The 84,658-nt window shown below is 71.3% G+C and carries 71 protein-coding genes and 1 pseudogene (1 of these 72 only partly in view); 35 read left to right on the top strand and 37 right to left on the bottom strand.

What is annotated here, in order from left to right:
* Window positions 1-120: 120 nt before the first annotated feature.
* Complete coding sequence (locus ACFV8T_RS02475; protein ID WP_385323597.1) at window positions 121-1,428, bottom strand: 2-oxo acid dehydrogenase subunit E2; 1,308 nt, start codon at window positions 1,426-1,428, stop codon at window positions 121-123.
* Window positions 1,429-1,465: 37 nt separating this feature from the next.
* Complete coding sequence (locus ACFV8T_RS02470; protein ID WP_385323595.1) at window positions 1,466-3,682, bottom strand: thiamine pyrophosphate-dependent enzyme; 2,217 nt, start codon at window positions 3,680-3,682, stop codon at window positions 1,466-1,468.
* Between the two features lie 138 nt (window positions 3,683-3,820).
* Between ACFV8T_RS02470 and ACFV8T_RS02465 the strand changes: the two genes are divergently transcribed.
* The 4 genes from ACFV8T_RS02465 to ACFV8T_RS02450 are packed head-to-tail and all read left to right on the top strand — an operon-like array spanning window position 3,821 to window position 6,758.
* Window positions 3,821-4,375, top strand: a complete 555-nt coding sequence (locus ACFV8T_RS02465) for a VOC family protein (RefSeq protein ID WP_385323592.1) — start codon at window positions 3,821-3,823, stop codon at window positions 4,373-4,375.
* Between the two features lie 33 nt (window positions 4,376-4,408).
* A complete protein-coding gene (locus ACFV8T_RS02460; protein WP_385323590.1) occupies window positions 4,409-5,158 on the top strand; it encodes a GntR family transcriptional regulator in 750 nt (249 codons plus the stop codon).
* The gene (locus ACFV8T_RS02455) at window positions 5,115-5,897 is read left to right on the top strand and encodes an SDR family NAD(P)-dependent oxidoreductase (RefSeq protein ID WP_385323587.1); all 783 of its coding nucleotides are present in this window, start codon (window positions 5,115-5,117) and stop codon (window positions 5,895-5,897) included. Before ACFV8T_RS02460 ends, ACFV8T_RS02455 begins: the two co-directional genes overlap by 44 nt.
* A 57-nt stretch (window positions 5,898-5,954) precedes the next feature.
* Window positions 5,955-6,758 (top strand): SDR family NAD(P)-dependent oxidoreductase, encoded by an 804-nt coding sequence (locus ACFV8T_RS02450; protein ID WP_385323584.1) that lies wholly within the window; start codon window positions 5,955-5,957, stop codon window positions 6,756-6,758.
* A gap of 34 nt (window positions 6,759-6,792) precedes the next feature.
* Here ACFV8T_RS02450 and ACFV8T_RS02445 read toward each other — a convergent pair whose 3' ends face one another.
* On the bottom strand, window positions 6,793-7,248 hold the full coding sequence (locus ACFV8T_RS02445; RefSeq protein WP_385323582.1) for a hypothetical protein: 456 nt from the start codon (window positions 7,246-7,248) through the stop codon (window positions 6,793-6,795).
* A 137-nt stretch (window positions 7,249-7,385) separates the two neighbouring features.
* Here ACFV8T_RS02445 and htpG point away from each other — a divergent pair, with 137 nt between their 5' ends.
* Window positions 7,386-9,317, top strand: a complete 1,932-nt coding sequence (htpG, locus tag ACFV8T_RS02440; RefSeq protein ID WP_385323580.1) for a molecular chaperone HtpG — start codon at window positions 7,386-7,388, stop codon at window positions 9,315-9,317.
* Window positions 9,318-9,736: 419 nt separating this feature from the next.
* On the opposite strand, the gene ACFV8T_RS02435 is transcribed toward htpG, so the two are convergent.
* Window positions 9,737-10,159: an arsenate reductase ArsC gene (locus tag ACFV8T_RS02435; RefSeq protein ID WP_385323577.1), complete on the bottom strand. Its 423-nt coding sequence runs from the start codon at window positions 10,157-10,159 to the stop codon at window positions 9,737-9,739.
* Between the two features lie 90 nt (window positions 10,160-10,249).
* Between ACFV8T_RS02435 and ACFV8T_RS02430 the strand changes: the two genes are divergently transcribed.
* The 5 genes from ACFV8T_RS02430 to ACFV8T_RS02410 all read left to right on the top strand — a co-directional run bounded on the left by ACFV8T_RS02430 (window position 10,250) and on the right by ACFV8T_RS02410 (window position 15,939).
* Window positions 10,250-10,558 (top strand): ArsR/SmtB family transcription factor, encoded by a 309-nt coding sequence (locus tag ACFV8T_RS02430; RefSeq protein WP_385323574.1) that lies wholly within the window; start codon window positions 10,250-10,252, stop codon window positions 10,556-10,558.
* Window positions 10,555-11,670, top strand: a complete 1,116-nt coding sequence (arsB, locus tag ACFV8T_RS02425; RefSeq protein WP_385323571.1) for an ACR3 family arsenite efflux transporter — start codon at window positions 10,555-10,557, stop codon at window positions 11,668-11,670. Before ACFV8T_RS02430 ends, arsB begins: the two co-directional genes overlap by 4 nt.
* Window positions 11,671-11,840: 170 nt before the next feature.
* The gene (locus ACFV8T_RS02420; RefSeq protein ID WP_385323568.1) at window positions 11,841-13,310 is read left to right on the top strand and encodes an MFS transporter; all 1,470 of its coding nucleotides are present in this window, start codon (window positions 11,841-11,843) and stop codon (window positions 13,308-13,310) included.
* A 180-nt stretch (window positions 13,311-13,490) separates the two neighbouring features.
* Window positions 13,491-14,636 (top strand): glycosyltransferase, encoded by a 1,146-nt coding sequence (locus ACFV8T_RS02415; protein ID WP_385323566.1) that lies wholly within the window; start codon window positions 13,491-13,493, stop codon window positions 14,634-14,636.
* A gap of 97 nt (window positions 14,637-14,733) precedes the next feature.
* Window positions 14,734-15,939, top strand: a complete 1,206-nt coding sequence (locus ACFV8T_RS02410; RefSeq protein WP_385323563.1) for an aromatic acid exporter family protein — start codon at window positions 14,734-14,736, stop codon at window positions 15,937-15,939.
* Window positions 15,940-15,984: 45 nt separating this feature from the next.
* Here the strand turns inward: ACFV8T_RS02410 and ACFV8T_RS02405 are convergent, their stop codons facing one another.
* The 3 genes from ACFV8T_RS02405 to ACFV8T_RS02395 all read right to left on the bottom strand — a co-directional run bounded on the left by ACFV8T_RS02405 (window position 15,985) and on the right by ACFV8T_RS02395 (window position 19,473).
* On the bottom strand, window positions 15,985-17,124 hold the full coding sequence (locus tag ACFV8T_RS02405) for a PP2C family protein-serine/threonine phosphatase (protein ID WP_385323561.1): 1,140 nt from the start codon (window positions 17,122-17,124) through the stop codon (window positions 15,985-15,987).
* The gene (locus ACFV8T_RS02400) at window positions 17,090-17,398 is read right to left on the bottom strand and encodes a hypothetical protein (protein WP_385323559.1); all 309 of its coding nucleotides are present in this window, start codon (window positions 17,396-17,398) and stop codon (window positions 17,090-17,092) included. Before ACFV8T_RS02400 ends, ACFV8T_RS02405 begins: the two co-directional genes overlap by 35 nt.
* Window positions 17,399-17,661: 263 nt before the next feature.
* A complete protein-coding gene (locus ACFV8T_RS02395; protein ID WP_385323558.1) occupies window positions 17,662-19,473 on the bottom strand; it encodes a hypothetical protein in 1,812 nt (603 codons plus the stop codon).
* Window positions 19,474-19,703: 230 nt separating this feature from the next.
* On the opposite strand from ACFV8T_RS02395, the gene ACFV8T_RS02390 reads away from it, so the two are divergent.
* From ACFV8T_RS02390 to ACFV8T_RS02360, 7 genes are all read left to right on the top strand, one after another.
* Window positions 19,704-21,086: an extracellular solute-binding protein gene (locus ACFV8T_RS02390; protein WP_385323555.1), complete on the top strand. Its 1,383-nt coding sequence runs from the start codon at window positions 19,704-19,706 to the stop codon at window positions 21,084-21,086.
* A 77-nt stretch (window positions 21,087-21,163) separates the two neighbouring features.
* Entirely contained in the window at window positions 21,164-22,195 is a 1,032-nt protein-coding gene (locus ACFV8T_RS02385) for a carbohydrate ABC transporter permease (RefSeq protein WP_385323552.1), read from the top strand.
* Complete coding sequence (locus ACFV8T_RS02380) at window positions 22,195-23,121, top strand: carbohydrate ABC transporter permease (RefSeq protein WP_385323549.1); 927 nt, start codon at window positions 22,195-22,197, stop codon at window positions 23,119-23,121. Before ACFV8T_RS02385 ends, ACFV8T_RS02380 begins: the two co-directional genes overlap by 1 nt.
* A gap of 220 nt (window positions 23,122-23,341) precedes the next feature.
* Window positions 23,342-26,086, top strand: coding sequence for a hypothetical protein (locus ACFV8T_RS02375; RefSeq protein WP_385323546.1), 2,745 nt, complete (start codon window positions 23,342-23,344; stop codon window positions 26,084-26,086).
* A gap of 115 nt (window positions 26,087-26,201) precedes the next feature.
* A complete protein-coding gene (locus ACFV8T_RS02370; RefSeq protein WP_385323544.1) occupies window positions 26,202-27,176 on the top strand; it encodes an acetylxylan esterase in 975 nt (324 codons plus the stop codon).
* 142 nt (window positions 27,177-27,318) lie between these two features.
* On the top strand, window positions 27,319-28,002 hold the full coding sequence (locus ACFV8T_RS02365) for a hypothetical protein (protein ID WP_385323542.1): 684 nt from the start codon (window positions 27,319-27,321) through the stop codon (window positions 28,000-28,002).
* On the top strand, window positions 27,999-28,628 hold the full coding sequence (locus tag ACFV8T_RS02360) for a hypothetical protein (protein ID WP_385323540.1): 630 nt from the start codon (window positions 27,999-28,001) through the stop codon (window positions 28,626-28,628). Before ACFV8T_RS02365 ends, ACFV8T_RS02360 begins: the two co-directional genes overlap by 4 nt.
* 12 nt (window positions 28,629-28,640) lie before the next feature.
* On the opposite strand, the gene ACFV8T_RS02355 is transcribed toward ACFV8T_RS02360, so the two are convergent.
* The 11 genes from ACFV8T_RS02355 to ACFV8T_RS02305 form a co-directional block, all read right to left on the bottom strand.
* Window positions 28,641-30,380: a protein kinase gene (locus ACFV8T_RS02355; RefSeq protein WP_385323537.1), complete on the bottom strand. Its 1,740-nt coding sequence runs from the start codon at window positions 30,378-30,380 to the stop codon at window positions 28,641-28,643.
* A 54-nt stretch (window positions 30,381-30,434) separates the two neighbouring features.
* Window positions 30,435-33,446 (bottom strand): alpha-mannosidase, encoded by a 3,012-nt coding sequence (locus ACFV8T_RS02350; RefSeq protein ID WP_385323535.1) that lies wholly within the window; start codon window positions 33,444-33,446, stop codon window positions 30,435-30,437.
* 46 nt (window positions 33,447-33,492) lie between these two features.
* A complete protein-coding gene (locus tag ACFV8T_RS02345; protein WP_385323534.1) occupies window positions 33,493-34,218 on the bottom strand; it encodes a polysaccharide deacetylase family protein in 726 nt (241 codons plus the stop codon).
* On the bottom strand, window positions 34,215-35,318 hold the full coding sequence (locus ACFV8T_RS02340) for a Gfo/Idh/MocA family protein (protein WP_385323532.1): 1,104 nt from the start codon (window positions 35,316-35,318) through the stop codon (window positions 34,215-34,217). The genes ACFV8T_RS02345 and ACFV8T_RS02340 overlap by 4 nt, the downstream gene beginning before the upstream one ends.
* A 103-nt stretch (window positions 35,319-35,421) precedes the next feature.
* Entirely contained in the window at window positions 35,422-37,056 is a 1,635-nt protein-coding gene (locus tag ACFV8T_RS02335) for an FAD-dependent oxidoreductase (protein ID WP_385323529.1), read from the bottom strand.
* Window positions 37,057-37,070: 14 nt separating this feature from the next.
* Window positions 37,071-38,243, bottom strand: coding sequence for a LacI family DNA-binding transcriptional regulator (locus ACFV8T_RS02330; protein WP_385323527.1), 1,173 nt, complete (start codon window positions 38,241-38,243; stop codon window positions 37,071-37,073).
* A gap of 193 nt (window positions 38,244-38,436) precedes the next feature.
* Window positions 38,437-39,507: a LacI family DNA-binding transcriptional regulator gene (locus ACFV8T_RS02325; protein ID WP_385323524.1), complete on the bottom strand. Its 1,071-nt coding sequence runs from the start codon at window positions 39,505-39,507 to the stop codon at window positions 38,437-38,439.
* Window positions 39,508-39,594: 87 nt separating this feature from the next.
* Window positions 39,595-40,836 (bottom strand): mandelate racemase/muconate lactonizing enzyme family protein, encoded by a 1,242-nt coding sequence (locus ACFV8T_RS02320; protein ID WP_385323522.1) that lies wholly within the window; start codon window positions 40,834-40,836, stop codon window positions 39,595-39,597.
* A gap of 12 nt (window positions 40,837-40,848) precedes the next feature.
* Window positions 40,849-41,814, bottom strand: a complete 966-nt coding sequence (locus tag ACFV8T_RS02315) for a D-2-hydroxyacid dehydrogenase (protein WP_385323519.1) — start codon at window positions 41,812-41,814, stop codon at window positions 40,849-40,851.
* Entirely contained in the window at window positions 41,808-42,770 is a 963-nt protein-coding gene (locus tag ACFV8T_RS02310; RefSeq protein WP_385323517.1) for a PmoA family protein, read from the bottom strand. The genes ACFV8T_RS02315 and ACFV8T_RS02310 overlap by 7 nt, the downstream gene beginning before the upstream one ends.
* A 164-nt stretch (window positions 42,771-42,934) precedes the next feature.
* Complete coding sequence (locus ACFV8T_RS02305) at window positions 42,935-43,900, bottom strand: antibiotic biosynthesis monooxygenase (protein WP_385323515.1); 966 nt, start codon at window positions 43,898-43,900, stop codon at window positions 42,935-42,937.
* Between the two features lie 107 nt (window positions 43,901-44,007).
* Between ACFV8T_RS02305 and ACFV8T_RS02300 the strand changes: the two genes are divergently transcribed.
* On the top strand, window positions 44,008-44,574 hold the full coding sequence (locus ACFV8T_RS02300; RefSeq protein ID WP_385323512.1) for a nucleoside deaminase: 567 nt from the start codon (window positions 44,008-44,010) through the stop codon (window positions 44,572-44,574).
* Between the two features lie 121 nt (window positions 44,575-44,695).
* Here the strand turns inward: ACFV8T_RS02300 and ACFV8T_RS02295 are convergent, their stop codons facing one another.
* Window positions 44,696-44,887, bottom strand: coding sequence for a DUF6381 family protein (locus tag ACFV8T_RS02295; RefSeq protein ID WP_385323510.1), 192 nt, complete (start codon window positions 44,885-44,887; stop codon window positions 44,696-44,698).
* Window positions 44,888-45,018: 131 nt separating this feature from the next.
* On the opposite strand from ACFV8T_RS02295, the gene ACFV8T_RS02290 reads away from it, so the two are divergent.
* Both ACFV8T_RS02290 and ACFV8T_RS02285 read left to right on the top strand, forming a co-directional pair.
* Window positions 45,019-45,714, top strand: coding sequence for a ribonuclease H (locus tag ACFV8T_RS02290; protein ID WP_385323506.1), 696 nt, complete (start codon window positions 45,019-45,021; stop codon window positions 45,712-45,714).
* A 136-nt stretch (window positions 45,715-45,850) separates the two neighbouring features.
* Window positions 45,851-46,582: a CDP-alcohol phosphatidyltransferase family protein gene (locus ACFV8T_RS02285; protein WP_385323504.1), complete on the top strand. Its 732-nt coding sequence runs from the start codon at window positions 45,851-45,853 to the stop codon at window positions 46,580-46,582.
* Here ACFV8T_RS02285 and ACFV8T_RS02280 read toward each other — a convergent pair.
* A complete protein-coding gene (locus tag ACFV8T_RS02280; RefSeq protein ID WP_385323501.1) occupies window positions 46,557-46,997 on the bottom strand; it encodes an adenylyltransferase/cytidyltransferase family protein in 441 nt (146 codons plus the stop codon). The genes ACFV8T_RS02285 and ACFV8T_RS02280 overlap by 26 nt on opposite strands.
* Window positions 46,998-47,208: 211 nt before the next feature.
* Between ACFV8T_RS02280 and ACFV8T_RS02275 the strand changes: the two genes are divergently transcribed.
* From ACFV8T_RS02275 to ACFV8T_RS02265, 3 genes are read left to right on the top strand one after another with little or no spacing between them, the layout of a single operon-like run.
* Complete coding sequence (locus ACFV8T_RS02275; protein ID WP_385323498.1) at window positions 47,209-48,474, top strand: glycosyltransferase; 1,266 nt, start codon at window positions 47,209-47,211, stop codon at window positions 48,472-48,474.
* A complete protein-coding gene (locus ACFV8T_RS02270; RefSeq protein WP_385323495.1) occupies window positions 48,471-50,147 on the top strand; it encodes a lipopolysaccharide biosynthesis protein in 1,677 nt (558 codons plus the stop codon). The genes ACFV8T_RS02275 and ACFV8T_RS02270 overlap by 4 nt, the downstream gene beginning before the upstream one ends.
* Entirely contained in the window at window positions 50,144-51,397 is a 1,254-nt protein-coding gene (locus ACFV8T_RS02265) for a hypothetical protein (protein ID WP_385323493.1), read from the top strand. The genes ACFV8T_RS02270 and ACFV8T_RS02265 overlap by 4 nt, the downstream gene beginning before the upstream one ends.
* Here ACFV8T_RS02265 and ACFV8T_RS02260 read toward each other — a convergent pair.
* Window positions 51,357-52,871 carry a hypothetical protein gene (locus ACFV8T_RS02260; protein WP_385323491.1) on the bottom strand — a complete coding sequence of 505 codons (1,515 nt, stop codon included), beginning with the start codon at window positions 52,869-52,871 and terminating at the stop codon, window positions 51,357-51,359. The genes ACFV8T_RS02265 and ACFV8T_RS02260 overlap by 41 nt on opposite strands.
* Before the next feature lie 105 nt (window positions 52,872-52,976).
* Here ACFV8T_RS02260 and ACFV8T_RS02255 point away from each other — a divergent pair, with 105 nt between their 5' ends.
* Window positions 52,977-54,167, top strand: coding sequence for a glycosyltransferase (locus ACFV8T_RS02255; RefSeq protein ID WP_385323489.1), 1,191 nt, complete (start codon window positions 52,977-52,979; stop codon window positions 54,165-54,167).
* On the opposite strand, the gene ACFV8T_RS02250 is transcribed toward ACFV8T_RS02255, so the two are convergent.
* The 4 genes from ACFV8T_RS02250 to gmd all read right to left on the bottom strand — a co-directional run bounded on the left by ACFV8T_RS02250 (window position 54,139) and on the right by gmd (window position 59,027).
* A complete protein-coding gene (locus ACFV8T_RS02250) occupies window positions 54,139-54,966 on the bottom strand; it encodes a glycosyltransferase family 2 protein (protein ID WP_385323487.1) in 828 nt (275 codons plus the stop codon). The two genes, ACFV8T_RS02255 and ACFV8T_RS02250, sit on opposite strands and share 29 nt — an antisense overlap.
* Window positions 54,963-55,658: a hypothetical protein gene (locus tag ACFV8T_RS02245; RefSeq protein ID WP_385323485.1), complete on the bottom strand. Its 696-nt coding sequence runs from the start codon at window positions 55,656-55,658 to the stop codon at window positions 54,963-54,965. Before ACFV8T_RS02245 ends, ACFV8T_RS02250 begins: the two co-directional genes overlap by 4 nt.
* Window positions 55,655-57,913 carry a LamG-like jellyroll fold domain-containing protein gene (locus ACFV8T_RS02240; protein WP_385323483.1) on the bottom strand — a complete coding sequence of 753 codons (2,259 nt, stop codon included), beginning with the start codon at window positions 57,911-57,913 and terminating at the stop codon, window positions 55,655-55,657. Before ACFV8T_RS02240 ends, ACFV8T_RS02245 begins: the two co-directional genes overlap by 4 nt.
* A gap of 100 nt (window positions 57,914-58,013) precedes the next feature.
* On the bottom strand, window positions 58,014-59,027 hold the full coding sequence (gene gmd / locus ACFV8T_RS02235) for a GDP-mannose 4,6-dehydratase (protein ID WP_385323481.1): 1,014 nt from the start codon (window positions 59,025-59,027) through the stop codon (window positions 58,014-58,016).
* A gap of 128 nt (window positions 59,028-59,155) precedes the next feature.
* Between gmd and ACFV8T_RS02230 the strand changes: the two genes are divergently transcribed.
* On the top strand, window positions 59,156-60,139 hold the full coding sequence (locus tag ACFV8T_RS02230; protein ID WP_385323479.1) for a GDP-L-fucose synthase family protein: 984 nt from the start codon (window positions 59,156-59,158) through the stop codon (window positions 60,137-60,139).
* A gap of 81 nt (window positions 60,140-60,220) precedes the next feature.
* On the opposite strand, the gene ACFV8T_RS02225 is transcribed toward ACFV8T_RS02230, so the two are convergent.
* From ACFV8T_RS02225 to ACFV8T_RS02215, 3 genes are all read right to left on the bottom strand, one after another.
* Window positions 60,221-61,732 (bottom strand): exopolysaccharide biosynthesis polyprenyl glycosylphosphotransferase, encoded by a 1,512-nt coding sequence (locus tag ACFV8T_RS02225; protein WP_385323477.1) that lies wholly within the window; start codon window positions 61,730-61,732, stop codon window positions 60,221-60,223.
* A gap of 461 nt (window positions 61,733-62,193) precedes the next feature.
* The gene (locus ACFV8T_RS02220) at window positions 62,194-63,189 is read right to left on the bottom strand and encodes an MASE1 domain-containing protein (RefSeq protein WP_385323476.1); all 996 of its coding nucleotides are present in this window, start codon (window positions 63,187-63,189) and stop codon (window positions 62,194-62,196) included.
* A 66-nt stretch (window positions 63,190-63,255) separates the two neighbouring features.
* Window positions 63,256-64,086, bottom strand: a complete 831-nt coding sequence (locus tag ACFV8T_RS02215; RefSeq protein ID WP_385323474.1) for a PP2C family protein-serine/threonine phosphatase — start codon at window positions 64,084-64,086, stop codon at window positions 63,256-63,258.
* Between the two features lie 255 nt (window positions 64,087-64,341).
* On the opposite strand from ACFV8T_RS02215, the gene ACFV8T_RS02210 reads away from it, so the two are divergent.
* The 8 genes from ACFV8T_RS02210 (at window position 64,342) to ACFV8T_RS02175 (ending at window position 72,589) form a co-directional block, all read left to right on the top strand.
* The gene (locus ACFV8T_RS02210; protein WP_385323472.1) at window positions 64,342-64,641 is read left to right on the top strand and encodes a DUF1876 domain-containing protein; all 300 of its coding nucleotides are present in this window, start codon (window positions 64,342-64,344) and stop codon (window positions 64,639-64,641) included.
* Between the two features lie 17 nt (window positions 64,642-64,658).
* Complete coding sequence (locus tag ACFV8T_RS02205; protein WP_385323470.1) at window positions 64,659-65,219, top strand: (2Fe-2S)-binding protein; 561 nt, start codon at window positions 64,659-64,661, stop codon at window positions 65,217-65,219.
* Window positions 65,216-67,603, top strand: a complete 2,388-nt coding sequence (locus ACFV8T_RS02200) for a xanthine dehydrogenase family protein molybdopterin-binding subunit (RefSeq protein WP_385323469.1) — start codon at window positions 65,216-65,218, stop codon at window positions 67,601-67,603. Before ACFV8T_RS02205 ends, ACFV8T_RS02200 begins: the two co-directional genes overlap by 4 nt.
* Window positions 67,600-68,463, top strand: a complete 864-nt coding sequence (locus tag ACFV8T_RS02195; RefSeq protein WP_385323467.1) for an FAD binding domain-containing protein — start codon at window positions 67,600-67,602, stop codon at window positions 68,461-68,463. Before ACFV8T_RS02200 ends, ACFV8T_RS02195 begins: the two co-directional genes overlap by 4 nt.
* A 3-nt stretch (window positions 68,464-68,466) precedes the next feature.
* Window positions 68,467-70,065 (top strand): VWA domain-containing protein, encoded by a 1,599-nt coding sequence (locus ACFV8T_RS02190; protein ID WP_385323465.1) that lies wholly within the window; start codon window positions 68,467-68,469, stop codon window positions 70,063-70,065.
* On the top strand, window positions 70,058-71,170 hold the full coding sequence (locus ACFV8T_RS02185) for an XdhC family protein (protein WP_385323463.1): 1,113 nt from the start codon (window positions 70,058-70,060) through the stop codon (window positions 71,168-71,170). Before ACFV8T_RS02190 ends, ACFV8T_RS02185 begins: the two co-directional genes overlap by 8 nt.
* Window positions 71,171-71,232: 62 nt before the next feature.
* Window positions 71,233-71,889 carry an SRPBCC family protein gene (locus tag ACFV8T_RS02180; protein WP_385323462.1) on the top strand — a complete coding sequence of 219 codons (657 nt, stop codon included), beginning with the start codon at window positions 71,233-71,235 and terminating at the stop codon, window positions 71,887-71,889.
* A gap of 70 nt (window positions 71,890-71,959) precedes the next feature.
* Window positions 71,960-72,589 (top strand): DUF6629 family protein, encoded by a 630-nt coding sequence (locus ACFV8T_RS02175; protein ID WP_385323460.1) that lies wholly within the window; start codon window positions 71,960-71,962, stop codon window positions 72,587-72,589.
* A 9-nt stretch (window positions 72,590-72,598) separates the two neighbouring features.
* Here the strand turns inward: ACFV8T_RS02175 and ACFV8T_RS02170 are convergent, their stop codons facing one another.
* The 4 genes from ACFV8T_RS02170 to ACFV8T_RS02155 form a co-directional block, all read right to left on the bottom strand.
* Window positions 72,599-73,450, bottom strand: a complete 852-nt coding sequence (locus tag ACFV8T_RS02170; protein ID WP_385323458.1) for a hypothetical protein — start codon at window positions 73,448-73,450, stop codon at window positions 72,599-72,601.
* 121 nt (window positions 73,451-73,571) lie between these two features.
* Window positions 73,572-75,275: an acyl-CoA dehydrogenase family protein gene (locus ACFV8T_RS02165; protein ID WP_385323456.1), complete on the bottom strand. Its 1,704-nt coding sequence runs from the start codon at window positions 75,273-75,275 to the stop codon at window positions 73,572-73,574.
* 72 nt (window positions 75,276-75,347) lie between these two features.
* Window positions 75,348-75,959, bottom strand: a complete 612-nt coding sequence (locus ACFV8T_RS02160; RefSeq protein ID WP_385323455.1) for a TetR/AcrR family transcriptional regulator — start codon at window positions 75,957-75,959, stop codon at window positions 75,348-75,350.
* Window positions 75,960-76,050: 91 nt separating this feature from the next.
* Window positions 76,051-78,138, bottom strand: a complete 2,088-nt coding sequence (locus ACFV8T_RS02155; protein ID WP_385323453.1) for a SpoIIE family protein phosphatase — start codon at window positions 78,136-78,138, stop codon at window positions 76,051-76,053.
* A gap of 273 nt (window positions 78,139-78,411) precedes the next feature.
* On the opposite strand from ACFV8T_RS02155, the gene ACFV8T_RS02150 reads away from it, so the two are divergent.
* A complete protein-coding gene (locus tag ACFV8T_RS02150) occupies window positions 78,412-80,085 on the top strand; it encodes a PHP domain-containing protein (protein WP_385323451.1) in 1,674 nt (557 codons plus the stop codon).
* A 315-nt stretch (window positions 80,086-80,400) separates the two neighbouring features.
* On the opposite strand, the gene ACFV8T_RS02145 is transcribed toward ACFV8T_RS02150, so the two are convergent.
* From ACFV8T_RS02145 to ACFV8T_RS02135, 3 genes are all read right to left on the bottom strand, one after another.
* Window positions 80,401-80,745 (bottom strand): hypothetical protein, encoded by a 345-nt coding sequence (locus ACFV8T_RS02145; RefSeq protein WP_385323449.1) that lies wholly within the window; start codon window positions 80,743-80,745, stop codon window positions 80,401-80,403.
* A 570-nt stretch (window positions 80,746-81,315) separates the two neighbouring features.
* Window positions 81,316-81,783, bottom strand: coding sequence for a hypothetical protein (locus tag ACFV8T_RS02140; RefSeq protein ID WP_385323447.1), 468 nt, complete (start codon window positions 81,781-81,783; stop codon window positions 81,316-81,318).
* A gap of 99 nt (window positions 81,784-81,882) precedes the next feature.
* Window positions 81,883-82,902: a carbon-nitrogen hydrolase family protein gene (locus tag ACFV8T_RS02135; protein WP_385323446.1), complete on the bottom strand. Its 1,020-nt coding sequence runs from the start codon at window positions 82,900-82,902 to the stop codon at window positions 81,883-81,885.
* Window positions 82,903-83,020: 118 nt separating this feature from the next.
* On the opposite strand from ACFV8T_RS02135, the pseudogene ACFV8T_RS02130 reads away from it, so the two are divergent.
* Window positions 83,021-83,185, top strand: a pseudogene (locus tag ACFV8T_RS02130) (IS5/IS1182 family transposase); the annotation flags it as partial.
* Between the two features lie 523 nt (window positions 83,186-83,708).
* Here ACFV8T_RS02130 and ACFV8T_RS02125 read toward each other — a convergent pair.
* Both ACFV8T_RS02125 and ACFV8T_RS02120 read right to left on the bottom strand, forming a co-directional pair.
* Complete coding sequence (locus ACFV8T_RS02125; protein ID WP_385323444.1) at window positions 83,709-84,179, bottom strand: hypothetical protein; 471 nt, start codon at window positions 84,177-84,179, stop codon at window positions 83,709-83,711.
* Window positions 84,180-84,355: 176 nt separating this feature from the next.
* Window positions 84,356-84,658, bottom strand: partial view of a helix-turn-helix domain-containing protein gene (locus ACFV8T_RS02120; protein ID WP_385323442.1) — the 3' portion only. 30 nt of this gene lie beyond the right edge of the window; only the last 303 of its 333 coding nucleotides appear in the window; its start codon lies off the right edge, out of view; it ends in the stop codon at window positions 84,356-84,358.

The raw sequence follows: 84,658 nt of genomic DNA, 5'->3' as shown, positions 1-84,658 counted from the left end.
AGGAGGGCGCTGGGAAAAAAACAGGAAAGAGGGGGGGGGTTCGGAGACACTGTGGGGGGGGGGGGGGCTAGGGTTTCTCCCCGCTTCCCCCCCCCCCCCCCCCCTCCCGCCGGGGTGGGTTCAGACGACGAGTCGGACCGGGTTCTCCACGGCCTCGGTGAAGGCCGCGAGCCAGCGCGCCGCCACGGCGCCGTCCACCGGACGGTGGTCCACGGACAGGACCACGCCGAGCACCTTGGCCGCGATGACCGCACCGTCGCGGACCACCGCCTCGTCGCGTGCGGCGCCGATGGCCAGGATCGCGGCCTGCGGCGGGTTGATGATGGCGGCGAACTCCTCGACCCCGTACATACCGAGGTTCGAAACGGTGATCGATCCGCCTTCGAGGTCGGCGGGCCGAAGCCCCCCGGAGCGCGCCTGCTCCGCGTACGCGCGGGTCCGCGTGGCGATCGCCGACACCGACAGGTTCTCGATCCCGCGCAGCACCGGGGTCACCAGGCCCGTCCCGGTGGCGATGGCGACCGAGACGTCGACGGTACGGAACCGGCGGACGGCATCCGGCTGCCACACCGCGTTCATCTCCGGCACCTGTGTGTGTGCCGTGGCGACGGCCTTGATCAACAGGTCGTTGACCGAGACCTTGACCGGGCTGACGGCGTTGATCCGCTGCCGCAGGGCGAGCAGCTCGTCCACGGCGCAGGTCGCCCGCAGATAGAAGTGCGGGGTGTGCTGCTTGCTCTCCGTCAGGCGCCTGGCGATGGCCCGGCGCATCCGGCTGTGCGGGATGTCCTCGTGGTCGCCGGTGTGGGCGGGGGCGGCGGCCTGCGGCACGGCGCAGGCTGCCGGGGGGACCGGGGCCGGGGCGACGGCCGACTCCGGCGCCGGTGCCGGCCGGGCCGCGACCGCGGCATCGACGTCCCGCCTGACGATGCGGCCGCCGGGCCCGGTGCCGGTGAGGGACTCGATGTCGAGGCCCGCCTCCCGGGCCAGCCTGCGGGCCAGCGGACTGCTGAAGACGCGCCCGCCGCGCTCCGGCTCACCGGTGCAGGGGGACGCCGAGGGCGCCGGAGCGGCCGGGCTCTCTGCGGCCGGCGCCTCCGGGACGTCCCGGCGCACCGCCTTCGGGGCCGCGACGGGCGCGCCGACGCCGAGCTCCGCCAGCAGCGCGTCGAGGTCGCCGGCCTGCTCGCCGACGGCGCCGAGCACGGCGATCGGGTCGCCGACCTCGATCTCGACACCGGCCTCGTACAACGTCTTGAGAAGTACGCCGTCCTGCTCGGCGGCGACGTCCACCTCGGCCTTGTCGGTCTCGATGGAGACCAGCGCGTCGTCCTTCGTGAACGACGCCCCCTCCGCCACCTGCCAGGCGGACAGCACGGCCGTTGCCGCGTCGGCGGCCACGGCGGGCATTCGGAACAGTTCTGCCATGATCAACCCTCCTGGGTGTTCTCTCGTACGGGGAGGGTCAGTTCCCGGTGACCCGCTGGAGCGCGGCCACGACCTCTTCGGTCCGTGCGATGGCCGCCCGCTCCAGCACCTTGCTGATGCTGGGCGAGGACTCGCCGGCCTGGACGCGCTCCACCGGCTGGTCGAGCCAGTCGAAGTAGCGGCGCTGGATCTCGTCGGACAGCCAGCCGCCGTAGGAGGTGCCCACGGGGCCCTGCTCGGCGATGAGCACGTTGTTGGTCTTGCGGATGCTCGCGCCGAGGGTGTCCCAGTCGAGACCGGCGCGGTCCAGCCAGCGCAGGTCGATGACCTCGGCGTCCAGGCCCAGCTGCTCGACGGCCTCCAGGACGTAGTTGGTCATCGCGAGGTACGACACGACGGTGATCCGCGATCCGGTGCGGCGCACGGCCGCCTTGCCCACGGGCAGGCAGTAGTCGAAATCGTCCACCGGGCCCGGACCGACCGAGTTGTACAGGTCGGTGTGCTCCAGTACGACGACCGGGTCCTTGCAGGTCAGCGCGGAGTTCATCAGGCCCACGTAGTCGAAGGGCGTGGACGGGGCGACGATTCGCCAGCCGGGGGCCGTGGCGAGGATTCCCGCCGGGTCCATGGAGTGCTGGGAGCCGTAGCCGGTGCCCATGGCGACCTTGCTGCGCAGGACGAGCGGGACGCCGGACCCCTGTCCGTCGCCGCCGAACATGTGCCGGGCCTTGCCGATCTGGTTGAAGATCTGGTCCGCCGCGACCCACATGAAGTCGGCGTACATGAACTCCACCACCGGCTTGTACCGGCCGTCGAGCGCGATGCCGCCGGCCAGCCCCGCGAAGGCGTTCTCGCTGATCGGCGTGCCCAGGACACGGTCGGGGTGGGCCTCGGCCAGGCCCTTGGTCGCGCCGTTGGTTCCGCCCTTGAGCCGGTGCACGTCCTCACCCATGACGACGACCGACGCGTCCTCGGCCATGCGCCGGCTCATCACCTCGGCCACGACGTCGATGAACTTCCGCTGTTCCAGGCGCCCTTGGAAGGCATCCGGTCCGGTGCCGGTGTCGGTGCCGGTTCCGATGTCGGCGATGCGTACGTCGTCGAACTCGCTGAGGTCGCCCCGCACACCGACGTCGCGGAAGGACGGGTCGGGCCATTCGGAGGGCCTGATGCGGCGGGTGCCCGGCTTGCCGTCGGGGTCGGGCTCCAGCAGTTCGTCGCCGATGGCGGCCATGACCGCCTTGGCCCGTGCGGTGCACTCCTCGATCTCGTCGGCGCTCAGGACGCCGTTCTCGACGAGCTGCCGCGAGACGAGGGCCAGCGGGTCGCGGGCCCGCCACTCCTTCTCCTCGTCCTTGGTGCGGTAGCCGAAGGCGCTGCCCGGGAACGGGCCGTTCTGGTGGAAGAACCGGTAGACCTCGGCCTCGACGATGGTCGGTCCCTGGCCGGCCCGCATGTGGTCCACGGCCTCGCTCATGGCGAGGTACACGGCGAGCGGATCCATGCCGTCCACGCGCCAGCTGGGGATGTTGAAGCCCAGGCCGCGCGCCGAGAGCCGGGGCTCGGCCGTCGCCTCGTCCACGTGGGTGGAGACGGCGTACTTGTTGTTCTCGATGAAGAAGCAGACCGGAAGTTTCCAGGCGGCGGCGAGGTTCATCGTCTCCAGCACGGAGCCGATGTTGACCGCGCCGTCCCCGAAATAGGTCACCGAGACGGCATCGGTGCCGGCCTGCCGCGCCGACCAGGCGAACCCGGCCGCCTGCGGCACGCCGCCGCCGACGATCGCGTTGGTGCCCATGGCGCCGGCCTCGCGCCACTGCAGATGCATGGATCCGCCCCGCCCCCGGCAGAAGCCCCTCGCCAGGCCGCAGATCTCGGCCAGGCTGCGCTGCAGCACGGTGCGCACCTCCGCGTCGACGGGGCGTCGCAGGTCGATGCCGCCGGGCGCGACGTATCCCAATGCCTTGGCCAGGAACTGGTGATGTCCCCGGTGCGAGCCGCCGACGAAGTCCGCGCCGGTCAGCGGGAGCACGGAGCCGACGGCGCCGCCCTCCTGGCCGATGCTGGAGTGCGCCGGCCCATGGACCAGCCCCTGGCCCGCGAGGTCGAGGACGTACTCCTCGAAGGTCCTGATCAGCAGGGTCTGGGTGAACATCGAGGTCAGCAGCCGCGGGTCCGCGCCGTGCCAGTCCTTCTTGGTCGCCGTCACCTCGGTCCACGGTGAGGCGGGGGCCAGTTTCCGGTGTGTGGGCATGAGCACTCTCCTGTGTGATTCGGTGAGCACTGTCGCAGTGAATGGATCCATAGCCAATACCTCGTTACCGGAACGTTACGTTCAGATTTCGGGAATATCCATTGACTGCGGCACCTATGGCGGCGCAATGTGAGATGCATGGCGGATAGATGGATCCATTCCACAGATGAACGGGAGCAGGGACTTCCCGGACTGGCCGGTGTCGAACACATCGGCTTCACCGTTCCCGACCTCGAAGAGGCGACCCGGTTCTTCGTCGAGGTGATCGGCTGCGAGCACGTCTACTCGCTCGGTCCGTTCCGCTCCGACGGCACCTGGATGAGCGACCACCTCGGCGTCCACCCGCGCGCCGTGATGCGCGAGCTGCGCTTCTTGCGGTGCGCCGGCGGTCCGAACTTCGAGATCTTCGAGTACGAGGCCCCCGGACAGGAGACGCGACCGCCGCGCAACAGCGACGTCGGCGGCCACCACCTCGCCTTCTACGTCACCGACCTCGATGCCGCCGTGGCGCATCTGCGGCGGCACGGCGTACGGATCCTCGGCGAGCCCACGGCCAGCTCCGGCCCGAGCGAGGGACAGCGCTGGGTCTACTTCCTCGCTCCCTGGGGGATGCAGCTGGAGCTGGTCTCCTACCCGGATGGCAAGCAGTACGAAGCCGACTCACCGGTACGGCTGTGGCAGCCTTCCGTCTGAACACGCTGCCGAGACACCGCACCAGGGAGAGCCATGTCACGCAAGCCGACCACCGGATCCGACCCGTCCGGGTCCAGTACGTCCGGATCCAGTGCCGCCGTCGCCAGCCAGCGTGTCGCGGACCATCTGCGTGCCGCCATCCTGAGCGGTGAACTGCGCCCCGGCGCACGGATCATGCAGGAGCAGGTCGCCGCGCAGCTCGGCGCCAGCCGGCTGCCCGTACGCGAGGCCCTGCGGATACTGGCGGCCGAGGGCCTGACCGTCGTGAAGTCCAACAGTGGCGCCTGGGTCTCCAGAATGGACATGGCGGAGTGCGAGGGCGTCTACAAGATCCGCGAACGCCTGGAACCGCTCGCCCTCGGCGAGAGCATTCCGAACCTGACCGCCGAGCAGGTCGCCGAACTGGAGACGATCGCGCGGCAGATCGAGCTCACCACCGACGTGGACCGCTTCCTGGCCCTCGACGGCCGTCTGCACCTGCTCACCTACGCCGGATGCCGCGTCGCCCAGATCACCGCCATGGTCGACCGGTTCTGGAACACCACACAGCACTACCGCCGCGCCTTCGCCCGGCTCGCGGGCGACAGCGGCTGGGAACTGATCCACGCCGAGCACCGCCTGATCATCGACGCGATCAAGCGGGCCGACACCGTCGACGCCGAACGTTTTCTCACCGGCCACATCCGCCGCACGCGGCTGGAACTGGCCCGACATCCCGAACTGTTCACAGAGGACGACCATGACAGCGACCACACAGCAGACGCAGCAGACACCGCGGGCTGACGCCCGCCCCTTCGAGGGCCGCACCCTCCTCCTGTCCGGCGCGGGCGGCGGCATCGCCCGCGAGGTGGCCCGCCAGTTCCACGCGGCCGGCGCCAACCTGGTGCTCGGCGACCTGAACGCCGCGGTACTGGAGAAGTTCGCCGCGACGCTCGACCCCACGGGTGCGACCGTGATCACCCGCACCCTGGACGCGGCCTCGCCGGAGAGCAACAACGCGTTCGTCGCCGCCGCGGTCGAGACGTTCGGCTCGGTCGACTTCCTCGTACCCGCGGCCGGGATCTATCCGGAGCAGGCCGTCGCCGACATGACCGACGAGCAGTGGCACACCGTCATCTCGGTCAACCTCGACGGCGTCTTCTACCTCACCCGCGCCGTCCTGCCCCACCTCAACGAGGGCGGCAGCATCGTCAATCTGACCTCCATGGCCGGTCACCGCGGCAGCGTCCGGCACGCCCACTACGCGGCGACCAAGGGCGCACTGCTCGCCTTCTCCCGCAGCCTCGCCTGCGAACTCGGCTCCAGGGCACGCATCAACATGGTCTCGCCCGGAATCATCGAGACCTCCATGACCCGCGACTACGTCACCGCCCGCGGCGACACCGCACTCGCCACCACCCCCCTCGGCCGCCTGGGCAGGCCGGAGGAAGTGGCCTCCGTCGTCACCTTCCTGTGCTCACCCGCGGCGAGCTTCGTGCAGGGCGAGGTCATCCATGTGAACGGCGGAATGCACATGATCTGAGCAGGCCCGAACACACCGGTGGAGAACGCGGCAGAGCGAGTGGGAACGGAACGGAACATGACGACGGAAGCGGCGATCTACCCCGACCTGAGGGGCAGGTCCGTATGCGTCACCGGTGCCGCGCGCGGCCTGGGCCTGGCGATGGCCGACGCGTTCGCGCGCGCCGGCTGCCATGTGCTGCTGCTCGACATCGACGGCGACGAACTGGACCGGGTGCGGCCCGCACTGGCGGCGGGCCGCCCCGACCAGGTGATCGGGACGGCCACCGCCCCGGTGAGCGACCAGGACGCCGTGACGGCGGCGCTCACCGCGTTCACCGCCCGGACGGGAAAGCTGTCCGTCATGGTCGCCAATGCCGGTGTGTCCGCCAACGCGCCCTCCCTCGACCTCGAACTGGACCGCTGGAACACCGCGTTGGATGTCAACCTCACCGGGGTCTTCGTCTGCGCACGCGCCGCCGCCCGCATCATGCGCGAGGCCGACGGAGGCGTCATTCTCACCACCTCGTCGATGTACGGGGTGACCGCCGGGCCCGAGCGCGCCGCGTACTGCGCGACCAAGGCCGCCGTCGCGGCCCTCACCAAGGTCCTGGCCGTCGAGTGGGCCCCGTTCGGCATCCGGGTCAACGCGCTCGCACCCGGGTACGTCGAGACCGACCTGCTGACCCGGCTCTCCGACACCGGACGGCTCGACACACAGGCGCTTCGCCGCCGCACCCCGCGCGGCCGCCTCGGCAGCCCGGAGGACATCGCGCATCTCGCCCTCTTCCTGTCCTCCGGGGTCTCCGCGAACATCACCGGCCAGGTCATGGTCAGCGACGGCGGCTGGACCGCCGACGGCTACGCGATGGCGCCGGGCTGACCGGTTCCCGGGCCGGACGCCCTCGACCACTGCTTCACCGGTCCTCCCGGAGCAGCACCCGGAACCTGTCGTCGTAGTTGTTGTCCTTCAGCCGCAACGTCAACGTGGTTCGTTCACCGGTGAAACGGACGTCGACGGAGGCTTCCTTCTCCCCCAGAAGGAAGTCCGCGGTGACCGGGTGCTGGGCGGCGCCGCCCCAACGGGTCACCCAGCGCCGCGCGTCGTCCTTGGTGCCGCCGCCTTTCGCGGCGAGCCCGGCCAGACCCTCGGCATCACGGGCCTTCAGACGGGCCAGGACGCGTTCGGCGGTGGCGAGGGTGCCGGGGGTGGGGCGTCCGGTGACGGTCAGGTCGAGCTCGGCGGTGCCGTCCTTGATGCGCTCGGGCGTCTTGTCCGTGTTCAGGGCGTCGCACCCGCCGACCAGCAGCACGGCGGCCCCCGCCAGGCCGACCGCCCCGTGCGCCCGCCTCCGCCTCGCGTCCCCGGGCACTGGACCCGTCGCTCCGTGGCCTCCACCGCTTCGCCTCATCCGCCCATTCTGAGCCACTCGGCCCCGGGGTGATGACCAGCTGATCTAAAGTGCTCAGGCCAGATCCCAGCCCGCGGACCTGAGAAGGAATCACGGATATGCCCACTGAGACGTTCGAGTTTCAGGTGGAAGCGCGACAGCTTCTGCAGATGATGATCCACTCGATCTACTCGAACAAGGACGTGTTCCTGCGCGAACTCGTCTCCAACGCCTCCGACGCGCTCGACAAGTTGCGACTCGAAGCACTGCGCGACGACTCGCTCGACGCGGACGTGTCCGATCTCCACATCGCCATCGAGACCGACCGGCAGGCCCGCACGCTGACCGTGCGGGACAACGGCATCGGGATGTCTCACGACGAAGTGGTCCAGCTCATCGGGACCATTGCGAACTCGGGCACCGCGAAGTTCCTGCGGGACCTCAAGGAGGCCGAGGAGACCGCCGCGGCCGAAGGACTGATCGGCCAGTTCGGTGTCGGGTTCTACTCAAGCTTCATGGTGGCCGACGAGGTGACGCTGCTGACCCGGCGCGCGGGCGAGAGCCAGGGCACCCGGTGGACGTCGGCCGGCGAGGGCACGTACACGATCGAGACCGTCGACGGCGCTCCCCAGGGGACCGCGGTCACGCTCCGGCTCAAGCCGGAGGACACCGATGACCAGCTCCACGACTACATCTCCCCGTGGAAGATCAGGGAGATCGTCAAGCGGTACTCGGACTTCATCACCTGGCCCGTCCGGATGGCCCCCGAGGCGGCGGACGGCGCGGACGACGCCGAGGGGACCGACGACGCCCCGCGCGAGCCCGAGACGCTCAACTCGATGAAGGCCCTGTGGGCGCGTTCGCGCGACGAGGTCGGCGACGACGAGTACCACGAGCTGTACAAGCACATCAGCCACGACTGGAGTGCCCCTCTGGAGACCATCCGCCTGCAGGCGGAAGGCACGTTCGAGTACCAGGCGCTGCTCTTCATCCCGTCGCACGCGCCCCAGGACCTGTTCATGCAGGGGTACCAGCGCGGCATCCAGCTCTATGTGAAGCGCGTCTTCATCATGGACGACTGCGAAGCGCTGATGCCGCCGTACCTGCGCTTCGTCAAGGGCGTCGTCGACGCGCAGGACCTGTCGCTCAACGTGTCGCGCGAGATCCTCCAGCAGGACCGCCAGATCCAGTTGATGCACCGGCGGCTGGCGAAGAAGGTGCTGTCGACGGTCAAGGACATGATGTCCGCCGAACCGGAGCGGTACGCCACGTTCTGGCGGGAGTTCGGCCGCGTCCTCAAGGAAGGGCTGCTCAGCGACTTCGAGAACCGCGAGGCGATCCTCGGTGTCTCGTCCTTCGCCACGACCCACGACAAGGACGAGCCGACCACTCTGCGGCAGTACGTGGAGCGGATGAAGGACGGTCAGGAGCACATCTTCTACCTGACGGGCGAGTCCCGGCAGGCCATCGAGAACTCCCCGCACATGGAGGCGTTCCGCGCCAAGGGCGTCGAGGTGCTGTTGCTGACCGACCCCGTCGACGAGGTGTGGGTCGAGGCGGAGCCCGAGTTCGGCGGCAAGAAGCTGCGGTCCGTGGCCAAGGGCGAGGTCGACCTCGGCACCGAGGAGGAGAAGAAGGAGGCCGCGACCGAGCGCGAGGGCCGGCAGCAGGAGTACGCGGATCTGCTCGGCTGGATGACGGACCGGCTGAGCGGGACCGTCAAGGAGGTGCGGCTCTCCTCGCGCCTCACCGTCTCGCCCGCCTGCATCGTCTCGGACATGCACGATGTGACGCCGGCCCTGGAGAACATGTACCGCGCCATGGGCCAGGCCGTACCCCAGGTCAAGCGCATCCTGGAACTCAACCCGGAGCACCCGCTGGTCAGCGGCCTCAACCGGGCCCACGCCGAACGCGGCGAGGACGCCGGCACCGCTCTCCAGGAGACGGCCGAACTGCTCCACGATCTGGCGCTGCTGGCCGAGGGCGGTGAACTGGGCGATCCCTCGCGCTTCGTCAGGCTGATGGCCGACCGGCTCGAACGCACCCTGTGAACACGATCGCTCCCGCACGATCGGGGCGGCGCCTCGCCGTCCCCCGGGCAGTGACCGGCCTCTGCGCAGGAGTCGGCGGCTTCGGCCGCTGTCGGTGATCGGCACCGGCAGCGGCAGGACGGCGACTCCTCGCGGTGGGCCACGCCTCGCACAGCCGAGGTGTGGCCCACCGGCCGGAACGGCCCCGCCGGCACGCGGGGCGGCGGGAGGGGCCGCCGGTGGCGGTGGGCCGATCCGGATGCGAACCACGCGGTCCGGAGCGAGGATCGAGGTACGGGCAGTGGCCCGGTTGCGCCCCGGCTCCCTGAGGGCCGGCCCCTTCCCCGGCGCTCCGGTCCGCTTCCCGGCCGCCGTCCCGCCTGACCATGCGCCGTCCCGCCCGCCCACGCGTGCCTTTCCGGCTCACGCGCGGCGGGCGCTCACGGCGCGGTCCGCGGGGCGATCTCGGCGATCAGGCCCTCGACCAGGGTCCTGATCTCGTCGCGGATGGGGCGGACGGCCGCCACTCCCTGCCCGGCCGGGTCGTCGAGCTTCCAGTCGAGGTAGCGCTTGCCGGGGAAGACCGGGCAGGTGTCGCCGCAGCCCATGGTGACGCACACGTCGGACTCGCGGACCGTGTCCACGGTGAGAATCTTCGGGCTCTCGGCGGAGATGTCGATGCCGACCTCGGCCATCGCCTCGACGGCGGCGGGATTGACGGACCCGCCGGGATCGGATCCCGCGGAACGGACCTCGACGCGGTCACCGGCCAGACGGGTCAGCCAGGCGGCGGCCATCTGGGAACGGCCGGCGTTGTGGACGCAGACGAACAGGACGGACGGCTTGCGCGCGGTCTCGGGCATGGACAACTCTCTCGTCGCACGGCGGCACCAGTCGCCAATGACATCAGTCCCCGCTGGTATCAGCGAGTGCTGATGTGAAAGTATCAGTCCATGCTGACTTCAGTCGATCCTGATCTGATCCGGGCGCTGGGTGATCCGCTCCGCCTCCGGATCGTGGCCCTGCTGGCGCGCGAGACGCTCTGCACGACGCACCTGGTCGAGGAGACCGGAGCGAAGCAGACCAATCTGTCCAATCACTTGAAGGTGCTGCGCGAGGCCGGAGTGGTGGACACCGAGCCGTGCGGCCGGTTCACCTACTACAGGCTGCGCCCCGAGGCCCTGGCCGGCCTCTCCGAGCAGTTCGCCGCGCTGGCCGAGTCCGCCCGCGCTGCCGCCGGGAACAAGCGGGCCTGCCCGTGAACTCCACCGGACCCGCCACCGTCGCCCCGGTGGGCGACGACGATTCGATCGTCGGGAAGCTCTCCGCTCTCGACCGCTACCTCGCGGTATGGATCCTGCTCGCCATGGCCGTCGGTCTGGGGCTGGGGAGGCTGGTTCCGGGGATGGGCGACGTGCTGGCGAAGATCGAGGTCGGCGGGATCTCCCTGCCGATCGCGCTCGGTCTGCTCGTCATGATGTACCCGGTGCTGGCCAAGGTCCGCTACGACAAGCTCGACACCGTGACCGGCGACCGCAAGCTGATGGTGTCCTCGCTGGTCATCAACTGGATCGTCGGCCCGGCCGTCATGTTCGCGCTGGCGTGGATCTTCCTGCCGGACCTGCCCGAGTACCGCACCGGCCTGATCATCGTCGGCCTCGCGCGCTGCATCGCCATGGTCATCATCTGGAACGACCTCGCCTGCGGCGACCGTGAAGCAGCCGCCGTGCTCGTCGCGCTCAACTCCGTGTTCCAGGTCGTCGCGTTCGGCCTGCTCGGCTGGTTCTACCTCGACCTGCTGCCCCGGTGGCTGGGTCTGGGCGACGGTCAGGGACTGGACGTACCGGTGTGGCACATCGCCCTCAACGTCATCGTGTTCCTCGGCGTCCCGCTGCTGGCCGGCTTCCTCACCCGCCGCATCGGTGAGCGGAGGGCGGGCCGTGAGTCCTACGAGGCGACGTTCCTGCCGAGGATCGGCCCGTGGGCGTTGTACGGGCTGCTCTTCACGATCGTCGTCCTCTTCGCCCTGCAAGGGAGGACGATCACCTCGCAGCCACTGGACGTCGTACGGATCGCCGCTCCGCTGCTCGTCTATTTCGCGGTCATGTTCTTCGGCACCTTCCTGCTCGGCAAGGCTCTCGGACTGGCCTACGACCGCACGGCCACACTGGCGTTCACCGCCGCGGGCAACAACTTCGAGCTCGCCATCGCCGTCGCCATCGCGACCTTCGGCGTCACCTCCGGCCAGGCGCTCTCCGGCGTCGTCGGCCCGCTCATCGAAGTCCCGGTCCTGATCGGTCTCGTGTACGTGTCACTGGCCTGGCGCAGAAGCTTTCCGGCCCCGGCCCCGGCCCCGGCGGCCCAGGCCCCGTGACGTGGTGAGCGGGCGGGGCAGGGAGGCGAGCCGGCCGGTCAGGGGGCTGCCGGCCGCCTCGTCCGGATCCGACGGCCGACGGCCGACGGCCGACGGCCCACGTCCGGGGCCGGGCCGGCCGCGGAAAACCTGTGGCACGGGAACGTGCGGCCCGCATAGCTTGTGCGTCCGTGACTGATGCCACCGAGAGCACATCGCCCGACACATCCGTGACGTCCACGGAACCGGCCACGACGGCATGCGGTGAGCGGGCGACGGCGGCCGGGCTTTTGCCCATAGGGTCCGAGGCCGCGGGCGGACTGTTCTCCCGAACGTACGCGGCGGCCACCTCCAGCTTCGCCGCAGTGATGTTCCTGACCGGGCTCGCCGCGCTGGCCGTGGTACCCACACTGCCGACGGCCGCACAGGATCTGGACGGGGTGTCGCTCTTCCCGCTGGTGGCGGGCTGCTTCGTGGCCGCGAGTCTGCTGGGCGGGGTGCTGGGCGGTCACTGGGCGGACCGTGCGGGGGCGCACCGCCCGCTGGCGGCGGGCATGGTGCTGGCGGTGGTCACCCTGCTGGTCTCGGCCGCCAGCACCTCGATCTGGCAACTGGCCGCCGGGCGCTTCGTGGACGGAGTGGCGGGCGGGATGGTCGCGGTGTCGATCAACGCCGCGATCGGCCAGGCGTATCCCGACCGTCTCCAGCCGCGTGCCCTGGCGTTGATGAGTGCCTGCTGGATCATTCCGTCACTCGTCGGTCCTCCGCTGGCCGGGCTGGTGGCCGACTGGTGGTCCTGGCGTGTGGTGTTCTACGGCCTGGCAGCTCTGACCGCCCTTCCGGCACTGGCGGTCGTGGCCGTGCTGCGCGGCCGTTCCTGGCAGACCGTGCCCGCGCCCTCGGAGGACAGCACACCGCGCCCCGCACTGATGGTCGCGGTGGCGGTGAGCGTGGGCGCGGCGCTGGGCCAGTACGGCGCATCGGGCTGGGACAGGCGTCATCTGCTGTTCGCGGCGGGCGGCCTTGCCCTGCTGGTGCTGTTCGCCTCACGGCTGTTGCCGGCGGGCACCTGGCGTGCCGCGCGCGGCCTGCCGGCCACGGTGCTGCTGCGCGGGCTGAGTTCGGGTGTGTTCTTCACGCTGGAGGCCCTGGTGCCGCTGATGCTCGTCACCGGCCGGGACGTGGCCCCCGTCGTGACGGGGCTGGCCTTCACGGGCGCCGCCCTGGCCTGGGCAGCCTCGTCCTGGGTGCAGGGCCGGCTTCCGGAACGGACCCCGCGCCACCGCCTGGTGGTGATCGGTGCGCTGGTGCAGGCGGGGGCGGTCGTGATCGCGGCCGTCGGGTCGCTGCCCGGGATGCCGGCGATCACTGCCGCGTCGTCGATGGTCGTCGCCGCGGTCGGCATGGGACTGCTCGCCCCGTCCCTCACCGTGCTGTCGCTCTCCCACGCCCCGACCGGCCGACAGGGCTATGCCAGCAGCGCGATGCAGACCAATCAGAACCTGGGCCAGATCCTGATCCTGGGAGTCGCCTCCGCCGTTTTCAACGCCTTCCTGGGTGCCGGTTCGAACGACCACATCGGCTACGCCGCCGCCTTCGGGCTGCTGCTCGTACCCGGCGTCCTGGCCGCCCTGCTCGCCACCCGGGCCCGCAGCGCGTGAGCCCGAGCGCGGCCCAGGCTCCGGGTATCCGGGCGACGATGCCCGCGCGGCCGGCGAGGTGTGTGTCCGGTTCGCAGGCCCGGCCCCGACGGCAGTCGGGGAACAAACACCGGAAACGCGCCGGAATCAGGCGGAAAGTGGTCCTGTGGGCGGAGGGCGAAGATCCCTAGGCTCGGCCCCATGCGTGTACTTTTCGCCTCGACCCGAGGCTCGGGCCACTTCCAACCACTCGTCCCCCTCATCGACGCGTGCACGGCAAGAGGTGACGACGTGCTCGTCGTCGCCCCGCCGGCACTCGAAGCGTTACTGGCGGCCCGGAAACAGCCGTACCGCATCGGCGGGGAGCCGCCCCAGGAGGAACTCGCGCGGGTCATGGCGCGCGGGCTGGCACTGTCCCCGGAGGACGGCGTCGCCATGATGGTCGGGGAGGTGTTCGGCCGGCTCGGCACCGCGGCGATGCTTCCCGCACTGGAGGAGGCCTGCCGCGACTGGCGCCCCGACCTCGTCCTGCACGAGGCGTTCGAGTTCGCCTCGGTGGTGGCCGCCGAGCGTCATGGAATCCCGCATGCCCGGGTCGCGGTCTCCGCCGCGCGGTTCACCGGGGCCACCGACCCGGTCCTCGGCCCGGTGCTCGACCCGTACGGACCCGGCATCGCGCAGCGGCTCCTGGCGTCCCCGTATCTGACCCGCCTGCCGGCCTCCCTGGACCCCTCGCCGTACGCCGTGACCCACCGCTACCACGAAGCCCTTCGGCCGCAGGCGCTGCCGGACTGGTGGGGCGGAGCGGAGGAACCGCTCGTCAACATCACCCTCGGCACCGAGGCGGGCGCCCTGCCGACCGCGATCGGCCTGTACCGGGCGGTTCTGGAGGCGGTGAGCGTACTGCCGGTGCGCGTACTGCTCACGACCGGGCACCACATCGATGTGCAGGACCTCGGACCGCTGCCGCCCCACGTCCATGTGGAGCCGTGGGTGCCGCAGGCGGACGTCCTGCGCAGTGCCTCCCTCGTGGTCTGCCACGGCGGTTCGGGAACGGTCTACGGCGCCCTGGCGGCCGGCGTCCCGCTGGTCTGCGTCCCCCTCTTCGCCGACCAGCCGGAGAACGCCCGACTGGTGGCCGCGGCGGGGGCGGGGACGGCCGTCACCCCGACCGGCGGCCCGGTGGACGAGCCGCCGAAGCTGGGCCCCGACGACGTACGGAGCATCCGCGCGGCTGCCGAACGGGTCCTGGAGGAACCGTCGTACCGTGCGCGGGCCCAGTCCCTCGCCGACGAGATGCGGGCCACCGCCCAGGCCGCGGAGCTGCTCGGCACCCTCGAACCGTGATCCCGGACCACGACGGGGCCGGCGGCCCGCACGTCCGTACGGAGGGAGTCGCCGCGCCGGGGCACTGCCGCGGGGTACGGACGGGCATGGGAAGGAGATGGCACGAGTATCCGCACCCGTGATCGAGCTCGTCCGGCGTACGACGGAGCCGGTCGGGGCGCAGACCCTGCGTTCCACGGCGGCTGCCGTCATCGCCTACGTCGTGGCGGTGTGGGCCCTGCCCCATCCCGCACCGCTCACGGCCCCGCTCACCGCGCTCCTCGTCGTGCAGGTCACCCTCTACGCGACCCTCACCACGGGCATCCGCCGGGTGAACTCGGTCGTGGTCGGGGTGCTCATCGCCACTGTGTTCAGCGCGCTGGTGGGCCTCAACTGGTGGAGCCTCGGGCTGACGATCTTCGCCTCGCTGATCATCGGGCGGCTGGTGCGCGTCGGCGAGTTCGTACCCGAGGTGGCGATCAGCGCGATGCTCGTGCTGGGCGTCTCGCAGGTCGCGTCGACCGCCTGGGACCGGGTGCTGGAGACCCTGATCGGCGCCGGTGTGGGGCTGCTGTTCAACCTGCTTCTCGCGCCGCCCGTGTGGGTGCAGCCCGCGGGCGCCTCCATCGACGGCCTGGCCCGCGAGATGGGACAGATGTTCCGTGCCATGGGCGAGGACGTGCGCGGTCACATCTCCGTCGAGCGGGCGGCCGACCGGCTCCACGCGGCCCGCCGCCTCGACCACGACATCGTGGAGGTCGATGCCTCGCTGCGGCAGGCGGAGGACAGCCTCACCCTCAATCCGCGCGTCCGGCAGGGACTGCTGTACCGGGTCGTACTGCGCACCGGTCTGGACACCCTGGAGATCTGCGCCGTGGTGCTGCGGGTACTGTCGCGCACTCTGACCGACCTGGCCAAGGCCCGTACCGACGAGACGCTGTTCCCCGCCGATGTGGCCGAGTCCCTGACCGAGCTGTTCGGGCAGATGGCCGGTGCCGTCGAGAGCTTCTCGGAGCTGATCACCACTCCGCTCGCGCAGAACGCCGAGGAGGCGGAGACCCGGCTGGCACACGCACTCGCCGTCAGCCGTACGACCAGGGACCGGGTGGCCGATCTGCTCCTCGAAGACGTCCAGGAACACCCCAGGCAGTGGCAGTTGCACGGCGCGCTGCTCGCCGAGGTCGACCGGATCCTGGACGAGCTCGACATCGACAAGCGCACGGAACGTCTGGGCAAGGAGCTCGACCGGCGCTCCGCGCAGCTCCACGAACGCCACCCCTGGCTGCGCGCCGTGTCACGCCGGCTGGGCACCGGGCAGAGCTGAGGGCGGGGCACGAACGGCAGAGCCGAGGACGGTGTCGGTGCGGCGTCATCCGGAGGCCGGCAGGCGCTCGATGGCGACCAGTGCGGCGTCGTCCCCGAGATGGCCGCCCGCATGGCGCAACAGGTCGGCGCACAGGGACTCCAGCAGGGCGTCGGGACCCGCTCCGCACCGCGAAGCGGCGCGTTCCCGCAGCGGATAGAAATTCCCCGACCGGTCCCGGGACTCGATGACTCCGTCGGTGTAGAGGAGCAGGGTGTCACCGGCCTGGAAGCCGAACGTCTCCGCCGTGTGCTCAGTGATCACCAGGCGGGCCAGTCCGAGCGGCGGAGCCGGTGTCCGCACACCGAGCGGGATCACCTCACCCGCGCGCAGCAGGAGCGGCGGCGGATGACCGCAGCTGACCAGGTGGATCTCCGCGGCATCGTCGGGGATGTCGAGAACGGCCGCGGTGACGAAGGACTCCGTGAGGTCCGGGTCGTCCTCCCCGTGCTCGTCCTCCCCGTCGGATGCGGTGCAGCCCGGGTCCGGGGCGATGCTCGTCTCCAGCTGGGCCACCAGTTCGGGCAGCCGCCACTGCTGGCGGGACAGGGCGTGGAAGGCACCCAGGACGCTGGCCGCCTCACCGATCGCGGCGAGCCCCTTGCCGCGTACGTCGCCGATGATCAGACGGGTGCCTCCCATGGTGCGGGCGGCGGCGTACAGGTCGCCGCCGATCTGCGCCTCCGCCTCCGCGGCCAGATAGACCGAGGCGATGCGCAGGGGGCCGCTCCGTCCGGGCAGCGGCCGCAGCACCACGTGCTGTGCCGCCTCGGCCACCGAGCGCAGCTGGGCCACGGCCTGCTCGTTGCGGACTCTCAGGTGGGCGAAGAAGGTGACGAAGACGGAGATGAGAACGAGCGCGACGATCTGGTAGATGTGGTTGAGGTCGCTGAGACTGGTGCGGTCGACGGCTACCAGGGACTGCGCCAGCACGGCGACCGCACCGACGAAGGCGGTCATGCGCGGCCCGGTGAACGAGGCGGCCACCGCGGGCGCCGCCACCAGGAACGGACCGAGGTGGACATCCGGCGGCGCGAAGACATCGACCGCCGTGACGACGGCGATCAGCGCGAACGGCATCGCCACGAGCGCGTTCCTGCGCCGCCGGGACTCACGGATCGACTGCAGGAACCGCCGGGAAGCCATGCTTCCGGGATACCTCACCCGGTCCGTCTCCGCTTCTCGTACGGCCGAGCGCCCGGCCGGCCTCCCGCATGGCGTCCACGGGCCCGGCCGAGGAGACCGGCACCGCCTGCACCTGCCCGGCGACCGCCTCCTCGATCCGGTCCTTCTGCGCGAACCGCCGGAAGGGACTTCCGGTCCCCGTCCCGGTGATCTTCTCGGTCCATCCGGTGGTGCAGCCATCGCTCCGGACCTTCGGGTCGGCCGGCCCGGCGGCGGTCGGCGGCGGCGCGAGCATCTCGAAGTACTCGGTGACCGTCGCCCTGTCCGACGAGGTGTGCGGCGCGAACCCGGTGGTCGCGTCCCGCCGCTGGCCGCGCGCGACGGCGATGGCCTGTCCCCATGGCAGGGCCCGGGATGTCGCCCTTCTTCGGCACCGGCCGGACCACCGGCTGCATCGCGCCGACGCACGTCCTGTCCTTCGTGCCGAAGCGGGCGCAGCCGGCCGCGGGTTGCTTGTGCGGCCGGCTGCGGTCGTCCCGGGGCGGGGGCCCGGGACGCCTACGGAACCAGCAGGGAGTCCGACAGGCGGCGCGACGGCGGCGCGGCGCCGTCCAGCGTCGCGGAGTGCAGTGCGGCGTGCTCCTCGCGGGAGACGACCGCCCGGCCGCCGCGCACCGTGAGCCGGTTCCCCCGCGGGGTCGTCCAGCGCACCTCGGCGCGGTCACCGGTCACGGCCACCTCCGGATCCGGCATGGGCCGGGCCCCCCGCTCCGTCCCGGACGGGACGAGGGACAGGGTTCCCGCGGCGAAGGTGTCGCCGAGCTCCGCCCAGTCCAGCTCGACCGGGGCCGAGCTCTCGAAGAGCACCACCTCGATCCGCACCCCGTCGGCACGCGGGACCAGCCGGGCCGTCGGCGTACGGCCGCCGAAGGCGCCTCCGGCCAGCCGGAAGTCCAGCCGCGCCGTCCCCAGGTCGAGTTCGACGCCGCCGTCGATCACGGTTGTCCCCGCCACTGGGGGCGCACCGATCAGGTCCACCACCAGACGCAGCGACCGGGCCCGGAACCGGTCTCCCGGCTCGATCATGTCGAGGTGGTGGTGCCGGTCGCCCGCCGGGCAGGCGAAGCCCGTCAGCCAGGCCACATGCGGACCGCTCTGCACGGTGGAGAGCACACCCGAGGCGAAGTCGAAGTCCTCCGCCCCGTCGTCCTTCATCAGATGGACGTGCAGATGCCCGGAGGTCCCGTCCGGGCGCACCCAGTGGCCGAACAACGGCCGTCGCTGCAACCAGGTGTCCTGGTGGTTCACGCTGCCCAGGGTGGTGACCGGGTCCAGCCAGGTGGTGCCCGTCTCCGGGGCCGGGCTCTCGGTGAACAGCTCCCGGTGCTCGTGCTCGTTCTCCAGCTCCAGCAGCCGGGGCAGGGCCCAGTCGGGCATCCGGTAGTCCACGCAGGAGTCCAGTCCGGTCGACATCTCGCCCCGGACCGGTCGGGGCTCCGGCGCGCCGAGCACCCCCCGGACCGCCTTCGCCAGGAACGGCGGCACGCCCAGGTCGTTGCTGTAGCAGCGGGCCATCGGGCCGGAGAGCTGGCGGGTCGGCGGGTGCCAGCGGGCCAGGAAGTGCAGCCAGAGGCGGTCGTGCAGCCGGTCGTTGAGCTCCAGCACCTCCGCGTCGTCGACGTGTTCCCTGATCAGGGTCAGGGTCTGGAGCACGACACCCCAGTAGGAGGGGCTGTTGAACTCGGTGAAGCTGCCGGTGCGGTCGATGGCCCGCGAGAGCCGCACCACGCGGTCCTTGCCGTAGGCGAACAGATCCTCGTCGTCGAGGAGTTTCCCGGCGGCGAGCGTCACGAACGTACCCATGACGGCGACGTTCGTGTACGTCAAGTGCACGTTCCTGCGGACGATCGAGGCGGCCGCGTGCCGTACCGACTCCCTCAGCTCGTGCCGCACCTCGGCCGGCAGGCCGTCGCCGTGGCGGGCGTGCACCAGCAGCAGGGCGATGCCGAGGAAGTCCGCCCAGTTCCAGTCGGCCGGGTCCATCTCCGCGGCCGGTTCCTCCGCGTAGTAGCCCCAGATGCCGTAGGTGGCGTTCTCCGGTGAGCGGTCCTGGAGCCCGGCGATCCGCAGAATCACGGCATGGGCGCGCTCGGCGTCGCCCTCGCCGCCGCGTTCCAGCAGCAGGAGGGCGTAGTGCAGGGAGTTGCGGGTGGGGTGTGCGGGGCCGCCCTTGATGTTGGTGTGGATGGGGTTGTACGGGGCTTCGACCTGCAGCAGGTTCGCCTCGGCGTCCCAGCAGCGGTCGCCCTCGTCGAGGGCCGCTCGCAGCAGGGTGCGGTCGTACGAGGCGGCCGACCAGGCAGGGTGCACGGGATGTCCTCCAGCTCGCGATCGTCGGTCCGACGATCTTCGACAACGCTTGGGAAGCGTTTTCCAGAGGCTAAGCCGACGTCAACGCTCCGGCAAGGGGCATACGTTGGACTCCGGGGCAGAAGTCCGCAGCTAACCCATTGACGCGGCGATATCGGGCGGTGCAAGGTGACCCCGGCTGGAAAACGCTTTCCGGCCAGTTTCCGGTCCGCCCTTGAATGGAGTCCCCGATGAGACCCTCCCTGCGCATCGCCCTGACGGGCGTCACCGCGGGTGCGCTCGTCTGCGTGCTTGCCTCGTGTTCCGGTTCCGGCAGCGACGCGGCTGCCGACGGCACGGTGACGATCACCGTCTCCGGGCGCCCGCCCGCCACCAACGCGGCCGCGCTCAAGACGTTCGACGCGCGGGTGGCGGAGTTCGAGAAGGCGAACCCCAAGATCAAGATCAAGACGAACGAGTACCAGTACGACCAGCAGAGCTTCCAGACCAAGGTGGGCGGCGGCAGCCTGGAGACGATCGTACGGGTACCGCTCACCGAGATGTCGGGCCTGATCAAGCGCAGGCAGATCGCCGATCTCACCGCGGACTTCAAGGGGTTGAAGCACAGCGAGGACTTCAACGACGTCGCGCTCGGGGCCGCGAAGGGCGTGGACGGCAAGCTCTACGGCATTCCCACCGAGGAGTACGCCCTCGGTCTCGTCTACAACCGCGACCTGTTCGAGAAGGCCGGACTCGACCCGGACAAGCCGCCGACCACCTGGTCCGAGGTCCGTACGGCGGCCAAGGCGATCTCCGAGAAGACCGACGCCACCGGATACGCGCAGATGACCAAGGAGAACACGGGCGGCTGGATGCTGACCGCGATGGCGTACTCCTTCGGCGACAGCATGCAGGAGGAGTCCGGAGGCAAGTGGGTCAACACCTTCGACCGTGCCGGCAGCGGCGCGGAGAAGTCGCTGAAGGCGCTGAAGGACATGCGCTGGACGGACGACTCGATGGGCAAGAACCAGCTGCGCAACATCACCGACATGGAGAAGGACTTCTCCGCCGGGAAGATCGGCATGACGATCGCCGGACCGAGCTTGGTCGGCCACTACATCGCTCAGTACAAGGGCGACCCGAAGACCATCGGTCTCGGCGCCATGCCCGTCGACGGCGGCAACAAGCGGACCCTGGCCGGCGGGACCATCGCGGTGATCAGCCCCAGGGCCACCGCGCAGCAGCGCGAGGCCGCGACGAAGTTCATCGACTTCTACTACCTCTCCACCAAGTACGACGTCGCACTCGCAGAGAAGGACGCGGCGGCCAAGAAGAAGGACGGAGCCGTCGTCGGCGTGCCGGCCGTCCCGTTCTACAAGCCGGCCATCGCCGACCCGGTCGACGCCGCCGTCAACAAGCAGGCCAACGTGCCGGTCGAGCACTTCGCCCCGTACACCAAGGCGCTCGGCGACTACGAACTGCGCATCGAGCCGTCCGTCGAGGCACAGAACGTCTACAAGGCCCTCGACAGTGCCGTGCAGGCCGTACTGACCCGCCAGGACGCCGACCCGGCGGAGCAGCTGAAGAAGGCCGCGGCACAGGTCGAGTCCCAGGTGGAGCGGGCGCAGAACTAGAACCACCTCCCGGCAGCCGGAGCGTGTCCGGTACATCAGGCAGTGAGCACAGCACGAGGAGAGGCGAGGAGACGTCAATGAGCAGGTCGCAAGCGCCTGCGGCGCCCGCCGGGAACCGCACCCAGAAGGACCGGACGAAGAAACAACGTTCCGCCGACCCGTCCGCGGTACGTCCGCGGACCCCCGACGGGCCGCCGCGCACCGCCTCCCCGCACCGCGGCGGCCCGGTGGAACGCTTCGTCCGCTGGGTCAGGCAAGGAGGTGTCACCACCATCCTGTTCGGCCTGCCGATGGTGCTGTGCTTCGCCTACTTCTCGTGGTGGCCGATCGTCCAGAGCGTGCAGCTCAGCTTCCAGCAGACCAATCTGGTCGACCCGGCCACCTGGGTGGGGCTGGACAACTTCCGCCATGTGCTGGAAGACCCGCTGTTGTGGAAGGCCGTCAAGAACACCGCGCTGTTCGCCGCGCTCGCCCTGGTGATCGGCTTCCCGGTGCCGCTCTTCCTCGCGGTGCTCATCGCCGAACTGCGCCGCGGCGGCACGCTGTTCCGCATCCTCGCCTACCTGCCGGTGGCGATTCCCCCGGTGGTTTCGGTCCTGTTGTGGAAGGTGTTCTACGACCCGGACGCCGGCCTGTTCAACCAGCTGCTGGCCCATGTGGGCCTCGGCCCGTACCCCTGGCTGCAGTCCACCGACACCGCGATGCTGTCGATCGTCCTGGAAGCCACCTGGGCGGGGTTCGGCTCCACGGTGATCATCTACCTGGCGGCGCTCGGCTCCGTACCGGGCGAACTGTACGAGGCCGCCGAGATCGACGCCGCGGGCATCTGGCGCCGGGTCTGGCACATCACCCTGCCGTCGCTGCGCGGGGTCATCCTGATCATGCTGCTGCTCCAGATCATCGGCACCCTGCAGATCTTCACCGAACCCTTCGTGATGACCGACGGCGGCCCGGAGGACTCCACTCTCACCATCCTGATGCTGATCTACAACTACGCCTTCCAGAACGGCGACTTCGGAGCCGCGACCGCACTCAGCGTCATGCTGGCCCTCGTGCTCGGTGTGCTCTCGGCGATCTATCTGCGGGCGACGAGGAGCTGGAGCAACTGATGGCCGTACAGATCCCCCTTCGCACCCGCCGCAGGAACCGCTCCGAGGAGACCGGACGCGGACTGATATCCAACGCCGACCGGCGGCGGACCTCCGTACGCTTCTCGCTCCGCTCCGTACAGACGCTCTCGCTCCTGCTGCTGCTCGCCTTCGGGGCGGCGCCCCTCTACTGGACGTTCAAGGGCGCCGTCTCACCGACCCAGGAGCTGCTGCGCGACCCGCTGGCGCTCTGGCCCGGCCACGCGCAATGGGACAACCTCTCCCGCGCCTGGAACGAACTCCAGGTCGGCCAGTACCTCTGGAACACCGTGGTCCTGGTCACCGGCTCGGTCGTCGCCCACCTCGTCGTCGCCACCACCGGCGGCTACGTCCTGTCCGTGCTGCGCCCCAAGTGGGCGACGCCCGTGCGGTGGATGGTGCTCGCCACCCTCTTCATCCCCGGCTCCATCTCCCTGGTGGCGCTCTACCTCACCGTGCTCGATCTGCCGGGCCTCGGCATCTCGCTCGCCAACAGCCCGTGGGGCGTCTGGCTGCCGCACGCGGCCAGCGCCTTCACCGTACTGATCGTGATGAAGTTCTTCGACGGCATCCCGCGCGAACTCTTCGAGGCCGCCAAGGTCGACGGTGCGGGGCCGTTCGTCATCTTCCGCCGGATCGTGCTCCCCATGTCGCGGCCGATCCTCGCGGTGGTGACCCTGCTGACGGTCATGAACTCCTGGAAGGACTTCCTCTGGCCACTGATCGTCATCCCGGACACCGAGAAGCAGCCCATCTCCGCCGCACTGCCGCGCCTCGCGGAAACGGCGGAACAGTCGCTGCTCATCGCCGGGATGCTGCTCGCCATCCTGCCCCCGGTCGTGCTGTTCCTGATCTTCCAGCGGCAGATCGTACGCGGCGGGGGAGGCTTCACCGGCCTCAAGGGATGAGGACCACCCGGGCACCGGCGCGGACCCGTCCGCGCCGGCCGGCGGCGGCAGCGGTGCGCGCCGACGGAACACGGGCCGGTGTGCTCCGCCGGGGTACAGCCGACGGAGCACACCCCCACCCGGGAACCACCGATACGCACCGCGCCGATCCGATCGAGAGGAAGCCTCGATGGAACAGAACGGCACGATCCGGCCAGGTCCTCTGGCTCCGGCCAGAGTAATGGGTCGCTCCGGACGGCCCGCCGCATGGGGCGGCGCGGCCGCGCTGCTCGGCTGCCTGCTGGTGGCGGCGCCGTTGCCCGGTACGGCACCGGCCGCCCACGCGGCCGGTGCCCTCACCGTGACTTCGCCCGACCTGATCTTCATCAAGGGACAGGCGAAGATCACCCTGGCCTCCGACGAGGCCTCGGTGGCCTGGAAGGCCATCGACGACCAGGGCCTGACCGTCGCGTCGGGTACCGCACCGGTCTCGGGCGGAACGGCCACCGTCGACGTCACCAAGCTCGGCAGCGGCTACTACACGCTCACGGCGACCGCCGGCGCCACCACCCGTACCGCCAACTTCGGCGTGCTGACCGCGCTGACCGGCAAGGAACAGCAGGACACCCGCTTCGGCACCGGCATCCACTACGGGTGGAACGACGGCGACGACCAGAAGCTGCTGCGCTCGGTCAAGCTGATGGGCATGCACGGGATCCGCTCCGACATCAACTGGGGCGCCATCGAGAAGACGCCCGGCGCCTACTCCTGGAGCAGCTACTCCACCGACCAGCACATCCCGTACGCCAAGTCGCAGGGGCTGACCGCCCTGCCCATCTCCGGCTACCGGAACCCCAATTACGACGGCAACCGGACACCGGCCTCCGACGCGGCGCTGGACGCCTACGGAAAGTTCACGGCCGCCGCCGTGGAGAAGTACCAGCAGTCCTCGAAGGAAATCGAGATCTACAACGAGTACAACTCGACCGGCTTCAACAACGGCACCTGCGGCATCACCGCGGACTGCTATGTCAAGCTGCTCCAGGCGAGCTACGGCAAGGTGCACGCCAAGGTCCCGGACGCCACCGTCGTCGGCGGCGGCCTGGCCGGGCTCCAGACCGACTGGCTCAAGCGGCTGTACGCGATCGGTGGCCTGAACTACATGGACGCGCTCAGCGTTCACCAGTACGGCTACCCGAGCCCGCCCGAGACCGCGCTGGACAGGCTGCCGCAGGTACGCGCCGACCTGGACGCGGCAGGCGGCAAGGACTTCCCGCTCTGGATGACCGAGAACGGCTACCCGACCCACAGCGACGGCGTCACCCCCGCTCAGCAGGCCGCGTACGTGCCGCGCGCCCAGATCTTCTCGTTCGCCTCGGGCGTCGACCGCTACTACTGGTACGACCTCACCAACGACGGCACCGACGCCACCAACAAGGAACACAACTTCGGCGCCTTCAAGCGTCCCACCGCCGAGGTCAAGGCCTGGCAGCCCAAGCAGTCCGTGGTCACCGAGGGCGTGCTGATCCGGCAGCTCGCGGGCCGCGCCTACGCAGGCCGTGACGACGCCGGTTCCGCCGATGTCCGCTCGTACCGCTTCGGCACCGGGACCGACACGGTCCGGGCCCTTTACACCACCGCCGCGACACCGGGAACGGCGGAGCTCTCGGCCACCGGCCCGGTCACCGTCACCGACCAGCTGGGCCACGAGAAGACGTACATCCCGGTCGGCGGCAAGGTGCAGCTCGGCATCGACGGCAAGGTGCTGTACGTCAAGGGCGCGGTCACCGCGGTCAAGACCGTGACCGGCCCCGTGTTCTCCCTCCGGCTGCCGCAGCACTCCAACACGGAGGAGACCGTCGACGCCGTGCTCCAGGTCGACGGCACCAAGGACCGGAAGCCGTTGCCGGTGCGCTACGACTTCCGGATCGCCGGGGAGAGGTACCGGGTGACCGCGCGGCCCGGCAAGGTCGTCCGCCAGACCGTGCAGCTGCCCACCTCGGCCCTCACCGGCCCGCGTACCGTCAGCGGTACGGTCGGGTTCGGGCCGCTGAGCCTCGCCCGCCTCACCTCCGACACCGAAGTGGTGCCGCCGACCCAGGTCACCTTCGATCCGGTCGTGAAGAAGGCGGACCCGTTCGCCGCCGCGCTGAAGGTCACCGTCACCAACAACCGCGTCCACAGCCCGCTCGAACTCACCAAGCTGGACTGGCAGGTGAACGCGGGCACCACCTACCTGGACCGGGGCACCATCGACGGTCCGATCAAGGTCGGCACCGACTCCAGCGCCTCGTACACCGTGGACGCGCGCAACATCAAGCAGTGGCAGCGCTACTGGACCGCCGCCTACATCAACACCCCCGACGGCGCCAGGACCGCCGTGGGCGCCTGGAACGGCTGGGGCTCCGTCCAGCCGGCCGGCACCGACACCACCACGCCCATCGATGTCATCGGCGACGGCACCGTGAGCTACCAGGGCGGCTACAAGGGCGCGGCCGACCTGTCCGGCGCCATCCGGCCCCAGTACACCGACGCCGGACTCGTGCTCAAGGGCGCGATCACGGACAACGTCCTGGCACAGCCCGCCACCACCGCCGAGAACATGTGGCAGGGCGACAGCATCCAGTTCGCCGTCACCCCCCAGGTGCCGGGCCGCAGCAAGCAGTACGTCGAGTTCGGCGCCTCGCTCATGGGCGGCAAGCCGCAGGTCTACACCTGGCGGGCGCCGTCCGGCCAGTCCGCCGGTCCGACCCCGGGCGCCACCGCGCAGATCACCCGTGACGGCACCACCACCCGCTACACGGTGACGGTGCCGTGGGCCTCGCTCGGCCTGTCCGGCAAGCCCACCGAATCCATCGGACTCGGCTTCGTCGTCAACGACAGCGACAACGACGGCCGGGCGCGCGGCTGGTCGGAGTGGGGCGCCTCCATCGCCAACAACTCCAAGAGCGCCGCCGGCCTGCGGGCCGTCCAGCTGACCGACTGAACCACCCCACGACGGGCGGGGCCGGGTGCACCTGACAGCACCCGGCCCCGCCGCTCCATGCCGTACCACCGCACGGCACACTGTTCGCCATCCCACCGTGAGGAGACCAGCCCCCATGGCCCTGTTCGACATGCCGCTGCCCGAACTCCGCGCCTACCGGCCGCAGATCGACGAACCGGACGACTTCGACGCCTTCTGGGCGAAGACCCTCGCCGAGACCCGCGCCCACGACCCCGCGGTCTCCTTCGAACCCGTCGAGACCGGACTGACCGGCATGCGCACCTGGGACGTCACGTTCGCCGGCTTCGGCGGCCACCCCATCAAGGGCTGGTTCAGCGCCCCCGCGAACGCCGAGGGCCCGCTCCCGCTCGTCGTCCAGTTCCACGGCTACAACGGCGGCCGCAGCCTTCCGCACTGCTGGGGCATGTGGCCGCTGGCAGGCTTCGCCCACTTCATCATGGACGTGCGGGGCCAGGGCAGTGGCGGCAACGTCGGTGACACCCCCGACCCGGTCGGCTCCGGCCCCTCGCACGCGGGCTTCATGACCCGGGGCATCGAGGACCCGGAGAGCTACTACTACCGCCGGGTCTACGCCGATGCCGTACGCGCCGTGGAAGCGGCCCGCTCCCATCCGCTCGCCGATCCCGCCCGCACCGTCGCGCTCGGCGGCAGCCAGGGCGGCGGCATCACCCTCGCGGTCGGCGGACTCGTTCCCGACCTGGCCGCCATCGCCGTCGACGTCCCGTTCCTCTGCCACTTCGGACGGGCCGTCACACTCACCGACTCCAACCCGTACGCGGAGATAGCCCGCTACCTCAAGATCCACCGCGGCAAGGAGGAGACCGTCCTGCGCACCCTGTCGTACTTCGACGGGGTGTCCTTCGCCGCACGGGGCGGTGCCCCCGCGCTCTTCTCCGTCGCCCTGATGGACCAGGTCTGCCCGCCGTCCACGGTCTTCGCCGCCCACAACGCGTACCCGGGCGAGAAGGAGATCGAGGTCTACCCGTTCAACGGACACGAAGGCGGTGCCATGTTCCAGGAGACCGCCCAGCTCCGCTGGGTGCCGAAGGCGTTGGACCGGACGGCCTGAGCCCTGCCGCGCTCCGGCCGGCGTGGTGTGGATCACGGACAGAGTGTGGACAGCACGTATATCGTCCGTCGGGGCACGTCAATGCCCTGCGATGTGGCTAGGACAAGGGCGGACAGTGCGGCAGAAGGCCTATGCACAGGCGATGCGTGTCATCGCCTGCGCGCTGATGGTGTGGCAGGTCTGGATGATGTGGTACATCTCCAGCCACGAAGCGGCGGGCGTGCGATGGGCCTGCGACGGGACCGGGGGCTGCGCCAGCGACCAGTTCGCGGCCCTGTCCCCGATGCTCGGAACGGTCTTCGCCGTCGCCCTCGGTCTGCTCTCCGCCCGGTATCTGCACCGAGCGGCACCGGGCGCGGTGATCGCACTCTCCGCCGTCGCAGCCGCAGCCGGCTGGTACGACGCGTTGGCGGAGGGTCAGGTCGAGCGGAGCACCGTCACCAGTTTCCACATCCTCCTTCCGCTGGGCGACTTCTCCGTCTCCCAATGGCTCACCTTCCTGTGGTCGGTCGCGGGCGTGGGCTGCCTCGCCGCATGGTGGGGCGCGGCCGTCAGCCTGCGGCGCACCGCGGGACTGCGCAGGCTGTCCCGCCGTTACACCACGGCCGACGCGGTGCTGGAGGGCTGGCGGCCGGTGGGCCGCAGGTACGGCGAGGTCAGCGTGGTGTTCGACGACGAGGCCGGGGTGCGCCATGAGGTCCCGGCCGTCGTGGAACGCATCGCCCTCAGACGGGACGTCCTCGCCGTGTACGACGCCGACCGCCCCGGCGACCCCGCTCTCACCCGGGTCGCGGTTCCCCACCGAAAGCTGCTGCGCATCTCATGAACCGATCGATAGCGTCCCTGCGCAGGCTCTTCGCCTCGCTCAGGCTGGGGGCGGTGCTGCTCATCGGACTCTCCTTCGCCGCACTGGTCCAGGGCGCCGTGGACGGCCCCCGCTGGCTGCTGCTGACCGGTATCCCGGCGACGGCCCTGATCCTGGCGATCCTCGGTGGTGTGGCCGAGCCGTTGCGGGCGGGCATCGCGATGTCGGGGCTGCGCTCCGGCGGACCGCGGGCCTTCGCGCCCGCCGTGGTCAACGGGGTGAGGACCGTCGACAAGAAGACCGGCCGGCCCGTCCTCGACGGGCGGTCGGTGAAGTCCGTGTTCGCCTTCGACCTCACCGTGATGCCCGACGGACTCCCCGCGTACCGGGTCCAGGTCTGTCACCCGCTCGACGTACAGGGCCTGCTGGGCCGGTCCAGGGCCGTCGTCGAGTACGACCCCGAGCAGCCCTGGCGGGTCGTCATCCCCAACAACCCGCCCCGCGAATGGCTGGCCCGCGCGAACAGCGTCTCCCCGCCGGCCGAGGTCAAGGACCGGACCGGCGGACTCCCGGCCGGTTTCTGGACGCTGGTGACGGGCGTGGCCTGCGCGGCCGTGCTGCTGGTACTGGTGCGGCTGCTCGGCTGACCCCCGCCGGGCTCAGCCGTTGCGCGGATACTCCTTGAGCACCTTGCCGTTGATGTCGGCCCGGAGATAGGCGCCGCCGTACTCGTCCGATACGTAGACGCTCAGCGTCGGCTGGAAGCCGTCGAACGGGGAGGCCGGGTCGATGTCCACGTAGTGGCTGGTCGGCTCGGCGACACCGAGCTCCTTGTCCGCCCGGCGGATCAGCCCCGGCAGGGCGTCCCAGTTGAACTTCTCCAGGTCCACGGACTTGGCGTCCGGCTGGAGGGTGCCGCCCGCGCGTTCGCGGGCGGCCTTGCCGTCCCGGTAGGTGTAGACGTCGTACAGGCCCTTGTTCTTCGCGACCGGGGCCTCGACGCTCGCGTGCACGTCGAACAGCGAGAACGACGTGACCCTGGTGCCGCCCATCACCGGCTTGAGCGCCGCGATGACGGACCGCGCGGCGGTGGGCGTCAGCAGATTCTTGGTCGGTGCCGGGGCCCCCGGCGCGCTTTCCTTCGCCTCGGCCCCGTCCGTGGACGGACGGTCCGGGGTCCGGCCCGAGGCGGACGGCGTGCTGCCGGAGACCTTCGTGCCCGAGTCGGGCACCAGCGACCACACCAGGGCGCCGGTCAGGGCGGTCCCGGCGAGCGCGATGGCGAGCGCGACGGCACGGCCCCGCCGGACCCGGCGACGGATCTCCTGGGACCCCAGCGTCGCGGGTTCGGAACGCCGGGGAGTGGTGACGGGCCGGTGGCCGGACCCCTGCGCGCCGGACGGGCGCCGGACGGGGGCGGTGGGCAGGACGGTGGTCGGGCCGGCCTGGCCGAAGCCGGGCGGCACCGCGTCCCGCCGGGTGGGCGGGTCCTGGCGAGGCGGTACGGCATCCCGCGATTCCGCACGACTGGGTCCGGCCGCCGCGGCCGGTTCGCCCGTCGGCGCGACCACCGACGCCAGCATCCGGTCGAGCTCCTCGGGACCTGGCCTCGCGGCCGTGTCCCGGGTCAGCAGCGCGTCCAGCACCGGCGTCAGCGGACCGGCCTGCCGGGGCGGCGGGATCTCCTCGTCCAGCACGGCCGCCAGCGTCGCCAGTGTGGTGGCCTTGCGCAGCGGATGCCGGCCCTCCACGGCGACGTACAGCATCATGCCGAGCGACCACAGGTCCGACGTCGGCTCGCCCTCCTTGCCGCGGATGCGCTCGGGCGCCATGTAGTCGGGGGAACCGATGATGGAGCCGGTCGCCGTCAGACTGGTGGACTCGCGGATCGCCGCGATGCCGAAGTCGGTGAGCACCGGACTCCCGTCGGCCCGCAGCAGTACGTTGGCGGGCTTGACGTCGCGGTGCAGGATTCCGGCGGCATGGGCGGCGCGCAGCGCGGACAGCACCCCGCGGCCCAGCCCGGCGGCCTCGACCGGGGAGAGCGTGCCCTCGGCCAGGCGCTCCGCGAGCGAGGCGCCGGGCACCAGCTCCATCACGATCCACGGGTACGTCCCGTCGCCGCCGTCCACGATGTGGTGGACCGTGACGACACCCGGGTGGTCGAGCCGGGCCAGCGCACGGGCCTCACGCAGCACCCGCTCGCGCAGCAGCCTGGCCGACTCGGGGTCGCTCTCGGCGAGCGCCGGGTCCGGGGGCCGCACCTCCTTGAGCGCCACATCGCGGTGCAGGGCCAGGTCGTGGGCCCGCCACACCATGCCCATACCGCCACTGCCGAGCCTGTCCACCAGCTCGAAACGGTCGTCGATCACGCGGCGCACAGGCCCCCCAGCGTTCATGGAAAAAAAGAGTACGGGGCGGGTGCACGGCCGTAGGCACCCACCCCGTACGCCTCACACGTCGTTGTTCGGTGTGAGCCTGAGCGTCACGATCTGGAAGGGCCGCAGCGCCAGCCGTACCGCATCGCCGTCCACCTCGGCGGTCTCGTCGGCGAGCGGACGCTCCAGCAGATCGGTGACGCTCGCCCCGGCCAGTGCGAAGCCCGCCGTCAGACGGGCCGAGGCCCGTCCGCCGTGGGCTTCGTGGAGCCGGACCACCACATCGCCACTGCCGTCGTCGGCGAGCTTCACGGCGGTCACGACCACCGCCTCGTCGTCGACCGAGACCAGCGGGGCGACCTCGGCACTGCCCGGCACCCGGCGTTCGGGAAGGCCGAAGCCCCAGCCCTCACGGACCGCGTCACCGATCGTCGCCCCCGGCAGCAGCGCGTACCGCAGCCGGTGCACGCCCTGGTCGGTCGCCGGGTCGGGATAGCGGGGCGCCCGCAGCAGCGACAGCCGTACCGTGGTCGTGGTCGAGCCGTCCTCGCGGACCGTACGCGTCACATCGTGCCCGTACGTCGAATCGTTGATCAGCGCCGCACCCCAGCCCGGCTCGCCGACGTGCAGGAAGCGGTGGGCGCAGATCTCGAACTTGGCCGCCTCCCAGCTGGTGTTGGTGTGCGTGGGCCGCTGGACGTGCCCGAACTGGGTCTCCGCCGTGGAGTGATCGGCGCGCACATCGATCGGGAACGCCGCCTTGAGGAACTTCTCCTGCTCGTGCCAGTCGACCTCGGTGTCGATGTCCAGACGCCGGGCACCCGGCCGCAGCGTCAGCAGCTGGGTGACCCGGGACGAGCCGAAGGTACGCACCACCTCGACCCCGTCGCCGCTGCGGCGCACCACGTCCGCCTCGGTCAGATCGGTCACCGTGTTGCGGTAGAAGGCGTCGACGTCCCACGCGTCCCAGCGGTTGGGCAGGTCCGGGTGCACCTGGAGCAGATTCGCCGCGCAGCCCGGGGCGACCGTCTCGCGCCCGGCCGCCAGGTCGACGACCGAGACCACCAGCCCCCGCTCGTCCACGGTCACCCGCAGCAGTCCGTTGTCCAGCCGGAAGCCGGAGTCGAGCTCCTCGACCTCCACCGCCGGCTCCGGGTCCTGCGGAGCGAGTGCCGCGCCCCCCGCCGCGATGCCGGCCCGGCCGTGCGGAGCGGCGTTGAACACGACCGTGCCGCCCTCCTCCGGAGCGCCGGCCAGTGCCCGCTGCGCCGCCCCGATCACCGCTTCGAGCTCACCGGCGATCCGGGCGTACGTCGCCTCGGCCTCGTGGTGCACCCAGGCAATGGACGAACCCGGCAGGATGTCGTGGAACTGGTGCAGCAGCACGTTCTTCCAGATCCGGTCCAACTCCTCGTGCGGATAAGGGAATCCGGTCCGGACGGCGGCGGTGGCCGCCCACAGCTCCGCCTCCCGCAGCAGATGCTCGCTGCGCCGGTTGCCCTGCTTGGTCCGCGCCTGCGAGGTGTACGTACCGCGGTGCAGCTCCAGATACAGTTCGCCCAGCCACACCGGCGGCCGGTCGTACTCCGCCTCGGCGGCGGCGAAGAAGTCCGCGGGCCTCTCGATCGCCACCCGGGGCGAACCCTCCAGATCCGCGAGCCGTTCGGCGCGCGCCAGCATCTCGCGGGTGGGGCCGCCACCGCCGTCGCCCCAGCCGAACGGCACGAGCGAGCGCGTGGCGTGGCCCTTGTCCCGGAAGTTCTCCTCGGCGTGCGCGAGCTCCTCGCCGGACAGTTCGGCCACATAGGTGTCCACCGGCGGGAAGTGGGTGAAGACCCGGGTGCCGTCCAGCCCCTCCCACAGGAAGGAATGGTGCGGGAACGGGTTCGTCGTGTTCCACGAGATCTTCTGGGTGAGGAACCAGCGCGAACCGGAGAGCTTCACCAGCTGCGGCAGCGCCGCCGAGTAGCCGAACGAGTCGGGCAGCCACACCTCCTCGGTCTCGACCCCGAACTCCTCCAGGAAGAACCGCTTGCCGTGCACGAACTGCCGGGCCAGTGCCTCCGACCCGGGCATGTTGGTGTCGGACTCCACCCACATCCCGCCCACCGGCACGAACTGACCGGCGGCGACCTTCTCCTTCACCCGGGCGTACAGCGCGGGCTGATGCTCCCGCAGCCAGTCCAGCTGCTGCGCCTGCGACATCGCGAAGACGAACTCCGGACGGTCGTCCATCAGCGCCAGCACATTGGAGGTGGTGCGGGCGACCTTGCGCACCGTCTCCCGCAGCGGCCACAGCCAGGCCGAGTCGATGTGCGCGTGACCCACCGCCGACAGCCGGTGGGCGGAGGCGTGCGCGGGGGAGGAGAGCACGTCGCGCAGCCGCTCCCGGGCGGCGGGCGCGCTCGCGCCCACGGCGTCCAGGTCCAGGGCGTCCAGGCAGCGCTCCACCGCGCGCAGGATCTCCCAGCGGCGCGCCGAGCCGAGCGGCAGCTGCCGCATCAGCTGATCGAGCACCTCCAGGTCCTGGACCAGCTCCCACACCTGCCGGTCGAAGACCGCGAGGTCCATCCGCTCGACGCGGTACAGCGGCTCGCTGCCCGCGGTCTCCCGGTCGCCCAGCGCACTGATGCCGTCCAGGATCTCCGGATTGGCGGCGGCTTCGAGGACGTAGGCGACCTCCTCGCCGCCCGCCACCGGTTCGCCGACCCGCAGCCAGGTGTTGCGCGGGTTGAGGGCCTTGACGACGCTGCCGTCCGGCCGGTGGGCCAGCGCTTCCGCGGAGAACCCGGGCCGGTCCTTGGCGAAACCGAGGTCGATCACCGCTTCCACGGTCTCACCGGCCCAGTCCGCCGGGACGCGGCCGGTCACCTTGAACCAGCTGGTGCCCCAGGCCGGCCCCCAGTCGTCGCCGATGGCGCCGGGCTTGAAGGGGGCGGCCATCGCCTCGCTGAAGGGCACCGGTTCGCCGGGGGCGTGCCAGACCTCGAACTCCAGGGGCGCGGTGCGGGGGTGGACGGCGGGGCGGATGCGCTCGCGCAGGGCGCGGTCGAGCCGTTCCTCGGTCAGTGTGCGGTCGTCATGCATGAGTGAAGGGCCCCTCTCAATGAAATGTGTGCGACGCGGTAGTGGTTCAGGGAAGCTCGTCGAAGCCCACGCAGGGCAGTGACATCCCGTCGGCCACGGCCAGGAGCTTCTCCAGCCGGGCCGGGGTCACATGGTTGGCCTCGTGGGCGTCGGCGACGCAGTGGGCGTAGAGCGTGGTCACGCCGCCTTGGCCGGCGGTCCGGCGCAGCGACGCCTCGACGCCGCTCAGATCGTCCCCGTACGCGAGGCTCCCGCGCCCCGAGTCCACCGAACAGCCCGGCAGGACCCGCCGGGCGGGGAGATCGCCGGCCGGGACGTGCAGGTCGTCCGCGAGTGACGGATCGGCGCGGCGGCCGACGGGCACTCCGCCGCGCAGCCGCTCGAAGAGCGTGAGCAGCAGCCGGTCGGTGTCCTCGTCGCGGGCGCTGCACGGGTAGGCGAAGCTGCGGGACGGAAAGCCGAGGCGGCGCAGCCCGTCCAGCGCGGGCACCACCTCCCGGTCGAGATAGGCGGCCGGACCGTGCGCAGCGACGAACTCGGGTGCGCGCTCGTGCCGCAGGCCGTGGCAGCCGATGGTGTGGCCGTCGTCCGCGAGCCGGCGCAGCAAGCGCACCTCGTCCCGGTCCAGCCGGTCCGGCTCACAGACGAAGAAGGTGACACGCGCGCCGTAGGACGTGAACAGCGGTGCGGCGGCGGCCCATTCGCGTACGTGCCGGTCGTCGAAGGTGAGCAGGAGGGCACGGTCGGCGCGGTCCTGCGGACGGTCGGTCATCGCCCGGACTCCTGCGGTGCCCAGCCGGGTACCGAGCCGTGCAGCGCCGTGTAGAAGGGGTCGCCGGGGACGATCTCGCCGGCCGGCACCGGGCGGCCGGTGAGCGCCGCCTTGTACATCGCGGTGATCAGCTCCAGGGAGCGGCGGCCGTCCCCGGCGCTCGCCCTGGGCCGCCGCCCCGCCCGCATGTCGGCCAGCAGGGAACGGAGCTGGGCGCTGTGCGAGCTCGGGACGTCCTCGGCCGGGGAGCTCCAGCGGTCGGCCCGGCCGGGGTCGACACCGGGTGCCGGGGTGTAGGTCCAGTCGCCGTTCCCGTATCCGTAGAGATGGTTCAGCTCGATCGTGGCGTCGCGCAGATCGATCCGCAGATGACTCAGCTGGCGCGGCGAGAGGGCGCTGTTGACCACGGTGGCCAGCGCGCCGGAGGCGAAGCGCACGGTGGCGGTGGTGACGTCGTCGGTCTCCACGTCACGGGCCAGCCGGCCCGCCATGGCCCGGATCTCCGCCCAGTCGCCGAGCAGTTCGAGCAGCAGATCGATCTGGTGGATGCCGAGCCCCATGGCGGGGCCCGCGCCCTCGGTCGCCCACTTCCCGCGCCAGGGGACCGCGTAGTAGTCGTCGTCGCGGTACCAGGTGGTCTGGCAGTGGGCGACCAGCGGCGCCCCCAGCTCCCCGGAGGCGATGAGCGCCTTGGCGTGCTCGGCCCCCGAACCGAACCGGTGCTGGAAGACGATCGGCGCGTACGGACCGTGCTCGCCCTCGGCTGCGGCCATGGCGTCGTACTCCGCCAGGCTGAGCGCGGGCGGCTTCTCGCACCACACCCAGGCCCCGGCCGCCAGGGCCGTGACGACCTGTTCCCGGTGGGCGACGGGCGGCGAGGCGATGACGACGAGATCGGGACGGAGCTCGCTCAGCGACGCGGCGAGATCGGTGGAGTGGTGGGGGAGCGCGAAGTCGGTGGCGAAGGAGCGGGCGGCCACGGGATCGGCATCGACGGCGCCCACCACCGCGAAGTCCGAGGGGAGTTCGAGGAACGCCGGCATATGGACGGCACGGGCGATGTTGCCCGCGCCGACGAGGAGTACACGATAAGGGGTCACAGTCACAGAGGGCCGTCCAGGCTGAGGGCGTGAGCCGCCGGGATTGGTAAGCGTTTTCCAGCGTGTCGGGAAGGTGCCCTTCCCGAAGGAAGGGCCATGGGTGTCAGAGGGTGGCGTAGAGCGCCCCGGCACTGGTCACGGGTCCGGTGCGGAGCCGGTCAGGCCAGTCGAGGGCGAGACCGAGAGAAGTGCTCAACCGGTTCTGGAAGGAGGTGAGCCGGTACTCGCTCCCGCGGACCGCACGCGGCGGCAGCCGGTGCTCCAGGCAGTACGAGACCAGTGCGCCGACGGCCTCACCGATGCTCCACTGGCCCGCGTGCCCGCCGAGCGCGGGTGCGCTGAGATGGGTGGCGCCGATGTTCCGCCCGGCCGGAAGCAGATTCTCCACCCGTACCGGCAGCAGGGCGCCCAGCGGCAGCTGGAACGGCAGGCATTCCAGATCCAGCCCCGCACCCCCACCGGTCCCGGGGAGCAGTGTGATCCGGGAGCGCAGGGTGCCCACACTGTCCGTGAAGGTCTCGGCGCCCGGTGCCCCGGCCCGTGCCGCGGCGGTCAGATGGTGTTCCAGCAGGGTGAACTCGGCCCGGATGCGCCGGGATTCGCGTACGTGCGGGGCCTTGGCGAACCCGTCGACCGTGCCCGTGACATCGGGCCTCAGCCGCAGCTCCGGATAGCCGTGACCGCCGTCGTGCCGGGGCGCGCTCGTCTGCATCCAGTACAGGAACGACAGGGCCTGCTCGCGTGCCTCCCGCTCCGCCCCGGCCCGCACCTCGTCCCCGGACCCGGTGAGCGGGAGCCGGGTGCAGGCGGTCTGCTCCCAGTCGACCAGGGTGATGTCGCTGTCGAACGTACCGGGCAGATACCGGCTCCGGGCGAGTGCCCGCAGCTGGTGCCAGCGGTCGTTGGGCGGTGCGGCCCAGTGCGGGACGTCGTCCGGCTCGTGCAGGAAGAGCGGTACGGAGCGGGCCGGGCCGCCGCCCGGTTCCGCGGTGTCCCAGGAGAAGGTCTCGGACCACCGGGCGTAGCCGGCCGGCCGGTCGATGGTGTGGTCCTCGCCGGGGCGGTGGTCCAGGGCGAAGACCCAGGAGACCGGCTGCTGGTCCAGCGGATCGGCGAGGGCGGGCGCGTGCGGCTCGCCGGTCTCCTCGCGGGACTCGGCGCCGGTGACGTGCTCGACACCCGCGAGGCCGAGCAGTTCGCCCAGGTCCGTCGCGTCGACGACGTAGGAGGCGCTGACCGTCAGCGGCTCGCCGTCCGCCGCCTCCAGGGTGACCGCGGCCACCCGGTCCCCGTCGGCCTGGGCCGCGACCGGGCGGTGGCCGAGCAGCAGGGTGAGCCTGCCGGAGGCGAGGTGCGGGGTGAGGAGCTCCTGGACGACCGCGAGCGCGGCGCGCGGTTCGTGGCTGAGATGGCCGGTGGTACTGAGACCGGGGTCGAGCAGCGGATCGGCGAACGGCTCGGGGCACAGCGGGTAGTTGCGCCGGTAGAAGTCGCGTATCCGCTCACGCAGATCGCGGTAGCCGGGGGAGACGGGGTCCAGTTCGATGCGGTGGCCGTCCGCGAGCGGCACGGCCTGCGCGGTGAACAGACCACCGGGCCAGTCGGTCGCCTCGGTGAGCACGACACGGTGTCCGAACCTGACGGCGGTCAGCGCGGCGGCGAGACCACCGAGACCGGCACCGACCACCAGGACATCGGTCCCGAGTTCGCGGGTACGGGGGGTGGGGGCGGCGAACACAGGAGTCTCCTCCCTCAGGGCCGGCGGGCGGCGACGGTACGGAGCCGGACCGGCACGGACTCGCGCGTCCTGATCCGGACGGGAAGCACGATCTGCTCGGCGCTGCGGTACGGGTCCTCGCCCGCCGTGCGCTCCGCGATCCGGGTGACCAGCTGCTCGACCGCCCGGCCGCCGATCTCCCTGGCGGGCAGCCGGGCGGCGAAGCTGGTGAGCGGCAGCAGATCGTAGGGGCCGGCGTCGTCCATGCCGGCCAGCACGATCTCGTCGGGTACGGCGATGCCGAGCGAGGCCAGATCGGCGGCGGCGGTGGCCACGGCGAAACCATGGGCGCACAGCAGGGCGGTCGGCGGCTCGGGCGAGCCGAGCAGGTCGGTCAGCAGCTGCTTGCGGTCGTCCTCGGGCAGCGCCGTGTACGAGCGCAGCGCGGTCAACTGGGGGAGCAGGGGCTGGCCATGGGCGCGCAGCGCCTGTTTGTGCCCGGTCATCCGGTCGTGGACGCTGGTGCAGTGCGTCTCGCCCCAGAGCGTCGCGATCCGCTCGTGGCCGTCGGCCAGCAGATGTTCGGTGAGCCGGTAGCCGACGTGGTAGTTGTCGGCGGTGACCGCGTCGATGGCGTGCCCCGGAAAGTACCGGTCGACCAGGACCATCGGGATGCGCAGGCGTCTGATCTCGTCGAGGACACCGGCGTCGGGCGCCTCCTCGACGGGGTACAGGATGATGCCGTCGACCCGGTCCTCGACGGCCTGGCGCAGCGCCTGGTCCTGGCGGGCCAGCGACGCGCCCTGGTCGGCGTGCCCGGTGTCGGTCATATGGACGGCGGAGTCCGAGAAGAACAGCCGCATCCCGCGTTCCGAACAGCCGGACTCGATCCCGCGCAGCACCTCCGACTGGTACGGCCCCTGGCCGCTGATGATGCAGGCGATCACACCGGACCGGTGGGACGGAACCGGCTCCGCGGCCCGGTCCCCGGGGTCGGCGACGAAGGTCCCCCGGCCGCGGCGGCGCACCAACAGGCCTTCCGCGACGAGGTCGTTGAGCGCCCGGACGGCGGTGGTGGAGCTGACGCCGAAGCGCTCGCGCAGCTGGTTCTGCGTGATGAACGGAGCACCGGCCTCGTACTCGTCACGCGCCACCTCGGCCCGCAACTCATCCTTGATGCGCTGGTACTTGGGCCCGGACGTACCCATCCAGCCACCACCCTCCCGGATTTGACGCGTCAATCGACGCTGAGCTCAGTGTGGTGGTGGTTAACGCATTATTTCAAGAGGGTTGCAGCGAAAGGATCGGTAATTTAGCGCGTCAAGCTGAGGTCGTGTCGCTTTAATGCGTCATTCCGGTGCCCCGGGCCGGCACCGGGACCGGCCCGGGACCGGTCGGCTCTCAGCCGGTCACGCGCGGCGGCGGTGCCGTGCTGGCCCGCACCACCAGACGCGACGGCACGGCGAGCGTGCGCGGCGAAGCCGTCGCGTCGCCGAGGGCCAGCAGCAGCGCCCGGCGGCCGATCTCCTCCAGCGGCAGCCGTACGGTGGTCAGCGCGGGCGTGACGTCACAGGCCACCGGCAGATCGTCGAAGCCGACGACGGAGACATCGGTGGGTACGCTCCGGCCGAGGTCGTCCCGGAGCGCCGCCAGCGCACCCAGCGCCATGGCGTCGTTGAGCGCGAACAGCGCGGTGATCCCCGGCGACCTGCGGAACAGCCGCACCGCCGCGGCCCGCCCGCCGTCCCGGGTGAAGTCGGCCTCGACGCGGTGGTGTTCCTGTACGACGACGCCCAGCTCGGCGGCCCGCTCCAGGAAACCCTGCAGCCGGTCCTGCACGGAGACCAGTGCCAGGGGTCCGCAGATGACGCCGATCTCGGTGTGCCCCAGCCCGGCGAGGTGCTCGGCGACGGCCCGGCCGCCCTCGCGGTTCCCCGGCACGATCGTGTCCACCGGGAGATCCTGATGCGCGACCGCGGTCACCCGGCCGCCCTGTGCCGCGAAGGCCTCAAGCTCCTGGGCGAGCGCGGGGCTCCCGTCGGTGAAGCCCGATCCGGCGAGGACCACGGCGCGGGCCCGCTGCGCACGCAGCCGGGCCACGTACTCCGCCTGGAGCGCCGGTTCGTGGAACGTCCCGGCCAGCATCACCAGGAGCTTGTGGTCGCGGGCGACCTCCATGACGCCGGCCGCGATGGCGGAGTAGTAGGCGTCGTTCACATCGTGCACGACCAGACCGACGATGGAGGTCGTGGACTGCACGAGCGCGCGGGCCGGCGCGTTGGACACGTAACGGAGCCGTGCCGCCGCCTCCAGCACACGCTCCTGCAGCTCCTGGGTGACGTTGCGGTCGCTGTCGCTGAGGACGCGTGAAGCCGTGGCGAGAGAGACCCCGGCGTCCTGCGCGACCTGCTGGAGCGTCACGGCGGACGACGGGCGGGGGCGGGCGGAACGTCGATTGACCTGGCTCTGCATAGGGCTACGATAGCCGCACTGAAAGCGTTTTCCCATTGCGCATGCCATAGGAAACCCGCCACCGGGACCGTCCTCCCGCCCGCAGGGTCAGCCCGTGCGCCACCGGCCCGGTTCGGTCGGGGGCATCGCGGGCGCACAGCGGTAGACGGCATCGTCCCGGAAGGCGTACCGCCGTTCCAGCTCCGGCGTGAGCCGGACTCCGAGCCCCGGGGCCCGCGGAGCGAGCAGACATCCGTCCTCCAGACGGAACGGCTCGACCAGCAGTTCCGACCGCAGCGGGTACCGGGGCATCGGCCATTCGGCCAGCCGCCCGCCGCCGGCGAAGGCGGCGTGGTAATTGGCTGCCTGGCACACGGCGCTGCCCCAGCAATGCACGACCGCTTCCACGCCGTGCTCCGCCGCGCCCGCGAAGACGGCCAGCGTCTGGTGCAGACCGCCGACGACCGTGGCGTCCGGCTGCACCAGGTCGTAGTACCCCGATGCCATGCGCGCCAGCAGTTCCTGCGCGGTGGTGACGGTCTCGCCGCCCGCCACCGGACAGCCGGCCGCCCGCCGCAGAGCGGGGTACGCGGCGGTCCGGGCAGGCCCGAGCGGCTCCTCCAGAAAGCGCACCGGCCACCGGGTGCCGGTCCTGACCGTGTCGAGGAACGCCAGGGTGTCCGTCACCGACTGGCCGGGGTCCTCGAGATTCTGCGCCATGTCGATGGCTGTGCCGATGCCGTGCGCGGCCGCTTGCTCCAGCGTCCACACCGCCTTGTCCGCTTCGTGGCCCCGCGCCCTGATCTTGAAGGTGCCGATGCCGAGGGCCGCCACGGCGGCGATCTCGGCGCCCATCGCCGACGGGGAGGTCGAGTCGCCCCCGCTGGCGTAGAGCCGGATCCGGTCCGTGCGACGTCCGCCCAGCAACTCGTACGCCGGAAGGCTCGCCCGCTTTCCGAGGGCGTCGACCAGGGCCGCCTCCACGGCGGAGACGACATGGCGGGCCGCCCCCTGAAGACTCCAGTAGCCCGTCGCGAGCACCATGTCCCGGTACCGCCCCGCCAGGTCCCCGGCCGGACGGCCGACCAGGTAGGGGGCGATCAGATCGACCGTCGAGACGAAGACCCGCGGTGCGAAGACGGCGAGATAGCCCTCGCCGAGCCCGGTCGTGCCGTCGTCCAGGGTGACCTCCACCAGACCGGTCGTGCGCCACCCCGCCGACAGGGCCAGGCGCACCTCCAGATTCTCCGGATCCGCGTAGGGGGCGCTGAGCAGCACCGGCCGGATCGCCGCGATGTGCACCCCGTCGCCGGCCTGTGCGTCGATGCGTGCGGGAGGGGGTTCGGCCATGATGTCGCGTCCTCAGAATCCTCTGGACCACTGCACGGGATTGCGCAGCGGTGAACCGGTGTGAAAACGGCGCCAGTTGTCGGTGAACAGGTCGACGATCCGGGTGCTCTCGTCCGTCGAACCACCCGCGGTGTGCTGGGTGAGGACGACCCCGGGGCAGCTCCACAGGGGGTGACCGGCGGGCAGCGGCTCCTCGGCGGTGACATCCAGCACCGCTCCGCCGAGTCGCCCGGAGGTCAGCTCGGACACCAGGGCCTCCTCGTCCACCAGCGATCCCCGGCCGGCGTTCACCAGAACGGCCCCCGGCCGCATCAGGGCCAGCCGCCGCGCATCGAGCAGTCCGCTCGTTTCGGGCGTCCCGGGCAGCAGCCCCACCACCACGTCGAAGCACGGCAGTTGCTCATCGAGCTCGGCCAGGGTGCGGATGTCACCGGAGCCGCGTGCGAAGTGCGAGACGGGGCAGCCGAACGGGCCGAGCAGCTCGGCGAACCGCCGGGCGATGGACCCCCGGCCCAGCACGAGGACCCGGGCCCCGGTCAGCAGCCGCAGCCGGGGCCGCACGGCGGACTTCGCCCACCTGGCTTCGGCGCGCAGCCCGGAGAGCTGGTCGATGCCGCGATGGAGCGCGAGGATGCCCGCCAGGCACGACTGCGCGACCGGATCGGCGAAGACATCACCCAGGTTGGTGACGGTCAGCCGGCGGCCGAGGGCGGGCCGGTCGAGACCGAGATAGCCGTCGATCCCGACCGAGGCGAGCTGCAGCCACCTCAGCCGGGGTGCGTTCGCCACCCAGGCCGCCCTGGGGTTGCCGAGCGCTGTGCCGGAATCGGCGAGGGCACGGGCGTCCGCCTCCGACGCGGTCCCCGGCTCGGCGAACCACACGGGCCCGGGGCCGAGTTCACGCAGGCGGGCGCGATCGGCCTCGGTGAGCGACAGTTCCACGTACAGGCCGGTGCCGTCCGTGTCCGGGTTCACCACGGGTGATCCGCGAGGTACTCGGTGATCCGCTCCCGGTCCCACTCCCCGTCCGCCACGGTGACCCGGTAGCGGCGGGCCAGGGTGTCGCCCGGGGCGAGCTCCAGCTCCTCGTGGAACGCGAAGGAGGGGGCGACCGCGGCGAAGGGCTCCTCGCGGACGAACCAGTGGGCCGGGTGGGTGCCGCCCGCTCCCGTGTGATCGTTCTCCGGTGCGTGCTGGAAGATCAGTGTGGCGTGACCGTCGGTGCCGTCGTGTTCGCCGCTGTAGGCCAGCCAGGGTGCCTGCGTCCCCATCAGCTCCGGACCTTCCCCGTCCGGGCCGAGGATCCGGCCGCCCCGGAAGGCGCGCGGCCCGCGCCAGAAGAGGCCGGTGTAGCCGGCCGCCTCCCGGCCGTGGGTCGTCGGGCTGCCGAACCGCAGCGGCTCGGTGCGCCGGTTGGTGATCGCGCTGGACCAGGTCAGCGTCCAACTGCCGCCGGTGTCCGCGCCCGTGGCGCCGGAGCCGGATCCGGCGTGCTCGACGTCGTGCAGTTCGACGCGGCGCAGCTCGTCCGCCCAGTGCGTGCCGTCGTTGTGGCGCCAGCTCAGCCGCTCCGCGATGACCGCGCGTCCGGCGTCCGCCGTGATCTCGTCGAATCCGATGTGCGCCATCGACCCGACCCGTTCGGGCAGCGGCTGGTAGTCCTGGCCGTGCACATAGGTGTTGCCTCCCCAGAGGTTCTGCCCGGAGAGGTGGGAGGCCGTCATCTGGAGGCCCTTGTGCCAGCGGTGGTCGTTGGGCCGATAGTCGGTGACAACGTTATCGGCCAGTGTGCGCATGGGGTGGATGTACGGCTTGGGGGCCTCCCACGCCGCTTCCGGACGGTAGACGTAACTGATCAGGTCGATGCCGCCGCGCTCCTCCGTGACCGTGATCCGGTCCCCGTGGGCGTGCGTGATGCGCAGTGGACTGCTCATGTCCCGAGTCTCCTGGGTGCGGCTGGAAAGCGCTTACCGAAACCTAGGGCCTTCGCCGGAGGCGCGTCAACAACGCGGACCCGCGCGTGCCGAGGGTGGCTGCGGAATGGAAGGGTCGATGTGCGCGTGCGCCGGAATCGACCGGTGGTCAGGACGCAGAGGGATCAACCGGTGGTCAGGCCGAAGATCGTGATGACCACCAGGTAGCACACCGCCACGACGGCGGCCCCGGCCGCATGGACGCGGACGGACCGCGCGCGGCCGGGCCGCAGCCAGAACGCGAGTGCCCGGTTGACCAGCGGCATCAGTAGCCAGGTCAGGATGCTGACGCTCAGTACGTTGCTGAGGAACAGCCCGATGTACCCGGGCACCCCCAGGTCCTTGAACCAGTCGCCTGCCGTCAGCCCCAGGACCATCACCGTCGGATACAGCGCCAGCACCACGGACATGGCCTGCTTCCAGTTGGGCGGTGCGCCCTCCTGCGGGCCCGAACCGAATCGGAACCAGCCGCCGAACGCCGAGCCGATCCGGCGCACGTCGTAGGAGCCGAAGTGGCCGTGCCCTTCCTCGATGAGCCGTCGGCGGGCATCGGAGTCGAGCCATGCCTCCAGGTGTTGCCGGGTGTCGAAGCGGAAGGCCACCACCCAGCGGTCCTGGATGCCCTTCACCGGCCTGAACAGTTCGGACCCCATGAAACCAGGTTGCTTCTCCTGCTCCTTCAGGATCTTGTCCTGCCAGCGCAGGAAGTCCCGCTCGTGCCCCGGTCGTACATCGTGCGAGACGACGGCCGTGACGACATCGTCGGTCGGCGCCCCGCCGGAGAGCACCTCCTGCGTGGCGGGCCCGTCGAACAACGGGCGGCCCTCGTCGAGAAGTTGCCGACGTGCCGGTGACTCCAGCCAGTGGGTGAGTTGCCCGATCCGGGCGAAACGGAATACGACGACCCAGTCGTTCTCGTCGCCGGAGGCCGGTGAGTACATCTCCGTCCCCTGGAACCCGTCGAAGCCCCGTACGACTTCGTTGGTCTTCTCCTGCCACCGCCTGTAGTCGTCGTTCCGGCCGGCTCGGACTCTCTGGGAGATGACGACCGTGGCGCTGCCGCCGGTGTCGGGGCTTGCACGGGTACTCATACGGAGTAGTCTAGTTCTAAAGGGAGTTGTCGGACAAATAAGGAAATGATAGTCCCCGGAAGGCGGTCGCGCCAGGAGGCGAGCGCCGGACGAAGTGGGGTCTCGCGATGGAGCACAAGGAATTCATGGCCGAAGCCGTGCGACTGGCCACCGAGTCCGTCGAGCAGGGCTGGGGCGGGCCGTTCGGTGCGGTGATCACCAAGGATGGCGAGATCATCGCTCGTGGGCAGAACCGTGTGCTTCTCACCGCCGATCCGACCGCCCATGGCGAGGTCGAAGCCATCCGCAAGGCCATTCAGCTCCTCAACCCCGAGGCGCCCAGCATCTCCGAGACGTACCAGGACCGGTACACGCTCAGACTGGTGCCTCGCCCCGAGGGTTCGCAGGACTCCGTTCCGGAGCGTGCCCGGATGCTGCAGGGATGCACGATCTACACGAGCGGGGCCCCGTGCCCGATGTGCATGAGCGCCATCTACTGGGCCCGCATCGGTACCGTCTACTACAGCTGTGACTGGAAGGCGACCCAAGAGATCGGTTTCGACGACGCCTTCCAGTACGAGGACTTCGCCAAGCCGCCGGACCGGCGAAGTATCACACTCGAACAGATCCATCCCGAACTGGGGACCATGTCCTACCGGGCCTGGGCGGACAAGGTGAACAAACACCCCTACTGAAACAGCGGCCGAGGGCCGGGGGCAGGGGGCGGCTGCGGAGCCGCTCCCGCACAGCGGCCGACGGCTTGCCGCACACTCATGGAAGAGCGGCAAGACGTCGGCCGTTGGCGTGCGGCGGGTGCTACTTGGGCGGACGGACGCTTCCGCCGCCCATGCTGCCCTGCTGGTCGCACTGCTCCTGGAGCTTCCGGGCCTTCTCCTGGAGCCGCTGGCGCTGCTCAGGGTCGGTGGTGCGCTCGGCGGCCTCGGTCATGTGCCGGGCCTTCTCGCGCAGCTGCTGCGCACGGTCACCGGATTCACGTGCAACGCTCATCATCGCTCCTTGTGCGGTTGGGAAGAGCGGGCTCCATCAGAGAACCAGCGCCGTCGAGCCACCGCACCTCGAATCGTCACGCAGAGTCACGGCCTGCAGAGGAGTGCCGCGACGCTGGCATGATCGAGGGCATGAACGAAAGCATCATCGCCGCGTGTGACGGGGCGTCCAAGGGTAATCCGGGACCTGCGGCCTGGGCATGGGTCGTGGCCGACGCGCAGGGGCGGCCCGAGCGCTGGGAAGCGGGTCCGCTGGGGACCGCCACCAACAATGTCGCCGAACTCACCGCGCTGCGGGAGCTGTTGGAGTCGACGGATCCCTCCGTGGCGATCGAGGTGCGGATGGACTCGCAGTACGCGATGAACGCCGTGACGAAGTGGCTGCCGGGATGGAAGCGCAACGGCTGGAAGACCTCGGCCGGCAAGCCGGTCGCCAACCGTGACCTCGTGGCCGGGATCGACGCCCGGCTGACCGGCCGGACCGTGCGCTTCACCTATGTTCCCGCCCACCAGGTGGACGGCGACCCGCTCAACGCACTCGCCGACCAGGCGGCCAGCGAGGCCGCCGTGGCGCAGCGTCCGGCCGGAACCGCGCACGGTGCCACGCAGTTGCCGACACCCGCTCCCGCCCGCGCGACCGAGGGCCGGCGCGGCGGCACGGCGACGAAGAAGGCGGGGAGCGCGTCACGCCCCGCCCGTTCCGGCGGAACCATCCGGGCCAAGTTCGCCGGCCGCTGCCACTGCGGAAAGCCCTACGCGGCACAGGACATGATCGCCAAGAACCCCAACGGCTGGGGCCACCCGGAGTGCCGCACCGCACCCGCCTGAGACGCACCGCCGGCCGGAGCGGGCGATGGGCCGCGCGGGACCGGGTCCGCGTGCCATGATGCGGCTCCGGCGGCGGCGTCCTCGCATCGCTGTGCCGATGCCGACGCCGCTCACGAGGCGGCACGCTGGGGGGCGGATGGGAAACACGGGCATGGTTCTGCGCGAACTGCGCGGTGCGCAGAAGACGGCCAAGGGGGTGTCGCTGTACTCGCGGTACGTGAACCGGCCGGCCGGCCGGGTCTTCGCGGCCGGTGCGTACCGGATCGGACTGACGCCCAACCAGGTCACGTTGACCAGCGCGGCGTTCACCTTCGCCGCCATCGCCTCGGTGGCGCTCGTCCGGCCGTCCGTCGGGCTCGCGGTCGCGGTGTACGCCGGTCTCGCCATCGGCTTCGCCCTCGACTCGGCCGACGGGCAACTGGCCAGACTCACCGGCCGGGGCGGCCCGGACGGCGAATGGCTGGACCATGTCGTGGACTGCGCCAAGATGATCCTCGTCCACACCGCCGTGCTGATCTCGTTCCAGCGGTTCTCCACAGTGCCCGGCGAGGGCTGGCTGCTCCTGCCGCTCGGCTTCCTGTTCACGGCCGTGCTGACCTTCTGCGCGGGGCTGCTGCGCGAACAGCTGGGAAAGGCGGCGACCGCCCGGTCCGGTGCGGGCCCCGCCGCTGCCCCGGTCTCACGGCTGCGGGCCGTCGCACTGCTGCCCGCCGACTACGGAGTGTTCTGCCTGGTGTTCCTGCTCCTCGGCGACCGCACCGCGTTCCGCATCGGCTATGCGGTGCTCGCCGTCGTGCACGCGCTGTTCCTGGTGGCTTTCCTCAGCAAGTGGTTCAAGGAGCTCAGAGCGCTCCGGACTGCGGACTGACGAGCATGTCCAGCGCCCGGCGCAGCTGGGTGCTGGACGTGTGCACGGTGTACGGGAAGTAGACGACCTCCACACCGACCTCGGCGAAGTCGCGTTCCAGCCGTTTTCCCCTCTCCGTGCCCCGCCAGTCGTCCCCCTTGAAGATCACGTCGAACCTCACCTGCTGCCAGGTCTCGACCTTGTCGGGCACCGTCTCGACGAACGCCGCGTCCACGTGGCGCACGCTGCGCACGATCTCCAGGCGCTCCGGCAGCGGAATCACCGGCCGGTGGCCCTTGGCGAGCGCGGCCATCTCGTCCGAGACAACCCCGGCGACGAGGTAGTCGCATTGACTGCGGGCATGCCGCAGGATGTTGAGGTGCCCCACATGGAACAGGTCGTAGACCCCCGGCGCGTAGCCGACCCTGTGCGCCATCCGCTCTCTCCCCCCACGGTGAACGCGATGTCCGTGTCCCGCGGCAGTTGTCCGGACATGGCATCCGGTGCGGTGGGATATCGGTATCGGTGTTGATGGTGCAACGACCTTACTGTGAAGGCCACTTGCGCATCACGTGAACGGATAAGCTCGCTTTTGGGGCTGTTCCTTGGGGGGAACACAGATTGTTCCGGGGGGAAGGCGAGCGTCCATGTCCGATGCCGAGCAGCACAAGCCGTTCGAGGGCCGCACCCTGCTGGTCGTCTCGACGAACTACGCACCGGAGCTGACGGGCATCGGCCCGTACGCCGCACAGCTCGCCGAGCACTGGGCCGCGGCCGGGGCCGACACGCACGTACTGACCGGGATGCCGCACTACCCGTCCTGGCGGACCGACCCGGAGTACCGGGGTGTGTGGCGGGTCACCGAGAAGCGGGCCGGGGTTGCCGTGCACCGGCGAAGACACTATGTGCCGACCCGTCAGACCGCCCTGCGCAGAGGCGCGTTCGAGGCGACGGTGCTCGGTCACGGGCTGCTGTCGCCGCCCGCCTCGCGCCCGCCGGACGCGGTGGTCGCCCAGATGCCCAGTCTCGCCGGCGGTGTCATCGGTGCCCGGCTCGCCGCCCGCCACCGCGTCCCGTACGTACCGGTCGTGCAGGACCTGATGGGCGCCGCCGCCGCGCAGAGCGGCATCCGGGGCGGGGACAGGGCGGCAGCCGTCGCCTCGGCCGCCGAACGGCACGCGCTGCGCTCCGCGGCCCTCGTCGGCGTGATCCACGAGAGCTTCGTGCCCCGCGTCACCGCGTACGGAGTGGACCCGGGGCGCATCCGTACCGTGCCCAACTGGTCGCATGTGCGGGCGCCCTCCGCCGACCGGGCCGGCACCCGGGCGCGACTGGGCTGGAGCGAGGGCACCCCGGTGGTCCTGCACTCCGGGAACATGGGGCTCAAGCAGGGCCTGGAGGTCCTCGTCGACGCGGCCCGGCTCGCCCCGGAGATACGCGTGGTGCTCATGGGGGACGGGAATCAGCGCCAGGCGCTGCTGGGGCGCGCCGCGGGCCTGCGCAACCTCGACATCCTGCCTCCGGCCGACGCGGCCGAGTTCACGGACGTCCTCGCCGCCGCCGACGTGCTCGCGGTGACGCAGCGGGCATCCGTCCTCGACATGAGCGTCCCGTCCAAGCTCACCTCCTACTTCGTCTCGGGCCGGCCCGTCGTGGCCTCGGTCGCCGACGGGGGAGGCACCGCACAGGAGGTCCAACGGTCCGGAGCCGGGCTCCTCGTCGCTCCGGAGGACCCCGCGGCCCTGCTGTCGGCCGTACGCAAGCTCGTCGAGGCACCGGCCGGGGCGGACGCGCTCGGGGCCAACGGGCCGCAGTACGTCGCACGTCACCTGAGCCGCGAGGCGGGCCTGGCCCGCTTCGACGCCCTGCTCACCGAGGTCCTCGCGGACGCACAAGGGAGACCACGTCGATGAACCAGCCGATCCGCGCCCTGGAGGACCAGGACGAACCCGCGCTGCTGAGGGACCAGTTCCGCCAGCTCCTGCGCTACCGGGCCCTGCTCGCCTCCGGCGTGGTCGTCGGGCTCCTCGGCGGCGGCTGGCTCGCCCTGAGCGGCGAGGAGAGCTACACGTCGACGGGCGAGGTCGTCGTACGCTCCGCCACCTCGGACCCCTTCGCCGCCGGTGCCTCCGCCGACAAGGGCATCAACATCGGCTCGGAGAGGCAGACCGCCGTCAGCGACACCGTGGGCACCCTGGCCGTCGCCACCCTGGCCAGACAGGGGGACCGGGTGGAGGTCCGGCCGCTGCTGTCCGGCCTCCAGGTCACCAACCCGCCGAACACCCTCGTACTCCGCTTCTCCTACACCGGCCGCACCCCCGAGCTGGCGAAGGACCGGGCCCAGGCACTCGCCGACGCCTATCTGGAGATCCGCAGGCAGCGCACCGAGGACAGCATCGCCAACATGGTCGAGGGCTACCGCGCCCAGCTGAATCCGCTCACCACGCAGCGCGACCAGCTGGCGCAGCAGACCACCGGGGGCGACGACGTGACCAGCGCACGGGCCAACCTCGTGGTCGCGATCTCCGAACTCGGCCGGAAGATCTCCGAGTTGCACGCGCTGGACACCACGCCCGGATACCTGACGAAGAAACCCGTCGCCCCCAGCGGGCCCACCGGCGCCGGACTGCCCCTGCTGCTGGGGCTCGGCGGTGTCGTCGGCCTCGCACTGGGACTGCTTCTGTCCTGGGTGCGCCTGGTCTTCGACCCGGCCGTGCGCTCGACCCGGGAGCTGGTCCGTTCACTCGGCGCGCCCCTGCTCGGCACCCTGCCCAGGGAGCGCGCGTCCGCCGGGACGCTGCTGGCCATCGGGCGGAGCGGCAGCCGGCTCGCCGAGGAGTACCGCGCGGTGGCCTTCCGGCTCGCCTACGATCCGTCGTTCGCCCAGCGCCGCAGGCTCCTGGTCACGGCCCCGCGCGGGGACGGCGCCGGGGCGGCCGCCGCCGCGGCCAACCTGGCAGCGGCCTTCGCCGAGATGGGACGTGACGTCATCCTGGTCGAGGCCGATCTGCGTACCCCCGCACTGGCCAGGGACCTGGGCCCGGCGGTGCAGGGTTACCGGCCCCGCTGGGCGACCCGTGGTGAACGGGCCTGGCCGTCGGAGAGCCGGATGAACGTGGACGTACCCGGGTCGGGTGCCTTCACCCTGATAGCGGGCCGGCGCACGGACAATGTGCCGCGTGCCCTGACCTCGGCGCCCGTCGGCGTGATCGTCGCCGAGGGCGACCGGCCCGGCGCCGTCGTCATCGTGCTGGCCCCGCCCGTGCTGTCGTACGCCGACGCCGTCGCACTGATCGACCGGGTGGAGGGCGTCGTGGTGGTCTGCGACCCGCGCGAGGTGCACCGCAGCGACCTGGAGCGGATCCGGGAGATCATCGGGGCGGCGGGCGGCACCGTTCTCGGTGCCCTGCTGCACCCCGGCCGGAGCCGCCACGAGCGCCGGGCCCTCAGGAAGGCCGTCAAGCGCCACACGGGCGGTGGACGTCCGGGCCGGGGGAGCGGAGCGGGCAGCGGGCCGGAGCACACCGGTGACCCCGCCGAGACGCTGGGACTGCGCCCCTACGACTCCGCCGCCGGACACAGATGAGGGCACGGACCGCGATCGGCTGCTCGGTCGCGGACCAGGGGGTGGCCGCGCTCACCAACATCCTGGTGCTGGTGACGGCCGCCCGGCTCTCCACCGTGGCCGACTTCGCCCGCTTCTCGGCGGTCTACCTCGTCTTCACCGTGCTTCTGGGCGTGTCCGGCGCCTACACCGGGCAGCCGCTCGTGCTGCGGCGCGGCGGGAGCGACGAGGTGCGCGGCGCCTGCCGGTCGGCGGTCGTCTTCACCGTGCTCGCGGCGGCGGTGCTCGGCGTCCTGCTGGCCGGAGTCTGTCTGCCGCTGCCGGGAGCCACCGCGCGTGCCCTGATGGCGCTGGGACTCGTCCTGCCCGTCGTCCTGGGCCAGGACACCATGCGGTACGTCTTCTCCACCCTGCACCTGCCGCATCTGGCGCTGGCGGGCGACGTACTCAGACTGGTCTGTGTGCTGGGCGCGCTGGCCGTCCAGCCGCACGGCGCCCCGGCCGTCCGGCTCGTCACCGTCTGGGGTCTTTCCACACTGCCGGCCCTGCTGCTGTCGGCCGCCCTGCTGCACCGCAGGGTGGCCGGAACGCCCCTGCGGCTGAGGGTCCTGTTGCGGCGAGGCCATCTGGGGCGACGCTTCGTGGTGGAGTTCGCGGTGGGCAATGCCACCGGACAGCTCTCCGTGCTCGGCCTCGGCGCGGTCGGCAACCCCTTGGTGGTCGGTGCCCTGCGCGGCGCGACCACCCTCTTCGGACCGCTGAACGTGCTGTTCACCTCGGCCACCGGCTTCGGACCACCCCTGCTGGGAAGGCTCGCCGACGAACGGCGCAGGGTACGGGCCGCGGCGACGCTCGCTGCCGTCCTGGCGGCCACCGCCGCCGCCTGGGCCACCGCACTGGCCCTGTTGCCCGGCGGAGTCGGCCGCCACCTGCTCGGCGACACCTGGCCCACGGTGGCCGCCCTCCTTCCGGCGACCGGCAGCCAGTACGCGGCGATGGCCGTCGGCACCTGCGGACTGCTGGCCCTGCGCATGCTCGACCCGCGTACCACCCTCTCCATCCAGGTGGTCTTCTCGCTCGCCGCCGTCGCCTTCCTCACCGGCGGCTATCTGCTCGGCGGAGTGCCGGGCGCTGCCTGGGGCCTGTGCCTGGGCTCGGTGTGCAAGGCGGTGGCCACCTGGACCAGGGTGGCCGGGCTGACGCGCCGCACCGCCGTCGAACGGGCACCGTTCAGCGCGGACGCCGCCCGTCCTGGCCCCGGAAGCTTGTGACCAGCAGCAGACAGAGCGCCGCGACGGCCGGCTTCCCCGCCGCCTGCAACAGCGGCCCGCGCAACAGAATGAAGGCGTACCCGGCGATCAGCGGCGCGGTCACGGCTAGCACACTGCCGGGTCCCGGACCGTCGCGGGAGACGGCCCGCGCGTAGCGCCGGTCGGTACGGGCGGCGACGTACCCGATCAGCGCGAAGGCACCGGCCATGCCCGGCGCACCGAAGTCGACCCAGAGTTCGGTCCACAGCGGTGCCGACAGGTTGGTCATGCTCATCCCCATCCACTGACCGACGCGCACCCCCGTGTCCTCCGGCTTGCCGCTCCACACCGAACGGGGCACGAAGAAGAGGGCGGAGCCCGCCAGTTGACGCCCGTAGGTGTGGCCGCGGGTGTCGACCCAGGTGATGGTGTTGGCGAACATGACCGTCTGGTCGTAGTCCTTGGTGGCCAGCGGCTCGAACACCGACGAGGAATCCACCGGCCGGTACCCGGCGCTGTCGTAGCGGAAGCGGTCCGCGTACGGGAACAGCACCAGGGCCCCGACCACCCCCATGGCCAGCACCGAGCGGTACATCGCCGCGCTGCTCGGGAACGCGGTGAACAACAGCGAGACCAGTACCGTCAGGAACCAGTAACGGGCGTTGGAGACCGGGTTGTTGACGATCGCGTTGAGCCCGATCAGCCCGGCCCAGACCAGCACCGTCGACGGGGAGCGCCGGGCCCTGCGCGAGGTCACGAGGCGACGGGTGAAGAAGAGCAGCGCGAGCAGCGCGGGCACCGTACCGAAGCCCTTGAGGAAGGCCGATCCCACATTGGACTGACCCGACCCCACTCCGCTCGCCGCGACCGACGCACTGATCTCCTGGCGGCTGGTGAAGAAGACGGCGGGCCCGCCGAGCTTCAGGACGTAGTAGCCGCTCGCCGCGAACGCCAGCAGCACCAGCAGCCTGAGCCGCCCCCGGTGGGCGACGGCCGGACCGTTCCCGGAGCGCGCGGCGACCCGCCGGCGCAGCGGTCGCCGGGACGCCAGCAGCGCCCCCAGGTCGAACGCGGCACAGCCCACCAGGATCAGCGCGACGGCCGTCACCAGATCCGACCGCGGCCCGACCATCGGCGTCGGTGTCTGCCCGATGACGGCCTGGGCGAACGGCGCCACCCCCATCGCGATGTAGACGAACATCCAGAAGATGCCCTGGAGCAGCCGCCGCCGGGTGGAGAGGACCATGGTCGCGAGCCGGGCCCCCGCATAACAGGTCAGCACGAGCTGGAGCCAGTACGCGGTGTCCCGGACACCCGTGCCCGGCTGCGCGGCGATCACCGCGGGCAGGAAGCAGACCAGGGCGAGGATGAGAGGTGCGGCCAGAGCGCGCGAGAGCATCGCCCACGACATGGGCTTCGCCGGCGGGTGGACCGGCTCTCGCGGGCCGTGCTCCGGTACGGGCGCGGACGACACCGCCTCGTGCACGGACGTCATGTGCTCCCCGTTTCCGTGGACCTGTGAACACTCTAACGAATCAACCCACTTGGGGTGTTTGGATGACTAGTCTGTGGGGGTCGGCCGAGGTCGAGGGGAACCCTGGTGAAGATCCTGCACGTGGTCACGCTGCACACCCCGGACCATGCGTTCGGTGGCCCGACAAGAGTGGCGCTCAACCTGTCGAAGGTCCAGCGGGCCGCCGGTGACGACGCCAGGATCATGGCGCTGGGCGACGGCTTCGAGGGGCCCCTCCCGCGCGAGGTCGAGGGAGTGCCGGCCCATCTCTTCCGGGCCCGCCATCTGCTTCCCGCGTTCGAGGTCAGCGGAATCACCTCCGGTGCGCTCCTGCACACCGCGCGCCGCATGATGCGCGGCGCCGACCTCGTCCATGTCCATCTGATGCGCGACCTGGTGACACTGCCCGCCGCGCTGCTCGCACTGGCCTCCGGCACACCCCTGGTCGTCCAGACGCACGGCATGGTGGACCCCACCGAGAACCGGGTCGCCCGGCTGACCGATCTGCTGGGGGTGCGCAAGGTGCTGCGCGGGGCCGATGCCGTACTGCACCTCACTGAGACGGAACGCCTCGATGTGAACGCCGTCGCCGCGCCGGTCCCGCTGACCCGCACGGTCCGGCTGGTCAACGGCGTACGCCCGCAGGAGATCAAGCCCACCCGGGAGCCGGGGCGGCCGCCGACGGTCCTCTTCCTCGCCCGGATCCAGGAGCGCAAGCGCCCGGAGGACTTCGTCGCCGCGATGCCGGCGGTCCTGGCCGAGCATCCGGACGCCCGCTTCGTGCTGGCCGGTCCCGACACCGGCGCACTGCCCGCGACCCTCGAACTCGCCCGCAGGCTGGGGGTGATGGGGTCGCTCGACCAGGTGGGGCCGCTGGGGCACGAAGAGGTCCTGGCGGCGGGACGGCGCGCCGACGTGTACGTACTGCCGTCGATCGAGGAGCCCCTGGGCGTGTCCGTCCTCGAAGCGATGTCGGTCGGCACCCCCGTGGTCATCACCCGCACCTGCGGACTCGGCCCCGATGTGGCGCGCGCGGGCGCGGGCCGGGTGATCGACAGCCGGGTCGGCGAGGACGGGAAGAACGCCCTCAAGGTCGCCGCCGCCGTCCTGGAGCTCCTCGAACCGGAGGCCAACACCCGGGCGGGCAGGGCGGCTTGGGGCCTGGTCAATGAGGACTTCACCATCGGGGCCGTGACCGCGACCCTCCGGCGGACCTACGAGGACGTGGTCCGCCGGAGCGGCCGACAGATCAAACGGTCCTTCCCTCACGGGACTTGAGCGCGATCTGCCAGCGGTAGAAGCTCATCGCCAGCGCGAAGTCGAACCCCGCCCGCCCGTCGAGGAACCCCCGCCGGTACACATACATGTAGGCGAACGACACCAGGGGCTTGAACGGTGCCTTGTGGAACAGCTGCCCCTGGCGCGATTTCACCCTGCGCACCTGCTCCTTGACCTCGGGGTGGTGCTCCAGCCACGCCTCCCAGTCCGAGTAGCGGTTGTGCCGCTCGAACCAGGCGGTGACCGGGTCGAGATCCTGGTGCTCGATCGGATTGCGGAGCGATCCGGCCGATGCGGCGACCGGCTGGTAGTGGCCCTCGACCTCGCCGATTCCCGGCGCGTCGAGATCCCCCACCTCCGGGTACCGGCAGCGGGTACGGTCGGTCAGCGACCGCTTGCGGATGGTGTAGCCGTGCCGCAGCCGCTTCCCGCAGAACCAGTAGCCGAGCGGAATGTCGTACGCGGCGGGCTTCGGCGCGCCGGGGTCGGCGAAGATCAGGCGCAGTTCGGCCAGCAGACCGGGACCGATCCGCTCGTCCCCGTCGAGCAGCAGAATCCAGTCCAGGTCCGTGCGGACATGGTCCAGACACCACTGCTTCTTGCGCGGATGACCGCCGTCCCAGGTGTACGTGATCACCTCGGCCCCGCAGTCCTCGGCGATCTTCGCCGTGTCGTCGGTGCTGTGCGAGTCGACGACGACCACCGCCTCGAAATGGCCGAGCACCGACTTCACCGCCTCGGCGATATTGAGCCCCTCGTTCTTTGTGGGGATCACCACGGCTATCGGCAGCTTGCTCATCCGAGGTCTCCTTCGGGCAGCCAGGCGTAGCAGCCTGTGGAGGTGAAGGCGCGGGCCTCCCGGGGGACGGTGATCGTGACCCGTTTCCCGGCGGGGGCGGAGCCGGAGACCAGGGTCCTGCCGTCCGCCCCGGTGATCTGCCAGGCGCAGCTTCCGGTGGGGGAGACGTCGTGGTAGCGGCCCGGCCGAAGCCGCCCGTCCTTGTGCGTGCCGTCCGCGTAGCCCCGGGCGGCCTCCCGCAGCAGGTCCCTGTGCTGGGTGCAGAGGTGCTCGACGGCGGGCTCCGCATCGGCGATCTCGCCGGTCACGATCGCGCCGACCGCCACGTCCCGGTCGGCCTTCACCAGGAATCCCAGCCTGTCGCAGGTCTCCTGACCGGTCTGGAGCACGGCCGCCGGGTCCATACCCCTGGGCACCCGGTCGACCAGATAGTCCTTCTGCTTCTTGGTGAACGATCCGGTGGCCGGGGTGAGTTCATCGGAGGGAAGCTTCGGCGGCTCGCTCGTGCGCGGAGCCGAGGGGCCACCGGACGCGGTGGTGCCGGGCCCGGCCGACGGGGCGGTGAGCGGGGTCCGTACCGCCGACGGCCCGGCGCCGCCCGCCCCCTTGTCCCCGTCGGAGGACGAGCCGCAGGCGGCCAGCGCCGCCGTCAGTGCGACGACGACGGCGCCGGCCCGGAACGGATGCCTCATCCAGTTGTCCTCAGCGCGTAGTGGGCACTGACCTGCGAGCTGCTCAGCGCGGTCGGGTAGACGGCGGTCTCGTCGATCTGCCCGGCGAAGAAGTCGCTCGTCGGCCTGCTGGGCCAGCCGTTCAGGTTGTCCCCGCCCACTCGCCAGTAGCCGTCGTACTTCTCGTTGCCGGTGTACAGGGCGGTCGAGGCGCGGAGCTTCCCGTCGACGTACAGTGCCATGCCGCCGGAGCCCTGCGTGGCGACGACATGGTGCCAGGCGCCGTTGTTGTAGGCGGTGGGTGTGGTGATGGTCCGGGCGCTGCCGCTCTTCACGCCGAAGACCAGCCGGCCGTCGTCGCGCATGTACACGTGCTTGTCGTACTGGGTGCTGTTCTGCATGGTCAGACTGCCGAAGCCGATGATCTTCCCTCCCTTGGCGGTCGTCGTCCTGATCCAGGTCTCCACCGAGAATTTGGCCGGCTGCGGATGGCGCCTGTTGCTGTAGACGTACTGGTTCGAACCGTTCAGGCCGACCGCGGTCGAGGGGCCGGTGACCGCGGCCGGGGTCACCCGCCGTGCGGGGGAGTTGCGCGCGAAGCCGTTGTCCCGCCCGGTGCCGGTGTCACCCGCGAAGGTCGAGGTGTCGTCGTACCGCCAGTAGAGCGAAGCACCGTCCGCGAGGACCTTGGCGGGATACTTCTCGGCCGCGGATGCCACGGTCGCGGAGACGGCGGTCGACTTGGCGCTGGTGTTGGTGCCGTCGCTCGCACTGATCCGGTACGAGTGGGTCTCGCCCGCGGCCACGTCCGTGTCGGTCCACCTCAGCTGCGGCCGGTCCCAGAACAGTGAGCGACCCGTCGTGGTGTGCACCGGGGTGCTCGCACCGTCCCGGTAGATCCGGTAGGTGAGTTCACCGTCGTCGGTGTCGAAGCTCGCCTGCCAGTTGACCTCCACCTTGCCCGGGGCGACCGTGGACAGGCTGACGTTCGGCACCCACGGAGCCCCGGTGTCGGGACCGTCGGCGAACCGGGTCAGGCCCTGCTGGGCGGCGCCGTTGACGGTGGTGAACTCGCCGCCGACCCACAGATAGTGGTGACCGCCCTTGTCGGCCTGGGCCATCACCCGCGGCCCGACCGGCTCCCCGATCCCGTCGTTGGTGTCGGGGAACCAGGGGAGCAGTTTCGGATCGTCGACGGACTGGGCCAGCAGATGCTTGCGCGGCTGGTTCGGGAACTCGCCCATGGTGGCGCAGTCATGGGCGTGACTGCCGCTGTACAGCACGCCGTTGTGCACGAGCACGGCCTGGGTGGCGCCGAGGCAGGTGTCCCGCCAGCGCTGCTCGAAGTTGCTCAGGTTCAGTGCGATCCGGCCGTCGAAGACACCCCCTCCGGTGCCCTCGTTGGCGGTGTAGAAGCCGGTGGCGTCCGTGGTCAGGTCCTTCACCGTGGAGGTGTTGGGAATGAACCCGGCCGGATAGCTCTTGGCCACGGCCCCCGTGGTGGCGTCCACGACCGCCAGGGCGTGCGACGTCGTGCCGTTGACCTTGAAGAAGTCACCGCCGATCAGTACGTGCTTGCGGTCGGGCGTCAGCTCGACGGCCCGGCCCACCTCGTCCGTGTCGGCCTTCCACGGCTTCAGCGCGGCGCCCGTGGTGACGGCGGCGAACTTGTTCCTGGTCTGTCCGGCCACCGAGTTGAAGTCACCGCCCAGGTACACGGTGTCGGCGGTGACGGCGAGCGCCCGTACCGTCGCGGAGACGGCGACCTTGAAGTTCTGGCGAGGGGTGCAGGTGGCGGTGTCGATCGCGGCGAAGTTGCTCACCCCGACGCCGCTCACCGAACCGAAATTCCCTCCGACGTACAGGGTCTTCTGGTCCGGGGAGAGTGCCAGCGCCCGCACGGTCGCCGTGCCGGACGAGAGTGTGAACGACAGGTTGCAGCCGGTCGGCGCACCGGTCGCGGCATCGAAGGCGGCGAAGTTCACCGCCGGCCGTTCCGAGGTGCCGGCTGCCGCGTCCGGCGGCCGGACGGTGGAGAAGGTGCCGCCGGTGTAGACGACGCCGGCGTCCGAACCGGCCATTGACCAGACGATGCCGTTGGTCTGCCAGGTGGTGAGGTCGTCCGCGGTCAGGGAGACCGGCGGGGTGAGGGCCGTGGCCGGGGAGCCCCCGGACGCGGCGGCGGTCAGTGCTCCGGCGAGCAGGCAGAGTGCGGCGGCAGCGGCACGTAGCCGGCCGCGGCCGGAGCGCCTGCGCCCCGTGGTTCCGTTCATCATTCAGCTCCGAAGGTGAGAACGAGCTGCGGCCGGCAGGCCGCGGCGCCCGGCTCCACCGGGGTTGCGGTGGAGTCGGTTGTCGTATCGGTCCCGGGCGATCTCATCGGTCCACCCGCACGGCCGCTCCGGCGAGCTGGTCGGACAGCTGGCGGATGTCCGCCTCGACCATGATCCTGGCGAGCTCCCGCGACCGCACGACCGGTTTCCAGCCGAGCAGTTCCTCGGCCTTGGTGGCGTCCCCGATCAAGGCGTCGACCTCGCTGGGGCGTTCGTACTTGGCGTCGTGGCGGACGTGTTCGCGCCAGTCCAGGCCCGCGTGGGCGAAGGCGTACTCCAGGAACTGCCGGACGCTGACGCCCTCGCCGGTGGCCACCACGTAGTCGTCCGGGGCATCGCACTGGAGCATCCGCCACATCGCGTCGACGTACTCGGGGGCGTACCCCCAGTCGCGTACGGCATCGAGGTTGCCCAGGTGGAGTTGGGTCTGCAGGCCCGCCTTGATCCTTGCCACCCCGCGAGTGATCTTCCGGGTCACGAAGGTCTCGCCGCGGCGCGGGGACTCATGGTTGAAGAGGATCCCGTTGACCGCGAACATGCCATAGGCCTCGCGGTAGTTGACGGTGGACCAGTACGAGTAGACCTTGGCGACGCTGTACGGGCTCCGTGGATGGAACGGGGTCCGCTCGTTCTGCGGCGGCGGGGTGGCGCCGAACATCTCGGACGACGACGCCTGATAGACACGGGTGTCGATGCCGCTCGCGCGGACCGCCTCCAGCAGCCGGATGGTGCCGAGACCGGTGATGTCACCCGTGTACAGCGGAGCGTCGAACGAGACGCGGACGTGCGACTGCGCGCCCAGGTTGTAGACCTCGTCCGGCCGGATGTCGCGCAGCAGATTCACCAGCGCGACACCGTCGGCGAGGTCGGCATGGTGCAGCAGAAACGAACGGTTCTCCTCCTCCGGCCCCTGGTATATGTGGTCTATGCGTTCGGTGTTGAAGCTCGACGAGCGGCGTATCAGTCCATGGACCGTGTACCCCTTGTCGAGCAGCAGCTCGGACAGGTACGAACCGTCCTGTCCGGTCACGCCGGTGATGAGCGCGGTCTTCGCCACGACTCCCCCTTCTCTGGTCACCTGAGTGGCTGTTGTTCCGCACCGAATACTTCCCGCCGAAATATCTGAATTGAGCTGTCTGCGGTAAGACATCACCGCGGGCTGCGGGTGCTGGCAGAATCCGGCCCATGACGACTGATCTCCCCGGCCCTTCCCAGGAATCCGTCCGCTCCCTCCTGCGATCCGGTGCGCGCATCTTCGTCGCGGGCCACCGCGGTCTGGTCGGATCGGCGGTGGTGCGTCGCCTCGCCGCCGAGGGGCACGAGGTGATCACCCGTGATCGAGGCCATCTCGATCTGCGCGACGCCGCGCGGACCGAGGCGTTTCTCCGTGAGGTCCGTCCGGACGCCGTGGTGCTGGCCGCCGCCAAGGTCGGCGGGATCATGGCCAACCAGACGTATCCGGTGCAGTTCCTCGAAGACAATCTGCGCATTCAGCTGAGCGTCGTCGCCGGGGCGCACGCGGCCGGGGTCGAGCGGTTGCTCTTCCTCGGCTCGTCCTGCATCTACCCCAGGCTCGCCCCGCAGCCGATCCCCGAAAGCGCCCTGCTCACCGGTCCGTTGGAGCCGACCAACGAAGCGTACGCGCTGGCCAAGATCGCCGGAATCGTGCAGACCCGGTCCTACCGCCGGCAGTACGGCGCCTCGTACATCAGCGCCATGCCCACCAACCTCTACGGCCCGGGGGACAACTTCGACCCGGAGACCTCGCACGTACTGCCCGCGCTGATCCGCCGCTTCCACGAGGCGCGCCGGGACGGCTCGTCCGCGGTCACGCTCTGGGGCTCCGGGAGTCCCCGCCGGGAATTTCTGCACGTCGACGATCTCGCCTTCGCGTGCCTCCTGCTGCTGGAGCGTTACGACGGTGACGAGCCGGTCAACATCGGTTGCGGAAGCGATCTGACGATCCGTGAACTGGCCGCCCTGGTACAGGATGTGACGGAATTTCAGGGCGCCGTCGAATGGGACACGGCGAAGCCCGACGGCACCCCGCGCAAGCTGCTCGACGTCTCCCGGCTCACCGCTCTCGGCTTCGTGCCGCGGATCGCGCTGCGTGACGGGATCGCCCGGACCTACGCGTGGTGGCTGGAGCAACAGACCGCGCAGGTCTGAGCGGGCCCGGCGGACCGACCGGTACGGGCCGGCCGCGCGCAGCCGGAGCGTTCGCGCTCCTCCCATCGACGGCCGCCGCTCTCAGTACGCCCCGCGGCCGTCGGTGACGGCGCGCAGCGTACGGGCCATGAGTCCCATGTCCGTGGCCACCGACCAGTTGTCGACGTACCACAGGTCGAGCGAGACCGTCTCCTGCCAGGACAGGTCCGAGCGGCCGCTGACCTGCCACAGACCGGTCAGTCCCGGTTTCACCGTGAGCCGCCGGAGCTCGCGCTCGTCGTAGCGGGACACCTCCTCCGGCAGCGGTGGGCGTGGACCGACCAGTGACATGTCGCCGCGGAGCACATTGAGCAGTTGTGGGAGCTCGTCGAGCGAGGACCGGCGCAGCAGACGGCCGATTCCGGTCACCCGGGGGTCGCGGCGCATCTTGAACATCGGGCCGTCGATCTCGTTCGCGGCGACGAGCCGCTGCTTGTGGCTCTCCGCGTCGGCCACCATGGTGCGGAACTTCCACATCGTGAATGGCCGGTTGTGCTGCCCGTGGCGGATCTGGCGGTGGAACACCGGCCCGGCGGAGCCGAACCGTACCGCCGCGCCGATCAGGATCAGCAAGGGTGCCAGGACCAGCAGGCCGAGGGCGGCACCGACGCGGTCCACGACGGCCTTCAGGGCGGGCTGCGGCCCCCGGCGCAGGGGTGGTGCGATGTGCAGCAGGGTGAGCCCGGCCGCCGCGGTGGGCCGCACCCGGTAGGCCGCTATGCCCGAGAGTCCCGGCAGCACGGACAGCGAGAGCCCGCCGTCGTGCAGCCCCCGGGTGAGCCGGCACAGCCGCTCCTCGGAGAGCCGGGACCCGGGAACCACCAGTGCCAGGTCCGCCTCCTGGGCGAAGGCCCCGCCCAGCACGGTCGACACGTCGTCGTCGGCCGGAGCCGGTGCGAGCCGGCCCGGCACCGGAACCCCGCACTCCAGCGGTGCGGTCCCCACCGGGACCGCGGCCACGACCGCGTACGGATGGTCCGCACGGGACGCGAGCATCCGGACGGCGCGGTCCACCCCCGGCGCCTCGCCGACCACCAGCACCCGCCGGACGGCCCGCTGCCGGCGCCCCGGCCACGGCAGCCGCCGCAGAGCCTGCGCCGCGATGCCGGCCGGCAGGCCGGGCAGCAGTGCCACGACTCCCTCCGCGGGATCGGCCGATCCGCCGGTGATGGTGCTCAGCACGGCGAGCACACCTATGAGGAGCAGCCAGTCCCCGGTGGTGCCCAGTACCCCCGGCGGTCCGCCCGGGGGCCGGTCCGCGTACCGGGCGCGCACGGCCCGCAGGCCGGACCACGCCAGTGCGGCCACGGCCACGGACGCGGCCACCGCGGTCCGCGACTGCTCGCCGACGCGCAGGACGAGCCATGCCGGAACCCCTAGGCCGAGGAGTTCGGCGCCGACGACGACCGGTATGCACCGGGCCGTCCTTCTCCTCGCGGCGGCCGGCCCGGAACGTTCGCGCTGTGCGCTCGGCGCCCTCCACAATGCGTCGAGTTCGTTGCTGCGAGGCCGATCCGCAACAGACCGCGGACGCGGCGCTCCCGCCAGTCCCATGGGTGCTGATCTGTCCGAATCGGGTAGCTCGACATGCCCCATGAACCCCCCAGTCACAGTTGCATCGTCACAAACGGGGCGCATCCGCCGATCTCATGGACTGACGGATGCGCCCTCGCTCGGTGCACGATATCCACACACGTGCCATTTCGCTGGAGTTCTCGTGAAGTTCAGACATGCGCACTGACTCGGATCTCGTCCCGTTCCGCGCCGGATCTCTTGGTCTGCGGACAATTGTTGGCATTTGAAATGCATCTGAATCGGGTTGTGTGCGGACATGTGCGCCGGCAACTGCCCGGCCTGTCCACCAGGTTCGTCCGCGACGACGTGCTGTCGGGAGACCTTCCCCGGCCAACAAACGAGCAAGTGGGCAGTTGGTGACGGCTGTTGGCCGAATCGTTTCGGTGCGTTGCGCCGACGCGGGAGTGCGCCCGGGGCGGTGACGGAGGGGCGCGTGGTGCTCAGCCGCCGTCGAGTTCATCCTCGGGCCGGGCTGGCCAGGCGGCTGCCGCCCTTCCCGGCGACAGATGATCCACCACTTCGGCCAGTTCCTCGCAGGCGCGTTCGATCCTGTGCCGGATATTGCTCTGCTCGGTCACGAGCGCCGCGAGCAGCAGCGCGATCAGGGCCACGCAGCCGTTGAGCACGGTGAGGTTGACCATCACATGGAGGATGGTATGGCCCTCGAACGGACCCACCCCCTGCGTTCCCGCGATCACTGCCAGGACCGACACCAGGAAGGCGCAGGGCGCGCTTCCCGCCAGCCGGAATCGCAGGGCGGCCCAGACGACCAGGGGGAACACCAGGTAGAGCATCGCCAATGAGCTGCGGGTCGCCACCAACGAGACCGTGACGGAGACGATCAGCAGCACGCTCGCCTCGATCCACCGGTCGGTGGTCCGCGGCATCCGCAGCTTCCGCAGTACGAGCAGCAGCGGGGTGACCACGAGCACCCCCATCGCGTCACCCGACCACCATGCCGCCCAGACCGGCCAGAACCCGCTCAGGGGCAGTTTGCCGTCCAGCAGCAGCATGCCCGTGCCCACGGTCGCGCTGATGACCATCCCGGCCAGCGCGCCGAGGAAGACCAGCATGACCCCGTCGCGCAGCCGGTCCAGCTCCCTGCGGAAACCGGCCCTGCGGAGTATGAGATACGAGCAGACGGGCGCCACGGTGTTGCCCGCCACGACGGCGAAGGTGGAGGGCGTGACCGAGCCGCTGAGCGTGGCGACGACGAGCAGGGAGCCCAGCGCGATACCGGGCCAGGCGCTCAGGCCCAGGTAGAGCAGGGCGCCCAGCGCGATGCCCGTCGGCGGCCAGAGCGGTGTGACGACCGCGCCGTGGACGGACACCTCCCGGATGAGGCCGAGCCCTCCGGCCGCGTAGTAGGCAGCGGCGACGGCCAGGACACGCAGTACGGCCACGGCCGTACGTCTGGTTCTCTCGCTGCGGATCACGCATCTCATCAGACACCGCCCGGACGGGTGGCGGCTGTTTGACACGCCTACGGCCTGTCCGGGGGATCAGGGTCGGCCGGGGGCGGCCCCGTGACGTACCACGAGGACGGCGGCGTCGTCCTGGTGCCCGGTCTGCTCCGCCGCCCGCAGCACCGCGTCGGCCAGCTCGTCGGCGTTGGCGCCGACCTGTGCGAGCACCAGCCGCATGACCGCGTCCAGACCCCGGTCGATCGGGAACGAAGGACCCTCGACCACCCCGTCCGTGACCAGGACGAACGCGCCCGGAGCCGTCAGCTGCCGCCGGGTGACCGGATACCGCTCGCCCGCCTGGATTCCCAGGGGCAGCCCGCCCTCGTCACTGGTCACGCCGGAACGGCCGTCGGCCGTGGCCCACACCGCGGCGACATGCCCGGCGCGGGCACTGTGCAGTTCCCGGGTCTGCGGGTCGAGGCGGACGAACGTACAGGTCGCGAAGAGGCCGGAGCCCACCGAGACCAGCAGGTCGTTGGTCCGGCCCACGACCTCGCCGGGGTCCGTGGCGGTGGCGGCGATGGCCCGCATGGCGATGCGGATCTGGCCCATGAACGCGGCGGCCTCGACGTCGTGGCCCTGTACGTCCCCGATGGCGAAGGCCAGCGCACCGTCCGGCAGTACGAATCCGTCGTACCAGTCGCCGCCGATGTCCAGCCCGCTGCGGGCCGGTGTGTACCGGGCGGCGGTCTGGAGGCCGGGACGGGCGGGCAGCGCCGCGGGGAGCATCTCGCGCTGGAGCACCTCGGCCAGTTCCACCCGCGCCTGATGGAGCTCCACCTCGCGGCGGGCCCGGGAGGTGAGCTGTTGCAGCGTGGTGAGCAACTCCTCGGCGCTCGCCGAACGGGGAGGACGACGCCGGTTCATGGGCCGCTCCGCACTGCGTTCGTCCGCGCGGCGCAACACGGGGACTGCCGCGGCGGCGCCGACGGACCGGATCCCGGTGCGACGGCCGGCCGTCGCCCGCCTTCGGTGGAATTCGACATCCCGCATCCTATTTCGGCGGTGTGATCTCCGCAGGACGAGCCGGAACGGGCGAACCCGCGGGAGCGGGTGGATGCTGGTGGCAGGACCGCGTCGAGGCGGCGCATCGCGACCGGACGCGGTCGCAGGAGGTGCGCGATGACCCGCACGCTGGAGTGGAGGCTCCGTCTCGGTCTGACCGAGGACGACGGGACGACCAGGGCGGAGGCGGTGCTGGACACCGGTTCCGCGCAGCTCACCGGACACGGGGTCGCCCGTTGCAACCCGCAGGACGTGGACGTACCCGTCATCGGCGACGAACTCGCGGCGAGCAGAGCCATGAAGGACGTCGCCGCACAGTTGATGAAGGCCGCCGACGAGGAACTGGAGACCGTGGGCGCCGGACCCGCGAGCGGCCCCGTGGCCCCGCCCTACGCATGGTCCGACACCACGGCCTGATCCTCCGGGGAGCGCAGATGACCCGCATATCGATGACGGTGGACGGCACACGGTACGAGGACGAGGTCGAGCCCCGACTGCTGCTGGTCCACTACCTCAGGGACCACCTGGGCCTCACCGGCACCCCGGTCGGCTGCGACACCAGCAACTGCGGGGCATGCACCGTCGAACTCGACGGCGACAGCGTCAAGAGCTGCTCCGTGCTGGCCGTACAGGCCGACGGCGGGGAGGTGACGACCGTCCAGGGACTCGCTTCCGACGGCGGGTGGACACCGCTGCAGACCGCGTTCCACGAACAGCACGCGCTGCAGTGCGGCTACTGCACGCCCGGCATGATCATGGCGGCCCGTGACCTGCTCAAGGAGAACCCCGATCCCACGCCCGAGGAGATCCGCCACGGGCTGGAGGGCAACCTCTGCCGCTGCACCGGCTACCAGAACATCGTGCGCGCCGTCCTGGCCGCCGCCGCCGAGGAGCGCCGCCGCCGGGCCCCCACGCCCCGGCCCACGGAAGCCGGCCGGCCGGACGGGCAACGACCCGCGGCCCCGGTCACCGCCCGGCAGGAGGCACGGACATGACCGGTCCGGTCACCGCCGGGAAGCCACGCCCCGAGGTCGGCCGCTCCCGGACCCGCAAGGAGGACGCCCGGCTCGTCACCGGCCGCACCACCTGGACCGACAACATCACGGTGCCGGGCCTGCTGCACCTGGCGATCCTGCGCAGCCCCATGGCCCACGCCAGGATCGACCGCGTCGACGTGTCGCGCGCGCTGGAACGGCCGGGCGTGATCGCCGCCCTCACCGGCCGGGACCTGGCCGGCGAACTCGGCCCCATGCTGTGCGTATGGCCGGTGACCGAGGACATCGTCATGCCCGACCACCCCGCCGTCGCCGTCGACGAGGTGCGGTACGCCGGAGAACCCGTCGCCCTGGTCGTCGCCCGCGGCCGGTACGCCGCCGCGGACGCGCTGGAGGCCGTGGAGGTCGACTACACACCCCTGCCGCCCGTGCTCGGTCTGGAAGCCGCGCTGGCCGACGACGCCCCGCTCGTCCACGCGGACAAGGGCACCAACCGCTGCTACACCTGGCCGCTGGCCACGGGGGACTACGCGGCGCAGAAGGCCCGCGCCGACATCGTGCTCCGCCGCCGCTACACCCAGCAGCGCCTCATCCCCAACGCCATGGAGCCCAGAGCGGTGGTCGCCACACCGCCCACCTCGTCCAACGAGTACACCCTGTACTCCACGACCCAGGTCCCGCACGTGGCCCGGGTCATCCTCTCCATGGTCACCGGGATCCCCGAACAGCGACTGCGGGTGATCGCCCCGGACGTCGGCGGCGGCTTCGGCTCCAAGCTCCAGGTGTACGGGGAGGAGGCCGTCGCCCTCGCCCTGGCCAGGAAGCTCGGCAGGCCCGTCAAATGGACCGAGTCCCGCTCCGAGGGTTATCTGGCCACGCACCACGGCCGCGGCCAGATCCAGGACATCGAGATCGCCGCGACGAAGGACGGCGGGATCCTCGGCCTGAGTGTCGACCTGCTCGCCGACATGGGCGCCTACCTGATGCTGATCACCCCCGGCATTCCGCTGCTCGGCGCGTTCATGTACCCGGGGATCTACAAGATGGACGCGTACGCCTTCCGGTGCACCGGGGTCTTCACCACCAGAACGCCGACCGACGCCTACCGCGGCGCCGGCCGCCCCGAGGCGACCTTCGCGATCGAGCGGACCATGGACGAACTCGCGGCCGAACTCGGCCTGGACCCCATTGAGTTGCGCCGCCGCAACTGGATCGGCCACGAGGAGTTCCCGTACACGTCCATCGCCGGACTCACCTACGACAGCGGCAACTACGAGGCGGCCACCGACCGGGCCCTCGCCCTCTTCGGCTACGACGACCTGCGCGCCGAGCAGCGTGAGCGCAACGCGCGCGGCGACCCGGTGCGGCTCGGGATCGGCGTCTCCGCCTTCACCGAGATGTGCGGCCTCGCGCCCAGCCGCGTCCTGCGCGATCTGCGGTACGCCGCCGGGGGCTGGGAGGCCGCCACCATCCGCATGCTGCCCACCGGAAAGGTCGAGGTCAGCACCGGGACCAGCCCCCACGGACAGGGCCATGCCACCTGCTGGAGCCAGATCGCCGCGGACGTGCTCGGGGTGCCGTTCGAGGACATCGAGGTGGTGCACGGCGACACCAGGGCGGTCCCGCAGGGCATGGACACCTACGGTTCACGGTCACTGGTGGTGGGCGGACTGGCCGTCCACCACGCCGCGCTGAAGGTGGTGGCCAAGGCCCGGAGAGTCGCCGCGCACCTGCTGGAGGCCAACGAGGCGGACCTGGACTTCTCCGCCGGAACCTTCTCGGTGAAGGGATCACCGGAGGCGACGAAGACCATCCAGGACGTGGCCTTCGCGACGTTCTCGTCCCACGACCTGCCCGACGGAATGGAACCGACGATCAACGCCGGGCATCTGGTCGACCCGGACAACTTCTCGTTCCCCCACGGCACACACCTGTGCGCGATCGAGGTCGACACCGAGACCGGGCGGGCCCGCATCCGCAGCTACGTCTGCGTCGACGACATCGGGAAGGTGATCAACCCGATGATCGTCCAGGGCCAGATCCACGGCGGCCTCGCCCAGGGCATCGCACAGGCGCTGTACGAGGAGGCGGTGTACGACACCGAGGGCAACCTGGTCTCCGGAACGATGGCGGACTACCCGGTGCCCGCCGCACCGGACCTGCCGGACTTCGTCACCGACCGCACCGAGACCCCGGCGACCTCCAACGCCCTCGGCGTCAAGGGGGTCGGCGAGGCCGGGACCATCGCCTCCACCCCGGCCGTCGTCAACGCGGTCGTCGACGCGTTGCGGCCGCTCGGTGTGCGGGACGTGGCCATGCCGTGCACTCCGCTGCGCATCTGGCAGGCCGTCAAGGACGCACGGGCGAAGGGGGCGACGACATGATTCCCGCCGCATTCGACTACGCACGGCCCGACACCCTCGACGATGCGGTGCGCACGCTGCACGACGGCGGCGAGGAGGCGAAGGTCCTGGCGGGCGGACAGAGCCTGATCCCCATCCTCCGCCTGCGCCTCGCCTTCCCCGAACTCCTCGTCGACCTCGGCCGGATCCCGGAACTGCGCGGCGTCCGCGAGGACACCGCCACCGGATCGCTCGTCATCGGAGCCATGACGACCCACCACGACGTCATCCACGACCCCCTGGTACGCCGCCACGCCGGGCTGCTGGCCGCCGCCACCGGGACCGTCGCCGACCCCGCCGTACGGCACCGCGGGACGCTCGGCGGCTCGCTCTGCCACGCCGACCCGGCCGGCGACCTCCCGGCGGTACTGCTCGCCCTGGACGGCGAGATGGTGGCCGTGGGGCTGCGGGGCAGGCGCACCGTCCCGGCCCGCGAGTTCTTCGTCGACTACCTGCAGACGTCCCTGGCACCGGACGAGTTGCTGGTGGAGATCCGGGTGCCGAGGACCGACGCCTGGGGCTTCCACTACGAGAAGTTCAGCCGGGTCGCCCAGGGCTGGGCGGTCGTCGGTATGGCGGCACTCGTACGGTGCGACGACGGCCACATCGCCGAGGCCCGCATCGGCCTGACCAACATGGGCGCCACGCCCCTGCGCGCGAGCGCCACCGAGCAGGCGCTCGCCGGTACCAAGCCAGGCCCGGCCACGGTGGCACACGCCGCCGACGCGGCGGCGGAGGGCACCCGCCCCGCCTCCGACCTGTCGGCGACGCCCGAGTACCGCGAACACCTCGCCCGGGTGCTGACCCGGCGCGCGGTGCTGGCCGCGGCCGGGACGGAGTGACAGGTGACCGGACCGGCGGCCGGGGCGAACGGAACGGGCGGGCCGCAGGGCGGACCGGCGGAGCTGCGCGCCCGCCTGGGGCGAACGGGCTACCTCGTCGACGAAGGGCTCGCCATCGCCTGCCTCCTGGCGCTCCGGCTGCACCGGCCGCTCTTCTGCGAGGCCGACGCGGGCGTGGGCAGGACGGCCCTCGCGGATGTTCTCGGCGCACCTCTGATCCGCCTCCAGTGCTACGAGGGCATCGACGCCTCCCAGGCCCTGCACGACTGGGACCTTCCGCGCCGGCTGCTCCATCTGCGGGCCGCCGAAGCCGCCGGGATCACCGAGGCCGACCGGCTGGAGAGCGAGCTGTACAGCAGACGCTTCCTCATCGCACACCCCTTGCTCCAGGCGGTGGAGACCCGGCCATCCGTCCTGCTCGTCGACGAAGTCGACCGGGCGGACGACGAGTTCGAGGCGTTCCTGCTGGAACTCCTCTCCGAATACACGGTCACCGTCCCCGAACCGGGCACCCTGCGTGCCCAGTCGACGCCCGTGGTCGTCCTGACCTCCAACCGGACCGGGGAGGTCCACGACGCGCTGAAACGGCGCTGCCTCTGCCACTGGTTCTACCACCCGGGCTTCGACCGCGAGCTCACGATCGTCCGCGGACGACAGCCCCAGGTTTCCGCCCGGCTCGCCGCACAAGTCACCGCGGTCGTACAGCGGTTGCGGACCGAGAACCTGCTCAAGCCGCCCGGAGTGGACGGGACCATCGACTGGGCCGAGGCCCTGGACGCGCTCGGCGCCACCGAGCTGGAAGCCGCACCGGCCTTCGCCACACTCGGCTCGGTACTGAAACACCGTGAGGACGCGGAACGCGCCCGCTGCCTCGGCCTGTCCGCGGTCCTCGCGGCGAGGGGGGTGCGACCCGTGCCCACCGCACCCGCCATCGATGCGACCGCCGTCGCCGTGGGACTCACCCGGGCACTGCGCGCGGCCGGTGTGGCCACCGGCCCCGACCGCACCCAGATGTTCCTGGGCGCGCTCGACCTGCTGAACCCCGCACGGCGCTCCGACGTGTACGGGGCGGGCCGGCTCACCCTGTGCGGCAGCCAGGACGACCTGGAACGGTACGACCGCGTATTCGCCGCCTGCTTCGACCGGGACCCACGACCCCGCCCCCCGACCCGGCCCGCGACCCGTCCGAAGCCGCAGCCGCGCGCGGTGGCCACCGGGTCCGGCATGCCGTGCGGCCCGGACGGGACGAACGACGACCGGACACCGCCCACGGCGGCCCCGGCAAGCTCCGCGGAGACGCTGCGCACCTACCTCGACCGCTGGGGGCAGCGCTCCTGCGCACGGGGAGCGGTGGTGGTCGTCCTCTCCGACGGCTGGGAGCGCGCGGACCCCGCACTGCCCGCCGCCCGGATGCGCCGGCTGCACCGGCTGGCGCATCGCGTGGTCTGGGCCAACCCCCGCAAGGCGCAACCCGGTTACGTACCGCTCGCGGCGGGCATGGCGGCGGCACTGCCGCACGTGGACGCGTTCGTCGAAGGGCACAGTTCGGCGGCCCTGGAACATCTGGCCGCGGTGGTGCGGGGGGTGGCTTCCGATGCGTGAGATCCTGCCGGTGCTCGGCCGCTGGTACGCCGCCGGGGAGCCGTTCGGGCTCGCCACCGTCGTCGCGGTCACTCGCAGCGCGCCGCGCGGCCCCGGCGCGGCGATGGCCGTGGGCCCGGACGACGAGGTCGTGGGCAGCGTCTCCGGGGGCTGTGTCGAGGGCGCGGTCTTCGAACTGGCCAAGGAAGTCGTGGAGACCGGGCGGGCCCGGCTGGAGACCTTTGGATACAGCGACGAGGACGCCTTCGCCGTCGGACTCACCTGCGGTGGTGAGATCACCCTCCTGGTGCGCCCGGTGACGTCGGCGAGCGACCCCGCCTTCGGCGAGGTCGCCGCATCGGTCGCCGGGCACCGCCCGGTGGTGGTCGCCACCGTGACCGACGGACCCGCCCCGCGCGGCGCCGCCCTCGTGGTCCGGCCGGACACCGTCTCGGGGTCCCTGGGCGCGAGCGGCCTCGACGCCGCGGTGAGTGCCGACGCACGCGGGGAACTCGCCCGGGGGGCAACGGGGCTGCGGCACTACGGCCCGAACGGCGAACGGCGCGAGGACGACGTCGCCGTCTTCCTCCAGTCGTTCGCCCCGCCGCCCCGGATGCTGGTCTTCGGCGCGATCGACTTCGCGGCGGCGGTGGCCGGGATCGGCGCGTTCCTCGGATACCGGGTCACCGTCTGCGACGCCCGCCCCGCCTTCGCCGACCCGCGCCGCTTCCCCGACGGCGCGGAGGTCGTCGTCGACTGGCCGCACCGGTATCTGCGCGACACGGAGACCGACGGGCGGACCGTGATGTGCGTACTCACCCACGACCCCAAGTTCGATGTCCCGCTGCTGGAGGTGGCACTGCGCACCCCGGCCGCGTACATCGGTGTGATGGGCAGCCGCCGGACCCACGAGGACCGCATGGCCCGGCTGCGCGAGACGGGGCTCGGCGAAGCGGAACTGGCGCGGCTGCGATCCCCCATCGGCCTCGACCTCGGGGCGCGCACCCCCGAGGAGGTGGCCGTCTCGATCGCCGCGGAGATCGTGGCCCTGCGCTGGGGCGGCACGGGCAGCCCGCTCACGGAGACGGCCGGGGCGATCCACCGCCCGCGGCCCGGATCCGGGTGACCGCGCCGGCCCCATGACCCCGCGGTCTTCGTGACCGCTGTGATTCGTGAGAGGAGCGGACCATGCAGCTGCAGAACACATTCACCGTGCCGGTCCCGGTCGACGAGGCCTGGCGGGCACTGCTCGACATCGAACACGTCTCGCAGTGCATGCCGGGCGCGACCGTGGAGGAGTTCGACGGTGACACCGTCAAGGGCTCCGTGAAGGTGCGGGTGGGACCGATCACCGTGACGTACCGGGGCACGGCGACCTTCCTGGAGAAGGACGACGCGGCCCATCGCATGGTTCTGTCCGCCCGGGGCAGCGAAGTACGCGGCCAGGGCACGGCGAGCGCGACGGTGACCGCCGCACTGACCGGCCACGACGGCGGGACGACGGTCTCGGTGACCACCGACCTCACCGTCACCGGACGGCCGGCCCAGTTCGGCCGCGGGGTCATGAGCGATGTGAGCGACGGACTCGTCGGCCGGTTCGCCGACTGCCTGGCGCAACGGCTCTCGGCCGCGCAACCGTCCGCATCGGCACAGCCCGCCGACGACGCGGCGGACACCTCACCGACGGGCGGGGCCGAGCCGGTCGATCTGCTGCGCACGGCGGGCGGACCGGCGGCCAGGCGCGCCGCGGGGACGGTGGCCGTGGCCGCACTCGCCGTGCTGCTCGCCCGGCGCTGCTGCCGCTGCCGCTGCGGCGGCGCGTGCCGCACGTGTCACACCGGGTGACCGCCGCCGGAGCCGTAGCGTTGCGCGCTGAAGTCACCGATCCGGTGCTGCCGGGGCCGCGGAGGACACCATGTGCTGGAGTGCGACCGCCGACCTCGTCGCCGGCACGGGCATCGCCGCCATCGGCGTGGCGTGCGTCGCGAGAGTGCGCCGGGTGCGTGATCTGCCGCTCGCGGCGTTGCCGCTGCTGCTCGGCGCCCACCAGATCATCGAGTCCGTGATCTGGCGCTCGGGCGGCGGCACCGGCCCCGCCACCCTCGCCTGGGCCGTCATCGCATTGCCGCTGCTGCCGTTGTGGGTCCCGCTCGGCGTGCTGTGGGCCGCGCCGCCCGGCGCCCGGCGCCGCCTGCTGGTCCCGGTCGCGGCCGGAATCGCGACCGCCGTTCCGCTCGGGTACTGCCTGGCGACCCGTCCGGTGACCGCCGAGATCCGCGGGCACACCCTCGGCTACGCGCTCGGCCTGCCCCGCTCCGGACTGCTCGTCGCCGGATATCTCCTGGCCACGGTCGGCGCCCTGCTCCTGTCGGGGGACCGGTCGCTGGGGCGGCTCGGGGTGCTGGTTGCCGTCGGGGCCGCCCTCTGCGCGGCGCTGTGGCGTCTGGAGTCCGTCTCGACCTGGTGCGCCTTCGCGGCGGTGTGCTCGCTGATCCTGCTGTGCCGGCCCCGCCCGGACCCTGCGAGCGACCGGACGGCAGTTTGACGACTGGGCCTAGACCGGCCGGGGCAGGCCGATCGGATTGGGGAACGGCAGCAGCTTCGCCCCCAGCACCTGCCGGGTCGGCAGCTCCAGGGCGGCGAGCAGTTCGTCCGCCGCGCTCTCGGCGAGGGGGCACAGCAGCCGGGCGGCCAGCCGGTCGGTGGTCTCCTCGACGAGCTCCCGTTCCCGGTGACCGCGTGGCGTGGCATCCGACTCCGCGTCGATCAGGCCGCGGGAGCGAAGCCGTTCCTCGGCGTCCGCCCACTTTGCCTCGCTCCAGCCGCGGTCGAGCCGGATGCCCTCGCGCGGGACGCGGTCCGTGGCAGCGGCGAGCACGAGCGCCTCGGGCGCGTCGAGACCGTGGTCGGCGAGCGCGGCGATGTGCGCATCGCCCCGGAACTCCCGCAGCGTGGTGGTGAGTTGCCACAGGCTCTCCACCGGATCGGTGCGGTCGCACAGCGGGCGGTTCGCGGCGAACAGCGGTCGGGCGAGCGGCGAGGCGGCCGCCACCATCGCGGCGAGCGGCGGGACGAGCCGGCCGGCGAGGGAGTCGACTCCGGGGACCAGGCGGCGCAGCGCACGGGCGGCGAGCCGGGCGCGCAGATCGATGAGCTTCTCGGGGGTGACGACCCGCCACGCGTCGGGCAGCGCACGGGCCACCATGCCGGGTGCGAAGACGCCCAGCGCGGCGGTGGCGGCCTCGGGGCGGATCCGCCCCATGGGGGCCGTACGGGTGGCGAAGTACCCCATCCAGAAGCCCTTGAGGCCGACGGACTTCCCGATGCCCCGGCACTCCTCGTCGAAGTAGATCACTGCGTGGAGGGGCTCGGTACGCAGCCACAGGGTGCGGGGTCTCGACTCCATGGAGCCAACCTAACGCGCGACGGGCCGGCCACGCCCGGCGACGACGGGCGGGCGGGAGCCGCCGCACGGCCCGAGCCCGCCCGCCTGGCACACGCGCCGGGGGAGCGGAGGTGGTGACGGCTCAGCCGCCGGTGCCGAAGTGCCGCTCCACGATCGCCGCGGCATCGGTGCCGCGCGGCAGGATGCCGTACTGGTGGCCACGGGCCTCGCCGAGCCGGGCGGCCACGAACGCCCCGGCCGCCGCCGCGGGAGCGTGACGGAGCATCAGCGAGGCCTGCAGGGCCAGCGCCATGCCCTCGACCGACGCTCGGGCGCGGGTCTGCGCCGCCAGCGGGTCGCGCAGGTCCTCGGCGAGCTCCTGGCGCACCCGGCGGACGTGTGCGTCCAGCACGGAACTGGCACCGGCCGTGGTTTCCAGCTCGGCCCAGAAGGCGTCCAGCGACTGCGGTGTTCTTCCGATGCCCCGCAGCACATCGAGGGCGATGACGTTGCCGGACCCCTCCCACACCGCCATCACCGGCTGCTCGCGGTAGCGCCGGGCCAGCGGCCAGTCCTCGGTGTAGCCGTTGCCGCCCAGGCACTCCAGCGCCTCGTAGGCGTGGTGCGGGCCGCGCTTGCAGATCCAGTACTTGGACACCGCGGTGGCCAGCCGGCGGAACATCTCCTCGGACTCGCCGCCGCCGCTCTCGTACGCGTGGGCCAGGCGCAGCGAGGTCCAGGTCGCGGCCTCCGTCTCCAGCGCCAGGTCGGCGAGGACCGCCGTCATGGCCGGCTGGTCGGCCAGCCGGGCACCGAAGGCGCTGCGGTGCCGGGCGTGCCAGATCGCCTCCGACACCGACTGGCGCATGCCCGCGGTGGTACCGAGCACACAGTCGAGCCGGGTGTGGTTGACCATCTCGATGATGGTCGGGACACCGCGGCCGGGCTCGCCGACCCGTACCGCCCAGGTGCCGTCGAACTCCACCTCGGAGGAGGCGTTCGACTTGTTGCCGAGCTTGTTCTTCAGCCGCTGGATGCGGACGGTGTTGCGGGTGCCGTCGGCCAGTACCCGCGGCACGAGGAAGCAGGTGAGTCCGGCCTCGGCCTGGGCCAGCACCAGGAAGGCGTCCGACTGCGGGGCGGAGAAGAACCACTTGTGGCCGGTCAGCAGATGGGCCCTGCCGTCGGGGTCGGAGCCCAGCGGGACGGCCCGCGTGGTGTTGGCGCGCACGTCGGAGCCGCCCTGCTTCTCCGTCATCCCCATGCCGAAGGTGAGCCCGGACTTCTCGCCCGGGGCGATCGACCGGGGGTCGTAGGCGCGGCTGAGCAGCCCCGGCAGCCAGTCCCGGCCCACCTCCGGATCGCGCTGCAGGACCGGGACCACGGCATGCGACATGGACATCGGGCAGGCGTGGCCGGGCTCGATCTGGGCGAACAGCATGAACGACGCCGCCCGCGCCACCGCCGCTCCGGGCTTCGGGTCGGCCCAGCCCGCGGTGTGCGTGCCGTGGTGCACGGCCCTGCCGATGATCTCGTGGTACGCGGGGTGGAAGTCGATCTCGTCGACGCGGTTGCCGTACCGGTCGTGGGTGCGCAGGACGGGCGGCGAGTTGTGGGCGAGCTCCGCGGAGGTCTGGAAGTGCTCCGCGCCGACCAGGGTGCCGATCTCGTGCAGCTCCGGTTCGTGCCAGGCCGCGCCGAAGGTGCGGACGGCCTCGGCGAGCGGCAGGTTGGTGCCGTACTCGTCGAGGTCCTTCCGGGGCGGTGCCTGGTTGGTGACCTCGTGGGTGGGGTGCGGCGCGGGGGCTGCGGGCGGCAGGCCGGTCCGGTGCTGGGTGACGGTCATGGCGGGTGGTCCTGTCCTGGGTCGGCGGTCGGGGGGCGGGGGAAGCGGCGGGGCGGGACGGGCGGCTCGGGTTCAGGCGCCTTGGGCGCCGACCGCTCTGAGGCACAGCGCGGTGATGCTCTCCACGACCGGTTCCGGGTCGGTCCGCGCACCGACCGGGGAGAGCGGCCCGAGCAGTGCCTCGCCGACCGCACCGATCACGGCGGCGGCCGACAACTGGGCGTTCTGCGAGGGCAGTTCACCTGCGGAGATACCGGCGACGATGACCGTCTCGGCGAGGATGTGGTAGCCGCGCCGGTAGGTGAGCCGCTCCTCCTCGACGAGCGGATCGACCGGTTCGGCCAGCAGCGCCCAGGCCGTACGGGGACTGCGCAGCGCGCGGTACGAGAAGACCTCGACGAGCGCGCGCAGCTGCTCGGTGACGCCGCTGTGCGCCTGCACCGCCTCCCGTACCGCGCTGAGCTCATGGCCCGCGACATGCCGGAAGACCGCGGCGAGCAGCTCCTGCTTGGAGGCGAAGTGGTTGTACACGCTGCCGGTGGCGACGCCGGCCCGCCGGGCGAGCGCGGAGATGCTGGCCGCCGGGTACCCACCCTCGGCGAGCAGCTGCCGTGCCGCGTCGAGCAGGCGTTCACGGTGGGCGATCCGGGTCGCTTCCGTGCGGGCGGTGGGTCGGTAGGCCATGGTCTGAACCCCGATTCATATCTTCTGTTGTCCAGCCAACCACTGTTGTTCTCCGGGTGCAATGGCCCGTCACGGAAGCGTCCGGCCCCGGTCAGGAATCGTCCGTGGCGGGCCCGAGCTCCTGCTCGGTCCACAGGGTCTTGCCGTCGGCGCTGTAGCGGGTGCCCCAGTGGGTGGCGAGCTGGGAGACGATGAACAGTCCGCGTCCGCCCTCGTCGACCGTGCGGGCATGGCGCAGATGGGGTGAGACCGGGCTGCTGTCGTGCACTTCGCAGGTGAGCGTGCGGTCCAGGATCAGCCGCAGCCGCAGGGGAGGGGTGCCGTAGCGGACCGCGTTGGTGACGAGCTCGCTCACGATGAGTTCGGTCGCCTCGATCGTCTCCTCGTCGAGGTGCCAGCCGTCGAGCCGGTCGCGCACGAGCGTGCGGGCCGTGCCCGGCGTGGTCCGGTCCTGGAGCAGCTCCCAGACCGCGACCCGGTCCGGCGGGACCACACCGGTCCGGGCGAGGAGCAGGGCGGCGCCCCCGGGGTGTGCGTCGGCCGGAAGGTGGTAGACCACGTCGTCGCACAGGTCCTGCAGGCTGCGGCCGGGGTCCGCGAAGGCCTCGCGCAGGCCCGCCGACTGCCGGCCCTCGGGCATGGGGGTGCCGGAGAAGAACGCCAGAACACTGCCTTCGTCGAGTGCGAAGGTGGCCGTGGCGAAGGGGGCGCTGTCGCCGGAGAAGAGCCGGGGACCCTCGGGCACGTCCAGGGGCTTCGTGGTGCCGTCGGGGGCGACGAGGCCCGGTGTCGCGTCCCCCGCCCGCGCGATGGTGCAGGTGCCGGCGAACGGGTCGTGGACGGCGTACATGCAGGTCGCCGACCGGGACTGCCCGAGCAGCCGGTCCCCCGGCGGCAGCGCCGCCCGTTCCCCGGCGAGGCGGTCGGCGGTGTCGGCCAGCCGGGCGAGCACGTCGTCGGGTTCCAGGTCGAGTCCGGCCAGCGCGTGGATGGCGGTCCGCAACTGGCCCATGGTGATGGCCGTCTGGAGCCCCGGCCCCTCGACGGCACCGACGATCAGGGCGGTGCGGGCGCCGGAGAGGCCGATGGTGTCGAACCAGGAGCCGCTGTTGCGTCCGGGCAGCAGGACATGGGCGGTCTCCACGGCGACGTGGTCGCTGTCGTGCTGCGGAAGGAGCCGGCGCTGGACCGTCGAAGCGATCACATGGTCGCGCTCGTACTGCCGCGCGTTGTCGATGCTGAGGGCGACATGGGCGGCGGACGTCAGCGTCAGCGGGAGATCGTTCTCCTCGAAGGGCTCCGACTCCCGGCATCGGTAGAGACTCACCAGGCCGAGGACCGCGCCGTGCAGTTTCAGCGGGACCACGATCATGGAGTGGGCCCCGATCGCCTCGATCAGCCGCGTGCTGGCGGGGGCTGCCTCCAGCCAGGGCGTCCGAGCGGTGATCCGGACCAGCCGGGGCCGCAGGTCCGAAACGGCCAGGGCGTAGGGCGTACGGGCGGGCAGCCGGCGCATCTCGCCGACGAGGCCGTCCCGGTGACCGTCGGCACCGAGCCCCCGGAGGGCCGCGCGGCGCAACGGGACATCGTGTCCCAGCGGCCCCATCGGCGGGTCCGATCCCCGCAGGACCTCGTCCACCACCTCGACGACGGCGAAGTCGGCGAACACCGGCACCACGGATTCGACGAGCCCCTCGCAGGTGGCCGCCACATCGAGCGACCTGCCCACCCGGGTGCGCACCGCGGTCAGACACGCCGCCCGGGTGCGTGCCTTCTCCTCCTCGTCCACATCGACGACCGTGGCCAGCAGCCCGAGCGTCCGCCCCCGGGCGTCGTCCAGCCGGTGGACGGACACCTTGAGGCTGCGATCGGGGCCGGGCATGTCCATGAGCCGGCCGCGGACCACGAGGTCGCGCACGGCCACACCGCTCTCCAGCACTCCGCGCAGCACCCGCTCCGCCTCGTGCGGCCTCTCCAGCCGGTACGCGGCGGTGAAGTACTGCCCCGCGAGGCGCTCGGCGGGCACGCTGTCGGACAGGACGTTCGCCCGTATCACCCGCAACCGCGTGTCCAGTACATGCAGTCCGACGGCGGACTGGGCGAACAGGGTGTGCAGGATCGCCGCCGCCATACCGTCGGCCCCTGCCGGCTCGGGGACCGGTGCACCGGCGTCCGACACGGATTCACCCCCATCAGGCTCCGCCCGCCCGCCCGGATCGGCAGGTTAGGGACAAGCGTCGGCGCACCGCGCGGACTCCGCCACCCGGGGAGCGGCGGACGGGGGAGCGCCGTCCGGCCGGTGCGCGCGACCGCACCGGCGTGCCGCGGGCGCGACTCCCGCATTTCGTCCCGGGTTCACCGGGTGGTTCCGGAATGAAGAAATCCTCCTGGTGGCGGCCCCGCGGTCCGGCCCCGGACCGCCGCCGCCCCGCACGAAGGAGAACGACGCGTCATGTCCCACCCCGTGCCCGAATGGGCCGACCCCCAGGTTCCCGCGGAGTCGCTCGACCCCCAGGGCCTCAGCCGCCGAGGGCTGATGCGCCGCGCCGGTCTGTTCGGCGCGGCCTTCGCCGCCGCCTCGCTGCCGCTGCCCGCCCTGGCCGACAGCCGGGGAGGCCGGTCCCACGGGCACGGTCACGGACACGCCCCGGACCTGGTCTATCTGGTCGGTGACCATCACAACCACTCCGTGTACAGCCACGACGCCAAGTACACCTTCTCCCAACTCGCTTCGGCAGGACAGAAGTTCGGCCTCGACTGGATGGTCTTCACCGAGCACAGCAACATCGGCCACGCCGAGTTCGGCGCCGCGCAGGAGCACCGGGAGATCCTGAAGGCCCGAGCCGACAACAAGCGCATGCTGATCTTCCAGGGGCTGGAGTGGTACATCCCCGGAGCCGAGCACTGCACCGTCTTCTCGCCGCCCGGACGGCACGAGGTCGACCTCCTCACCCGCTTCGAGGAGGCCTTCGACGGCAAGCTGCTCGGCTACACGGCCGGCGCCCCGACGCACCCCGACACCCCGCGCAACGAGGCGCACGCGCTCAAGGCTCTCAAGTGGCTGGCCGAACAGCGCCGCACCCGGTACGTCGACGACGTGCTCGTCCTCGCCAACCACCCCATGCGCCTCGGCATCGACTCCCCGCACGAGATGCGCGGCTGGCGCGACGCCGCCCCCGAGATCATGATCGGCATGGAGGGCGCGCCCGGCGCCCAGGCCGGTGCGATCCCGGGCTGGCACCCGGACACCAACATCCGCGGCGAGTACACCAACTCACCGTCCGCCGACTCCTGGCCCGGCTACCCGCGCGAGGCCTACGTCACCTACGGCGGATTCGACTGGGCCACCGCGACCGTCGGTGGCCTGTGGGACGCCATGCTGGCGGAGGGCAAGCTCTTCACGATCACCTCCAACTCCGACGTCCACCGCGTGGCCCAGGACACCTGGGTCAACGGCGACTGGCCGCCCGGCCGGGACTTCGACAACACCGGCCACCTCCCCGACCCGTACAACACCACCGAACCGCAGCCCGGCGGCGACTTCTGGCCCGGCCAGTTCAGCCGTACGCACGTCGGCGTCACCCGGTACGGCTACCGGAACGTGATGGAGGGGCTGCGGGCCGGCCGGGTCTGGGTCGACCACGGCCATCTCGTCGACGGCATCGACGTCAAGGTGCGCGGCGAGCACGGCAACAGCGCCACGCTCGGCGGCCGGCTGCGCGCCCGGCGCGGCGAGCGGCTCACCCTCACCGTCACGGTGACCGCCGCGTCCCGCCGCAACCCCTACGGTGTGCTGCCGCGTCTGGAGCACGTCGACGTCATCCGCGGCGCGGTCCGCGGACCGGCCGCCGACCGTGACGACTGGCGTGCCCCCGACACCCGGCTCGCCCACACCGCCGATGTCTCGGGCCGCCGCGGCACGTACACCCTGCGCATCCCGGTCGGCCGCGCGGACGAGCCGTTCTACCTGCGGCTGCGCGGCAGCGACGGCAAGCGCCACGGCAAGGGGTTCCTCGGCGCGGCGATCGACCCGCACGGCCCGCTGCCGCACGAGCCGGGCCGGGGCAACCCGTGGCTGGACACCTGGTGCTACACCAACCCGGTCTTCGTGGACGTCGTCCGCTGAGCCCGCCGCACGGCCGGGGGGGGCCCGAGGGGGGGCCCGGGCGGGACCCAGCCCCCCACAACACGGGGACCAACACCCCCGCCCCCCCCCCCCCCCCACGGGGAGCGCCCCCCCCCCCCACCCCGGGGTACGTGCCGCGCGGCCGGACCATGCTCAGCGAGTACTCGCCTGGCCGGGTAGCCCAGCGGCTCGCAGGCACGTTGAAGTGTTCGCCCGACACTACGATATGAGTATGTCGATTGGGCCCGCTCGAACGGGTTGGAGGGCCGGCGGGCGCTGCGACCAGCAGGCCTGTGGCCTCGGCGGGCGTCTTGATCAGGACATCAGGGTGACCCACCGGCCGGTGCCGCCTGTCTCGACGCATTCCTGATACGGATTCAGCGGGCCCGGCTGTTCCCGGCAGTTCCAGACGGATCCTGCGGCATGGATGGTCGTGGCCCCTTCGCCGCCGCTGTTCCAGCTCCGCGTGTAGGCGCTCGCGACCTGGAGTGCCGTGGCGCAGTCCCTGGCATGGGCCGTCCCCACCGCGAGCCCTGACGCTCGATCGGTTCCGCAGATGACGCCGACCGCCTCGCTCGTGTTCTCGCCGGCGGCCCTCGCCGCAGGTGCCGTCAGAGCCAGTACGGCGATGCCGACCGCTCCTGCGGCTGCACTTCTCATCGACGCGTTCATCCTCTTGTCTCCTCTTCCCTGACGACCTGATCGACCTCAAGCACCGGCAGATCCGCACCTCCAACCAGCTCGCTCTGCGCCCGGCCATCGGGGCGGCCGAGCTGCGGCGGGACCTGGTACGGCTGTCCTGCCTGATCAGCGCCCACCCGCACCGGGTGAAGCACGGCTGGAGCATGGCAGTCCCTATCGGCGCGAACGGGCCGGCCGCGCTCCGGCCGGCGTCTTCGTGATGCGATCACACCCACCCCCATAAGGATCGGATTACGGGCGGTGGCCCGGTCGCGCCGCTGCCCCGGCCGACGAAAAATCGCTGCTCCCTGGCGGGCGTCGCTCCCGCGGGTGGGAAGTCGTACCGGGAGCTGCAGGGGGCGTCGTGACAGTGTGTCGGGGCCGGTCCCCCGCGCAGCCGGCCCCGGGCCGGCTCGTAGTACGTGGGTCGCGCGCGGGCTCCGGGGCGGGTCGGTGTGGTGGGCCGGGCGCGCAAGAACGTGTTCGTCCCTTCGCCATTCCCCTGCTCTGACGCTATGGGGTCGCGCTCGGATTCGGGGTGCCGCTCCTTCAGCCAGAGTCGCGTGCGGTGCGGGTCACCACGGCCCGGAACCGCTCTCGCCCCGCCTCGACGCTCGCCTCCCACAGCCCTGCGACATCACCGGACACCGACAGGATCTGAAGTCGTTCCTCCTCATTACGGAAGGCAGTGCCTTTCACGTTCTGATCCAGCATCCCCATCGCTGTGAGCGCCGCATGCCCACAGGACACCGCGTCGTCTGCGCTCCCGGAGGCGTCGGCCAGCAAGGCGTAGCGTAGGACGAGAGCTGCGAAGAAGGTGTACGTGCCGGCAACATCGGAGATCCCTTCGTCGCTCGGCTGAAGCTCGGGAAACTGCTCCAGCACGTGGACGCGCTCGGAGGCGTCGGCGAGCGGGCGGTCGGCGCACCAGAGGTCGCGTACGGACTCCATGTAGAAGTCCAGGTCGGCTTCCCGGCCTACTCCGCCGGCTCGCAGCCCTACGAGCAGCGGCGCCATCCGCTCGACGCGCGGCCCAGGCGGCTGACATGCGCACCACACGGCAATGCGAACCGGCGCCAACTGGTAACCGACGGAACCGGAACCGATGTCGTCTGCTCAGGCCGTTTCGGCTGCCGGGGCGGCGGTGCCGTCACTCGGTGCGGCAGGCCATTCGCGGTGTCCCTCGTCATGCCAGAGCGGGCGTCGGTCGACCCGTAGGCCGAGGATCTCCGGTCGCGCGTAGTGACCGCGGGAGTCGACCCAGACCTTGACGGCGTCGATGTCGGCGAGGTCGATCTCGGCGGTGACGAGCTTCTCCTCAAGGCCGGTGTGCGGGCCGGCAAGGTACTGGTTGAAGGGGTGGATCACGGCCGACCAGCCGCCGCCCGCAGCGATGTGCTTCTGCGGTCCGACAGTGGACTCCATCCACTGGAGGCACGTCTCGTCCACCGGGTTCCCGGCAGAGATGACGAACACCTGCGCCGTGAGCGCGTGGGTCTTCATCATGGCGTCGATCTGGACGTCGGCGACGGTCTCGAAGCCGGTCATGGTGGACAGACCGGGCCATGCTGCTGCGTGGATCTGCTGGCCCTGGGTGATCAGGGACTGCCGGGCCAGGTTCATGGTGTGTTCCCAGCAGGCCAGACCGCCGATCCGGCCCAGAGTGCTGTCGAAGACGCTGAGGGTGGCACCGCCGCCCTGAGCCCACACGATCCGTTCGGCATAGGTGGGCTGGAGCTTGCGGTGAACTCCGAGAAGGGTGCCGTCGGGTTCGATGAAGACCTGGCTGTTGAAACACGTGCGGGTCCCCGCGAGCCGCTCGCTCACACCGAGAACGGCGCCGACCCCGGCGCGGTCACAAGCGGCTTGGACCCGGGCGATCTGCGGACCGGGCACCTCGACGGACGCCTCGGCATAGGCGACGTTGGCGCCCTGCTGGTCCAGCGGGGCGTAGGCCTCGATCCAGTACGGGTAACCGGGCACGAAGGTCTCGGGAAACACCAGCAGGTCGATGCCTTCCCGGCCGGCCTGTTCGATGAAGCGGATGACCTTGCCGACGGTCGCCTCGGTGTCCATGAACACCGGAGCGGCGTGCACCGCCGCGACAGTTCGTTTCGTGGAAGTGGGAGATGACATGTCGGAGTCCTCCTCAGAGGTGGAGCGCACCGGCAGGAACAGGCCGTCGAGCGGTGTCCGGGGCGCGCGGTCCGGATGCGGATGGATGAGTGAACCGGTCACGAAGAAGCCTGCCATCAACCTCGGGCCGATACTCGCCCTCCGGCCACGCAAGAGATTCGCCAAGGACGTCGTACTGATCGTGGACGGCACCCTGGTCCCGACCCGCGACCACGCCGTCGCCGAGCAGTCGAAGAACTACCAGTACTCCACCAACCACCAGCTCGTCATCGACGCCAACTCGGGCATGACGGCCTCCCGGAGACCGGGACGTCGAGGTCGGTGATCGGTTCGGCGGCGCACCCGGGCACGCCGCCATCGCTGGACTGATCTCCGACCGCACCGCCCGCAGGGCCTCCCGAGCGGTACCGGGGTTCGACCTGAAGCACACGCTGCACCGGCTCCAGAACGACGGCGACCGCGTAAAGGCCAATCGCCGCGCGGCCATCGCCGCCTGCCTCAAGTACTGGGGCCCACTACGCCACGGGCGTTCCAGGAGTCTCGCGGGAATGCGACGAGTATCCCTTCGCCAGCACCTACGAAGGCGCAGCTCAAAGCAAGTACGACCGGACGAAGCCGAAGGACAACTTCTCCGTCAGACCCCTGCCCAAGGCTGACAACGGAGCCGGCGGGAGCATCCTGAAGATATTCATGGACCGGAACCGCATTCCGGACGGGTTCAGCAGCGGGGACGACGTCGACGCCTACATCGTCTCGATCTCCTGACGCGCCCTGTGGGCAGAGCCCGGCGCTCTGCCCACGGGTACTCAGGCGCCGGCTGGCCAGAACTGCACCAGGTACCGCTCCACCCCGACGGGCACGTCCACCGCCGCAAGCCAAGCGGCCTCGGCCCGGCCCGAACAGTAGGCGCGAACCTTCCACAGCGTGTCGGGACGCCCGAGCTCCACCCTGCCTTCGCCGACCCCGGACATCGTCTCGACCGACAGGTTCCCGGTAGTCGAAAAAATCTCTGCTTCGCCCTGAGCTCCCCAGTGGGCATCGCCGGTCACGGACGGCTCGCTGCTCCACACCTCGGCTGTCAGAGCTGCCTCGTGGGTGTGCCCGGCGCTCTTGAAGTCGAGACGCATGTCGTAGGCGGTCAGGAAATCTGCCCCTGGATCCACTGCCCGCTCCTCGGGAAAGGGGGCGGGGACCTCCATGTCGTCCTCTTCCTGAAGGGCGAACGCATGGAACTCCACGGACACCCGAACTTCTTCGCGCGCCGCCAACTCGGCCACAGAGAACTCCCGTATCTCCCACTACCGTCGCAGGGACTCTATCCGGTGGCGAAGGCCACGCTGTTGGCTCTGCCTCACGCAGGATCGCGCCTGCGGTTCTCCCGAGCTGACGCTCCCGAGGACCTTTTCAACGGACAGTGGCAGAACCCGGCGTCCGTCCTCAACGAGTACAAGACCTACCTCGACGATTTGATCGCATCAGCGAGCTCGTCCGGTGTACGAGTCGAAGGTCCCTGCGCAATGTCGTACCCGGCGATCACCGCAGACAGCTCGGGCAACGCGCGATGGACGCGGCGCTCGGTGCCGACGTACCCCGTGCGCAGCTGCGTGGCATCCACCTCAAGGGTGGCAGTGATCGCTTCGAGCACTTCGTCGCTCGGCCGCCTCGCGCCGCGCTCGACGGCCCGGACTGTGGCATAGGAGACGTGGGAGGCAGCGGCAAGACCGGTCCGGGTGAGGCGACGCGCGGCAATCCGCTC

Origin of the sequence: Streptomyces sp. NPDC059832 (genome assembly GCF_042731715.1) — a bacterium.
Lineage (GTDB): Bacteria > Actinomycetota > Actinomycetes > Streptomycetales > Streptomycetaceae > Streptomyces.
Note: the sequence above shows the minus strand (reverse complement) of the source record. Positions and strands in the feature narration are given on the sequence as shown.

Excerpts from the sequence above, each read along its gene's own strand:
- ACFV8T_RS02475 (WP_385323597.1), bottom strand. The coding sequence starts at position 1,428 with ATGGCAGAACTGTTCCGAATGCCCGCCGTGGCCGCCGACGCGGCAACG.
- ACFV8T_RS02470 (WP_385323595.1), bottom strand. The coding sequence starts at position 3,682 with ATGCCCACACACCGGAAACTGGCCCCCGCCTCACCGTGGACCGAGGTG.
- ACFV8T_RS02465 (WP_385323592.1), top strand. The coding sequence starts at position 3,821 with ATGGCGGATAGATGGATCCATTCCACAGATGAACGGGAGCAGGGACTT.
- ACFV8T_RS02460 (WP_385323590.1), top strand. The coding sequence starts at position 4,409 with ATGTCACGCAAGCCGACCACCGGATCCGACCCGTCCGGGTCCAGTACG.
- ACFV8T_RS02455 (WP_385323587.1), top strand. The coding sequence starts at position 5,115 with ATGACAGCGACCACACAGCAGACGCAGCAGACACCGCGGGCTGACGCC.
- ACFV8T_RS02450 (WP_385323584.1), top strand. The coding sequence starts at position 5,955 with ATGACGACGGAAGCGGCGATCTACCCCGACCTGAGGGGCAGGTCCGTA.
- htpG (WP_385323580.1), top strand. The coding sequence starts at position 7,386 with ATGCCCACTGAGACGTTCGAGTTTCAGGTGGAAGCGCGACAGCTTCTG.
- ACFV8T_RS02435 (WP_385323577.1), bottom strand. The coding sequence starts at position 10,159 with ATGCCCGAGACCGCGCGCAAGCCGTCCGTCCTGTTCGTCTGCGTCCAC.
- ACFV8T_RS02430 (WP_385323574.1), top strand. The coding sequence starts at position 10,250 with ATGCTGACTTCAGTCGATCCTGATCTGATCCGGGCGCTGGGTGATCCG.
- ACFV8T_RS02415 (WP_385323566.1), top strand. The coding sequence starts at position 13,491 with ATGCGTGTACTTTTCGCCTCGACCCGAGGCTCGGGCCACTTCCAACCA.
- ACFV8T_RS02410 (WP_385323563.1), top strand. The coding sequence starts at position 14,734 with ATGGCACGAGTATCCGCACCCGTGATCGAGCTCGTCCGGCGTACGACG.
- ACFV8T_RS02405 (WP_385323561.1), bottom strand. The coding sequence starts at position 17,124 with ATGGCTTCCCGGCGGTTCCTGCAGTCGATCCGTGAGTCCCGGCGGCGC.
- ACFV8T_RS02400 (WP_385323559.1), bottom strand. The coding sequence starts at position 17,398 with ATGCTCGCGCCGCCGCCGACCGCCGCCGGGCCGGCCGACCCGAAGGTC.
- ACFV8T_RS02390 (WP_385323555.1), top strand. The coding sequence starts at position 19,704 with ATGAGACCCTCCCTGCGCATCGCCCTGACGGGCGTCACCGCGGGTGCG.
- ACFV8T_RS02385 (WP_385323552.1), top strand. The coding sequence starts at position 21,164 with ATGAGCAGGTCGCAAGCGCCTGCGGCGCCCGCCGGGAACCGCACCCAG.
- ACFV8T_RS02380 (WP_385323549.1), top strand. The coding sequence starts at position 22,195 with ATGGCCGTACAGATCCCCCTTCGCACCCGCCGCAGGAACCGCTCCGAG.
- ACFV8T_RS02375 (WP_385323546.1), top strand. The coding sequence starts at position 23,342 with ATGGGTCGCTCCGGACGGCCCGCCGCATGGGGCGGCGCGGCCGCGCTG.
- ACFV8T_RS02370 (WP_385323544.1), top strand. The coding sequence starts at position 26,202 with ATGGCCCTGTTCGACATGCCGCTGCCCGAACTCCGCGCCTACCGGCCG.
- ACFV8T_RS02365 (WP_385323542.1), top strand. The coding sequence starts at position 27,319 with ATGCGTGTCATCGCCTGCGCGCTGATGGTGTGGCAGGTCTGGATGATG.
- ACFV8T_RS02360 (WP_385323540.1), top strand. The coding sequence starts at position 27,999 with ATGAACCGATCGATAGCGTCCCTGCGCAGGCTCTTCGCCTCGCTCAGG.
- ACFV8T_RS02355 (WP_385323537.1), bottom strand. The coding sequence starts at position 30,380 with ATGAACGCTGGGGGGCCTGTGCGCCGCGTGATCGACGACCGTTTCGAG.
- ACFV8T_RS02350 (WP_385323535.1), bottom strand. The coding sequence starts at position 33,446 with ATGCATGACGACCGCACACTGACCGAGGAACGGCTCGACCGCGCCCTG.
- ACFV8T_RS02345 (WP_385323534.1), bottom strand. The coding sequence starts at position 34,218 with ATGACCGACCGTCCGCAGGACCGCGCCGACCGTGCCCTCCTGCTCACC.
- ACFV8T_RS02330 (WP_385323527.1), bottom strand. The coding sequence starts at position 38,243 with ATGGGTACGTCCGGGCCCAAGTACCAGCGCATCAAGGATGAGTTGCGG.
- ACFV8T_RS02325 (WP_385323524.1), bottom strand. The coding sequence starts at position 39,507 with ATGCAGAGCCAGGTCAATCGACGTTCCGCCCGCCCCCGCCCGTCGTCC.
- ACFV8T_RS02320 (WP_385323522.1), bottom strand. The coding sequence starts at position 40,836 with ATGGCCGAACCCCCTCCCGCACGCATCGACGCACAGGCCGGCGACGGG.
- ACFV8T_RS02310 (WP_385323517.1), bottom strand. The coding sequence starts at position 42,770 with ATGAGCAGTCCACTGCGCATCACGCACGCCCACGGGGACCGGATCACG.
- ACFV8T_RS02305 (WP_385323515.1), bottom strand. The coding sequence starts at position 43,900 with ATGAGTACCCGTGCAAGCCCCGACACCGGCGGCAGCGCCACGGTCGTC.
- ACFV8T_RS02300 (WP_385323512.1), top strand. The coding sequence starts at position 44,008 with ATGGAGCACAAGGAATTCATGGCCGAAGCCGTGCGACTGGCCACCGAG.
- ACFV8T_RS02295 (WP_385323510.1), bottom strand. The coding sequence starts at position 44,887 with ATGAGCGTTGCACGTGAATCCGGTGACCGTGCGCAGCAGCTGCGCGAG.
- ACFV8T_RS02290 (WP_385323506.1), top strand. The coding sequence starts at position 45,019 with ATGAACGAAAGCATCATCGCCGCGTGTGACGGGGCGTCCAAGGGTAAT.
- ACFV8T_RS02285 (WP_385323504.1), top strand. The coding sequence starts at position 45,851 with ATGGGAAACACGGGCATGGTTCTGCGCGAACTGCGCGGTGCGCAGAAG.
- ACFV8T_RS02280 (WP_385323501.1), bottom strand. The coding sequence starts at position 46,997 with ATGGCGCACAGGGTCGGCTACGCGCCGGGGGTCTACGACCTGTTCCAT.
- ACFV8T_RS02275 (WP_385323498.1), top strand. The coding sequence starts at position 47,209 with ATGTCCGATGCCGAGCAGCACAAGCCGTTCGAGGGCCGCACCCTGCTG.
- ACFV8T_RS02270 (WP_385323495.1), top strand. The coding sequence starts at position 48,471 with ATGAACCAGCCGATCCGCGCCCTGGAGGACCAGGACGAACCCGCGCTG.
- ACFV8T_RS02265 (WP_385323493.1), top strand. The coding sequence starts at position 50,144 with ATGAGGGCACGGACCGCGATCGGCTGCTCGGTCGCGGACCAGGGGGTG.
- ACFV8T_RS02260 (WP_385323491.1), bottom strand. The coding sequence starts at position 52,871 with ATGACGTCCGTGCACGAGGCGGTGTCGTCCGCGCCCGTACCGGAGCAC.
- ACFV8T_RS02250 (WP_385323487.1), bottom strand. The coding sequence starts at position 54,966 with ATGAGCAAGCTGCCGATAGCCGTGGTGATCCCCACAAAGAACGAGGGG.
- ACFV8T_RS02245 (WP_385323485.1), bottom strand. The coding sequence starts at position 55,658 with ATGAGGCATCCGTTCCGGGCCGGCGCCGTCGTCGTCGCACTGACGGCG.
- ACFV8T_RS02240 (WP_385323483.1), bottom strand. The coding sequence starts at position 57,913 with ATGATGAACGGAACCACGGGGCGCAGGCGCTCCGGCCGCGGCCGGCTA.
- ACFV8T_RS02230 (WP_385323479.1), top strand. The coding sequence starts at position 59,156 with ATGACGACTGATCTCCCCGGCCCTTCCCAGGAATCCGTCCGCTCCCTC.
- ACFV8T_RS02225 (WP_385323477.1), bottom strand. The coding sequence starts at position 61,732 with ATGGGACTGGCGGGAGCGCCGCGTCCGCGGTCTGTTGCGGATCGGCCT.
- ACFV8T_RS02215 (WP_385323474.1), bottom strand. The coding sequence starts at position 64,086 with ATGAACCGGCGTCGTCCTCCCCGTTCGGCGAGCGCCGAGGAGTTGCTC.
- ACFV8T_RS02210 (WP_385323472.1), top strand. The coding sequence starts at position 64,342 with ATGACCCGCACGCTGGAGTGGAGGCTCCGTCTCGGTCTGACCGAGGAC.
- ACFV8T_RS02205 (WP_385323470.1), top strand. The coding sequence starts at position 64,659 with ATGACCCGCATATCGATGACGGTGGACGGCACACGGTACGAGGACGAG.
- ACFV8T_RS02200 (WP_385323469.1), top strand. The coding sequence starts at position 65,216 with ATGACCGGTCCGGTCACCGCCGGGAAGCCACGCCCCGAGGTCGGCCGC.
- ACFV8T_RS02195 (WP_385323467.1), top strand. The coding sequence starts at position 67,600 with ATGATTCCCGCCGCATTCGACTACGCACGGCCCGACACCCTCGACGAT.
- ACFV8T_RS02185 (WP_385323463.1), top strand. The coding sequence starts at position 70,058 with ATGCGTGAGATCCTGCCGGTGCTCGGCCGCTGGTACGCCGCCGGGGAG.
- ACFV8T_RS02180 (WP_385323462.1), top strand. The coding sequence starts at position 71,233 with ATGCAGCTGCAGAACACATTCACCGTGCCGGTCCCGGTCGACGAGGCC.
- ACFV8T_RS02175 (WP_385323460.1), top strand. The coding sequence starts at position 71,960 with ATGTGCTGGAGTGCGACCGCCGACCTCGTCGCCGGCACGGGCATCGCC.
- ACFV8T_RS02170 (WP_385323458.1), bottom strand. The coding sequence starts at position 73,450 with ATGGAGTCGAGACCCCGCACCCTGTGGCTGCGTACCGAGCCCCTCCAC.
- ACFV8T_RS02165 (WP_385323456.1), bottom strand. The coding sequence starts at position 75,275 with ATGACCGTCACCCAGCACCGGACCGGCCTGCCGCCCGCAGCCCCCGCG.
- ACFV8T_RS02160 (WP_385323455.1), bottom strand. The coding sequence starts at position 75,959 with ATGGCCTACCGACCCACCGCCCGCACGGAAGCGACCCGGATCGCCCAC.
- ACFV8T_RS02150 (WP_385323451.1), top strand. The coding sequence starts at position 78,412 with ATGTCCCACCCCGTGCCCGAATGGGCCGACCCCCAGGTTCCCGCGGAG.
- ACFV8T_RS02145 (WP_385323449.1), bottom strand. The coding sequence starts at position 80,745 with ATGAGAAGTGCAGCCGCAGGAGCGGTCGGCATCGCCGTACTGGCTCTG.
- ACFV8T_RS02140 (WP_385323447.1), bottom strand. The coding sequence starts at position 81,783 with ATGGCGCCGCTGCTCGTAGGGCTGCGAGCCGGCGGAGTAGGCCGGGAA.
- ACFV8T_RS02135 (WP_385323446.1), bottom strand. The coding sequence starts at position 82,902 with ATGTCATCTCCCACTTCCACGAAACGAACTGTCGCGGCGGTGCACGCC.